This window comes from Sphingomonas sp. CBMAI 2297, from assembly GCF_029870595.1.
Lineage (GTDB): Bacteria > Pseudomonadota > Alphaproteobacteria > Sphingomonadales > Sphingomonadaceae > Sphingomonas.
This window is the reverse complement of record NZ_JAPDIR010000018.1, coordinates 1-100,606: the sequence shown is the minus strand read 5'-3', so window position 1 is coordinate 100,606 and position 100,606 is coordinate 1. Positions and strand designations below refer to the sequence as shown.

Here is a 100,606-nt window from a genome sequence, read left to right as displayed (position 1 = left end):
CCGCCAGGCTTGTCCGCTCCTGGAAGGCGCAGGAAATTGCCCCGCCCGTTCCCCCAACGGGCGGGGCAATTTCCTGCGCCTTCCAGGAGCGGACAAGCCTGGCGGCCGGCCGGGGATTGAGTCTCTAGGCGGGGCTGGGTTCGGCGACCCATTTTTCGTCGCCGGTGGTGATGCACCATCCAAACCCGTCCGGATCGCGGAGGTCGATCGCGATCATTCTGTTGCCGGGCGGCGCCAGCGCCACGGCGACGGCGGTGCCCTGGTCGGGCTCGAGCAGCCTGACCTGCCAGGCCGCATCGTTCGGCGCATAGGGATCGCGGATGCCGAAATGCCCCGGCGCGACCTCGATCGTGTCGATCGCGTCGAACCCCAGCGCCAACCCCCTGCCCAAGGCCTTGGCATAGGCTTCCTTCGCCACCCAGCGCGCGAGCAGAAAGCGGCGGCGGCGTTCTCCGGTGGCGAGGCAGTGATAGTGCGCGAGCTCGGCCGGGGAGAGCATCACCGGGGCGAGCAGGGGATCGTCGCGGCCCAGCCGGTCCTCGAGATCGATGCCCAGGCCGGTGCCGCAATCATGGCCGATTGCCAGGGCGATGGTGTCGCGGCCATGGGCGAATGCGATGGCGATCCCGGGCGGCGCGTCTCGCAGGGTCGCGCGGCCGTTGCAGTCCACACCGACGCTCCAGCCGGCGCTCGCCGGCCCGAATTGCGCGCGCAGCATGCGGGCGAGCCATGCGCGACTGAGGAGCTGGGCGTCGCGCGCTTCGGGCGCGCGGATATCCGCCAGTCGCGCGCGGGCGGCGGCGTCGAGCTCCGCGAGCTCGGCCGCGCGGTCGCGATGCTCTCCCTCGCGCGGTATCAGCCACAGCGCGACGGTGCCGGACGGCATCCGGGTTGCCTGCATCAGTTCACCTCCATCGCAAGGGCCGGCGCGATCCGCAGCCAGTGCCAGTCGATCCCGATCGGTTCGCCCTTTGCGTCGAACCCGACGATGCCGAGGCAGGTGGGCCAAAGCCGGGCGCGCAGCGTTTCCGCCACCGCGACCGGGTCGGGGCCCGCCATTTCCACCGCTCCCGCCAATATCTCGATGGCCGCGCGGCTGGTTCGCGAATAGGCGCCGCCGCCCGGCATCGCATCGTCCGCGCCGCCGATCGCCGCCACCCGCAGGTCGGCCGTGCCCGGGGCGATCGCGTCGAGCAGCTTCGGGGTGCGGCAATCGTCGCTCAGCAGCACCAGCGGGTGCGACGCCAGGCGCGGCAGCAGGGCGGCGGCAAAGGCATGGCGCCCGATCACCGCCACCGGCCCGGGCGGGAGCGCCGGGAGGTCGGCGGGGTGGCCGGCATCGATCCGCAGCGGCGTATGTCCGGCTGTCCGCAAGCGGCTCTCGACCGCATCGCCAAGGCTCCTGCCATGGGGAATGCGCTGCGTGATCAGCACCGGGCGTTCGCCGGTGGCGGCGAGCTCCTCGGCGAACAGCCGCGCCTGGCGCAGGTCGTGCGCGCACAGGCGGAAGCAATGCGGCATCGCCCCGGTCAAGGCGGGATGCGTCGCGCCGGGCGCCAGCAGCACCGCGCCGGCCCGGGCATAGAGCGGGGCCGCGGCGAGCGCCGATGCGCTGTTGAAATGGCCGATGAGCAGCCGCACGCCCCGCTCGATCATTGCCCGCGCCGCCGCCGCGCCGCCTTCGGCGCTCGCTCCGTCGTCGTGCCAGAGATAGCCGAGTCCGGGAAAGTCCCCGGCCAATGCCGCCGCCGCCCGGAGCAGATCGGCCCCGTGGGGACCGGTATCGATCGCGAGGCCGATCGTTGCCCGGCCCGGCCCGGGTTGCGGCAATCGCGCGAGGAGCGTCGCCCAGCCGGGCCCGGGCGATGTCATGCAAGCGCGCCCGCATGGCCCGGCGCATGCTGCCAGACCAGGTCCGCCACCAGCGGCGCCAGCTTGAAGCCGCCCCCATTGCAGCCAGCGACGACCCAGACGCGCTGGTCGGTACCCTTTACGGGCTCCAGGATGCGGGCTCCGTCGGCCGTGCGGGCATAGCCGCAGCGTGCCTGGCGCACGAACCGCCATTCGGCCGTGCGGAAAGTCTCGTCGATCCGCTCGGAAAGCGCGTCGGCGTCGAACGGGCCCTCCGCCACGGCAAGGTCGCTGGCGGCGAATTTGAGCATCGTGCCGACGATCGGCGGTGCGGCCCAGAGATCGTCTCCCGGACCGAAATCGACAAGGAGAGGCGCGCGCTCCCAGGCTCGCGGCGCGGAGAAATAGAACATCGTCTGCTCGACAATGGCGAGGCGCGGCGCCAGTGCCCGCATCGCCCTGCCGGTGCCCGCACCCGCCGCGACGATGGTCAGGTCGTGCTCAAGGCGTTCGCCATGGTCGAGCTTCAGCCGTCCTTCGCGGATCTCCTCCTCCATTATGGGCCGGTGGGGCAGGAGGCGACAGCCGAGCCCGTCGATCAGCCGGACCATGTCCGTGACGATGCGGTCGGCAAGCAGCACGCCGGCGCGGGGCGTCCATAGCCCGCCATTTTCGGGATGGCGCCGCAGCCCCGGCACCAGGGCCGCCAGGCTGGCGCTGCCCACGCGCTGGCAGGGCCAGCCGGCGGCGCCCAGGAAGATCGCGCGCGCCTCTATGCGGCTGCCGAGCAGGCCTCCGGTCTGGCGATAATGGCTGTGGCCGAGCCGCGACCAGAGTTCCGCCCAGCCCCCCATCGCCGCTTCGATGGCATGGACATCCGCTTCGGATTCCGCGCCCAGCGGATGGATCAGCCGATGCTGGTCCCAGGATGCCGCCGCCGGATTGGGCAGGGGCCCGGCATCCGCCAGCGTCACGCGCCAGCCGGCGCGCAGGAAGCGCCAGGCGATCCACAGGCCGTTGATGCCAGCCCCCACGACGAGAAGGCTGGGCCCACGCATTGCCGGTCAGGCCGTCTCGAGCGCAGTGGCGGGGACGGGGACGATGTCGGCGATCGCCTCGCCCAGCAGATCGGCCGCCTCGTCGATCTCGGACGCGGTGATCGTCAGCGGCGGCAGCAGTTTCAGCACTTCGTCCCGGGGGCCGCAGGTCTCGACGATCAGGCCGCGCGCATAGGCCGCCGCCGAGACCTGCCCGGCGATACGGGTATCGCGCCATGCCAGGCCGCGGATCATTCCCCGGCCGCGCAGCGCGAAGCCATCGGGCCCGCCATGGCCCGGCAGCGCGCGCAGCCGCTTCTCGAGGTGCGCGGCGCCGGCCGCCACGCGCCGCTCCAGCCCGTCGTCGCGCCAATAGCTCTCGATGGCGGCGGTCGCGGCGACGAAAGCGAGATTGTGGCCGCGGAACGTGCCGTTGTGCTCGCCCGGCCGCCAGCAATCATGCTCCGGCGCGATCAGCACCAGCGACATCGGCAGGCCCATTCCGCCGATCGCCTTGGAGAGGCAGACGATGTCGGGGCGGATTCCGGCGCGCTCGAAGCTGAAGAAGCTGCCGGTGCGCCCGCAGCCGGCCTGGATGTCGTCGACGATCAGCAGCGCGTCGTGGGCGCGGGCGATCTCGGCAATGGCGCGGAGCCAGGGATCCGAGGCCAGGTTGATCCCGCCTTCGGCCTGCACGACTTCCAGCAGGATCGCGGCCGGCGGATCGATCCCGCTGCCGGGGTCGGCGAGCATCCGTGCGAGATAGGCCGCCGTATCGACGTCGCTGCCGAGATACCCGTCGAACGGCATCCGGTCGACGCCGGCTAGGGCGATGCCGGCGGCGCGGCGCTTGGCGGAATTGCCCGTCGCCGCGAGCGCGCCGAGCGACACGCCGTGATAGCCGTTGGTGAAGGCGATCACCGAACTCCGGCCGGTGACCCGACGCGCGATCTTGAGTGCCGCCTCGATCGCGTTGGCGCCGGTCGGGCCGGTGAACTGGATCTTGTAGTCCAGGCCGCGCGGGGCGAGGATGTGGCATTCGAACGCGTCGAGGAACCGGCGCTTCGCCACCGTGTGCAGATCGAGCGCGTGGACGATCCCGCCATCGGCCAGATAGCGGCTGACCGCCGCGACGATCTCGGGCGGATTATGCCCATAGTTCAGCACGCCCGCGCCGACGAGCAGGTCGAGATAGCGCCGCTCCTCTTCGTCGAAGAGCTCGGCGCCGTGCGCGCGCGCGAACACCGCGGGAAAGCCGCGGCAATAGACGCGGACCTCCGATTCCAGCCGAGTGAAGGAAGCGGTGCCGCGCGTCGGCATGTCGGCGCGGGGGCGCCGGCTCACGGGCGCTTGTCCTTGCCGAGGATCATGTCGGCGGCGCGCTGGCCGATCATCGCGCAGGCGGCGTTGGTGTTGCCGCTGACCACTTCGGGCATGATCGAGGCGTCGGCGACGCGCAGGCCGGCGATGCCATAGACCTTGAGCTCCGGATCGACCACGGCATCGGCGCCGAGCCCCATCTTGCAGGTGCTGGCGAGGTGATAGATCGTCCGCACGTTCTTGCGGACATAATCGGCCATTTCCCTGGGCGTGCTCGCCGATCCGAAATCGTGCAGCGGCGCCCCCGCGATGCCTCTGAACGCCTGCTGGCGCACCAACTGGCGGGACAGTTCCATGCCCTTGATCATCACGTCGATATCGGCCTGGGTCTGCATATAGTTCGGGTCGATCAGGGGAGCGACGGTATAGTCCGCCGACTTGAGCCGGATCCGGCCGCGGCTCGACGGCCGGACCACGGTCGGCGAGAAGGAGAAGGAATTGTCGTCGTCGTCGTCGCCCTGCCAGAAATGGAACTGGAGATCGGGCGCCGCGGAGGGGGCATGGCTCTGCGTCTTGACGAACAGCCCGGCCTGCACGCCGCTGGCCCAGAGCGGCGGCAATTTGGGAATGGCATGATAGGCGACCGGCAGCACCGGATGGTCCTGCAGATTCTCGCCGACGCCCGGCAGGTCCAGGACGACGGGGATGCCAAGCGCGCGCAGCGCGTCGGCCGGGCCGATCCCCGAACGCATCAGGATCGCGGGCGAAGTGACCGCGCCGGCGCACAGGACGATCTCGCGGCTTGCGCGCGCCTGCAGCGTCTGGCCATCGAGGACATATTCCACGCCCACCGCGCGGCCGCCTTCCACGATCAGCCGCTTGACCGGCGCATCGTGGCGGACGGTGAGGTTGGTGCGCCCCATCGCGGGATGGAGATAGGCCTTGGCGAGGCTGCACCGTTCCAGCCGCGGCTTGCCCTCGCGCAGCTCGGTGCGGATGGTGAACTGGTAGAAGCCGGCGCCGTCCTGCTGGATCGCGCCGTTGAAGTTCCAGTCCGGCCCCTTGAAGCCCATCTGCACCGCCGCCTGCACGAACGCCGTGCCCGGCAGGCTCTTGTGCGGATAATTCTGCACGGTGAGAGGGCCCTTGTTGCCCGTCAGCGGCCCGCGGATGTCGCGATTGCCCTCCGCCGCGATGAACAGCGGCAGCACGTCCTGATATGCCCAGCCCCGGTTTCCCTGATAGGCCCAATTGTCATAGTCCGCGCGGTTGCCGCGGATGTAGATCATCGCGTTGATCGAGCTGCATCCGCCATAGGCCTTGCCGCGCGGCGCGGGAATGATGCGGCCGTCGATGTGCGGCTGGGGTATCGTCTGATAGTTCCAGTCGTAGATCGGAGAGCCCTTGGCCTTGTAGTAATTGTCGGGGTTCTGGATGATCGGCGTATAGTCGGTCGGGCCGGCTTCCAGCGCCAGCACGCGCAGGCCCGCCTTCGCGCTCAGCTGGTTGGCGACGACGCAGCCCGCCGATCCCAGGCCCACGACGATATAGTCGAACTCGGTGTCTTGCGCGGCGAGCGCCGCGCGGGTGGAGGCCGTGCTGGCCGTCGCCATCGCCGAGCCCAGGGCGCCCAGGAAACCGCGCCGGTTGAGAGTTGCCGCCTTCAGGTCCGTCATTGTTCCGCTCCCGCCAGAAACGCGAAAGGATCGCGTCAGATCTTGCGCCCCGCCCACGCCACGCCGTCCGCCCCGCCCCACCAGAGGAACAGCACGACGAGCGGCTCCTCGGGCTGGTCGTTGGTCACGACGTGCTCGCATTCGGGTTCGAAATAGATGAGGTCGCCCTGGCCGAGCGCGCGCTCGTGGGCGTTGAGCCGCAGCCTGCCGCTGCCCGACAGCACGAATGCCAGCTCTTCCTCGTCATGGGGAAACAGCTCGCTGGCGGTGCCCGGCGCGATGGTGGCGACGGCGCCGCCCCAGGGCGTGCGGACTCCCCCCTTCCACGGCAGCAGCCGGCGGAACAGGGTGCCATATTCCATGCGCGGCTCGGCATCGGCCGCCCATTGCGCGGGAAGGCCGTCGAACAGCCAGCGCCGGTCGAGCGCGGCGCGGATCGCGGCGTCGACCTGGGCGATGGGGTAGAAGCCGGTCAGGCCGTACCGAATCCGCGCCATATAGGCATCGGTGGGCGAGGCGAAGCCATGGATCGTGCGCGGCAGCAGCACCTCGGCCTCGACGGTCTCGCCGCCGATGCGCGCCTGGATCGGCTGGAGCGCATAATCGGGGTCGATGACGGCCAGCCTCGCGCGCTGCTCGGGGGTGATGCGATAGGCGACGCCGATCGCCTCGGCGCCCGGTGCGGGCACGATCGCCGAAGTCCCCCCTCCGAACGATTCCCGGTAATTGACGAAGGCCAGCCGATAGTCCGCCACGCTCGCCGCGGCAAAGGCCTCGGGCCTGCCGAAATCCTCCGCGAAGTGATCGGGGTCGGTGCTCGATCCATAGGTAAACAGCCAGGTGGACATGCGGCGGCTCCGTTCAGCGATTCCGGTTGGTCAGGAAGGATTCGAGGATCGTCTGGGCCTTCAGCGCGGTCATGCTGAGCGACGAGGCGTCGCTGGCGCCGTGCGTGCGCTCGGTGACGCCGTTCAGGTACAGCGCCGGCCCGAACCCGGATGCGGTCCGGACGCGATAGTCGAGCGCGACTTCGGGGCCGCCGCTGGAATCGGTGACGATCCATTCGCGCAGCGGCTCGAGCAGCGGCGGGAAGGCGGGCTCGTGATAGCCGGTGCAGAGCACGACGATATCCGCGTCCACCATGCGCTCGGCGCCGCTGAGCCCGTCGACGAAACGGATCCGGAATCCGTCGCCCACGGCCTCGACTTCGCTGGCGGCATGGCGGGCGATGACTTCGGCGCGCGTCGTGCCGAGCACCCGGTCCTCGTACATCCGCCAGTAGAGGCCCTGGCTGATGTCGATGTCCACCGCGGAGAAGTTGGTCAGGTGATATTCCTGCGCGGCCATGCGCCGCTTCTCGGGAGAGAGGGCGTGGAAATAGGGCACCTGGTCGGGAAAGAAGACCTCGTTGCTGAAATGGCCGATATCGACTAGGCGGAACGGCAGGCCGCGATGCACCGAAGTGAGCTGCGCGTTGGGGAAATGATCGTAGAGCCACAACAGCGTCTCGCCCGCGCTCTGGCCCGAGCCCAGCACGCAGATCTTGAGCGGCGCGGCACGATCGAAGGCGGAGATCCGGTCGAGAAACCCCGCGCTGTGGAACATGCGCGGGCCCAGATGCGCGCGGAACGGCTCGGGCACGCGCGGGAACTGGCCGGTGCTCACCACCAGGTTGCGCGCCGCGACGCGGCTGCCGTCGTCCAGTTCCAGCTCGATCAGGTTCGGCGTGCCGTTGCGCATCGCCGCGGGGGCGATCGATCGCACCGCCAGCCCATAGCGGACCAGCGGATCGAAATGGCGGGCGGTCCAGACGACATAGTCGTTCCATTCGACACGGCTCACACGCCCGCCGAGATGGCCGAACTGGAACAGCCGGCCGGTTTCCTTGAGATAGCAGGCGAAGGTGAAGCGGCTGCGCGGATCGCGTGGCGTGGCGAAGTCGCGGAGGAAATGATGGTTGAGGTCGGCGCCGCGGATCAGCAGGCCGGGCTGCCATGCGGGGCCGGGGCGCCGCTCGATGAACCGGAGGCTCGGGACCGGGGCGCCCTCGGGCTGGGTGTCGCGCCAGTCGCTATAGGCGGCGGCGAGGCTGATGCCGCCGGGACCGAAGCCGATACAGGCGAGATCGACGGCGGCGACCGCCGGCTCGGCGACGGTTTCGAGGACTTCGGCGGATTTTAGCCCGGTTTCATTGTACATCTGGCAGAGCCCCGTGCTGGATTCGGTCAAAGGGATCGCCGCGGCCGGCGCAGCATCGCGCTGAGATCGTCCTCGGCGATCGGTGCCGCGGCGATGGCTTCCGCCATCGCGCCGAGTTTCGGCGTCTCGAACACCGCGCGCACCGGCAGCACGCGGCCCAGGCGGGCGCGGACATGGGCGACCAGCCGGGCAGCGAGCAGCGAGTGGCCGCCAAGGTCGAAGAAGTCGTCCTCGACGCCTTCCACCGCCGAGCCGAGCAGCGAGTTCCAGATCGCCGCCAGCCCGGTCTCGATCGGGCCCTCGGGCGCTCGGCCCGCGTCGCGCTGATAGCGGCCGGGCGCCGGAAGCACGCGCATGTCCACCTTGTCGTTCGCGGTGAGCGGCAGGCTGTCCATCATCACGATCGCGCTGGGCAGCATGTGCCGCGGGAGGTGCAGCGCCGCATGCTCGAGCAGGGCGGCCTCTCCCAATCCGGGCTCGCTCGCGACGACATAGGCGACGATGCGCAGATCGCCCGGCATGTCCTCGCGGACGATCACCAGCGCTTCCCGGACCTGCTCGTGCTGGCGCAGCACGTGCGCGATCTCGCCCAGCTCGATGCGGAAGCCGCGGATCTTGAACTGGCGATCGCGCCGCCCGATGAACTCGATATTGCCGTCGGCGCGAAAGCGGCCGATGTCGCCGGTGCGATACATTCGCGGATCGGGCCCGTCGGTGAAGGGATCGGCGACGAACCGGGCTTCGGTGATGTCGGGGCTGTTGCGATAGCCGCGCGCGACGCTGGCGCCGCCGATATGGATTTCCCCCGGCACGCCGATCGGCACCGGCTGCAGCTCGGGATCGAGGACGTACAGGCGCACGCCCGGCATCGGGCGCCCGATGGGGATCACCGCGGGCTGCTCGCCCGGCAGGCATTCATACCAGCTGTTGTGGACGGTCGTCTCGGTCGGGCCGTAGAGATTGTGCAGCCTGGCGTTGAGCCGCTCGAAGAAGCGGGTCGGCACATCGCGCCCCATCGTCTCCGCGCCGCACAGCATCCAGCGCACCGAGGCGTCGAGCAGCGCGATGCGCGGATGGTCGAGCAGCACCGTGAGCGCCGAGGGGAGGAAGCACACGATGGTGACGCCTTCCGCGACGATCCGGTCGATCATGTAATCCAGGTCGCGCTGGCCGCCCGGGCGCACCATCACCGTGCTGCCGCCGGTCGCGAGCGGGAGGAAGAACTCCCAGACCGACACGTCGAAATTGAACGGGTGCTTCTGCAGGAAGCGGTCGGCCGAGGTCACCGCATATTGCTCGCGCATGCCCCAGAGATGGTGGAGGACGCTGCGATGCTCGACCTCCACGCCCTTGGGCAGGCCGGTGGTGCCCGAAGTGAAGATCACATAGGCGAGCGTACGCGCCGACACCGCGACCTCGGGATTGCCGGCATCGGCGCCCGCGGCCATGTGCGCTCCGTCGATCGGGATAACCGGGGCTCCCGGATCGCCCACCAGCCCGGCGAAGCGCTCCAGTGTCAGCACCGCCTTGGGCGCAACGCTGCCGATCAGATATTCGACGCGCTTCTGCGGCAAGGCCGGGTCGATCGGCACATAGGCGGCGCCGGCCTTGAGCACGCCCATCAGCGCGACGATCATCTCGATGCTCTGCTCGCAGACCACCGGCACACAGGTCTCGGGGCCCGCGCCCAGCGCGATCAGCTGGTGCGCGATGCGATTGGCGGCGCGATTGAGCGCAGCATAGCTGAGCGTCAGATCCTCGAAGATCACCGCGACCGCGTCGGGATCCCGCGCGACCTGTTCCTCGAACAGCCCGTGGATCGTCGCCGTGTCGGGATAGTCGAGCGGCACGGCGTTCCAGTCGTGCAGCATCTTTCGCTGCGTCGGCGCATCGAGCAGCGCGAGGCTGCCCAGCCGCGCGTCCGGCCGCGCCACCGCATCGGCCAGCAGCGCCCGATAGGCGCTGGCCATCGCCGCGATGGTCGCCTCGTCGAACAGGTCGCTGCGATACTCGAAGGCGGCGGTGAGGCCGGAGGCGGTTTCCCACAGCGCGACGGAAAGCTCGAACTTGGCGTTGAGCGAGAGGCCGGGACCGTCGACCGGCGCGCTCTCCGGCGTGGATTCCTCCATCGTGCGCGGGGCGTTCTGCAGCACCAGCATCGTCTGGAACAATGGCGTGTGGGTGCGGCTGCGCTGCGGCTTGACCGCCTCGATCACCACCTCGAGCGGCACGTCCTGATGCGCAAAGGCATCGAGCACCGCCACTCGGGTCGCGGCCAGGAACTCGCGGAAGCTCTGCGCGCGGGCGGGCCGGCCGCGCACGAGCACATTGTTGAGAAAGCAGCCGAAGATGTCGTCGAACTCGGCTCTGGGCCGGCTGCCCACCGGCGTGGCGACGATGATGTCGTGCTGCCCGCCCAGCCGCGACAGGAGCGCTTGATAGCCTGCCATCAGCACCATGTAGAGCGTGGCATTCTCCGCCCGGGCAAGCTGGTTGAGGCCGTCGCGCAACGCGTCCGGGAAATGGACGATCCAGGTGCCGCCCCGCGCCTGGGGCTGCGGCGTGCGCGGCCGGTCGAGCGGCAGGTCGAGCACCGGGGGCGCTTCCGAAAGCGTGCGCACCCAATGGTCGAGCTGCTCGGCATAGGCGCCCCGCTCGACCTGATCGCGCTGCCAGGTGGAGAAATGGACATATTGATAATCGAGCGGCGGCAGCATGGGCGCGCGCTCGGCGAGGTGCGCGGCACTGAATTCGGCAAGGTCCCGCGCGAACAGGTGCATCGACCAGCCATCGGCGATGATGTGGTGGAGCGCGATCACCGCCAGCGTGCCCGCCTCGCCGAGATCGACATGGTGGCAATGCAGCGGCGGTGCGGCGGCGAGATCGAACGGCGTCGCGATCTCGCTGGCGATCAATGCGGCGAGCGCTTCCTCGCGTGCCTCGGGCGCGAGCGCCGCGAAATCGTGCGCCACCACCGCCGGCGCATGGGGCGCCAGCACGCATTGCCAGGGCACGCCGTCGCGATCCTCGAACAGCGTCCGCAGGCTGTCGTGACGCTCGATCATGTCGGCCATGGCCGCCGAGAACAGCGCGGCGTCGGTGCCGGCCGGCAGCGGGATGGGGAGGACCAGATTATAGCCGCTGTCGGAGGGATCGAGCTGCTGCAGCAACCAGAGCCGCTCTTGCGCGAAGGAAGCGCGCTCCTCGTCGATATAGAGGCGTTCCGCCGTCATCGTCATCGAGCCCGCCTCCGATTGCTGCGCGGCGCGGCTTCGGTGCGCTCCGCCGGGGAAGGTGCCTCGGCCGTGGTTTCCTCCGGCGCTTCGGTGCCTTCGGTTTCCGCCTCCGAGGGAACGGTTCCGGAATCGTCCGGGGGCGATGCCGCGTCCGTTTCGGCGGGCGGCTCGGGCGGGGCCGGCTCGCTGCCGGGCCGCGCGCGATCGAAATAGCCTGAGGTCGAGAGCGCGATCGAAGTGCCCGCGGTCAGCATCGACGGCAGCAGCTCCCAGCGCGCATCCGCCACCGCCCCGCGCTCGCCGAGGTCGCGCCACAGGCGTTCGGCGAAGCCGGGCAGGATCGGCGCGGCCGCGAGCGCCAGGCCACGGGCAAAGGCCAGCTCGACCGCCAGCGCGCCCGCCGCCTCGATCGTCGAGGCCGGCTTTCCGTCGAACACCGCATGCTCGGCCCGGAAACGGCGCGCGACGCGCACGATCTCGCTCAGCAGATGCGCCGCGCGGCTGGGCGAAAAGCCCTGCACCGAATAGCAGTTCGAGAGATCGCCGCACAGGCTGGCGAGGCGGGCAAGGGCGATGGGCGCGCTGCGCGGCGCCGGCGCGAGAGGGATCACCCCGCCCGCCGCCTCGCAGCGTTTCGCGAGGTCGATGAGCCAGTCGTCCCAGGTGCCGATCAGCTCGTCGCGTCGCGTCGCCTCGAAGGCGTCGAGCGTGAAATTGGTCTGTTCGATCTCGGGCGCGACGCGCGCGAGGTGGAAGCGCAACGCATCGGCATCATGATCGCGCAGGAACTCGCCGGCCCACAGGGCGTGGCCGCGGCTGGTGGAGAATTTGCTTCCGTCGAGGCGGAAGAACTCGTTGGCGATGAACCCGATCGGCGGGCGGAGCCGGGGATCGAAGGCCTGAAAGATGGCCGGGAACAGCACGACGTGGAAATAGATCGAGTCGAAGCCGAAGCATTGGACGACATTGTCGAACCCCGTCCATGGCGTCTGCCAGCCGCCCGGATTGCTCCTCGCCTCGGGCAGGAGGTCGGTCAGCGCCAGATAATGTGGGCCAAGCTCGAACCAGGCGGAGATGCGCTGGTCGTCATAGCCGCTCGCGGGAACCGCTATGCCCCATTCGGCGGGCTGGGTGGCGGGCACGTCGGGCAGCGGATGGGCCAGCAGTTCGGCCACCAGCGCGCGGGCCCGCGGGCTCAGCCAGGCGCAGGCGAAGGTAAACTCGGCGGCGCTGCGATAGCGTTCGAGCGGAAACCAGAGCTGGCGCAACGGACGGCGCTCGGGCGTGCCGCCGCAGGTGATGCAGACGGGATCGACCAGGTCGGCACCCGCGTTCGGCTTGCCGCATGCCTCGCAGATCCCGCCGTCGCTCTCGGCATCGCAGTGCGAGCAACGGCCGCGCAGATGCGCTTCGAACGCAAAGCGGTCGCAGCTGGTGCAGAAGGGCTGATCGGTGGTCCGCTCCTCCAGCGCGTCGCGGTCGAGCAGGGTGCGGAAGAAACGCTCGATGAAACCCGAATAGCGTGGCGATTGTGCCGGAGAGGCGAACAGGTCGAGCGCGATGCCGGCGCTCGCCAGGGACTCGCGGATCCGCGCACCATTCTCCGCCGCCACGGTTGCCGGGTCGCGGCCCTCCTGCTTGGCCATGCGCGCGACATAGCTCTGATGATCGTCACCGGCCGAGATATAGGTCGCTCGTTCGCCGGTCATTCGCAAATAGCGCGTGAGAATATCGCCCGCGAGATATGGACCGGAAAGATGGCCGAGGTGAAGGTCGCCATTAGGCGTGGGCGGGCCGGCAGTAACCAGATAGCTCACAAAGCACCCCCAATATATTATCGTGAAATATCGAACGGATTCAGCCGCAGAAAAATTCCCTGAGAATGCTATCACAGGCAATTTCTGCGGAGATTAGATCGTGATGAAAGCTGTCCACACGAAGCTATCAGAATACACTATTTGTAAAAACGCTATTGCATTCATTGTGGTGTTTTGCAGTTGAATCATTGTGGTAATCTTTTGAATCCATTGGCTTAATGGTTTCGGAAAAATCTATGGAAGTCACAATAACGTGACAATATCGCTATGGATTACGTGCTGGAATGTCGACGAGTGGGCTGCGACTCGCCAGGTGTTTCGGAGAAATCTAACGATAGTGCTGGGGGTGTCATGGGTGTCATGATTCTACGGAATCTGCGTATGGTGGATTACTGGCAATGATTCCTATCGGTTACCGATAATCGATCGCAGGCAATTTGCCTTGGATAGGAGATATGTTCATAAAAACCACTTTTATGTGGGGCGGTTCTTGCGGATGATTCCGTCATGATCTCCGGGGCATCGGATTAATTTAAGATCGGCCCCGAGTTGTATTTGGTGCGATGACGAAATGCGCGTCGCCATGATCTCGTCCATTGTGGATGATGGACGCGAGAGTCCCGGGTTCGGCTTCCGGGCGGACCCATTCCGTTGCGCTGCGCTGCCTCAGGCCATTGGCAAGGAGACGGATGGGCGCGTCACCGGTGGCGGTGCCGTGCCGGGCGCGCCTTCAGGTCGCGGTGGCCGGCAAGAGGGATGGCGGCGTAATCGGCGCCATCGCTACCACGAGCGCGCAGCAGAGGAGGAGCGTCGCCATGGGCGCCATGAGCCGGCGCTCGTCCCGGCTCTGCGAGATCAGGTTCAGGGCGAGCCCGAATGCGAGATAGAGCGCGGTCGCCCAGGCGAGGCCCCGCGACCAGGCATCCGGCAGGATCGCGACAAGGCCGGCCCTGTCGAGGATGATCAGGGCAAGTACCGCATAGATCAGGATCGCGATCCCGCTGCCGAATCGCAATCGGGGAGGGAGTATCCGATGCTGCCCGCCCCAGGCGAAGCGGCCCAGCGGCAGGCCGGCGATGAGGCCGAGCTGGAACGCCGCCAGGCCGGCAAGCAGGCCGCAGAAGAGCAATGCCGCGATGGACACCATGGTCAGCAAATGCCGTGATGATGATGCATGTCGAGGACAAGGACGTCCCCGTGGGCCGCGGCGCGGCGAAGCGGAACCCGCCGCAGGGCGATCAAGCGCTCAAATCCGTGGAAGCCGCGCGATCGGGAAGTTCTTCTTCGGTATCGATCGCATATTGCAGCCGGGCGGCGGCAAGGGGACTGCCGTACCGATCAAGCAATGCCAACGCCATTCGCATCAGCGAAAGTGCCACGGCGCGGCTGCGTTCTACTTCACCCATGACTTGACGCCACGATCCGTGCGGTATTCCGCAACTGATCTCTTCCCGCTGTCATGAAATCCGTACCACCCCATTTGGAAGCTGATCTAGAGCGTGAATGCTGCGTTTTTGCGTAAACTGTCCGATTATTATGCGAATTGCCGGAGCGCCCGGTTTCGGCACGGTCGATCAGGCCGCATCGGGAGCGACGCCCACCGGCAGGCGCAGCGTGAAGATCGCGCCGCCGCCCTCATGGTTCGCCAATGTCGCGGTTCCGTCATGCGCCTCGGCAATGGCGCGGACGACCGAGAGGCCGAGGCCGCTGCCCCCGCTATGCCGTGCGCGCGAGGCTTCGGCGCGCCAGAACCGGTCAAAGGCCTTGTCCATGGCCTCCTCCGGCAGCCCGGGGCCGTGGTCGACGATCTCGAGCACCGCCCAGCCGCCGTGCCGTGCCGTGCAGATGCGCAACGGGCCGCTCCCGGCGGCATAGCGCTGCGCGTTCGACAGGACGGCACCGATCATCTGGCGGATCCGCGCGGCATCGGCGACGATGGCGGTCGGCCGCAGGATGAGCACCGGCTCGAGTCCCGCGGCTTCCAGATCGGGCCGGACCAGCGCGATGACCCGCTCCACCTCCTGCGCGAGGTCGATATGATCGGGATTCAGGATCATCCGGTCCGACTTGGCCAGGTTGATGGTCTGGAGATCGTCCACCAGCTGCCCCAGCCCTTCCACCTGCAGCAGCAAGGATCGCATCTCTTTCTCCTCATGCGCGAACAGGCCGTCGATGGTGCCCTGGATGCGCCCGCGCAGGATGGTGAGCGGCGTGCGCAATTCATGGGCGATCGCAGCCGTGCTTTCCGCCAGCTCGCGTTCCGCGCGTTGCAGCGATTGCGCCATCGCGTTGAAATCGTCGATGAGCTGCGCTTCCTCCGCCGAGGCCCAGCGCACCAGCGGTGCGCGTGCCGACAGGTCGCCATCGGCCACCCGCCGGGCCGTGAAGGCGACGTCGTTCAGGCCGCGGCCCAGCTTGGCGAGGAAGATGCTGCCGAGGACGAAATCGCATATCGCAGCGAGCAGCAGGCAGATCAGCAGCGCGGTGTTGCCGCGCTCGTTCACCGTTTCCGTCAGGTCGTTGACTTCCTTGATGACCTTGTCGATGCCCTTGAAATCGGGAACCCGGCCGGCATCGAGCGCGGCGATGGCGCGCTGGGTGGCGGGGGAGGAGGTTTCCCGGATATGCCGCTCCTCGTTGGCGGTCCATATCGTCATCGCCACGAAGATCAGCACGCAGTTGACGAGGACGATCACCACCAGCGCCGTCGCCAGCTGGCGCGCGATGGGCCAGCGGCGGCGCAGGCGGGCGCGCAACGCGGCGATCATGACGCGGCCAGCCGATAGCCGACGCCGCGCACCACGACGCAGAGCCCGGTCATCCCGGCCCGGTCGAGCTTGCGGCGCAGGTTGCTGATATGGCTGTCCACCGTCCGTTCGAGCGCATTCCCCTCCGGCAGGCAGGCATCGACCAGCTCGGCGCGGTCGAACACGCGGCGCGGCGCGCGCAGCATGTGCGACAGCAGCCGATATTCGGTGAGCGTCAGGTCGAGCGGGATCGTGGCCGTATCGTTCAATATCGCCGCGGTATAGCTCAGGGTATCGAGCTGCAGCGCTCCGAACCGGATCAGCGATTGATCGTGGCCCGCACCGGCCGAACGGCGCAGCACGGCCTTCACGCGCGCGACGACCTCGAGCGGATTGAACGGCTTCACGACATAATCGTCGGCACCGATCCGCAACGCGGAAAGCTTGTCGAGATCCTCCGCGCGCGCGGTAGTCATGATGACCGGGGTCATGCCGCGCGCGCGCAGATCGGCCAGCACCGAAAAGCCGTCGCGCTTCGGCAGCCCGATGTCGAGCAGCACGAGATCGGGCTTGAGCGACTGGTGATGGACCAGCGCGACCTCGCCATCCTCGGCGGTCACGGTCCTGTATCCCTCGCGCTCCAGATAGGAGCACAGGATGCGGGCAATCTGGGGTTCGTCCTCGACGATGAGGATCAGCGCATTTTCCACGTTATTCCGCCTGATGAAGGATATCCGCCATCCTCTGACCTGATTATTCGGGATGCGTGAAGATCATATGGAGAAATGATGGAGGCGGCCTCCGGAAGCGGCCGCCTCCGCTCAGAACCGCACCCGTGTGCCGCCCATAAGCCGCAGATCGTCGCGGCCGTCCCGTCCGATAGCGCCGGTTGCCCCGAGCTGAAAGGCCGCCGGCCCCGCGTCGATGTCGATTCCGGCCCGCACGCTCGTCCATGCGCGATCGATCGGAGCGGCCGCGAAGCGCATCGCGCCGCCGCCCTCGGCGAAGCGGGCGACCAGGTCCGGGCGGCGATCGGCGATGGTGCGGACCTGGAACGCTTCCACGCTCGGGCGGATCACCGCCCCGCCAAGGTTAAAGCCGGTGGCGATCGACAGGCCGGCGCGTGCATCGAGCCGGTGCGAATGGCGGCGATCGATCGTCAGCGCCAGGGCCGAGCCGCTTTCCTCGGCGCGATCCACATTGTTGCCGATGAAGCGCAGCCCGACGACCGGCGCGATCCGCAGCCGGCCACCCACCGCATAGCCGATGCTGGCATCGACCAGGCTGCCGATGGCCGTGCGGCGCGCCCGGGCCGTGCCGGGATCCAGCCCCTCGATGGCCAGGTCGCGCTCCGTCCGGACGCTCTGGCGCGCGAGCATGGCCCGGAAATCGCCGAACAGGCCATTGCCGCCGTCATAGGCGAGGGCGAGGGCAATTTGCGGCGAGGTCAGGCGAGCCGATCCCGCGCCGCCGGCCAGCCGGGCGCGTGCCTGGGCATAGCCGAAGGCGATGCCGGCGCGCAGGCGATCGCCCACCGGCCCCGTGAACCCCCAGCTGCTCGTCCAGCCGGCAATGTCGGCCCCCGGCGCGGCCGTATCCGCGATCGCCCGTCCGCCCAGCGCCCCGCCCGCGAGGAAGGCCCGCCAGCGCCCTTCGCCATGGTCGGCCAGCCGTCCGCGAAAGGCGCTGCCGCCGACGGACATGTGCGCATCGACATGATCCGCCATCGCCTCCAGCGACGCCGCGGACAGGCGATCGATCAGCCGGCTGTCGTCGGGCGCGATCCGCTCGGCCAGCGCCGAGGCCTGCGCGCTCGTCAGGTCGCCGAAGGTCCGGGTGACGGCGAAGAGATCGCCCTTGCTGGCGGCGCAGGACGCCTCGACTTCGCCGAAGACCGCGCCCTGATCGGCGCTCTGCGCGACGAGCACGCCGTGGCGGGCCCGTTCGGCGAGCGCCATCATCAGCGCATAGCCATCCTCCTGCGTGTCCGCGACCCCGATGAACGGGTTCACCCCGCTGTTGCTGGCGAACACCACGCCGATGCCGGCGGTCGGGACCAGGAAGGAAAAGGCATGGCCGCCGCCGGTGCTCCCCTCGAAGAAATGCGTCGTCCGGCCGGTGATCCGCGAGGTGACGATGCCGCCGGCCCCCAGTTCGCCGACCGGCTCGAACAACCCGCGGAGCGCAGCGGCGGAAGCGAGCGGCTGGGACAAGCCCATCGAGGCGCGCAGCAATTGTTGCTCCACCTTCGCGAAGGCGGGCATGGTCGCGACCATGCCGCCCGCCGGGGCGAGCTCGGGCGGTAGCCGGCCCAACAGGGCATTGGTGACTTCGGCCGGATCGTCGATCGCGACCAGCGTGCCGTCCCCGGCCGCCAGATGCACCGACGGATTGGCCGGTCCCAGGTCGCGGGGAATGCCGAAGCCGGCCGTCGTCCCGACGCGCCCGAACACGCTGTCCACCGCCGCCTGCTCATAGGGGCGGGCGACCAGTCGCTCATATATCGTGCCGAGCACGGCAAAGCCGGCATTCGAATAGACCTGCCCTTCGCCCGGTGCATAGTCCGGCTCGGAAGCCAGGAGGAAGCGGGCGAACTGGTCCCGCCGCTCCGCCGGGCCGCCGCTCGCCGCCGCGAATGCGGCCAGCATGGCGCCGGTGCGCTCCGGATCGGTGCCGTTGTACGCACCGAACCCGGCGGTCATGAACAGCAATTGCCGGACGGTGGCATCGCGGAAGGCGGGCTGCATCGAGGCCGCCATGTCGGGCAGCAATTCGCCGATCCGTGCATCATAGGACAGGCGCCCCTGGTCGACGAGCTGGCCTACGCTCACCGCCAGCAGGTGCTTGGTGTGGGAGCCCAGGTTGAAATTATCGTCTCCGGTCAGCGCCTCACCGGTATTGAGGCTGCGTATGCCGGCGGCCGCGGTCGCGACCACACCGTCCTTGTCGAACACCGTCGCCACCATGCCGGGCGTTCCATTGGCCTGGCGCGCGCGCGCCTGAAAGTCGCGCAGGGTCCGCTCCAGGCCTCGCGTCACCACGCATCGGCCGACCGCATATTGCGCCTGGGCGGGCAGCGCCGCCACGGTGGCGCCGACACCGATCATTCCAACCAACAGTCTCGCCTTCATCGCCGCTTCTCCATGAGATCGTGGCGGGCCGGTGGCGGAGGATCGTGCAGGCGGCGGCTAGGGGATGTGGAGACTCCGTGCAGGCGAAGTCCCGCGCGGGCATGGGGGCCGGCGAAGAAGGGAAGGGCAACGCGCGGCCGCGCCTTCGCATCGGCTTCGCAGATGCTCCACGCATTCTCCACGCAATGGAGGATGATCAATCCGACGGGCGGCGACTCGCCGCGCGGTCGCCCCGGCGATCGCCTTCACGATCAGGAAAGCTGCCATGCCATCGTCATCCGAGCCAGTCCGGACATCGTCGCATCCGATAGCGGCGCGGCTGGGGCAGTTCCGCGACGCCTTCGATCTGCCCGCGGCGGCATGCGCCGTTTTCGGCGCGCACGAAGAGGCCGTCACGGCGGTGTGCGGCCTTCGCCAGGCCGGCGGGACGGCCGCGACGATCGACGATGTGTGGCACTATGGCTCGATCGGCAAATCCATGACCAGCCTGATGATCGCGCGCCTGGTCGAGGCGGGCGTGCTGCGCTGGGACATGACCGTGGGCGAGGGGCTGGCCGCGATGCCCGATGCGCGGGCCAGCGCGCTCCAGGACGTGACTCTGCTGGATCTGCTCGCGCACCGTGCGGGTCTGCCCGCCGATCCGTCGCGGCCGGGTCTGGTGCGATATCTGCTCCTGGGCGGCAATCCGGGGCGGACGTCCGCGCGGCTGCTCGGCAACGCGTTGCGCGCGCCGCGGCCACAGCGGGATGGCGATTTCCGATATTCCAATCTCGGCTATGGCCTTGCCGGGGCGATTGCCGTTGCCGCGACCGGCGAGGCATATCGCACCCTGATGCGCCGGCACGTGCTGGATCCGCTCGACCTGCGCGGCGCGGGGTTCGACCGGCCGCCCCAGGACGGCACGCAGCCGGTCGAGCACCGGCACGCGCTATGGGGCGAGAAATGGGTGGCGCTGAAGCCGGGCAGGCGGGCGGTCGACGATCTGGACATCGTCCGTCCATCGGGCGACGTCCATGGCCGGATCGCCGATCTCGCCCGGTATGGCGCGGCGCATCTGCGCCTGCTCGCCGATCCGATGGCGCAGGCGGGGGTGCTGGGGACGCTCTATCGCCCGGTCGGCTGCAACCCCGAGCCGGGAGTCGACTGGAACTATGCGCTCGGCTGGTGCGTCGAGCGGCCCTCGGACGGGCGGCTGCGGCTCTGGCATGCCGGCTCCACGGGCAGCTGCTTCGCCTATCTCGCGCTCGACCCGGTGGAGGCCTGCGGTTTCGCCTTTGCCACCAATGCCTTCTCCCCCACTTGGGACGATGATTTCATGGCCCGGCTGCGGGCCCTGTGGTCGTGAGGCGGGCCGGCGCGCGGTGACGCTTCCCGGATAAGGTCGCGCCGGTTCGGCACCGGCGGATTTGCAATTGCTAATTAATCGCATTAGTGGCGCGGCATCGGGAACGCGAATCATCGCTTCCGTCCTCGCGAACGGGCCATGCTCGCTCCATCTCCCGGAAAGGGCCGATCCGCCTGGCGGCGGCTCCCTGCCGGCGGGAGCGATCGCGGCTGCGTCCGGGAAGGGGGAAGGGAGAGGCGCGGCGAAAGACAAAAAGGGGGACGATGATGCGCCGTTCGTTTCATTTGCTGCTGGCCGGCTCTGCCGTAACGCTCGTGCCGGCATCGCTTCACGCGCAGCAGGCATCGCAGCCGGGCGCGGCGGCGGGGGCGGAGGAGGAGACGAGCGAGGGCATCGTCGTCACGGGCTATGGCCGGAGCGACCAGCCGACCACCGCCACCGGCCTGCATCTCACGCCGATCGAGACGCCGCAGACGATCAGCGTCATCACTCGGCAGCAGATCGACGACCAGGCGCTGATCTCGATCAACGACGCGCTCGACTTCGCCGTCGGCATTTCCAAGAAGGACATCGATCGCGGCCGCAGCGCGATCTCCGCGCGGGGCTTCGAGGTCCAGAATTTCCAGCTCGACGGCGCGCCCTTCGCCAATGGCAATGTCGGCTTCGGCGAGACGAGCACCGCGATCTATCAGCGCGTGGACCTGGTGCGCGGCGCGGCGGGCCTGATGCACGGAGCGGGGGATCCCTCGGCGGTCGTCAACCTGATCCGCAAGCATGCCGATGCCGATGCCTTTTCCGGCCAGGTCAGCCTGGAGGCCGCGTCGTGGAACCGTTTCGCCGCGACCCTGGACGTGCAGTCGCCGCTCGACGCCGCGGGGGCGGTGCGCGTGCGCGCCGTCGCCCAGGCCTATCGGCAGGACGGTTTCGTCGATCGCGAGGAGAAGAAGGGCCTCGTCCTCTACGGCGTGGTCGACGCCGATCTCGGCCCGCGCACCAAGCTGTCGATCGGCGGCAGCTATCAGCGCGACGATCGCGACGGGGTGATGTGGGCGCAGCTGCCCTATTGGTATACCGACGGCACGCGGACCCGCTGGCCGCGCTCCAAGACCACCGGCACCGACTGGGGCTTTTGGAACACCACCGAGATCTCGGGTTTCGCCACGCTCACGCATGATCTGGGCGGCAAATGGAGCATTCGCGGCGATCTCGGCTATCACAAGGGGCTGGAGGAATCGCGGCTGCTCTGGCTCGACGGCATGCCCGACCGGGTGACCGGCGCCGGCATGGCGACCTCGGCCTATTGGTTCAAGGCCGATCCCGAGCAGTGGAACGGCAGCATCCAGGCCAGCGGCCCGTTCTCGCTGCTGGGCGGCGAGCATGACCTGGCCGTCGGCGCCATGGTGAACCGCCTCACCGACGGATGGTCCAACCGCGATCCGATCGCGATGGATCCCATCGCCGATTTCAACCATTGGGACGGGACGCTCGCCCAGCCGGCCTGGGGGCCGCGCTACGTCTCCAGCCGGGGCTCCACTACCCAGGCGGCGCTCTTCGCCACGACGCGGATCGCGCTGTTCGGGCCGCTCAAGCTCATCGGCGGCGGGCGGCTGAGCTATTTCCGGCGCAACGAGGAGGCGGCGGGGACGAGCCCGGCCTATCGGCTGACCTACAAGGGCGTGCTCACTCCCTATGCGGGCCTGGTGCTCGACATCACCAGCAACCTGTCCGCCTATGCGAGCTACACCAAGATCTTCAAGCCGCAGGGCAATGTCCGCGACCGCAACGGGCGCCTGCTCAATCCCCTCGAAGGCAAGAATTACGAGGCCGGCCTGAAGGCGCTGCTGCTGGGCGGCAAGCTGCTGGCGACCGCCGCCGTATATCGCATCGAGCAGGGCAATCTCGCCGTGCCCGATCCGGGGCAGTTCGTGCCCGGCACCTCCAACCCGGCCTATCGCGGGGCGACGGGAACGGTCGCCAAGGGCTATGAGATCGAGATCGTCGGCAAGGTGACGCGGCAATGGGATCTCAGCCTGGGCTGGAGCGACTATAGCGCGAAGGATGCCCAGGGCGTCGACGTGCTCGCCCATCAGCCGCGCCGGGCGTTCAACCTGGCGACCAAATACGCCTTTGCCGACGCGCTGGACGGGCTGAGCCTGGGCGGGGCGCTGAAATGGGAGAGCCGGCCGCCGGTCACCGCGCAGAATCCCGGCACGGGCATCGTCGAGCCGATCGGCCAGCCTGCCTATGCCATCGTCAACCTGATGGCGCGCTACGAGCTGACCCGGCAGCTGTCGCTCCAGCTCAATGTCGACAATCTGTTCGACCGGACCTTCTACAGCGGCAACAGCTGGTTCCCCGGCTTCGTCTATGGCGAGCCGCGAAACGCGCGGGCGACGCTCAGATATAATTTCTGACGCGCCGTCCACCGCCGCTTGCCTTTGACGGAACCTTTGGGGGATGAAAATACTCTAGGTGATAGCGGCGCCGCGACCGGTTGGGCGCTTGTTGGCTGGAGCGGGCGTGGATCCTGGTGACGAAGAGGCGGGCGCGGGAAAGGCGCGAGCGATCGCGCCGCGCGCGGCGTGGCGCTGGGGCCGCGTCGCCATCGGCCTGCTGGTCCTCCTGGTCATGGTCGGGGTGGCGGCCTGGCTGCAACGCCGCACGATCGCGCGCGGCTTCGTCGATCGCGAGCTGGCCAGGCGCGGGGTCCCGGCCCGCTATGAGATCGAGCAGCTGTCGCCCTGGCGGCAACGGCTGGTCAACGTGTCGATCGGCGATCCGCGCGACCCGGACCTCGTCGCGGACTGGATCGAGCTGCGTACCTCGCTCTATCCCTGGCGCGCGGAGGTGCTGGTGGCAAAGGCCGGCAAGGTCCGGGCCAAGGGCCGGATCGTGAACGGCGCGCTGTCGCTGGGATCGCTGGACCGGCTGCTGCCGCCGCCCTCCGGCAAGCCGTTCGCGCTGCCCCGCCTGATCGTGGATGTCGCCGATGCGCAGCTCCGGCTCGACAGTGGCGGCGGGCTGGTCGTGCTCGGCCTGAGCGGCAAGGGGATGCTGGCCGATGGCTTTGCCGGCACGCTGCGCGCCGACTCCACGCGCCTGCGCATCGCGGACTGCGCCCTGGACGGCGTTGCGGCCAGCATGCAGCTGCGCATCCGGCACGGGGCGCCGCGCCTCGACGGCCCGGCCCAGGCAGCGCGGGTCGCTTGTGCGGACACGCGCGCGACGCAGCTCCGCATCGATGTGCGGGCCGCGCTGGAAGCATCGCTGGCGCGCTGGAAGGGCAGCGCTGACCTGGGCGTGGAAGCCATGGGCTCGTCCCTCGGCCGGTTGAACCGCCTGCGTGGCAGCATCGATTTCGATGGGGGTCGGGCGCGGACGGAGGGCAGTGTCGCGCTCCGTTCCGGGGCGCTTGCCGCCAGCGAAATCAGCGCGGGCTCGGCGGCGATGACCGGCCGCTACACCTTCGGCGGAACCATGGGGTTCCAGGGCGAGGTCGCTCTGGAGGGAGCGGCGCTGCCGCCCTCCCTGCTCGGCAGGGTCGCGGGCTATGAAGATGCCGGACAGGGTTCGCCGGCCGCGCCCCTGGTCCGGCAGCTCGCGCGAGCAATGGGCGCGGCCGGCCGCGGCTTCGGTGGCACCGCGGCGCTCGAGCTCGCGATGGGCGTCGATCGGAGAGCGCTGCGCTTTCGGCGCCTGGACCTTGCCGCGCGCTCGGGCGCACGATTGCATTTCGGCCAGGGCACGGGCCTCGGGCTCGATCTGCGCGATGGCGGGATCGATCTCGCGGGGCAGCTGTCGATTGGCGGCGGCGGGCTGCCGGATGCGATCGTGCGGCTGTCGCGCCGGCCGGGAAGCCCGGAACTGCGCGGCACCGGGTTCGTCCGGCCCTATGCGGCCGGCGGCGCCCGGCTGGAGCTCTCCAGCCTCGATTTCAGCATGCGCGGCACGGCCGGCGAAATGCGGACCGCGATGATCCTGTCGGGGCCGGTAAGCGGCGGGCGCGTCGACGGGCTGTCGATGCCGCTCCTCGTGCGCTGGGACGCGCGGATGCTCGCGGTGAACCCGGGGTGCGGCCCGGTCGGCTTCTCGCGCGTCTCCGCGGCCGGCGCCGTCCTGGACGGCAATCGCCTCCAGCTGTGCCCGCTCGGGCCGGCAATGGTCCGATGGGGGCCGGATGGGCTCGCCGGCGGCATTCGGGTCGCGCAGCCGGAGCTGAAGGGCAGGATGGGGGACGGCGCCCTGCGCCTTGCGGCGGAAGCCGCGCAGCTCGACCTGGCCACCAGCCGTTTCACCGTCACCAAGGCCGCGGCGCGCCTGGGGGGCGAGCGACCGACGCGTCTCGATATCGGCCAGCTGCGCGGCAGCTTCCGCTCGGGCCTGAGCGGGGATTTCGACGCGCTTGGCGGCCAGATCGGCGCGGTGCCGCTGCAGCTCTCGGAGGGCAAGGGCAGCTGGCGGGTCGAAGGTGGCGACCTCTTGCTGCGGGGCGGCTTCACCCTTGCCGATGCGGAGGCCACGCCGCGTTTCGAGCCGCTGGCGGCACCGGACGCCACCCTGCGCCTCAGCGACGGCAAGATCGATGCGCAGGCCGGGCTGGTCAGCCCCAAGCGCCAGTTGCCCGTGGCAACGGTGAAGATCACGCATGACCTGGCCCGCGGGGAAGGGCAGGCGCTGCTCGACGTGCCCGGCATCCGCTTCCATGTCGACGGCCTTCAGCCCAGGGATCTCACGCCGCTCACCTTTGGCGTGATCGCCGATGTGAACGGGCTGATCGCCGGCACCGGGCGGTTCGGCTGGTCGGGCGACACGGTCGCCAGCACCGGCCATTTCACGGCAACCAATGTCGATCTGGCCGCGGACTTCGGCCCGGTGCAGGGCCTCACGACGCAGCTCGACTTCACCGACCTGCTCAACCTGCGCAGCGCGCCGGGGCAGGCGGCCAATGTCGCCGAGATCAATCCCGGCGTTCCGGTGCGCGGCGGCGTGCTGCGCTACCAGCTGCTCGACAGCCGCCGCGTGCGGGTGGAGGGCGCGCGCTGGCCCTTTGCGGGCGGCGAGCTCGTCCTGGACCCCACCGTCCTCGATTTCGACGTGGCGGGCGAGCGGCGGCTGACCTTCCATGTGAAGGGTGCCGACGCGGCGCTGTTCCTGAAGGAAATGGCCTTCGACAATCTGGATGCCACCGGCACGTTCGACGGCACGCTGCCGATGATCTTCGACGCGAAGGGCGGCCGGATCGAAGGCGGCGAGCTCCACGCCCGGACCGGCGGGCACATCGCCTATGTCGGCGAGGTCTCGCGGCAGGATGTCGGCTTCTGGGGCAACATGGCGTTCCAAGCGCTGAAATCGCTGAACTACAAGAACCTCACCATCCGGATGAACGGCCCGCTGGCCGGGGAGATGATCACGGACATCGGCTTTTCGGGCGTGAGCCAGGGCCAGGGCACCAGATCGAATTTCCTGATCCGCCGGCTGGCGCGGCTGCCCTTCGTGTTCAACGTGCGGATCAGCGCGCCCTTCCGCCAGCTGCTGGACTCCGTCCAGTCCTGGTACGATCCCCGGCGCCTCATCGAGCGCAACCTGCGGTCATTGATCGAGGAGCAGAATCGTGCACAGGAGGGCGCCAGGCCCGCCGTTCAGCCCCGAGAAAGCGCCCCTGTCCCATGAAAGGCAAGAATATGCAGCTTCGAAGCGTGACACAGGTGTTGCCGCACTGGCTCGGCTATCTCGGCGTGGCACCGGTGGCGCTCGCCGGCGGCTGCGTGAACGTGACGGCGCCCGACAAGCCGATCGTCATCAACCTCAACATTTCGATCACCCAGGAAGTGGTCTATCGTCTCGACAACAAGGCGAAGGCCATCATTCAGGACAATCCGGGGATATTCTGATGCGCAACTTGCTTTCCACTTTCGGCCTGGCGGCGGCGCTCGCGGCGGCCATGGTCGCGCCTGCCTCCGCGCAGCGGGACCCCGCCTATCAGGCAGCCCGCCAGGCCGGGCTCGTCGGCGAGCAGCCCGACGGCTATCTCGGCATCGTCGGCAGCCCGACGGCCGAGCTCCAGGCGATGGTGAACAACATCAACATCCAGCGGAAGCGCCAATATACGCAGCAGGCGGCGGCGAGCTCGACGGTGGAGCAGATGGCGTTCGTCACCGGCTGCAACCTGATCGCCCGCACCGCGCCGGGCGAGAAGTACCAGGCGCCCGACGGCCGCTGGCTCACCCGGGGCGGCGACGCGCCCGTCCGGGATCCCCGCTGCCTCTGAGCCGAAGCGGCGGTCCCATGGGCTGACGCTCAATCCCGGATACGCGGATCGATCCACAACAGCCGGTGCGGCAGGTCGAGAACGATGTGACGGCCCGCAAAGGCGCCGATGCCAAGGGTGACCATGGGCCCCGCATCGGGCGCGGCCGTGCGCACGATGTCGGAGACCGAGAGGGTCGTCGTGCCCATGCCGATCGCAAGCGGCGCGCCGCCCGGCGATAGCGAGGGGCTCGCCCTGGCGCCGCGCGGATCGGACAGTCGCAGCGCCGTCGAAACCGGTTTGCCGCCGATGCTGGCCGGGAAGGTCCAGCTTCCGTCCGGGCCGGGTGAGAGATCGACCGGGATCAGCCAGCGGGTCGCGCGGCCATATTCGGCAGGCAGCACCATCCGGATCCGGCGGCTCGGGAAATCCAGGTCGAAGACATGGTTCTCGAAAATATCCCGGCCGATGCGGAAATCGATGCCGGGCTCCAGCGGCGAGGACGCGACGGCAAGGGCATCGACGGGAAAGGTGCCGCCCGACAGGGCGATCGTCATCGGGCGGCCGCGCTGCAGCACGCCGCCGGGGCCATGCGGGCGCTGGCCCTTGTCGACCTGGTCCGCGGCGCCCGGGCTCACGACCGAGGTTTCGGAAGCCGGGTCGATGCCGGCCCGCAGCCTGTGTCCCTCGATCGAAGCGGAGACCAGCAGCCCCGCCGCCGCGATCACGAACTTTCCGCTTATCGCGCCGATCACGCCACCCATCGCGCCATCCTCCTATCGCGCCTGCCCGGTGTCGCCGCCGAGCGCGAGGTACAGCGCCGCCACGTCGCTGAACCGGGCGGCGCGGGCGTCGACAAGGGCGATGACGGTCTGGCTTCGGGTCGCGGTCGCGTTGAGGAGAGCGAGCGTGCCGACCTGGCCCAGGCGGAGCTGATAGTCGAGATATCCCAGATTCTCGGCCGCCGCGCCGTCCGCCTTCTCGGCCGCGGCCAGGGCGGCCGCGTCGGCATGGAGCGCGGTGAGGGCGTCGGCGACGTCGCCGAACGCGCCGAGCACCGCGGCGCGATATTGCGCCTTCGCTCCGTCGAACGCCGCCTCGGCCGCCTTTTGCTGCTGCCGGAGCGCGCCGCCGTGGAAGAGGGGCTGGGTGATCCCGCCGATCAGCGACCAGAAGGGGTTGCCGCCCTTGAACATGTCGCCGAAGCGCGTCGCCTGGCCGCCCGCCGACGCGCTAAGGCTGATCGACGGCAGGCGCGCGGCGATCGCGACGCCGACATCGGCGCTCGCCGCGTGCAGCGACGCTTCGGCGGCGCGCACATCGGGGCGCTGCCGGACCAGCAGGGACGGCAGCGAGACGGGCAGGGTCGGGGGCAGCACCAGCGCGTCCAGATCGGGCGTGGCCGGCAGGGGCTCGGCGGGCTCGCGCCCGAGCAGGATCGACAGCGCCGCCTGTTGATGGCCCAGCGCCTTGGTCAGGGCCGGCAGGGTCCCTTCGACCTGGGCCAGCGCGGCGACCTGGGCCGCGACGTCCGCCTTGCCGATGGCGCCGGCGTCCTGCTGGACGCGGAGCAGGGTCAGCACTTCGCGGCTGGCCTTGATGCTGGCCTCGGTGGCCGCGATCTTCTCGCGCAGCGCCGCTTCCTCGATCACGGCAAGGACGGTGTTGGCCGCCACGGCCGCCCTGGCGGCCTCGAGCCGGAAGGCAGTGGCGTCGGCCGTCGCGCGGGCGGATTCGATCCGCCGCTTCGTTCCGCCGAACAGGTCGAGCGGATAGGAAATGTTCAACGTCGTGGTGTGGAGGCCGTAGAGGAAGACACCCGGCTCCGACAGCGGATCGGAGAGGGATTCCGACGCGCGGGTGCGTGATGCCTGATAGCCGATATCGGCTTCGGGCAGGCGGCTTCCGGCGACCGCCGCCGCCTGGGCGCGCGCCTGTCGCAGATTGGCGTCGGCAATCGCGACATCGGTGTTCGCGGCCAGCGCCATGTCGACCAGGCGGTCCAATGCCGGGCTGCCGAATTGCGTCCACCAGCGCGCCGGCAATGCCGCGCCCATCGCGAGCGTCTCGCCGGGCGTGCTTGCCGTGGCGGGTATCGCCGCAAGCGGCGCGACCGGGGTATAGCCCGAGCTGGACGGCGCGGCGGGCGGCGTGAAGGCCGGGCCGACGGTGCAGCCCGAGAGCAGGGCCGCGCCCATCAATGCGGGATGCAGCTTCACGAATTGGCCTCCCTTTCGGCGACGAGGGCAGGCCTGTGCCGCGAGAACAAGTCGACGAGCACGGGCAGGACCAGCAGGATCAGGAGCGGCGCCAGGATCATTCCGCCGACCACCACGATCGCCAAGGGCTTCTGCACCTGGCTGCCGATGCCGCTGGAGAAGGCCGCCGGCACCAGCCCGATCGCGGCGACCAGGCAGGTCATGACCACCGGCCTCAGGCTCTGGCTGCATGCCCGGGCCAGCGCCTGCGCGCGCGCCATGCCTTCGTCGATCGCCTGGTTGAAGGCGGTCAGGACGATGATCCCGTCCATCACCGAGATGCCGAGCAGCGCGACGAAGCCGATCGCGGCCGAGATGCTGAACGCGGTGCCGGTCAGCACGAGGGCCAGCACCCCGCCGATCAGCGCCATCGGCATCACCGAGGCGGCGAGCAGCATGTCGATCGCCGAGCCGAAATTCAGGAAGAGCAGCAGGAGGATGAGCCCGAGGCTGATCGGCACCACCAGTTTCAGCCGCGAGACCGCGTTTTCGAGATTGCCGAGCTCGCCGGCCCATTCGAGATGATAGCCGGGCGGCAGCTTGACCTGCTGCGCGACCGCCTGTTGCGCCTCGCTCACCGCGCCGCCGAGATCGCGCCCGCGCACCGCGAACTTGATCGGGACATAGCGCTCCTGATGCTCGCGATAGACGAACGAGGGCCCGGTGGTCAGCTTCACCTCGGCGACTTCGGAGAGCGGCACCTGCACCACCGCGCCATTGGCGCCCGGCGCGCCGACGGTGATCCGGCGGATGCTGTCCAGGCTGTCGCGCTGCCCGGGCTGGAGACGCACGACGATCGGGAAATGCCGGTCGGTGGCGCGCTCGTACAGGTCGCCGGCCGCCTCGCCGCCGATCGCGGCGCGGACCACCTGGTTGATGTCCTCCGGCGTCAGGCCGTAGCGCGCCGCCCGGTCGCGGTCGGGGACTACCTGGACGGTCGGCTGGCCGAGCAGCTCGAACATGCCGAGATCGGCGATGCCGGGCACCTTGGCCATGACCGCCTCGATCTGCTTGCCCGTCTTTTCCAGCGTCGCCAGGTCGGGGCCGAACAGCTTGATCGAGTTCGCGCCCTTCACGCCCGAGGCGGCTTCCTCGACATTGTCCTGGATATATTGGGAGAAGGCGAACTCGACGCCGGGGAAGCGATCGCTCAGCCGCTTCTGCATGTCGGCTGTCAGCTTCGCCTTGGTCATCCCGCGCGGCCATTGGTCGCTCGGCTTCAGCGGCGTGAAGAATTCGGCGTTGAAGAAGCCGGTCGCGTCGGTGCCGTCGTCGGGGCGGCCGTGCTGCGACACTACCGTCTGCACCTCGGGATAGGAGCGGATGATCCGGCGCGCCTCGTTGACCACCTTCTGCCCTTCCTCGAGCGAGACGGAGGCGGGCATGGTGGCGCGTATCCACATATTGCCTTCCTCCAGCTTGGGGAGGAACTCGACGCCGAGCGTGAAGCTGGTGGTGCCCGCCGCGAGCACCAGCGCGGCGGCGCCGCCGAGCGTCAGCACCCGATTGGCGATCGCGAAGCGCACCGCCGGCTCGTAGACGGCGCGCAGCTTGCGCACGATCCAGGTCTCGACCTCGCTCAGCCGGTCCGGAAGCAGCAGCGCGGCGAGCACCGGCGAGACCGTGAAGGTCGCGATCAGCCCGCCGGCGATGGCATAGGCATAGGTCTTCGCCATCGGCCCGAAGATATGGCCCTCGACGCCCGAGAGCGTGAACAGCGGGATGAAGCTGGCGATGATGATCGCGGCGGCGAAGAAGATGCCGCGATTGACCTCGCCCGCGCCGTTCAGGATCGCGGAGAGCCGGTTGCCGGGCGTATAATGCCCGCTGCCCCGCTCGACGGCATGGCTGCGCTCGACCAGGTGGCGATAGATGTTCTCGACCATGATCACGGTCGCGTCGACGATCAGGCCGAAATCGAGCGCGCCGACCGACAACAGGTTCGCCGACTCCCCCTGGGCCGTGAGGATCAGCACCGCGAAGCAGAGCGCGAAGGGAATCGTCGCCGCCACGATCAGCGCCGAGCGCAGATTCCCCAGGAACAGCCATTGCAGGAAGAAGATGAGGAGGATGCCCTCGATCATGTTGCGGATGACGGTGCTGGTCGTCAGCGCGATCAGGCCGGAACGGTCGTAGATCCGCTCGAGCTTGACGCCGGGAGGGAGGATTCCGGACGCGTTGATGTCCTGGATCGCGTTCTCGACCGCCTTGATCGTCGGGCTCGACTGCGCGCCGCGATACATCAGCACGGTGCCCTGGACGATATCGTCGTCCTTGTCCTGCCCGGCGATGCCGAGCCGCGGCTGGTTGCCGACCTTCACGGTCGCCACGTCGCCGAGCTTGACCGGGGCGCTGCCGTGCGTGCCGACCAGCACCCGGTTGATGTCGTCGACCGAATGGATCAGCGCGACGCCGCGCACGATCGCGTTCTGGGGCCCGAAGGTGACGGTCTGCCCGCCGACATTCGCGTTGCTCTTGCCGAGCGCGTCGATCACATTGGCGGCGGTAACGCCCTCTGCGACCAGCCGGTCATTGTCGATGACGACTTCATAGGTGCGCGTCTTGCCGCCCCAGCCGGTCACGTCGATCACGCCCGGCACTGCCTTGATCCGGCGCTCGACCACCCAGTCCTGGATCGTCTTCAGGTCCATCACCGAATAGCCCGGCGGCCCGACGACGCGGTATCGATAGATCTCGCCGATCGGGCTGACCGGCGAGATGCCGGGCTGCACGCCGGCCGGGAGCCCGTCGATCTGGTTCAGCCGGTTGATCACCTGCTGCTGCGCCTGCTCGAACGTATAGTCGTAGCTGAACTGGATCTTCACGTCGCTCAGGCCGAACAACGAGATGGTGCGGACCGAAGTGACGTGCGGGATGCCGGCCATCGCCACTTCGATCGGGATCGTGATGTTCCGCTCGATCTCCTCGCCCGAGATGCCGGGATTCTGGGTGACGATCTCGACGGCGGGCGGAACCGGGTCGGGATAGGCCTCGATGTTGAGCTTCAGGAAGGCGAAGCCGCCCGAGGCGATCATCGCGACGAGCAGCAGGACCATGAGCACGCGCTGATGCAGCGCGAAGGCGACCAGGCGGTTCATCGCGATCAGCCCGGAATGCCGGCTTCGTTGACGAAGATGGCGCCCCTGGTGACGATCCGCTCGCCGGCACGGAGCCCGGCGGTGATGCGGATGGTGCCGTCGCCCGGCCCCTCCGCCACGGTGACGCTGCGCGCGACCAGGCGGCGGCCCGGCTGGGCAACCCAGACGCGGGCGGTGTCGCCTTCGCGGATGACGGCTTGCGCGGGGACGACGAGCGCGGTGCCTGGCGCCGCCTTTGCCGGCGCGGCGATCGCGAAGCTCGCGAACATCTGCGGCTTGAGCACGCCGTCCGGATTGGCGATGGCCGCGCGCACGGGCAGGCGATGGGTGTTGGGATCGAGCGCGGATCCCACCATGCGGACCCGTGCGGTGAAGCTCCGGCCCGGAGCGGCCGGGGTCGTCACCGTCACCTGATCGCCGACACGCACCCGGCCCGCATCGCTCTCGGGCACCTGGGCCACCAGCCATACCGAGGCCGGATCGGTGATCACCAGCGCCGGCCCGTCCGCACCCGCGCCGAGATACTGGCCGGCGCTGATCGCGCGGCTGGCGACGATCCCGCCGATCGGCGCGCGCACGATCGCATTGCCGGCAAGCCCGCCCCCGGCGATGCGGGCGATGTCGCCCGGCGTGCCGCCCTGAATCGCGATCTGGTTGCGCGCCACCACATAGGCGGCGTCGGCCGTGCGCATCGCCGCCTGCGCGGCGACCAGCTCGCTCTTGGCCTGCTGATAGTCGCGCAGCGCGCCGCCGCCGTTCTTGTAGATCAGTTCCGCGCGCTGGGCATTGCCCTGGGCGATGCCCAGCTGGGCGCGCGCGGTATCGCGCTGGGCGGCGGCTGCGACCAGGCTGTTGGCGCCCTGGGCGCGCTCGGTCGATCGAATTTCGAACAGGGGCTGGCCGCGCGCTACGCGCTGTCCGGCCTCGACGAACACGCGCGTCACCTGTCCGGTCAGCGGCGGCAGCACCGGCGTGGAACGGTCCTCGTCGACCGAGATGGTGCCGGTCGCGCGGAGAGTGGCGCCGTCCGCCGCGGTTCCCACCGCGCGGATCTCCATGGCGGCATATTGATCCGGGGTCGCCTGGAAGATGCCGGGTTCGCCGGGCGCCTCCGCCGGATCGGGATCCTGCTGGTGCAGCAGCGACGTCAGCACGATGACTGCGATCAGGATCGCCGCGCCGGCCAGCACATAGGCTGCCTGCCGCTTGCGGGGCAGCGCGTCAGGCGATTGCGCGGGCAGGGCAGTTTCGGTCAAGGCCACCTCGAACGGCAAGAGATGCGCCGCCGATAGATCGCGAAGCTGATGCGAAACTGATGCCGGAGATCAATCCGGCAGGAAAATCGTCGCCCGCAGCCCCGGCCCGTCGCCGCGGTTCTCGAGCCGCAGCTCGCCGCCCAGCACGGTCACGGCCCGCCGGGCGATCGCCAGGCCCAGGCCCCCGCCGGGGTGGGGATCGCCGTCCCGGCCCGTCGGTCCCGACAGGCGCTCGGGATGCATGCCGGGGCCGCGGTCGCTCACGACCAGCGCCAGCCGCCCGGAAACGGCGCGGATCTCCACATCGATCGTGCCGCCGCTTGCCGCATGCTCCACGGCATTGTCGATGATCGTCGCAAGCGCCACCCGCAACGGCGTCGGGTCGGTCGATGCGATGGCGACGTCGGGAGCCGTCAGCGAGAAGTCGGCACCGGCCCGCGCCGCGAACAGCGCCCGATCGGCGATGACTTCGCTTGCCAGCTCGCGCAGGTCGACCGGTTCCCGGGTCAGCGCCGTCGCGTCGAGCCGGGCGAGCTGCAGCATCTGGGTGATCGTGTCGCTGCCGCGATCCACGCTCTCCAGCAGATCGGAAAGCGCCGCATGCTCCTCGGAGTCGGGCGCCGCGCGTCGCAGCAGCAGCTGGGCTCGCAGCTTCAGCGCGGCGAGCGGGGTGCGCAATTGGTGCGCGGCCTGGTCGGCAAAGGCCTGTTCGTGCTCGATCGCGGCGCGCACCCGCGCGAGCAGGCCGTTCAGCGCGGCGACGATCGGTGCCAGGTCGCTCGGCATGGTGTGGAGGTGCAGCGGCTTCAGCTCGGCCGCGGACCGGCTGCCGAGCGTGGCGCTGAGCTGCTGCACCGCCGACAGCCCGCGGCGCAGCGTGAGCCATAGCAGCACCGCGCTGCCGAGGATCAGGAGCATGATCGGACCGATCAGCTGCTCGCCGACGCGCAGGATCAGCCCCGCCCGCGCCTGCATCGGCTCCGCCACCACGATCAGCAGCCGTTGCTCGGGAACCGCAAGGCCGTAGCTGCGCCATTTGTCGGTGCCGACGCTGAAGGTGCGAAACCCGGGTATCGCGGCCACGCCCTTCCCGACATCGCCGCGCGTCGGCGGCACCGTCAGGATGCCGAAATGATAGACGGCGAACTGGCGCCACGCGGCCGAGGCGCGGAATGCGCTGAGATCCTCGTCGCTGAGCAGCCGGCGATAGGGCGTGTCGTGGCTCACCCGCGAATTGGGATCGTCCCCCGTGAACTCCTCCCGCATGAGCAGGTGGAGCACGTGCGTCGCGGTGATCAGCTGCTGGTCCGCGCGCTGGTTGATGTCGGCGCGCACGATCGCGAACAGCACTCCTGCCATAAGCATGCCGGTCACCGCGACCAGAAGCAGCGTGCGGACATAGAGCGCGCCGGTGAGGGAGCGGCCGATCCTTCCCTTCATTTCGCGACCATGTAGCCGAGCCCGCGCGCGGTGACGATGAAGTCCCGCTCCAGCTTGCGCCGGAGCGCCGAGATGGCGACCTCCACCGTATTGCTCTCGATATACTGATCCTGATCGTACAGCGCCGCTTCGAGTTCCGCCTTGCTGACGAAGCGGCCCGCCCGGCGCATGAGGAGGGCCGCTATCCGGAATTCCTTAGCGGTGAGCGCGACCGGCTGGTCGCGCAGCCGGACGGTGCGCCCTCCCAGGTCGAGCGCCACGTCGCGGACGACGAGCAGATCGGATCCGCGTCCGTCGCGCCGGCGCAGCTGGGCGCGGACGCGCGCGGTCAGCTCATCGATATCCAGCGGCTTGACCAGATAGTCGTCGGCACCGGCATCCAGCCCCGCAATGCGCTGGGTGATGCGGTCCTGCGCGGTGATGACGATGACCGGGACGAGCCGGTTCTCGCTCCTGAGCTCGCGCAGGACTTCCAGCCCGGAGACGTCGGGGAGGCCGAGATCCAGCAGGACGACGCCATAGGCCTCGCTGCGGCACGCCAGCAACGCCTCCTCGCCGGTCCTGGCCCAATCGACCGCATGGCCGGCATCCTCCAGCGCGGCCCGCATGCCGCGGCCCAGGGGGGCATCATCTTCGATGAGGAGTAGGCGCGCCATGATCTTCGTTTCGTTGCCGGGTGGCTCCGGGCCAGCCTAGCGCGGCACGCCGGACCGATCCAGACCGGCGGGGAGGGCGATCATCCGGCCCCGGCGGAACCCGTCCTGGCTGCGGAAGGGGCCATCATTTCGGCGCCGGCCTCCATGCCTTCTTCCCGCGCGGCCTCGCGGGCGCTTCGGAAGCGGCCATGCCCGGGGGAGGGGGCGACGCCCGGAGCCTCACGACGCACCGGGTTCCGTTCGGCACGATATTGTCGATCTCTAGCGAACCGCCACAGACCGCCATGATCCGTTCGACGATGGACAGCCCCAGGCCGGCGCTGTCGGTTCGATTGGTTCCCTCTTTCCGGTAGCGCTTCGTCTGGTTGGCCAGGGTCTCGACGGCAAAGCCGGGGCCGTCATCCGCCACGATCATGCTGCCGTCCGGTTCGACCCGAACGGACACGGTGCAGCCTGCCGGCGTGTGGCGGACGGCGTTGTCGATCAGGTTCGTCAGCGCGATCTGCACCAGGCCGATTATCCCTTCGACCCAGGCATGCTGGCCTGCGGGCGCCGTGAAATCGATGTCGTGATCCCGGTGCAGCGCGAGCGGCGCCATCACGCTGACCACCTCGCCGGCGAGCGCCACGGGGTCGAAGCTCTCGACCTTGCGGTGATGGCGATCCACGATCGCCAGGTCCATCAGCTGCTGGATCACGCGATTGGCCCGCTCGACCCCCAGCTGCACGGCGTCGCGTTCGGGAGAGGGATCCAGCGCCTCGAGGCGTAGCGAGATGAGCGCCAGCGGCGTGCGCAGTTCATGCGCGACATTGCCGATGAACTCGCCCTGGAAGCGATAGCCGGCCTCCAGGCGGTCAAGGGCGCGATTGGTCGCGTGGACAAGGGGAACGGCCTCCAGCGGCACGCTCGCCGGCTCCAGACGATGGCCGATATGATCCAGGCCGATCGCATCGGCCTGGCTGGCCGTGCGCCGGAACCGGCCCGTCACCCGGCCGAGGATCAGCAGCCCGATGAGCAGCGAGGCCAGCAGCGAGGCCGGAACGACCCAGATGAAACGCTCGAGGAACGATGTAACTACATTATCGACGATATGGTTCGGATAGGTGCGATTCTGGGCGACGACGATCCATTCCGGACGCCCCGCCTGCGAGACCGGGAGCGTGAGCACGTCGTAGCGGCCATATTTGAAGAATATCGGGCCGTCCCCGTGTTCGAGCTTGGCAAGGGGGACGGGCAGCTGGCCCGAGGCGGCCTCGACGTCGAGAGCGCCGGCATCGGTGATGCGCAGGCTGCCCTGGAAGCTGGGGCCCCGCGCCTGCTGCCACCATGTGGGCCTGCCCGTCGCGATGGCCTGTGCCTCGCGCTTCAGCCGCTCCGAAATGAACTGATCTGCCGTCGTGTTCAGAAGATATCCGAGCAGCACCGGAAGGAACACCGCCAGGGACAGGACGAGAATCGCCTGGGCCAGGAGCAGCTGCCAGAACATCGATCTCGGCGCGCGAACCCTCACGAGTTCATCAATATATAGCCGATTCCGCGTACGGTCTTGAGCCTGACCTGCGCCGCGAAGCCGTCCAGTTTTCGTCGAATCCGGTGGATATATACTTCCACTGCGTTCGAGCCGAGCATGTCTCCCGAGCCGAACAGCTGATCCTCGATGACGCGCTTGGAAAGGACATGGCCGGAGCGCCGCATCAGCAGCTCCAGCAGTTCGGCCTCGCGCTCCGAAAAGTCGGCGGGTTCGCCGCCCACCCGCACTTCGCGCGTCCGGGTGTCCAGGGACAGGTCCCCCACGGCGAGGAGATGCTCGACATAGCCGCCCTGCCGGCGAAGCACCGCGCAGATCCGGGCGTGCAGCTCGGGAAAGAGGAATGGTTTGACGATATAGTCGTCGGCACCGCTATCCAGTCCCTGGACACGCATCTCACCCTCGCCACGCGCCGTCAGCACGAGAATTGGTTCCATGCGTTTATACCCGCGCAGGCGCCGCAACAAGGCGAGGCCATTCTCGTCCGGGAGGCCGAGATCGAGGATGATCGCCGCATAGTTGATGGTCTGGATCAGAAGCTCGGCATCGCCCGCGGTTCTGGCCAGATCGCAGCGCACGTCGCGCTTCGCGAATGCCGAAACCATCGCATGGGCCAGTTCCGCATCATCCTCTACGATCAGCAAGCGCATCTAACTCGCTCCGTCGCGGCCAGGGGCCGCCTATGGTCAGGATCCGTCTCCGAACATGTCGGGGGCAAGAATGCCGTCAGGATCCTCGGTGAAGGTATCGGCAAGCGCATGGTCGGTCGGAAGCGCTGGATCGGTATCCATGCGGCCGTGCCGGATCATCGCCTTCGCCACGGCTTTCCTCTGTCCCATTGCTGGACAGGATGGCGCGTACCTCATGGCGACGACTATCGTAGCCTTGTCCCGTGTGGACAAGCGGCTTCGCATGGTGACGGGGCCGCCGCTGGCCTCCGGAAAACTCCCTAGGCATCCGAGTGCCCGGCAAGGCCGGATGACGCGGAAATCCGCCATTCCCCGACCATGGCCCCGACAAACGCCGCGCGGGGCCTGTGCGGATTTGAGACAGCGCCCAGTTGGCCGACATCTGCCCGTAAGGTTGGCGTAAGCAGCCTCGGCCACGAGGATTGGGCCGAGTTTCCGCATGGCTTGGATTTCAGGGAAGCGCCATGCGCGAGGCCAGTATCGGAGAATGCACCATGGAAGAACGAGCGCATTCCTATGACCACCTCACTCCACGCGAACTGCAGGTACTCGATCTCGCCGCCGGCGGTTTCTGTGCGAAGGAAATCGCCAGACGGCTCGAGATCAGTCCGAAGACCGTGGATCGTCACGTCGAGAATATTCGCCTGAAGCTTCGTGCCCGTAACCGCGCCCATATGATCCAGCTGGCGTTCCGGTTCGGTCTCCAAGGTCATCTCGACATTCCCTTCATCATTGCCGGTTGAGACAAGGCCCGTTGCCGCCCCTATTGCTGGGGCAGCGGCGGCGGCGGCGGCGGAAGCATCCCCTTGGGCGCTTGCGGCGCGAAGGCGTTCGTGCGTGCCAGGCGCGCGGCTTCCTCGTGGATGGCGGCCTGTACCGCCGGATTGCTCAGGTCCACCGGCCCGGCATTGGGGTTTCCGGGGATCGCGCGGCTGTTCGCGACGAGCATGGCCATCGGCGCCTTGCTGCCATCGGCGGCGCGATAGCGGCCGGGATCGGCGCCGGGGCAAGTGGTGCCCGTGGCGGCGAAGAAGGCATCGGCGCTCTTGCGATCCTGGCACATCCGGGCAACCGCGACATTGTCGAAGCCCATCGCGTGCCATGCTGCGGCATCGGACCTGCGCGTACACCCTTCGTCGCTGCGGCCGAAATTGAGGTTGATCCCGATCGGCCCGCCCGCAATGCCGCCGCCCGTGCCGATGAGGCAGGGATTGGCGCCGGCGAAATAGCTGCCCTGGACGCTCGGGGTGGTCCACTCATGCCCGCTATAGGTGACGGTCTCGTGGGCCGGGGTCTGGCTGACCGGGCCGGTGATCGCCTCGACGGTCACCGCGCTATTGGACGAGGCGTTATCCGTCGCCGTCTGCTGGGCGTTGGCGGCTGTGGCACTGACCATCAGGACGAGGGTCGCCGCGACTGCTAGGTGCTTCATGATCGAACTCCTGAACGGAAAGGGAGGCGGGACGGCACCTGCCGCCCCGCCTGTAAGCCTCCTATTCGACGGTCCAGCCGAGCGAGCCGAACCCGAACCCGACCAGTCCCACCGCTCCCGCGGCGTTCCAGTCGATGCTCGCTGCGTTCACATTGGTGGTGTTGGACGCATTGAAGTTGGCGTTGAACTTATAGTCGCCGGCGCTCTCGCCGAAGTTCATCACCTGCATGCTCAGAGCGGCGTTCCCATGGGTCAGGCCGCCATAGACACCGCCATTATAGCTGTTGCTGGTGATCGATCCGACGCCCGAGGGGCTCACGCTGGAGGTGATCGAGGTGCCGGCGTCGCCGACTCCGCCGACCACGGCATAGCTGGTGCCGCCGGGCAGGCTGTTGATGTTCATCGTACCGCCGAAGCCGCTGCCGGACGACGCCGACAGCTCGTTGTTGATGCTTCCGCTGATCCCGCTCGTGCTGGTGCTGCTCAGCGAGTCGGTGTTGATGCCGCCATTCGTGAAGCCGCCGACACCCACGCCGATGCCTCCGCCGATATTGCCGGAGCCCGACGATTGGGCGAGGGCCGGAGCGGCCGTGAGTACCGCCAGGGCTGCTGCGCCGATTGCAATAATCTTCATCATACATCTCCTACCGTGCCAGCGACTGCTGGTGCCCGGATTAGGACATGGGGACAGGCTTACAGCTATCCGGCGGAGCCCGCCCGATGCCTCCCGCCGTATGATGCTCCAACATGCTAGCTCGTGGGGGATTTGCCGTAGGGGATCGGCCGTGCGGAAAGCGTGCCGCCAAGGAAATGTTTTTCCTTACAGCAGGTTACGGAAGCTTACAGAGATTCGCGGCGGGTGTTCGCCGATCGATTCCGATCCGGCCGAACATCAGCCGAGCGGAGGCAGGCCGTCCATGATCGCCGTCAGCGCGAGCGCGTTCTCCCGTTCCATTGCGCTGTGTCCCGCATTCGTCACCACGAAGGTCGCGGGATCGGTGCCGGCTTCCCCGAGCGCCGCGGCGAGTCGCGAGGCCTGGGTCAGCGGACAGACGAGATCGAACCTGCCATGGACGATGTGCACCGGGATGCTCGCCAGCGTCGCGGCGTTGCGGATGAGGTGATCCGGCTCCAGGAACAGCCGGTTGGCGAAGAAATGCGCCTCGATCTGCGCGAAGGACAGGGCGAACACGTCTTCCCCGAACTTCCCGCTGTCGTCGACGTCGGGGATCGCATTGGAGATGGTGCCTTCCCATACCGACCAGGCCAGCGCCGCCGCCAGCTGCCGCGCGCGCTCCTCCTGGGTCGATGGTACGCTGTCGAAGATCGCCTTATAGGCTTTCATCACGTCGCCGCGTTCGGCCGGGGCGATCGGGGCGAGGAAGCGGCGCCAGGCTTCGGGATAGCTCACATAGGCGCCCGGCGCAGTGAGGGCGAAGGGCGCATCCTCGAACGTCGCCGCATTGCCCTGATACATGAAGTCGAGATCCTCCGCGGCGCCCAGGAAGATGCCGCGCAGGATCAGATTGGCGCAGTGGTGCGGGTGCGCGATCGCATAGGCCATTGCCAGCGTGCTGCCCCAGCTGCCGCCGAACACATGCATCCTGCCGGCGATGCCGAGCGCGGCGCGCAGGCGGTTGATGTCCTCGATCAGATGCGGGGTGGTGTTGTTGGCGAGCGCGATCGCCGGGCCGGCGGCCGCGACGGTCGGCTCGCTCCTGCCGCAGCCGCGCTGGTCGAAAAGGACGATCCGGTAGCGTTCGGGATCGAAATAGCGTGCCATGACCGGCGCGCACGCGCCGCCCGGGCCGCCATGGAGCACGATGACCGGCTCGCCGGCCGGGTTGCCATATTCCTCCCAATAGAGGCGATGATCGGGATCATGGTCGACCTGCAGCAGCCCGCTGCTCCGCGCTTCCGCCGCCGGATAGCGCCATTCGTCGACGATCTTGCTGGTGCGCTGGAGCTGGGAGAAATCCATGTCCGTTTCCCGTAAGTTGGGGCGATGTGCGACGCGGGGCCAAGTGCCGGCTCTATCCTCGGTCGGCGCGCCGGTACAGGCGCATGTCCCGCGTCCGTTATCGTGGCGCGCGCGCGCGTCCGCCGCCCCAGATATCGTCCGGGCAATGGATCAGTCCGTCAGCATAGCGAACGCCCGGGGCGCGATCCCGGGCGAGGAAAGTGGGGCCATCCAGATCGCAAAGGTCGCAGCGCTGGCCGAGGATGAAGGCGGGCGCCTGCGACCAGCTGGTGCCGGTCATGTTGCCGACCATGACTCCGAAGCCCATCCGGCGCGCCGCCTGTTCCATCGCGAGCGCGTGGGTGAGGCCGCCGCACTTGTCGAGCTTGATGTTGACGAGGTCGACCAGCCCGATCAGCCCCTCGAGATCGTCGCTGTCCTGAACGCTCTCGTCCGCCGCGATCGGGATCGCGCGGTCGATATGGCGCAGGTCCGCGTCCCGCCCGATCGCGAAAGGCTGCTCGATCAGCGTCACGCCGGCGGAACGCAATGCCGGCATGAGCGCGCCGAGCGCATCCGGATCGAAACCCCGGTTCCCGTCCACGGCGATCGCGACGTCGGGGCGGGCGGCGCGGACCGCGCGAACTCGCTCTCCATCCTCGCCATCGCCTTCCAGCTTCAGCTTGATCTGGCGGGCATGCGCCATGCCTGCCGCCTTGCGTGCCATTTCCCCCGGGGAAGCGATGCCGATGGTGAAGACGGTGGGCAGCGGTCGCGCCCCGGGGAGGCCGGCGAGCTGCCATACCGGCTTTCCGGCGTGGCCGGCCTCGACTTCCCACAGCGCCGCGTCGAGCGCGTTGCGCGCGCCTCCGGCCGGCAGCAGGCGCTGGAGCTCGGCGCGATCGATGCCGTCCGCGAGGATGGGCGCGAGCCGCGTCACCTGCTCGACGATCCGCGCCGAGGTGTCGCCCCGATAATAGACGCCGCACGCCTCGCCGCGGCCGATGACGCCGCGATCCTCGATCGTGACCAGGGCGATCTCGGCATGGGTGAATGTCTCGCCGGAGATGCGGAACGGCTCCGCCATCTCCCATTGCTCGGTTCGCGCTTCGATCTTCATCGCGGTTCCTCCACGCCGCCGGCATAGAGGCGCGGAGCGGGCCGGCTTTGCAGTCCGGTGCGCGGTTTCGCGAATTCGCGGGTCGGATTGCAAAGCGGCGTCCGGCGCGATGTGGCTGTCTCCCCGTCCTGGTATCCGGAGAAACATCGAGTGCATTCGCCTTTCGCGCCCCGTTCGCCGGAGGATATCGCCACGCTGCTGCGCACCGCTCCGCTGGCCTGGCTGGTGAGCGTCGATCCGGCGGGCGAGGTGCTGAGCAGCCAGCTGCCGCTGCTGGCGCTGCCGCCCGAGGAGGGCGAGATGCTGCTGCTCGGCCATATGGCGCGCACGAACCCGCTGGTGGCGCGGCTGGGCGAGCGGCCGCGCGCGGCGATCCTGTTCCAGGGGCCGAATGCCTATGTCTCGCCGAGCTGGTATGCCGACCGGGATTCGGCGCCGACCTGGATCTATGTCAACGCGACGCTCACCGCCGATGTCACGCTGCGCGAGGATCTGACCGACCGCGCGCTCAACCTGCTGGTCCACCAGATGGAGCAGGGCCGCCCGGAACGCTGGCGGGTGGCGGAGATCGCCCATCGCTATGCCGCGCTGCGCGACCGGGTGATCGGGTTCACGGCGAAGGTCGTGAAGGTCGATGCCCGGTTCAAGCTTGCTCAGGACGAGCCGCCGGCAGTGGTGCGCGAGACGCTCGATCATCTGGAGGAAGACGCACTGATCCGCTGGGTGGAGGCCATGAACGCCGAACGGCTGGGGGCGGAATCGTGATCGACCTCGCCATTCGCGGTGCGCTGGTGATCGACGGCACCGGTGCCCCGGGCATCGTCGCGGACGTCGCGGTGGAAGGGGACCGGATCGCCGCGATCGGCGGAAGCATCGGCGCGGCGCGGGAGGAGGTCGACGCGACGGGGCTGGTACTCGCGCCGGGCTTCATCGATGCGCACACGCATGACGACCGGCTGATCCTGGGCGGGGCGGAGGCGATGCTGTGCAAGCTTTCGCAGGGAGTCACCACGGTGATCGTCGGCAATTGCGGGATCAGCCTCTCCCCGGTCGCGTTCGACAGTCGCCCGCCCGCGCCGCTCGACCTGCTGGGAGACGCGCGCTGGTGGCGCTTCCCCAGTTTCGCCGCCTATGCCGGGCAACTGGCGGAATCCCCGCCGGCCGTGAACGCGCTGGCGCTGGTCGGCCACATGCCGATCCGGATCGAGGCGATGGGCGGCGATACCGCGCGCGCGGCGACGCCGGCGGAGGTGGCGCGGATGGAGGCGCGGCTGGCCGAGGCGCTCGACCAGGGCGGGGCGGGGCTGTCCACCGGCCTGTGGTACGCGCCCGGCGGCGGCGCGGAGATGGCCGAGCTGGTCGCGCTCGCCCGGTGCGCGGCGGGGCGGGGCGGGCTCTATGTCACGCATCTGCGCGACGAGGGGAACGCGGTGGAGGCGGCCGTCGCGGAGGCGATCGAGATCGGCGTGTCGGGCGGCCTGCCGATCATCGTCAGCCACCACAAATGCACCGCGCCGGAGAATTTCGGCAAGTCACACGCCACGCTGGCGATGATCGATGCCTGTGCGGCGCATCATCCCATCGGGCTGGACGTCTATCCCTATTGCGCCTCCAGCACCGTGCTGCGCCCCGAATGGGTGCGCCCCGATATCGAGACGGTGGTGAGCTGGTCCGTGCCGCACCCGGACCGCGCCGGGCAGTCGCTCGCGGCGATCGCCGCGGAGTGGCAGGTCTCGCTGGGCGAGGCGGCATCGCGGCTGGTGCCGGCGGGGGCGGTCTATTTCTCGATGGACGAGGGCGAGGTGCGCCGGATCATGGCGCACCGGCTGACGATGATCGGCAGCGACGGCCTGCCGCACGACGAGCGGCCCCATCCGCGCCTGTGGGGCACCTTCCCGCGCGTGCTGGGTCATTATGCCCGCGACATGGGGCTGTTCCCGCTCGAGACCGCCATCCGCAAGATGACCGGGCTGACCGCGGAGACCTTCGGGATAGCCGGGCGCGGGATCGTGGCGGAGGGTGCCCATGCCGATCTCACGCTGTTCGACCCCGCGCGCATCATCGACCGCGCCGATTTCGCCGCGCCGACCCGATTGTCGGCGGGTGTCGTCGCGACATGGGTCAATGGGCGGCTCGCCTATGGCGAGGCGAAGGGCGTGACCGGCATCTGTGCCGGGCGGCTGCTGAAGCGCGGAAGCTAGTCGCGCCGGCCCAGCCGCTCCAGATCCTCCGGCACATGGCGCGCGGCGACCAGGTAGAAGGGGATCGAGGCAACCGCGGCGGCCACGCCGGCGAACATAGCGTATCGCAGCGAGTCCGCGCCGAACACCGGCCGCAGCAGGTCGCTCAGCACGCCGATCACCAGCGGGCCGAGGCCGAGGCCGATCAGATTGCCGACGAACAGCTGGATCGCGGCGGCGCGCGCGCGCATTGGCGACGGCGTGATCGTCTGGATCGTCGCGATGCACGGGCCGATGAACGCGGCGCTGAGCGAGACGGGAATGACCGCCGCCGCGATCGCCACCGCGACATTGCCGGCCAGGAAGAACGGCACCCAGAAGGGTATCGAGATGAGAGCGGCGATGGCCGGCGCCAGCAGGTTGCGATGGATGCCGCCGCGCCGCGCCGCGATGTCGGCGAAGCGGCCCGAGGCATAGGTGCCCAGCCCGCCGCCCAACCCCACGATCAACGCGAAGATCAGGCCCACCTCGGTCGACCCCATGCCATGCGAGCGGATCAGGAAGGCGGGCACGAACGCAGTGATGCCATAGCCGGAAAAGGCGCTCATCGCGGTTCCCAGCACGATGTAGCGATAGGAGCGCTGCCGCCAAAGGAAGCCGAGCCGCACGGTGGCGGGGGAGGGCGATTGCGCGGGCGCGGGCCGGGGCGGATCGCGCAGGACCGCCATTGCCAGCAGAGTCAGCAGCAGGCCGGGCAGGCCGGCGGCGATGAAGGCCGCGCGCCACCCATAGGCATCGGCGATCCAGCCGCCTGCGAAAAAGGCGATCATCAGCCCGACATTGACGCCGGTGGCGTAGATGGCCTGCGCCGTCGCCCGTTCGGACGGACCGTAGAGATCGGAGATGATCGATTGCGAGGCCGGGCCGGTGCCGGCTTCGCCGACACCCGTCAGCATCCGCGCGACGACGAGCTGCCAGAAACGCGCGACCAGCCCGCACGCCAGCGTCATCGCGCTGAAGCAGGCGAGCGAGGCGATGATGATCCGCGAGCGGCTCATCCGGTCGGCGGCCAGCGCGATCGGCATGCCCAGCGTCGCGTAGAACAGGGCGAAGGCCGGCCCGACCAGCAGCCCGAGCAGCGTGTCGGACACCTGGAACTCGTGCTTGATATGCTCCAGGATGATCGCGAGGATCTGCCGGTCGATGTAATTGACCGCGTAGATCGCGCTCAGCAGCAGCACGATCGCGCTTCGCGGGATCATGGCCCCGCGCCCCTCAGCCCTCATCGCTTTCCCCATCGCTCGCCGGCCTGGCGCCGCGCTTCAGACTGGAGGCGAGGTGCCGCACGCGCAGCTCGTCATTCGCCACCTTGCGCATCTGGATCGGCGAGACCCCGAATGCGGCCTTGAAGGCGCGCGTGAAGCTCGCCGCATGTTCATATCCGGTCTCCAGCGCGATCTCCATCATCGACATCTTCGAGTCGCGGATGAGGTCGAGCGCCAGCTCCATGCGCAGCTTGTCGCGGATGCGACCCACCGTCTCGCCATAGATCATGCGGAAGCCGATCTGCAGGCGATGGCGCGTCATTCCCACCATTTCGGCGATCTCGTGGATGCTGATCTGCTGGTCGATATTGTCGCGGATGATCTGCATCGCGCGCTTGAGCCGGCGATGGTCCTCCGCCTCGAACCGGCCGCCGAACTGCTCGCTGTCCGGCTGGGACAGGCCAAAGAGGATGTGGCAGGCCAGCTCCAGCGCCTTGGCGGACATGAACGCGCCGCGAAAGGCGCGGGCGAAGGGCGGCGAGATGAGCTGGTGCGCGGTGAGCGAGGCAAGCTCCGACAGCGGCACGTTGCGGACCGGATAGTCGCCGCCGTCGCGGATATACTGGGCAAGGTCGGCCGGGATGTCGCTATCGGTCAGTCCGGTCAGCTCGAAGAAGCGCCCGCGCTCGAAATACAGGGTCACCCAGCGCAGATGGTCGCCCGCCGCATAGACGGTGTCGAAGCTGCGCCCGCCGCCCGTGCCATAGATGGTGCAATAGCCGTCGGCGAGCTCGCCATCGGTGCCGGCGGCATCGGTAAGCCGGACATTGCCGTTGAGCACCGCGGACAAGGCGAGATAGTCGTCGCACCGGTGGCTGCGGGCGAGCTGGCGGCGCGCCACCATGTTGACCAGGGCGACGCAGACGCCGTTGTGCAGCTCGTAGAATTCCCAGCCGCCCTTGGCGACATTGCTGTCATACTCGTAGCGGAAACCGAGGCCGCCGGGCGTCGGATGGCTCCAGCCGTCCGCCTTGCGCGTCGAGAGTCCCTCCGCGGCGGCCGGGTCGCGCAGCTGCGCCAGCATGTCGTGCAGGCTGCGGGAAAGGATTTCGGGCGGCGGCGGATCGGTCATGACAAGTCAGCCCATGTTCGCGCCGGGAACGCAACCGGGCCAGCGATCCTTCCACGGCGCGGCTTGCTCGAGCTGGCGGGCGAGCTCGAGCAGCAGCGGCTCGCCTCCCCGCCGGGCGGCGAACATCGTGCCGATCGGCACGCCGTCCGGCCCCGGCTGGACCGGCAGCGACATCGCCGGATGGCCGGTCAGGTTGTGCAGGGGCGTGTAGGACACATAATCGAACATCAGCTGCATGATGTGATCGAAATCCGCGTCGGGGGCCAGTTCCCCGATGCGCAGCGCGGGAAGGCCGAGCACCGGCGACAGGATGACATCGGCGTCGCCGAACGCGGAGTCCAGCGCGCGGCGGGCATCCTCGATCGCGCGGAAAAGATGGTCGACATCGTCGATCGCGGTGTCGGCCGCCCATTCGCCCAGCCCCAGCGTCCAGGGCTCGACCGCCCTATCGGCGGCGGCGCCGAAACGCGCGCGGGCCGATTGCAGCACGTCGCGCGCCAGATAGGCCCAGATCGCCTTGAACGCCACCATCACCGCCGGGCCGTCATAGGGCGGCGGCGCCTCGAACACATGATGGCCCAGCTCCTCGCACAGCCTGGCGCTGCGCAGGGTACTGGCGAGCACGTCCGGATGAGGCTGGTCGCCGTTCAGGTTGGTGGTGACCATGGCGATCCGCAACCCCTTGTCGCGGCGAGGCACGGGGGCGAGCGCGCGCGCGGTGACCATGCCCATCGCCCATTCCACATCGCGCACGCTGCGGGCGAGCAGCATGTCGCAGGCGAGCAGGTCCTCCATCAGGTGCGGCGCGCGGGCGCGCAGAGTCGCGCCCCGTCCCGGCTTCAACCCGATCAGCCCGCAGCACGAGGCCGGGATGCGGATCGATCCGCCGCCATCCGCCGCATGGGCCAGCGGCACCATGCCGGTGGCGACCGCGATGGCCGCGCCGCCGCTCGATCCGCCGGGCGAGCGCTCCGCCGCCCATGGGTTGCGGGCCGGGCCGTAGAGCAGCGGCTCGGTGGTCGGCAGCAGGCCGAATTCCGGTGCGTTGGTCTTGCCGAGCGCGACCAGGCCGCCATCGTCCAGGACCCGGGTGAAGGGGAAGTCGATATCGCCCGGCGCTGCGTCGCGGTGCAGGCGGCTGGCGCTGCGGTTCGGCATGCCGCGATAGTCGAGGCCGTCCTTGAGCAGCCAGGGCACGCCCGCCATCGGCCCGGCGGCGCGATCCGCGCGGACGAGCGCGGCATCATAGTCGCGATGCGTGATGACGTTCAGCGCCTCGTCGAGCGCCTCGATCCGCGCGATCGCGCTCTCGCACAATTCGCGCGCCGACACTTCGCCCCGGCGGACGAGCGCGGCCTGGTCGTGCGCGTCGAGCCGGCCGATCTCCCATGCCATGGTCGTGCGTGGCGCCAAGGGGGTCTGTCCCGCGATATCCTGCATCGGCTGCGTCGTCCGTCCCACATTGATTGACGACGATGATTTGAGCCCATTCCGCGCATTTCGGTTTAGCCGTCGAGGCGCGCCAGTTCGCGATTTTTCCCGCCGGAACCGTGACGGCTAATGGCGGGCCCGGAATGGCAAAGCGGGCCGCGCGGCGCTGCGCCACCCCTCATCGTCTACTGGCAATGAAAACGGGGATGACGATGCAGGCACCATATCTGCTTTTCCTGGGCGACGTGGAGGAGCTCAGCGCGGCCAAGACGGCGGCGGGGGTCAATCAATGGCGGAGCGAGCTCGTGCTGGCGCAGCACCGGCTGCCCGGCTGCACGGTCGATCTCGGCATCGCCGAGATGACGCCCGCCGAGGCCGCTCGCGCCGGCGCGCGGACCATGATCGTCGGCGTGGTGAATGTCGGCGGCTTCATCCCCGAGCATTGGGTGGCGACCATGGTCGACGCGCTGGAACAGGGCCTGGACCTCGCGGCGGGAATGCACCAGCGCCTCAACGACATTCCGGCGATCGCCGAGGCGCGTGACCGGACAGGGCGCGCGGTACTGGATTTGCGCCAGCCCGATCGCGGCTTCCTGCCCGGTTCGGGACGCAAGCGGCCCGGCAAGCGGCTGCTGACCGTCGGCACCGATTGCGCGGTGGGCAAGAAATACACCGCGCTGGCGCTGGAGGCGGGATTGCGGGCACGCGGCATCGACGCCGATTTCCGCGCGACCGGACAGACCGGCATCATGATCTCCGGCCGGGGCGTCGCGATCGATTCGGTGATCGCCGACTTCATTTCCGGCGCGGCCGAATGGCTGTCGCCCGATGCCGCGCCGGATCACTGGGACGTGATCGAAGGCCAGGGCTCGCTGTTCCATCCCGCCTATGCCGGCGTCACGCTGGGGCTGATCCATGGCAGCCAGCCGGATGCGCTGGTCGTCTGCCACGAGCCGGTCCGCACCCATCTGCTCGGCTTCGACTATGGCGTGCCGGACTTGCGGCGCTGCATCGACATGAACGTCGCCGCCGCGCAGCTGACCAATCCGGAGGCGCGCGTGGTGGGGATCAGCGTCAACACCTCGCGCATGGAGCCTGCCGCGGTCGACGCCGCGATCCGCGACATCGAGGCGCAGACCGGATTGCCCTGCAGCGACCCCATAAGGCACGGCGTCGATCGCATTCTCGACGTCCTGCTGAACTGAGCGGCGGGGCGGGCGCTCCCTCTGGATATTCATACTTGTTCAACCGTCATCCCTGCCTGCGCGGGGATGACGGGCGTAGTTTCAAGGGCTTGTCTGGGCGCTCCCCGCTAGCGCGGAGCGCCCGTCCCGGGCAGATGCGGGATCGCCGAGGCGTGCCGCGCTTCCTGGGCCCGTGGAAAGCCGCTGTCCTTCCCTTCGACGAACCGATCCAGGAAGCCGAGCGAGAAGTCGCCGATCACGCCGTCCATCTCGGCGGCGGAGATGGTGCCGTAGAGCGCCGGCGGCGTCCGGTGGCGGAACATGCGGATCAGGTCGGTGAAGGCGAGATGGCCCGAGCCCTCGACCCGGAAACGGAAATCGTCAGGTGCCGCGGGGCCGGCCCAGCGCCGGAACGCGAAATCCATCGGATGCGTGCGGGGATCGCGCGGCTGGTTCGGATAGAGCGGATAGTGCGGCCAGTCCGATTGCAGCCACAGCATCGGCCGGCCGGCGGCGCGGTCGAACATCGCGGGATCATAGGTCACGCCGTCCAGGCTGATCGCGGCGCGGCACCGTGGTTCCTGCACACAGGCCTGCGCCGCGATGCCGCCGCCGAACGACATGCCGCCGAACGCCAGGCGGGAGAAATCCACCGACCTTGCGATCCGCGCGGCGAGCGGCGAGGGCCGGCCGCGCGCGAGCGTGGCGAGGATGAAGCGGGTATCGGCCAGCCATGCCTCGGTGCTCCGCATCAGCCGGTCCTTCGCCGCCGCTTCGGCATAGGCCGGAAAGCGTTGGCGCCAGCCCCGGACGCTCTGATCCTGCACCAGCGCGCCCAGCGTCTCGACCATTGCCGGGGACACGACCAGCGGCGTGGTCTCGCGGCTCCATCCGTCGGCGAATTGCTGCCGCGCGGAATCATAGGGGTGGCCGATGCTGGCGACGACATAGCCATGGCTCGCCAGCCGCTCGAACAGCGGCGTGTTCTGCGCGGGGTACATCGTATAGCCATGGTTGAAGACGAACAGCGGATGGCCGGCTCCGGCCGGTTCGGCGTCCAGCCGGGCATGGGTGGGAATGGCGGCGAGATGCCGCAGCTCGAAGGAGCGGCGCAGGGCGTTGCGCGCGATCGATCCCGCGTCGGCCGCGACGGTATCGCCCGGAAGATATCGCGCCGGGGAATGCTTGTCCCCCGCGCCGGCCGGGTACCAGAGCTGCACCGTCACGCGGCGTCGCGCATCCGCGCCGTCCTCCAGCACGCCCCGGCGGCCCCCGTCGATCAGCTCGATGCGCGTCGTCCCGATCGCATAGGGGCCGTCGGGCGCGGGCAGCGCGAAGAGCGGGAACAGAAGATAGGGGATCGCCGCGCCCGGGATGGCCAGCATGAACGCCGCGCGCGCCGCGTTTCGCAGCCGGCGCCTTCGCAAGGCGGGGCCGTGCCACAGACAGGCGGCCGCGACGGCGGCGATCGCCGCGGCCGGAGCCGCCTGCCAATGGTACAGGGCGAGTGCCGCCAGCGCGGTGCCCAGCGCGGCCAGCGCCGCCGGCAGCGCCGGCCGCCATCGCCCGACCGCGAACAGCGCCGCGGCGGCGATCAGCAGGAGAAAGACGGCAGCGTCGATCGGATACACCGGCGGCCCTCCGCTTGGTTAGAACGACTTTCCGAGCCTTATGCCGATCTGGCGCGGCCGCGGCACCGCGCCGATCCCGCCGAGCGTGGGATAATAGGGCGAGTGCTCGTTCAACAGGTTCCGCGCGAAGATCGCGATGTCCAGCCCTTCGACGGTCGCGCCCAGGCTGGCGCCCAGGAAGGATTGCGGCCCGGTGACGATGCGGGTCACGCCCTGTCCGCCGACCAGCTTGTCCTTGTGGTTGAAGTCGATGTCGAAATAGCCGGGGATCGAGGCCGCCCAGTTGAACCCATAGTTGGCGCTGAGCTGGAGCGAATATTTCGGCAGCGCGAGCGGGCTGGTGCCGGGCGGGAAATCCACTTCCGCTTCGGGCGTGGAGGCGACGAACACCGACCCCATCACCGTGCCGCTGGCGGACAGCCGCAGCGCACGCACCGGGCTGGCGGTCAGCTGCCATTCCACGCCCCGGATCCGCGTATTGCCCCCATTGGCGGTATATTGCAGGAACACCGGGGTCAGCACCACGCGGTCATAGACCTGGCCGCGATAATATTGCTGGAACGCCGCGACGTTCACGCCCAGCTTCCCGTCGAGCAGGCTCGCCTTGAAGCCGGCCTCATAGGCCATCGAGCGTTCGGGCGCATAGCTCAGCGGGGGCGGGAAGGCGGGGTTGACCACGGCGTTGAAACCGCCGCTGCGGAAGCCGTTGCCGATGTTGAAATACAGGTTCGCGTCGCGGGCGACGTCGTATTTCACGAATGCGCGATAGGTCACGCGCGAGAAGGTGCCGGAAGCGGTCGGCAGCGTGCCGTCGGTGAAGCTGCGGTCGTCGTGCGAATAGCGCAGGCCTCCGCCGATCTCGAGCCGGCGGAAGGGCGAATAGGAGGCGTCGCCATAGACCGCCCAGGACTTGGAGGTCGTCCGGATCGGCTCCTGGAGGATGGTGACGGTGGTGGACGGCGGATAGAGCAGCTCCGCGCCGTCCAGGAAATGGCGCAGCAGGTCATCGTCCTTGTAGATGCCGCCCAGCACCCATTTGAACGGGCCGTCCCCCTTGGAGGTCAGGCGCAGCTCCTGGCTCGTGATCGACTGTTTGTTGAGATAGCGCGTATTGGCGATCTCCAGCGTGATTGGCGCGGCGGGGTCGTTGGTGGCATAGTAGATCTGGTCGAGATTGCTGTTGCTGTAGCGCCTGCTGTGGGCGGTGTTGCTCATCAGCTCGGCGAAGCCGAGATCATATTCCACGCGCAGGCTGTAGAGGTCGAGCTCCGACACGCCGCTCGTCCGGCCATGGGGATCGATGGCGTGGCGATACAGCCCTTTGTCATAGGGCAGGATATTGGCGTAGGAGGGGGAGTCCTCGTCATTGTGCCGGATGTCGACCATGCCGACGACGCGCAGCCGCGAGTCCGGCTGCCACAGCAGCTTGACCCGCCCGTCATAGATCTGGCTGGAATTGACGTTCCTGGCGCCGGTGCCGACATTCTCGAGCCAGCCGCCATTGTTCTGATATTCGCCGGCGAAGCGCACCGCGAGCGTATCGGACAGCGGCAGGTTGAGCGCGGCCTTCATCTGCGCGGAAGCCCGGCCGCCATCGGTGGCGAACAGCGAATAGTCGATGGTGCCGCCGATCCGGTCGAGCTTCGGGTCGTTGGTGACGTAGCGGATGACGCCGCTCATCGCCCCTTCGCCGAACAGCGTGCCCTGCGGCCCTTTCAGCACCTCGACCCGCGCCAGGTCGAGCGTGCCGGCATCGGCATAGACCGGGTAGAAGCCGTCCTGCGATCCGGTGAGCGGCGTTTCGTCGAGATAGATGCCGACGAGCGACGAGGTGCCCCGCAGGCTGTTGATGCCGCGGATCTGGATCAGCTGCTTCCCGCCCCCCTGCGAGAAGACGTCCAGGCCGGGCACATTGTCGGCGATGTCCTGCAGCGAAGTGACACTGCGCTTGGTCAGCTCCGCTCCGGACAGGACGTTGACCGTCAGCGGCACGTCCACGACATTCTGCGCGCGCCGCTGCGCGGTCACGACGATATCGGCCTGGGAGGGCGGGTCCGCCGCCTCCTGTGCCATGGCGATCCCTGGCGCGAGCAGGGCCGCCAGCGACGTCGCGCAATATAGTAGCCGGTCTTTCTTTCCCGCCATCTTCATGCCCTCCCAATAGCATCGGCAATCGAACGCGCCGTAATGGTTCGATCTTCGATGCTCGGGCCTCGCGCTGCTTAGCGGGGAGGACGGGCGTTTTTACACATAAGCGTCACGGAACGCTTCGCCGAAGCGTTCCGTGCGGTTTTCATACCTCCAGGTCGAAGCGCACGCCCTGGGCCAGCGGCAGCGAGCGGCCATAGTTGATGGCGTTGGTCTGGCGCCGCATATAGGCTTTCCAGCTGTCGCTGCCGCTTTCGCGGCCGCCGCCGGTTTCCTTCTCGCCGCCGAACGCGCCGCCGATTTCCGCGCCGGACGGCCCCATGTTCACATTGGCGATCCCGCAATCCGATCCGCCCGCCGACAGGAACAGCTCCACTTCGCGCATATCGGTCGAGAAGATCGAGGAAGAAAGGCCCTGCGGCACGCCGTTCTGCAGTGCGATCGCCTCGTCCAGCGTGGAATAGCGCAGGACATAGAGAATGGGGGCGAAGGTCTCTTGCACCACCGGGCCGTCCTGCCGCTCGGCTTCGACGAGGGCGGGGCGGACATAGAAGGCGCCCTCGCCGCCGATCGGCAGGCGCTCGCCGAAATGGACGCGCGCGCCGGCGGCATTCGCCGCGGCCAGCGCGGCCTGCATCGCGTCGAACGCCCCGCGATCGATCAGCGGGCCGACCAGGGCATTGCCGTCGAGCGGATCGCCCACCGTCACGCCTGCATAGACCTTGCGCAGCCGCGCGACGAAATCGTCAGCAATGTCGCGGTGGACGATCAGCCGGCGGAGCGTGGTGCAGCGTTGGCCCGCCGTGCCCATTGCCCCGAACGCGACCGCGCGCAACGCGAGGTCGAGATCGGCCGAGGGCGTGATGATCGAGGCGTTGTTGCCGCCCAGTTCCAGGATGCTGCGGCCGAAGCGGGCGGCGACGGCGCGCCCCACTTCGCGGCCCATCCGGGTCGAGCCGGTTGCCGACACCACCGGCACGTCCGGATGCTCGGCCAGCCGCTCGCCCAGCTCGCGCCCGCCGATCAGCAGCTGCGACAGGCCGCGGGGTGCATCGTCGCCGAAATCCGCCGCGACCTGCTCGAACAGGGCCTGGACGGCGAGGGCGGTCAGCGGAGTCTTCTCCGACGGCTTCCAGATCAGCGAATCGCCGCACACCAGCGCCAGCGCCGCGTTCCAGCTCCACACCGCGACCGGGAAGTTGAACGCGGAGATGATGCCGACCGGGCCGGCCGGATGCCATTGCTCGGCAAGCCGGTGGTCGGCGCGCTCCGACGGCATGGTCAGGCCGTAGAGCTGGCGCGACAGGCCCACCGCGAAGTCGCAGATGTCGATCATCTCCTGGACTTCGCCCAGTCCCTCGGACAGGACCTTCCCGGCCTCGATCGTCACCAGCCGGCCGAGCGGTTCCTTGTGCACGCGCAGCTTCTCGCCCAGCCGGCGGACGAACTCGCCGCGGCGCGGAGCCGGCACCAGCCGCCATTGCCGGAACGCGGCCACGGCCGCCGCTACCGCGGCGTCGCAATCCTCGATCCCGTGCTCCCTCAGCTCGGCCAGGGCCTCACCGGTAAGGGGCGAGGCCGCGGCGAGCGTTCCTCCCTCCAGCGCCGCTGCCGCCACGCCGCAATCGTTCAGGATCGCCCGGACCTGATCCCGTAAGTTTCCCATCATCGTGCACGGCTCCCGAATTGCTGCGATCGAGCGGGCCCTAGCAGACCGTCCGTCCAGCGTTTCGCATTTTGGGCGCGCATTTGATCGGCTGACAAGGGAAGCGCCACCCTTACTACAGACCGGGCACGGGCTGCGCCTCGATCACCGGCGCTTCGAAGCTCGCCATCGGATAGGCGCAATAATCGGCGGCATAGAAGGCGCTCGGGCGATGATTGCCCGATTCCCCCAGCCCGCCGAACGGCCGGTTGGAAGCCGCCCCCGTCGTCGGCCGGTTCCAGTTGACCACGCCGGCACGGATCTCGGTCGAGAAGCGCTCCCATAGCGCCGGATCGGCCGAGATGAGCCCGGCGGAGAGGCCGAAGGCAGTGGCGTTGGCGCGGGCGATCGCCGCGGAGAAATCCGCAACGCGGGTGATCTGGAGCGCCGGCGCGAAGATCTCGCGATCGGGCAGGTCGATTCCGGTCGCGTCGAGCAGCGCCGGAGCGACAAAGGCCGGGCCGCGGCCCGCGACCGGACCGCCGGGCAGCAGCGACCTGGCGCCCTGGACGACCAGGCCGTCGAACGCTGCACCGGCCGATGCCGCCGCGCGGGCCGAGACCAGGGGCCCCATGAAGGCGTCGATGTCGTCGTTCCACGCCGCCACCGGCAGGCGCGCGGCCAATGCCTGCACCGCGTCGACGATCGCGGCACCTCGCCGGTCGTCGGGCACGATCAGGCGGCGGGCGCACGAGCAGCGCTGGCCGGTGGTTATGAAAGCGGAGTGGACCACCAGAGTCGCCATCGCCTCCGGATCGCCGTCCCAGGCGATGAGCGGATTGTTGCCGCCGAGCTCCAGCGCGAGGATCACCGACGGTCGATCGAGAAAGGCGCGGCGGAAATGGCGCCCGGTCTCGGCCGATCCCGTGAACAACAGGCCGTCGATATCGGCCGCGATCAGCGCCGCCCCGGTCTCCCGGCCGCCCTGGACGACCTGCAGCACGTCCGCGGGCAGCCCGGCGCGGGACCAGATGCCGGCCATGCGCTCGCCGATCGCGGGCGTTTCCTCGGATGGCTTGAACACCACGCAATTCCCCGCCAGCAGCGCCGGGACGATGTGCCCGTTGGGCAGATGGCCGGGGAAATTATAGGGGCCGAGCACGGCCATCACGCCATGCGGGCGGTGGCGCAGGACCGAGCGGCCGAACGGCATGGCGGCCTCGTCCAGGCCCGCGCGCTGCGCCTGGGCGGCGATCGATATCTCGACCTTGCCGATCATCGCCGCCACTTCGCCCCGGCTGTCCCATAGCAGCTTGCCGGTCTCGCGCGCGATCAGCGTGGCGAGCTCCTCGGCCTCGTCACGCAGGATCTCGGCAAAGCGGCGTGCGATCCCGATACGCTCGGTCAGGGGCGTGCGGGCCCAGCCGGGAAAGGCGATGCGGGCGCGCTCCACGGCGGCAAGGCATTCCGCCGGGCTGGTCGGCCGGCCCTCCCAGATGGTCTCGCCGGAAGAGGGGTCGGTGGATCGCAGGAACATGGCACTCACTCGCTTGCATGGTCGCCGATGCGCACGCCCTACGCACGCGCATCGGCCCCGGATATAGGAAGGCTGTCGCGGCTTCGCTCGGCGACGGCCGGGGCAACCGGCATCAGGCCGCGGTGGCGAAGCGGATGCGCGCGGCCGCGAATGTCGCTTCGATCCGGCGCAGCACCTCATCGGCTTCGTCGGCGGTGATGGTGAGCGGCGGCAGCAGGCGGATGCAATTCTCGCCGCCGCCGGCGACCAGCAGCCCGTGGTCGCGGGCCAGCGCCATTACCTCGCGGTTGTTCGGCACCATGCGGATGCCGATCAGCAGGCCCTTGCCGCGCACGTCGACGGCGACGTCCGGGAAACGGGCGGCGAGGTTGCGCAGGCCGGTCGCCAGCCGGTCCGAGACCATGCGGACATTGGCCAGGGTTTCCTCCCGGGCGATCTCGTCAAAGGCGGCGATGCCCACCGCCATCGCCAGCGGATTGCCGCCGAAGGTCGAGCCATGGACCCCGACCGTCATCGCCCGGGCCACCGCCGCCGTGGCGAGGCAGGCGCCGATCGGGAAGCCGCCGCCCAGCGCCTTGGCGACCGCCATGATGTCCGGCGCGGCGCCGTCGAACCATTGATGGGCGAACAGCCGGCCGGTGCGGCCCATGCCGCTCTGCACTTCGTCATGGATCAGCAGCACGCCGTGCGCGTCGCACAGCCCGCGCAGCCACAGCAGCCATTCCCCGTCGAGCGCCCGGGCACCGCCTTCGCCCTGGACCGGCTCGACGATCACCGCCGCCGTCGTCGGCCGCCGCACCGCTTCGTCGATCGCGGCGCGGTCGTCGATGGTGAGCTGGACATAGCCGGGCAGGCGCGGGCCGAAGCCTTCGAGATAGGCGGGATTGCCCGAGGCATTGACCGAGGCATAGGTGCGGCCGTGAAAGGAGCCCGCGAACCCCACGATGTCTATCCGCTCCGGCGCGCCGTTGACCGCATGGTATCGCCGCGCGGCCTTGAGCGCGCATTCGACGGCCTCCGATCCCGAATTGCCGAAGAACACCGCGTCCGCGAAGGTCGCCCCGACCAGGCGGTCCGCCAGTTCCTCCTGCCCGGGAATGCGGAAGATGTTCGAGACGTGCCAAAGCTTGCGCGCCTGCGCCTCCAGCGCCGCCACCAGGCGCGGATGGGCATGGCCCAGGCAGTTGGTGGCGATGCCCGCCACGCAATCGAGGAAGGTGCGTCCGTCGCGGGTGTGGAGCCACATGCCGTTGCCGCGCTCCACCTCGAGCGGGGCGCGGTTGTAGACGCCCATCAATGCATCGCTCATTCCGTGCCTTCTCCTGTCGTTCCGAAATCGACCCGTCCGCTCGAAACGGGGGCCATGATGTCCTGGATCTCGCCGGCGAGGCGGCGCACCGCGCCCGGCACGAAGCGCCGGTAGCTTGCGATGTTGCGCGGGCCGATGCCGTGCTCGGCACTGAAGCTTCCGCCGAACTCCTCGACGACGGTGTCGAAGATCAGCATGCGGGCGCTTTCGAGCAGCGCGGGGTCCGGCGTGCCGTTCGCGCGCGGCCAGACGAGATTATAGTGGAGCCCGCCGTCCCCGATATGGCCGAAATCATGCGGCACCAGGCCGGGCGCATGCCGTGCGAGCAGGCCGGCCATCCGTTCGCGAAAGGCCATCACGTCGCCGCGGCGCAGCGCGATGTCGCAGGCCACCACCGTGCCGTTGGCGCGCAGCCCTTCGGGAATTGCGTGCCGCAGTGCCCAGAGCCGGTCGCGCCGGTCGATCGCGGCGTCGCGAATGCTCGCAGCGGCGCCGCTCATGAAGGGCTCCAGCGCGGCGGCCAGCCGCTCTTCCAGCAGATTCTCGTCGAACGCCGCCCCGGCGGAGAGCTCGATCAGCACCGCATAGGGCGGGGGGCTCCCGAACGGCAGCTGGAGGCCGGGGACATGATCGGTCGCGGCCCGGATCGCCGCCTCGCTCATGCCCTCGAAAGCGGACAGCCAGCTGCCGAAATCCCGTTCCAGCGCCAGCAGGAGCGGAAGCGCGGCACGGGGATCGTCGAGCGCGAGCAAAGCGGTCAACCGGGCGGCGGGCAGGGGGTGCAGGGCGACGGTGGCACGGGTGACGATCCCGGTCGAGCCGCAGCCGCCGACCAGCAGCTGCTTGAGGTCGAGCCCGGTATTGTTCTTCCGGAGCGGCGCGCCGAGCGGGATGCGCGATCCTTCCGCATCGGAGCGGACGACTTCCACCGACAACAGGTTCGCACGGACGTCGCCATAGCGCAGCAGGCGGGCACCTCCGGTATTGCTGGCGATCATGCCGCCAATTGCCGGATCGGCGCCGAGGTCGATCGGAAAGAACAGCCCGTGCTCGGCCGCCGCCGCATTGAGCGCCGACAGCCGGACCCCGGCGTCGACGGTGGCGGTGCGGTTGGCGGGATCGATCTCGATCAGGCCGGCGAGCCGCTCGAGGCTGACCAGCACGCAGGGGATTCCATCGGCGGCCAGGCTCGCGCCGGCCAGGCCGGTCCGGCCGCCGGCGACGACGAGGCGGATGCCCGCTTCGGCCGCCAGCCGTACCAGTGCCGATACCTGGTCCGCATCGTTCGGGCGGACGACCGCGATCGGCGCGCCGCCGCCGGCGCCGCGGCCGTCGCTTTGATAGGCGGCCAGGTCGGAAGGCTCCGTCAGCACCTGCGCCGCGCCGACGATCCCGGCGAGCGTGCCCAGCGGAGAGGCGTGGGCGCCGGTCATGCGGCCTTGGTCATGCCGAAGATGCCGGTGGCGTTGCCGCTGTCGAAGGACAGGTCGAGCGTGCCGGTCGCCGGGTCGATGTCGCGCGTGATGAATTCGTAGAAGGAGCCCGGCACCGACAGGGTGCGGTCCGGGCCTGCCGGGATGCCGAACGCGCGATCGACCGGGTCGGCGCGGAAGGCGGTCTGGCGGACGCGGCCGGTGCCGGAAACCTCCACGCTGTCCTTGATCGGCCGGCCGAGCGCGCGCTGCGCTTCCGCCAGGGCGGCGACGTCGGGAACTCGGTCGGTCGCGTGGTTGAAGGCGTTGCCCTCGGTGGCGATCCAGGCCGCCTCTGCCGAGGCGCGCTTGAGGATCTCATAGTCCGCGAGCATCGGGCGGTCGTGCTGGCGCCCGAACGCGCCGACCGTCACGCGCAGCGCTTGCGCGGCGGCCTCCGGCTCGAGCATCTCGCCGCGGCCCAGCCGGGCGAGCGCCGCCGCCGTATCCGGGTCGATCGGATCGCGGGAAGTGCCGAAGACGCGGGCGGCGGCATCGGCGAACTCCGCGTCGAACTGGTCGACGTGCAGCTCACTGACGAAGAATTGCGGAATGGTCTCCGGATGGGTGCGGTGGCGATAGGCGCGGCCCGTCATCCGCAGCCGGGGCAGCGGATAGATCGCCGCTTCCACATAGCCGAGCGGCTCGAGGATCCGGCGGAATGCCTGTTCGCCGGCGGGCAGGGCGCCGGTGCCGCCATGGGGCAGGCGGATCGTCCGCAGGGCGCCATGGTCGAAGCGAACGCGCCGGCCGGAACGGCGGACATCATCGACATAGGCGGCGCCCGTCGCGGTGCGATCGAGCAGATCGGCGAAGAGAATGGTGTTGAGCGCGACCGTGAAGGCGAGCGCGTCGGCCGCGTGCGCGGTCTCCGCCGAATCCGCCATGGGCTCGATGATCTCCCGCGCTGCCCGTGCCCGATCGGCGGGCAATATGGATCCGACCAGCGCATTCATCGCGCTTTGATGCTCATTCATCATTTACCTCGACCTGATTGCCAACCGCATGCGGCCATGTGAGGTAAGGATGGAGCAGATCAAAACGGATAAGTATCATCTACAGATGAGTATATGGAATGAGTGAGGGCAGGCGCCTGCTGCCGCCGATGGCGGCGCTGAACAGCTTCGTCGCCGCGGCGCGCCATGGCAGCTTCTCGCGGGCGGCGGCCCATATCGGCCTCACCCAGAGCGCCGTCAGCCGGCAGGTGGCGTTGCTCGAGGACTGGCTGCAGACCAGCCTGTTCGACCGGCATGGCCGCCGGGTCACGCTCAACGCGGCCGGCCGTGCCTATGCCGATGAAGTCAGGCCGGCGCTGGACCGGATCCGGCTGGCCACCGATCGGCTGATGAGCGGCACCGGGCGAACCCTGCTCATCGCCACGCTGCCGAGCTTCGGAATGCGCTGGCTCGCGCCGCGGCTGCCGGGTCTCTCCGCGCGCCATCCGGAGATGACCGTCAATTTCGCGGCGCGCTCCTTTCCGTTCGACCTGGAAGAGGAGGGGTTCGACGGGGCGATCCATTTCGGCCAGCCAGACTGGCCGGATGCCTCGCATCTGCGCCTGTTCGGCGAGCGGGCGGTCGTGGTGTGCAGCGCCGATTGGTTGGCGTCGCATCCGATCGAATCGCCAGCGGACCTGATCGACAAGCCGCTGCTGTTCCAGGCGTCCCGGCTCGATGCCTGGAATCGCTGGTTCGCCGATTGTGGGATTCCCGATCTGCCCAGGTTGCAGGGGCAGCGGTTCGAGCATTTCCTGATGCTCGCCCAGGCGGCGGCGGCCGGCGTCGGCGTCGCGCTGATTCCCGAGTTCCTGATTTCGCCAGAGCTCGCGAGCGGGAATCTGGTGATTCCCTTCGACCGGCCGCTGCTTACCGACGACGCTTATTATCTGGTGCGGCGCACGGATTGGCGGAGCAACGGCGCGATGGTCGATTTCAGCGCGTGGATGGCGGAGCAGATCGATGTCGTCAGATTGTCCGAAGGCGTGTGACGGATAGTGTCGGAGTGATCCTCCCCGCGGGGGGCGGGTTGGGCGAAAGGGAGATTCGCTATGCCGACGATGCGTGAACCATGGATTCCGGCGTTGGTCGAGGCGGAGCTGGCTGTGTTTCGCGCCGCGCGTGCCGGTGGCGATGCGGCGCGGGCCTGGCGTGCGCTCGAACGCGCGCACATTCTGGCGCAGCCGCGACTGGTGCCGCATCTGCGGGTGCATGCGATCATGCTTGGCCATGCTTGGCCATGCTTGGCGGCTGCGCCAGCCCGGCGAAGTCGCCGGCCAGCTGTTCCGGATGGCGCTCGCACCGCTCGGGCATTTCACGGGGCGGACGCCGGCGGGCAATACCGGCCGGTCGAACGTCAGCGCCTTCGCGCCGATGCCGATCCCGCCGGACCTGCATTCGGCCCCGACGGGGACAACAAAGAGAAGCGTGAAAACCAGAGGTGCCGTGGACATAAAGAGCGCGTCGCTCGGGGAGTTAATCTACGGGAGAAACTCAAGCAGCGTCGCGAGAGTTTGAATCAGTGAGGTGGAATTCATGAATAAAGATATGGCCATAAATATGATAAGGAATGGCCAAGGTGATATATGGAGTATTATAAATTACTGTGTGACGTCTCATGAGGAAGCTGGGCTAGCAGATCATATTGATGATGATGAATTAAGATCTTCAATTCTATATATATTATCAGAATTGCCCTCTATTTACGCGGGTGTTCATGAGCGGATTATTCAAAAAATTAAGGATAACGAGTTTCGTGATAGCGATCTGGAATGGGCTAATGAAATAATAAATACTAGGATTAGGTGATATTGGCATTATGCTAAAATGCTGACCTGAATTGATTGTGACTTGAGTTTGTTGGATATTTTTTGAGCGTTGGGCCATGAGGTTGTAATATTTCAGGTTGTGTGCGCCGAAGTGACTTGCCGCTTCGTAGGCGGTTGTCGAAGTGGTTTCAGATCGGATTGCGAACCAAGCGCGCGCCGCACCCCAATAGCCTTATCAGACAAAAAATTGGCCACGCATCACCGCGACTTTGTACCCGAAGCAGCCATCTGCACCGACAGGTTGCTGCAAATCCTTCGCCTAGAGCCCAGGCCTGTAATGCCCCCATCGAGAGCCTCCAAAGGGCGGCAAAGTAACGGCCCAGACGCCGCTCGATATTCTTAACAACGCCTTCAGTCTAAATAACATGCTGGATTTTGTCCGCATGTTGCAATAGTGTGTCTGCCTTGATCCGCGCTGCCTTGTGCAGGCGGGCGCTTGGTTCGAGCGGCAATGCGCTTGGTCAAGCCGGGGGCGGCCGGGATTAGTCCGGCAGGTCCCGTTGCAGAACCGCATTGCAGAGCTTGTTCAACTTTCAGAACCGGTGTCGCCGATTATAACGCATGCAGCCTGGGGAGTGGCATGGCCGAATTGGCGTTGCACCTGTTGGGCGCGAGGATCGCGCTCGACTCTGCTGGGACGGCGATCATGCTGCCCAGCGTCGCCTGGTCGCTGATCGGCGCCGTATTGGCGGCGCCGCATCGGCGGATCGGGCGTAGCCAGCTCGCCGCGGCGCTGTGGCCCGATCAGGACGAGGAAGCGGCGCGGCGCTGCCTTGCCACGGCCTTGTGGCGATTGAAGCAGCGCCTCGGCCGGCTGAACCTGCTCCGCGTCGGCAAGGAGACGATCGCGCTCACCGAAGGCGGCGAAGTGTGGATCGATGCGATCGCGTTCGAGCGCGGCGTCGAGTCCGCGCTCGCGGATCCGGCGAAGCTGGACAATGCGGCCGAGCGCGATGCGCTGAGGCAGGCGCTGGGCCATTATCGCGGCGATTTGCTCGAATCCAGCCCGGTCGATGCGGTCGCGATCGAGCGGGAGCGTTTGCGCGCGCTCTATCTCGATGCGGCGCTCGAGCTTGCGCGTGCGTGCAAGCGGCACGGCGAATGGCGCGTGGCGAGCGAGCTGGGCCGCGCGATCTGCGCGGTCGAGCCGCTGCGCGAGGATGCCCAGCGCCTGCTGATGGAAGCGATGGTCGCGTGCGGCAATCGCGCCCAGGCGGTGCAGCATTACCGCAGTTTCGAACGGCTGCTCGCCGACGAGCTTTCGGTGCGGCCGATGCGGGAGACTCGCGATCTGGCCGCGGCGATCGCGCGCGTATCGGCGTCGCCCGAGCCGGACGCGCCGATCCGCGCGGACGTGCCGTATCGCCAGACTCTGCTGATGGCGCGCCAGCAGCTGGCGGAAAGCCTGTCGCTGCTCGATCAGGCCCTTTCGCAATAGATTTTCCCCGATAGCCCTAGTGGATTCCGCACGGCCTCCCCGGTGTACGGAATTTTTTTCCGTTCTGTTTCAATCGATAAGGCTCGGTGTGAGGCAGTGGTGATGCACGTGTGATCGGCCCGTGATCGGCCGCTGTCAGGTTCCGCCTCAACAACAATCTGGGTTGCGACTCCAGTGCCTTGGAGGAGAGCTTGAATGAGGTGGATCGGTTGCGCGGCGACGCGCGTGCCAAGACGCTCGTCATCCGGTGTTGGTACGAGCGCGGCGACGACGACGCTGTCTGGCTGCGCGGTACCGTCCGCGATCTCTCGCGCGGCCGTGCGCTCGCTTTCGAGGGGCTCGAGTCGCTCCTGCTCAAGTTGCCGGCACTCATCGGCGACGGCGCGCCGCCGGCCCGTGCCGATGGATCACTTGAATGATCGCCGCGCGGCTTTTCGTTCAGACCGCTTGTTGGGAGATGATCGATGACGGACTATCCCCTGCTGCGCGCCAGCCTTGCGCCGCAATATGCGCAACTTCCCCCGGATCGCCTGAATGACCTGGTGCGATCGATCTATGGCCCCAACGCCACGGCCGAGGATGTCGAGGGGCTGTTCGACGACATCGGCGGCGGCCTGCGCCGGGCCGCGGGCGCGGTGGGCAATTTCGCGCAAAAGGCTGCTCCGGTGCTGGCGCGCGCGCTGCCCAGCGTGGCGAGCGGCGCCACGGGCGGCGCCGCTTTTGGGCCCTGGGGCGCGCTGATCGGCGCCGGCGCCGGCCTGGCGAGCGGCCTGTTGTCGCAATCGGGGAGCCGGACCGCGCGCGATATCGGCGGCGCCATCCACAATGTCGGAGGCCTGGTGTCGACGGTGCGTGGCGGCGGCGCCAACGGCGCGCTCGGATCGCTGGCCTCGGTCGCCAGCGGCGCGCTCGGGAGAACGCCTGCCGGCCGGGCGGCGCTCAGCGGAATACAGGGTTCGCAGCGCGCGCCCTCGGGCGGCGCGGCGAACATGCTCGCCGGGCTTCTGGCCCGTCCCGAGCTGGCGCAATCGCTGATGTCCTCGCTGATGGGCGGCGCGGGGCGGCAGAATGTCTCGATCAGCGGCCAGCAGGTGCCGGTGAGCCAGATGCTGTCGACGCTCAGCAACGTTGCCGGGCGCGCCGCGCACGAGGCCGCCGAGGCGGAAGGGTCCGCCGAGGACACGCCCGAATATGCAAGCGCGATGGCGGAGGCCTTCGGCATCGATCCGGAGGATTCGGAAGGGCGGAGCGACGCGCTGCTGGCGCTGCTCGCGCTCACCCCGTCGATCTGGATGAATCGGCCGGCGCCGGTGAACGTCCAGGTCAATCCCGCCGATCCCTATTTCCCCGCGGGCGAGAGCGCATGGGCCGAATGGGAAGGCGAGGCCCTGTTCGACGAGGATTGGAGCGAGGACTGGGGCGAGGATTGGGGCGGCGAGGACTATGCCGAGAACGATGAATCCGTGGAGTATGTAGGTGTTTGACGCCGCTGCCCGCGCTGCCGCCGGCCCCGGGCTCGATCCCGCGGCGATGATGCAGGAGTTCGCGGCCGGCGATCCGCGCATGGCCGCGCTGATGGAGCTGATGCAGGCGCAGCGCGCCGAGCCGAGCAACGATGTCGAGGCTCCGGACGAGCGCGACGAGCTGATCGCGGAGCTGAGCGCGCGGCTCGACGCGGCCGAGGCGCGCCTGACCAAGATGACGCGGATCGCCCGGCAGCTGCACGAGGCCGGCCGCGCCGGGGCGCAGCGGCTGAGCCGGCTCGCCGCGGCGCTCGGCGCCTGCGGCCTGTGCTGGGGCGACGATCCCGGCTGCCTTGGCTGCCATGGTCGCGGCCGGCCCGGCATGGTCCGGCCGGACGCGCAGATCCGCGCCGAGCTGTTCGGGGCGCCGTCGCCGGCGCGCGAACCCGCGATGCACGCGCACTGACTCGTTCAACAGTTGATGACAGGAGGAACGTGATGTTGGGAACCGCCTTTGAGAGCGATTTCGAAGGGCTCGTGGAGAGCGATTTCGAGTTCGACACCGAGGATTACGGCGAGGACTATGGCGAGGCGTTCGACGAGGCCGCGCGTCCCAGGTTCGGCGCACGGCCTGGCCGGGGTGGCCGGCCGGGGATCAAGCTGCCGCCGCGCGGCAATGCGGTGCCGCGTGCCGTCCCCGGCGGCTTCGCGACCAAGGCCGAACTGGCGGCGACCGCCAAACGGCTCGACGACCGCATCCACACGACTTCCGCGGCGCTGAAGGCCGTCGACACGCGCGCCCGCGCTGCCGAACGCGAGATCGGATCGATGGGGCAGGCGCTGCGCAAGGAGATCGCGCTGCGCAAGAAGGAAACCGCCGAGCTGAAGAAGGGCCTCGACGAGTCGCGCCAGATCGCGATGATCCTGCCGCTGATCGGCGGCGGGAACGACAAATTCTCCAAGATGCTGCCGGTCCTTCTCTATGGCGGCGCGCTTGGCGGCTCGTCGACATCGGCGAGCGACGGCAACAACGGCGTGATGACGACGATGATGATGGCCATCGCGCTTTCGGCCTGACCGGGCTGCTGTCACCGAAAGGAATGCGAGCATGTTTGACCAACAGCTGAACAGCCTCGTGCTCGGGCGCGCGGCGGGAAGCTCCTTCGGCCTGTCCTCCACGGATCTCGGCCGGCTGAGCATCATCGCTTACATGGCCGGCAATCCCTTGCTCGCGATCATCGCGGCGCGCTCCATGGCGGACAAGCCGTCCGACGAATGCGCGGAATATGATGACGTGAGCGAAGTGGAGGATGCGGTCGAGGCGGCGCAATCGGCGGCCGAGGACGCGGAGGCGGCCAAGGGCGGCGCCGAAGAGGCACGCAAGGGGGCCGAAGCCGCGGCGCAGGAGGCAAGAATTGCCGCCGACGCCGCCGGAAAATCGGCCGCCGCCGCCCAGCAGGCCGCCGACGAGGCGAGCAAGGCCGCCGCCCAGGCGCGGGAACCCGCGAAAGCGGGCGCCATCGCGCCGCCGCTCAAGAAGTAGCGGCGGCCGGCCAGGGGGTGAACCATGGATCCCGGGCTGCAGGAACTGATCGCGGCGGGCGGTTCGGACGAAGAGGTCGCCGTCATCGTCCGCCTGCATCCCGGGAGCTCCCCGCCGCCCGGCCTGCGCCTGGTCGCGCGCTTCGGCGACGTCGCGACCGGACGGGCGGCGCGCGGCGCGCTGGCCGCGATCCATGACCACGCATCGGTCGCCAGCCTCAAGGCACCTCGCATCTATGCCGGCGAGGCCGAGGCGATCGCCCCTGTGCGCAACCCCTTTGCCGACCGTCCGCCGCCCGGCGAGCCCGGCCTGAGCGAAGCCGATCCCGCGCCCGTGGACAGCGACGAGCGCCGCCCGGCGGGGCTCGCGGAGACGGGCAGGGGCGTCGTTGTCGCGGTGATCGACTGGGGGATCGACTTCGCGCATCCCGACTTTCGCAACGCCGATGGCAGCTCGCGCCTGATCGCCCTGTGGGACCAGCGCGCGGACGGCGTCCCGGCGCCCTATGGCTATGGTCGCATCCATCGCCGGGGCGAGATCGACCACGCGCTACGCGGCGACGATCCCTTCGCGGCCCTGAATTATCGCCCGTCCGAATCGCCACAGCCTTCGCACGGCACGCATGTGCTTGGAATCGCGGCGGGAAACGGGCGGGCGGGCGGTCCACAGGGCATCGCGCCCGAGGCGGATCTGATCTTCGTCCATCTCGGCCCCGGCCTGGGCGATCTCGGCAATTCGGTGGACCTGCTCGAGGCGATCGACTTTGTCGTCCGCGCGGCCGGGGGGCGCCCGATCGCGCTCAACATGAGCATCGGCCGCCATGCCGGGCCGCACGATGGCAGCTTGCTCGTCGAGCGCGCGATCGACTGGCTGATTGCCAACCGCCCCGGCACCGTGGTCGTGCAGAGCACGGGCAATTATTACGCGCGCAACGTCCATATGGAGGGGCGGCTGCGTGAAGGGCGCAGCGAGCGCCTGCCGTTCGAGCTGCCGCGCAGCGACGCGCATCCGGCGACGGTGGAGGTCTGGTACAAGGGGATCGACCGGTTCGTCGCGCGGGCCGTCGCTCCCGATGGCGGCGCGGCAATGGCCGAGCTCGGCGCCAATGCGGTGGTGCGCGGCGCGGCCGGGACGGAGCTGGCGCGACTCTATCACCGCGCCGCCGATCCCAACAACGGCGACAATCTGGTCGCGCTGGTCCTGCGCCCGCTGGCGCCGGCGGGGCGCTGGGCGATCGAGATCACGGGACGGGATGTGGCTGACGGCCGCTGGCACGCGTGGATCGAGCGCAATGCCGGCTGCCCGGCATGCCAGGCGGTGTTCGCGCCCGGGCTGGCGTCGCCGCTGGCGACGACGGGCAGCATCTGCAACGCGATGCGCACGATCGCGGTGGGCGCCTATGACGCGCATGATCCCGATCAGCCGATGGCGCGCTTCTCCAGCACCGGGCCGACGCGCGACGGGCGCCGCAAGCCGCTGGTGGTCGCGCCCGGCGTGCGGGTCCTGTCGGTGCGGTCGCGGCAATCGGCGGGGGAGCCGGCGGGCTATGTCCGGATGAGCGGCACGAGCATGGCCGCGCCGCATGTTACCGGCACGGTCGCGCTGATGCTCCAGGCTTCGGGGCCGCAACCGGTCGCGGCGATCCGCAACGCGTTGTTCGCTTCCCTGGCGCCGCCATCGCCGGCGGGCGCCGATCAGGTCGAGCGCTGGGGCTATGGCATCCTCGACGTCGCGGCGGCCGTCGCCGCGGCACGGCAATTGCGCGGCACCGCGCGCCCGGCCCGGGCATCCGGCGAAACACAGGAGGTGGCGGCCATGGAACGCGACGAACTCGAGGCAGCGGAAACGGTCGCCATCGGCCCGCCGGTGACGGACGACGAGCGCCGCTGGACCAAGGGCCGGCGCCACAGCCAGCCGACTCCCGAGCAGCGCATCCTGTCGCAGTTCAGCGAAGCCGAGCTGCGCGAGATGCTGGGCCTGCCGCCGGAGCCGCCGATCGCCGTCTCGCAGCGCGAGGGGAGCGAGGCCGATGCTCCAGCCCCCGACCCGGTAGCGGCGCTCGATCCGGCGCCGGCCCCGGAACCGTCCGTGCCCGATCCCGCAGCCGCGATCGAGCCGCTGCCGGGCTTCGAACCCGCCCCCGAGCCGCCGGCCGCCCCGGCAGCGCCACCCGTTGCCCCGGTCGACCCCAAGGCGCTGCTCAACGTCGCGGTCAATCCGCAGGCGCCCTCGACGCAGATCGTCGGCTTCCCGGGCGCGCGCCTCGCGGCGCCGCTGCTCGCGGGCGACATCATCCTGCGCGGAACGCATCGGCGCCGCGCGAAGATCGTGTCCCGCCCCGGCATGCGCCGCGCGCAAGGCATCCAGCAGCGGAGCGGCCGGCCGCGCGAAGGCGGCTTCTATGCCGAGGTGATCGGCGAGGACGGCTTCGAGCGGATCGCCGGCCCCGACGGGCTGCTGCTGCCCGACGTGCTGATCATCCGCTCGCGCGATGGGACCGGCCTTGGCGAGAGCGATCCGCCCATGGTGCCGCGGCCGACCATCCGCCAGGGCTCGCGCGGCCCCGCCGTCACCGAGGCGCAGACTCGCCTCAACACCGTGCATGCCGCGCGGCTCGCCGGGGGCGAGGCCGGGCTCGACCGTTGCCCGCTGACCGTCGACGGCGCGTTCGGGGCCAATACGCGCGCGGCGACGCTGGCCTTTCAGCGGACAGCCTTTCCGGGCCAGCCTAACGAATGGGACGGCGTCATCGGCCCGCGCACCTGGGCGGAACTGATTGCGGCGAGCGGCGGCGGCGTCTCGCAGATCACCTTGCCGACACGTTGTCCCGGGCTGCCGCTCGAGCAGCAGATCGACAATTTCGATTTCGGCTCGGCCGAGATACTGCCGCGTCATCAGCCGCAGATCATCGGCATCGCCCGCTGCATCATGGAGAGCGAGAGGACCGCGACGCCGGTCCGCCATCTGCGCTTGATCGGCCATACCGACTCCGTGGGGTCGCCCGCCGACAATCTCGCGCTCGGACTGCGGCGTGCCGAGGCGGTGCGGCGCGAGATACTCGGCGCGATCGCGCGGATGACCGGGCGGCCCGCATCGGCGGCGCTGGTGATCGACGTCGAAAGCCGCGGCGAGGCGGAGCCGGCCGCCGACGACGCGCGGAGCCGGCGCGTGCAGGTGTTCAGCGATTTCGTGTTCCCCGTCATCGTGCCACCCCGGCCGCGGCCGGTGGCCGCCGCGACGGTGGAGTTCGTGCTCGACGATGACGACGACCATCGGGTCGACGGCGCGTCGCCGGTTGCCACTGCGCTGATGTTCGGGCTTTGGGACAGCGCCTATACCGGCGCCGCCCGCACCGTCCGCAACGATGCCGCCGAGGCGAGCAACTTCGTCGGCAGCGACCGCCGCCGCTTCTATGTTCGCGTTACCGATCGCGGCGCGACCGGCTCGACCGTCACCGCGCGCTGGCGCACGCTGACCGCCGTCGGCGCGGACGACGACGCGCCCGCTTCACAGAACGTGACGCTTACCGAGACCGTGGCGGGATCGAAGATATTCGTGTCGCGCGCGCTGATGCTGGTGACCGACGACACCGATGCCGGCCAGCCGACCCATTCGGGGCTGGCGGCCGGCCCCGATGTCGGCGTTCGCAATCGCGGCCAGAGCAATCATCGGCTGCGCCGCGCCGATCTCAACGGCTCGGTGCGTGTCGACTATACCGCCGCCGCCGGCGGCACCGTCTCCTCGACCTTGCCGGTGTTTCGGCGCAACCCCGAGAGCCGCAGGCGCATCGCACTGCGCGTCGTCCGGCTCGGGCTGACCATGACGCCCGCGCTGCAACGGCAGATCGACGATCAATTCCTCCATGCCAACCAGCGCTGGGCGCAGACCGGGCTCAGGATCGATGTCGGCCCGACGCGCGACCTCGCGCTGCCGGCCGGCGCGCGGGATGCCAATGGAAACTATATCGGCTTTCTCGACACGCCGGAGGAGCGGCTGGTGCTGGATCAGCTGCTGCCGACCACGCCCGACGACACCGTCACCGTCTGCTTCTGCACCTTGCCGCGCCCGCGCAGCGACGGCCTGCCCAATTTCAACGCCTATTCCGGCGTCACCCAGACGCAGGAGGCATTGCTCGGCGGCCGCTTCTTCATCTTCCAGCATGTCGACCTCAATGCCGATCTCGAGACGCTGGCACACGAGCTGCACCATGTGCTGCTCAACCGCTTCGACAGTCCGCAAGGGCTGCAATTCTTCACCTTCAACACGTTCGCGCCCAGCGGCGCGCTGCCCGATGTGCGGACCTATCGCCGGATCCAGACACTGTTCACCGCCAGCCCGGATGCCGACGCCAACAACGACAACAGCTTCAACTGGGTGCGCCGGCGCCGGACGACGCGCCTGCCCACGCCGCCGGATGCCGCCGGAATCGGCCCCGCCGACACCACCACCGGCAATACCTCGGTAGGGAATTTCTGAGATGACCGACACAGCCAGCCTCACGCCCCGCCAGCGCGTGCGCATGTTCGTCGGCGGCAACTTCACCAGCGCCGCGCTGGGCCCCCGCTTCGACGCGGTGCTGCGCGCGATCGACGCCGATCCGCGCGCGCATCTGAGCGCCTTCGAGCAATTGTATCTCGGACCGCGCCCCAGCCGGCTCGCGCTCACCGATCTGCACCTCGACAGCTTCCTGCTGCGGATCAGCCGCCAGCTCCCACGGGAAGCCGGCGCGGTGTCGCGCCAGCTATTGGCGCGCATGGCCTCGCTGGCCCGCGCGCAGGAACAGGAAATGGCCGAGGCCGCGGACGAGGCCCTGTCGACCGAGCTTGGCCGGCGGCAGCGCGAACTCGTCGCGCGACGCGAGGTGCTGGCACAGATTGCCCGTGCGGCATGAGGGGGATGCGATGACCGACACCCATTCCATCACCGGCACGGACACGCTCGCCCGCGCCACGCTACAGGATCACCTTGCCGATCCCTTCATGCAGGTGGTCGCGTGGCCCGGGCGCCGTATCGACCGTCCGCTGCTCGGCGGCGATGTCGTCATCCGCCAGCCGCTGGGGGGAGGGCGCCGCTCGTTCATCCTCACCGCCCCGCTGGAAATCGGCGCGCGCGAGGCCGGCGCGATCGATGTCGAGGCACTTGCCGCGGGACGGCCGGGCACGGTCGCGATCAGCCTGTGCGGCCCGGACCGGCTGCTCCATGCCGACCTGACGGTGATCCGTCCGCTGGGCGAGGCCGAACAGGATATCTCCGCGGTTCCGCCCGGGACCCCGGCGGCGCGCCCGACCATCCGCACCGGCTCGCGCGGCCCGGCGGTGATCGACGCGCAACAGCGGCTGAACCAGGTGCATGCCGAGCGCGCGGCTCGGGGCGAGCGCGGCCTCGACGATTGCCCGCTCGCCACCGACGGCATTTTCGGAGCGCATACGCGCGCGGCCACGGTCTCGTTCCAGCGCATCGCCTTTCCCGGCCTGGCGTCCGAATGGGACGGCATCATCGGGCCACGCACCTGGAGCGCGCTGCTGACATACACCGCGCGTCGGCCGCCACGGCCGATACCCGGAGTGGGCCAGGTCGATCCCAGCCGCTGGGGCACGATCCTGCGCCCGCTCGCGACCGGGCGCACCGTGCTACGCAGCGGCAATGCGGTGGCCGCGCTGATCGACGGCAACGCCACCTTCAACGCCATGGCCGCCGACATGGGTGCCACCAATGGCGAGCGCGACTTCATCTATCTGCTCGGCTGGGACAATTTCGATACGTTCCCGCTCGGTGCGGCGAGCAGCTTCCGCGACATCTACACCGCCGCGGCGGGACGAGGAGTCGAGGTCGCGGCAATGCTCTGGGATCAGTTCGGCATCGTCACCGCCGCCGATCGCAGCGCGACCCAGGTCGTCAGCCACATCAATGCGCTGACCGGCGGCAAGGCGATCAAGGACGATCTGACCACCAACCACACCACTGCATCGACCGTGCGGCTGGCGGTCGCCGCGGCGCTGGTCGGGATGCATCCGCGCCTGATCTCGGTCATCCTCCGGATCATCGAGCCCGATATCGCGCGGCTGGGCGGATCGCATCATCAGAAGGTGCTGGTGGTCAAGCGCGGCGAGGTGCTGGTCGGCTATTGCGGCGGCATCGACATGAACCCCAACCGCGTCCGCGTTGTCGACCCCGACACGGGGCAACCGCATCATGACACGCATTGCCGCATCGTCGGGCCGAGCGCGCACGATCTGCTCTCGACCTTCGTCTCGCGCTGGCGGCATCATCCCGGCAGCAGCCGCTTCGGCGCCCTGCGCGGCGAGACGGCCGGCGTGCCCGCCGCGATCGCGAGCCCGGGCGTGAACGATGCTCCCTTTGGCGGCCCCCTCTCGGTGATGATCGCGCGGACCTTCAATCCCGTCCATGCGGCGCCGCCGCTGATCGTTGCCGAGCGCGGCATCAAGGCCGCGCTGCTCGCCGCGATCGGCAATGCCCGCCGCTTCATCTATTGCGAGGACCAGTATCTGCTCGACCTCGACACGGCGCGCGCGCTGATCGCCGCGGTGCCGCGGCTCAGCCATGTCACGATCCTGATCCCGGGCAATCCGATCACCGATGTGCCGTTCGGCAAGGAATATCGCCGCGATTTCGTGGGCCTGATCGATGCCGCGCTGTCCGGGGCCGACCGGGCCAAGCTCGGCGTGTTCCAGCTCACCACCAGCCAGAGCGCGCCGACCTTCGGCGACCACACCTATGTCCATTCCAAGAGCTGGGTGTTCGACGACGAGCTCGCGGTCATCGGCACGGCCAATTGCAACCGGCGCAGCTATAGCTTCGACAGCGAAGTCGACGCATTCATCTTCGAGGACAATCGTGTCGAGGGCGACGCGCGCCAGACCTTCGCGCAGCGCTATCGCATGGCGCTGTGGCAGCATCATCTCGCCGTGCCGGGATCCTCGGTGGTCGACGGCGTGGCGAGCGCGCGGCTGTGGCGTGCCGCCGCCCGTCCGCCCAGTGCCCGCGTCATCGAATTCGATCATCGCCTGCCGACGGGCGTCACCTCGCTCGCGGGATTGCGCCAGGCCGTGATGGACCGCGGTGCCGCCCGTCTGCGCGACATCATCGATCCCATGGTGTGATGCCGGAGCCGGGCCAGGCAGGCTCGGCAACCGCGATCGGCGATCCCGCCGATGCCGGTCAGATCAGCTTCAGGTCGGTCGGCCGCGCCTGCGGAAATACCGTCGCCAGCCGGTCGGCCGACAGCCCATATTGCCGCGCGACCAATCCGCCGATCAGCGCGCGATAGTCGGTCAGCACCGGCAGGTCGCGCGACTGGTTGAGCGTCGCGGCGGACAGCGCCACCTGCGCGCCCGCCATCCGGCCGCCGGCGATGTCGCCGCCCAGGACCCAGTAGACGCTGCCATGGCCATGATCGGTGCCCTTGTCCCCGTTCTCGCGGAAGGTGCGGCCGAATTCGGAGACGACGACCACGGTGGTCGATCCCCAGGCCCTGGCGCCGATCGCGTCGACAAAGCCGGCCAGGCCGCGCCCCAATTCGCCGATCCGATCGGCCAGATAGCCGGTTGCGTTGCCCTGGTTCACATGCGTGTCCCATCCGCCGACATCGACGAAGGCGAGGTTGAACCGGTCGCGCATCAACGCGCCGATGCGCCGCGCCGACAGCTCGAACCCCTTGCTGCTCACCGCGCCCCGGCCCGCCGCCTTCATTTCCTTGTCGAGCGTTTCGAATACGGTTTCGCGCACATGGAAGCCCTGGGCGACCGATTGCGCCAGTTGCCCGCTGGTGCCGTACATCGACTCGATGATTGCCGTCTGGCGCCGGTCGATCGGCTTGCCGACGTTTGCGAGCGCCAGATTGGGCACCGGCACGGGATCGCCGCGGAAGCACAGCGGCAACTGGTCGGTGAAGGCGATGGGCCGATCGCTTCTGCCCAGCATCTGCGCCAGGCGCGCCAGGAAACCCGAGCCATAGTTGCGCGAGCCGCCGACGGGCTGGCCCAGCTCGATCGTGTCCTGCGTCTCGAAATGGCTGCGGCTCAGATCGTCGGTGCCGGCGAACGGCACGAACGCGACCTGCCGTTGCCGCCATAGCGGCAGGATGCTCTCCTTGAGCGCGGGATGCAGGCTCCAGTCTCCGTCCAGCGGCAGCGCTGCCTTGGGATCGGCGGGACTGGGCCTGGCGAGCGCAATCGTCGGGCGCGACTGGTAGTAGAAATCGCTGCCCGTGGGGACGATGATGCTCGTCGCGTCATAGGCGCCCCGCAGGAACACGACGAGCAACCGGCTGCCCGCCTGCGGCGCGGCAAAGGCTCGGCCGGCGACGATCGATGGCGCGAGCGCTGCCGCGCCCTTCAGAAGGTCTCGACGTTGGATGGGCGGCATCACGACATCTCCTGCCATTCAACGGTGCATGAATTCGGGCGAGGACAGGAACAGTGTGTTCCACTCCTGCGGCGATGTCGCCTTGGCGAGCGCGCCGCGTGTCGGCTCGCCCAGCGTGGCGGCGAGGCCGCCAAAATAGACGGCGTTCTGCAGCTGGGGAAAGGCCGGCTGATCGGCGGATGCGCCGGGCGGGCGGAACAGGCCGGCCGATCCGCCGCCGATCTGGCGCGCGATATCGAACCGCGTCGCCATCTGGCCCGGGCCGGACCAGGCGTCCGACCGCATGTCATAGCCGTCGGGCGTCTCGTGGTTGTACAGCCCTTCGCCCATCCGGTTGAGCCAGCCGATGACCGGCTGGGTATTCAGGATCACCCGATCGCCATAGGCATAGCGCACGGCGGAGATCGCATAATGGGCCGGGTCCTTGAACACCGTCCCTAGCGAGGCCTTGAAGGCGGGGGCCCCGATCATCGCGCGCAGCACCCTGCCGATATCGCCGTCGCTGCGCCGGAACGCCTGCTCCATGCGCGCGACGACGTCCGCGGGCGGCGCATCGCCCATGAAGTAGGTCGCGATCCGGAGCGAAACATGATGCGCGGTCGCGGGGGAGGATGCGATGAGGTCGAGTGCCTGCTCGACTTCGGCGAAACCGCGTCCCTTGATGTCGTGTCCCAGGAAATGCTTGTCGCCGAAATCATGGCGCGCGGGATTGAACTCGAACAGGCCGGCGCGGACGTAGAGCGGTTGCCATTGCGGCTTGAGCTTGGGCGCGTCGGGCTTCAGGTCGACGCCGACGCCGGTCAGGATCCGGGCAAGCTCCTGCACGTCCTGCTGCGAATAGCCGGAGCCCACGCCCATGGTGTGCAGCTCCATGATCTCGCGGGCATAATTCTCGTTGATATGCCCGGCCGAATTCTGGTCGTTGTCGAGATAGCGCAGCATCGCGGGGTGGCGCAGGGTCGCCTCGAGCAGGTCGCGGAACTTGCCCAGCGCGCGGGCGTGAAGCGTGTCTTCATAATCGCCGACCATGGCGCGGATGTCGCGTTTCGGCGCGTGCACGTTGAAGTGATTGAACCAGAACCAGGTCATCTGCTCGCGCAGCTGGTCGGGGGCGTAGAGCGCGCGCAGGATCGATCTCGCGCGCGCTTCGTCGGCAAGCGCGCTCATGTCTTTCTGATAGGCGTCGCGCGCCGCCTTGCGCTGGTCGGGATCGGTCAGCGCGTTGGCGGCGCGGATCGCGGCATCCTCCTCGACGACCAGCTGCGTCATCGGTTCGCGAACGATCCGCATCGCATCGAGCTGGCGCTGCGCATCGGGAGGGAGCGTTCCGGCCCCGTCCCGCAATTGCGCGTCGAGCCAGCGGCCGGCATCGGGGGCGGCGCCGGCACGGGGCCCGGCCGCGCCCTCGATGCCCCATGTCAGCCTGTCCGCCCAGGCGAAGCCCCTGGCGGGCGCTCCGGTGGACTGTGCCTGTGCCGCCGGTATCGACAGCGCGTACAGGGCCACGAGAACGGTGCGGACGCTCAGCTGAATTCCCATCATCGGCCGATGATTCCCGAGCGATCGGCCGATGCGACGCTACCTGCCGGATCCATCGGATCCAAAAGGTCCACGCTTCACCGGCGCGATCCAATGCCCGCACTATGGGCAGCCGAAAATGAACTGGCGCTGTCCGGAAAGCGCGTTCGGGCGGGAATCGAGCCGCCGGCCGGCGGCTCTTCCGGATGAGACCGGCTAGGACCTGATCTGCAGCACCGCGAGGACGGCGTCATTCTCGGCGGGAGTGCCGATCGTCACGCGGATCCAGTCGTCCAGCGGGGGGAAGGGCCGCGCGATGGCGATGTGCGCCTGCGCGAAGGCGCGCCGGAGCGCGGCGGGCGCGGGCGGCTTGAAGAAGACGAAATCCGCGCGGCTGTCGGTTCTTCGCCAGCCGAGCCGGTCGATCCGCTGGTGGATGCGCGCGCGTTCATGCGCGACGGCGTCGTGAACGGAACGGACGTGGCGTTGATCCGCGAGCGCGGCACCGGCCGCGGCCAGCGCCAGGCGCGACAGCGAATGCGGCGCGCCGATCCCGGAATCGCGCAGTCCCCTGGCCAGCGCAACGGGCGCGACCGCATAGCCGATCGAAAGGCCCGCAAGCCCATAGATCTTGGCGAGCGTGCGGAACACCAGGACATTGGCGCCGTCGCGAACGTGCCGGATGGCGCTTCGCCGCGGAAGATCGTCATATTCCAGATAGGCTTCGTCGACGACGACCAGCGTGCGCCGGGCGGCATCGAGGATGAAGCGGTCCAGCGCCGCGGTTTCGCCGACCGTGCCGGAAGGATTGTGCGGGTTGACCAGCGAGACGGCGAGTGTGTCATCGTCGATGGCCGCCGCCAGCGCCGGGAGATCATTTTCGAGGCCGGCATTGAGCGGAACGGCCACGCCCCTGCCACCAAGCGGCGCGGCGGAATCGATGAGCGCGGTATAGCCGGGTGAGGAATGGACGATGCCGCCCCCACCATTGCGCTGCCGGGCGAGATAGAGGCCCAGCGGCTCCAGCATTTCGCCGATGACCACTTGTTCGGGGCTGACGCTCTCGAGCATGGCGATCTGGCGGCTGAGTGCGTCGACTTCCGATTGGTCGACATAGCGATGCAGGCTGGACAGGTTCCGGGTGATCGCCCGCGCGACCTGCGGCGATGGCCCGAACGCGTTCTCGTTGAGCGAGAGCCGGATATCCCGAGGAGCGGGCGCGGCGCCCGCTCCGGTTGTGATCGCGGCGGAAACCGCGCCACTCGCGACGATCAGGCGGCGGCGCGACAGAGAAGGGGCGTGCATCAGAAGTTCACTCCGATCCGGGCATAGTAATGGCCGCCGCTGAAGCCGAAGGGCGAAAACTCGCTGTACGGGAAGGCGCCGCTGGTGTCCGCGCCGGTGAGCGCCGGAGTGGAGCGGATATTCTCGGTGGGATAGATGTTGAACAGGTTGTTCGCGCCGACCGTCAGCGAGATGTTCCTCGTGATCTTGCCGGTGATGCTCACGTCCGTGACCCACTTCGCTTCCAGCTTCTGGATCACGTCGAGATTGCCCGCAGTGCCGGACTCGGTCGGCTGGGTCCGGAAGGGCGTGCTCCCCTGCGCCGCCAGCGCGGCATTGGCGGGTGTCTGGTTGGTAAGCGCCACCTGCTCGACTTCGCCGTAGCGCGTGGTGCGCGCATCGATGGTGAAGATGCCGATCTTGAGATTGGCGCCAAGTGCGACCTTGTCCTTGGGCTGGCCGTGCTGGACACGCGTTCGTTCGACCACGTCGAACAGCGGCGTGGTAATGCCGAGCGCCGTGATCTGCGACGGTGTCGCCGAGACACGCCGCAACCGGGTGGTGTTGTGGTTGTAGGCAGCGGTGAGACGCAGCGTGGCTTCGCTGCTCAATTTCGTCGTGTAGGAGGCCGTGACGTCAACGCCCTCGGTGCGCGTGTCCGCCGCGTTGGTGAAGTAGCGCACGCTGGTCACGCCGGGATAGCCTAGGCTGGCGAGATAGTCGCGCAGGCGGCGGCTGTTCGAGGCATCGACGAAATTGGAGGACAGGAAGATCCGATCGTCGATATCGATATGATAATAATCGGCCGAGGCGCTGAACCCGCCGCTGTCGAAGGTCAGGCCGCCGCCGAAGCTCGTCGACTTTTCGGGCTTGAGCTGCTGCGCGCCGAGCGCCTGGGCCAGCCCGGAGCCGACCGGGGCGGTGCGGACCAGCACGAATTCGGGGAAACCGGTCGTGTTGTTGACGATGGTGCGGCTGCTGGTCGAGCTGAAATATTGCTGGGCGAGGGCGGGGGCGTGGAAGCCGGTGCCCGCCGAGCCGCGCAGCGCGAAGCCCGCGCCCAGCTTCAGGCGGGTCGAGGCCTGGCCGTTCCAGGTGTCGCCGAAGTCGCTGTAATGTTCGTAGCGCCCGGCGAGATCGACCTGCCATCCGCGCACGGGCTCCAGGCCCAGCTCGGCGAAGGCGCCGATCGCGTCGCGGCTGGTGTCGACCACGTCGCCCGGCTGGATGCCCGCAAATCCCTGCGAGCCGATCGTCGGCACGCCGCCTGCATTCGGCCCGTCGAGAATGCGGGCGGAGCCATATTGATAGCTCGCCAGCTCGCCCGCGCCGATCTTGTAGCCGTCGCGGCGATATTCGGCGCCCAGTGCGACGTTCAGCGGCGCGGCGAGGCCGATGTCATAGCTGTCCGACAGGGTGAGATCGGTGGTCCATTGCGAATTGCCGTATCGGCCGTTGTAGAACCTGGTCGGGCTCGCGGTGCCCAGCGTCGCGTTCAGCGTGTTCTCGGTGCGATATTCGATCGTGTTGCCGCCATAGACGGTCGAGAGATCCCAGTCCCAGCCGCCGAGCTTGCCGCGAACCCCGATCACGGCCGAATAGTCGGTGCTCTCGGTATTCACGAACGGCAGGAAGCCGTTGGGATAGAGGGCGCGGACATTCTCGTCCTGGCCGGGGCGGCGGAAGGAGGCATTGGAGTGTGCCTTGCTGACCCGGTAGCCGCCAAAGCCATAGAGTTCGATATCGCCGCCGAGCGGCTTGGCGAAATTGACGATGCCGCTGACCTCTTCCAGATCGCCCTCGTCGGCGAAGCGCCAGACGTTGCGATTGACCGTCGCCTCGCGCGGGTCGAGCGTCGTGCCCGTGGCGCCGCCCGGCGGGTTGAGGCCGATGCCCGAGCCGTAGCGCGCCGACAGCGGCTGGGGCGCGCCGGTGGAGGACGTGCCGAAATAGAATTGCCGAGTATCGGGCTGTGCCCGATTGGCCGCCTTGTGGTTGCGATAATAGCCGGTGACGTTGAGGAAGCCGTCGTCACCGAGCCTCACGCCGGAGCCGAGCGATAGCTCATAGGTGTCGCCGCCGCCATCATAGGTGCTGCCGAAGCTGGCGGTGCCATGGATCGCGGTATCCGTGCGCAGCAGGATGTTGATCACGCCGGCGATCGCGTCCGAGCCATATTGAGCGGAAGCACCGTCCCGCAGGATCTCGATGCGCCCGATCGAGGCCGCCGGAATCTGGTTGAGATCGGTCGGCACCGCGCCCTTGCCGATCGTCCCGCCGGTATTGACCCAGGCCGCCGTGTGCACGCGCTTGCCGTTCAGCAGCACCAGCGTCTCGTCCGGCGAAAGACCGCGCAGCGAGGCGGAATGGATATGGGTGTTGCCGTCCGGCGTGGTGGGCGTCGCGAAGGCGAAGGACGGCACCTGCTGGCGCAGGATCTCGCTCGTTTCGGTATAGCCCGACGCACGCACGTCCTCGCCGCTCAGCACGTCGATCGGCACCGGGGAGGAGGTGACGGTGCGGTTGGCGAAGCGCGTGCCGGTGACGACGATCCCGCCTTGCTCCGGCGCGCTTTCGTCGGATGGCGGGTTCGCGGTCTGCGCGAGGGCGGGGATGGGAAGGAAGGCGACGCTCGAGAGGAGCAGGAGGATATGGCGCATGGAGCCCCTTTTTGTTCTTGCTGGCCGGGCCTTATATCCTATTCAGTCAATGGGAATTGAGTCAGAAGAAGCTCTTTGTGGCGCGATAGCGCAGCTGTCGCGAACGCGACGTGCGGTCCGCACCGGCGGAGTCATGCTCGGGAAAATCAAATCGATAGCGCGTCCTGCTGTGCGCAACGCCAGCTTGTGGCGGCGATAGATTTTCACGCGCCATAATTCCCATTTATAAAATAGGAATAAGCGGGAGGCGGCCATGGCCTCGCGATTGCGGGATATTGTCTTGGGAGGAATCCAGTGAAGACCAGCCTGTTCGCGCTCAGCCTTTCGCTCGCCGTGGCGCCCGCCGCGGCGCAGACGCTCGCCATCGATCCGCATGTCGACCTGCCCAAGTCCGCCACGGCACCGGGCTGGTCGGGCAAGGCCGATCCGACATCGCAGTTCGACCTCGATCGTGCGCGCGCCGGCGACCTCAACGCCGCGGCCATCGCGCTGTTCGTGCCGCAGGGCACGCGCGACGCGCCGACGCTCGCCAGGGCGCAGGCCGAGCTGCGCGTGCGCGACGGCGCCATTCATGCGATCGCCGAGCGCAATCCCGCGCTGGCGGTGTTCGCGCGCTCCCCGGCCGATGTCCGGGATGCGGCCGCGCGCGGCAAGTTCGCGGTGATCGAGAGCTTCCTCAACGCCTGGCCGCTCGGCAACGACCTCGACCAGCTCGACTATTGGTATGGCCGCGGCGTGCGCATCCTCGGCCTTGTCCATGCCGGCAACAATCAGTTCGCGGATTCGTCGCGGCCGGCCTTGCAGCTCGGCGACACGCCCGGTGAGAATGGCGGCCTTTCGCCGCTGGGCCGGGCCGCGGTCAGGCGGCTCAACGATCTGGGCGTGCTGATCGACGTGTCGCAACTCTCGGACGCGGCGTTCGACCAGGTGCTCGCACTGAGCCGCGCGCCGGTCATTGCCAGCCATTCGGACGTGCGCGGTCTGGTCGACAATAGCCGCAACCTGAGCGACGGGCAGCTGGACGCGCTGAAGGCCAAGGGGGGCGTGGTCGCGATCAATGCATTCAGCGCCTATCTGCGCGCGCGCTCGCCCGAGACCCTGGCGGCGGTGGCCGCGCTCCAGAAGCAATATGGGCTCAAGCCCGGCGGTCCGGCGCTCGCTGCCGACAGGCAAGCCGAATATGACCAGCGCTTCCACGATATCGTTGGCAGGGAGCCGCGCGCGAGCGTCGCGGATCTGGTCAATGCGGTCGACTATGCGGTCAAGCGGATCGGCGTCGATCATGTCGCGCTTTCGTCCGACTTCAATCATGGCGGCGGCGTCGACGGGTGGGCCGATGTCGGCGAGATCGCCAATGTCACCGCCGAGCTGAAGCGCCGGGGCTATCGGGACGCGGATATCGACAAATTGTGGAGCGGCAATGTGCTGCGTGTCTGGCAGGCGACGATCGACGCGCGCGATCAAGCCTATCGCCCGGTGGCGGTGGCACGTCGGTGACGCATTTTGATCCGCTCTATTCGCTCGCCGGTGTGCTGGTCGGCCTGCTCGTCGGCATGACGGGCGTCGGCGGCGGTTCGCTGATGACGCCGCTGCTCGTGCTTGCCTTTGGCTTTCATCCCGCCACCGCCGTGGGCACCGATCTGCTCTATGCCTCGGCTACCAAGGCGGTCGGCACCGTGGTTCATGGCGCCGGCGGCACGGTGGACTGGAAAGTGGTGCGGCGGCTGGCCATCGGCAGCGTGCCGGCCACGCTGATCACGCTGCTGGTGCTGGCCGCGCTCGGGACGCATCTCGAGAGCACGGGCCGGGTGATCAGCCTCACGCTCGGGATCGCCCTGCTCGTCACGGCCGTGGCGATCCTCTTCCGGCGCTGGATCGTCGAGTATTTCACGACCGATCGCCCGCCACGGCCCGAGCGCCAGGTGGCGGCGCTGACGGTCATCCTCGGCGCGGTGCTCGGAGTGCTCGTCTCGCTGTCCTCGGTCGGCGCCGGCGCGCTGGGCATGACCGTGCTGCTGATCCTGTATCCGCGCCTCCCGACCAATCGCCTGGTCGGCTCCGACATCGCCCATGCCGTGCCGCTGACGCTGATCGCGGGCGCCGGACATTGGCTGCTCGGCTCGGTCGACTTCGGGCTGCTCGGATCCCTGCTGCTCGGGTCGGTGCCCGGGATCGTCATCGGCAGCCTGATCGCCACGCGCATCCCCGATCGGGTGCTGCGTCCCGTGCTTGCCGGAACGCTCGCCATTGTCGGCGGCAGGCTCGTGTTTTGAACCCCCTCGGAGAATGCCCCATGTCGCTCGAACCCAATTTCTTCAACGAACGCGACGACCAGATGTGGGCCGACCTGCTTTCGCCGGGGCGCCGGGCGTTGCTTGGGGGTGGCGCCGCGGCGCTCGCCGCGCTTGGGCTGGCACGGGGCGCGCAGGCGCAGGCGCAGGCCGTGCCCGTCACGGCTCCCGCGCCCGCCGTGTCGGGCCGCAGTCCCTGGGGCTATGAGACCTATAAGGAGCCGACGCCGCGCCCCAAATCGGTGCGTCCGGGCGAGGCCGTGCTGCCATCGACCCCACGCGCCTATACGGATATCAAGAGCTATCACGCGCACATCTATTTCGACGAGGACAGCCATGCGAAGGCGGCGCTGATCCGCAAATGGGCCGCCGAGCGCTTCTCCGTCGAGCTCGGCAACTGGAACCTCGAGCCGCGGGGACCGCACGTCACGCCGTCCTTCTATTTCGGCTTCGCCAACGATCTGCTGCCGGTGATCGTCCCATGGCTGCAGCTCAACAGCCTCGGCCTCACGATCCTGCTTCACCCCAATACCGAGGACCCGCGTGCCGATCATCTCTACTACGCGCTCTGGGTGAACCGTTCGCAGCCGGTGAACGCCTATGGGATGCATGCCCCGGCGCCCGGCGAGCCCAAGGTCGAACAGATCTATCCCAATACCCGGCCGACCATCCGGCCCGAGGCCTGAGCGAAAAAAAGGCCGCGCTCCAGGGGGGAGGAGCGCGGCCCAGACCTGAGCTTGGAGGGGATGACCCAGCCCGGGGAAGCGACGAAGCCGGACGAGAACGATTGCTGGCTTCATCGGCACACGCCTAATTCATATCAATCAGATGGATATTAAGAAGCAAGTTCGGCTATCATGTGCTAAAGCTCATCTCGCCCATGCTGTGGAACAAAGGCGCTATCCACGCCGCTCGTGAACCTGCCGGCGCGTCTCCGCCCGGCGCCACTCCGGAAAGCCCATGACCGATCTCGCTCTGCCATTTGAGCATCCTGCCTGGTTTCAGCCCCTGTCCGCGGCGCGGAGGGGCGACGCATGATCCGCCTCGAAAACGTCCACAAGGCCTTTGCCAATGGCCATGCGGCGCTGGCCGGCGTCGATCTGGAGATCGCGCGGGGCGAAGTGTTCGGCATCATCGGCCGCTCCGGTGCCGGCAAGTCCACTCTGGTGCGGCTGCTGAACGGGCTAGAGCGGCCCACCGCCGGCCGGGTCGAAATCGATGGCATCGCGCTGGACGGCCTGTCCGGCGACGGCCTGCGCCTGCTGCGCCGGCGGGTGGGCATGATCTTCCAGAATTTCGGGTTGCTGGGCGCGCGCACCATATTCGAGAATGTCGCGCTGCCGCTGCGGATCGCCGGAGCCGACCGTGCGCGGATCGCTCTGCGCGTGCCCGAACTGCTCGCCCGGGTCGGCCTGGCCGACCATGGCGCCAAATATCCCGCCCAGCTTTCGGGAGGGCAGAAGCAGCGCGTCGGCATCGCCCGGGCGCTGGCCACCGATCCCGACGTCCTGCTCTGCGACGAGGCGACCAGCGCGCTCGATCCGGAGACGACTCGCAATATCCTGGCGCTGATCGCCGATCTCAACCGCGAGCTGGGACTCACCATCGTGCTGATCACGCATGAGATGGAAGTCGTCCGTCAGGTCTGCGATCGCGTCGCGGTGCTGCATGCCGGGCGAGTGGCGGAGACGGGCAGCGTCGCCGATGTCTTCCTCCGCCCACGGGCGGCGGAGACTCGCGCGCTGATCGATGAAGACGACGAGGGCGCGCAGCCGATCGCCTTTGACGGGCCGGTCGTCCGCCTGACGCTGCAGGGGGAGGCGGTCCTGCAGCCCGTGCTCACCCGCATCGCCCGCGAGACCGGCACCGACTTCGCGATTCTCGACGGCAGGATCGGCCGGCTGAAGGATGCGGGCTTCGGGCAGCTGACCCTTGGCCTGACCGGTGGGGACACCGAGGCCGCGCTCGCGGCGCTCCGCCGGCACGGCGAGGTGGCGGCATGAGCGGCTGGCTTGCCAATGTCGATTGGAGCGAGATCGGCCAGGCCTGTCTCGACACGCTCGCGATGCTGGGCGGCTCGCTGCTGCTGACCGTCCTGCTCGGCCTGCCGCTCGGGATCTTGCTGTTCCTGACCAGCCCGGGCCAGGTCTGGCAGAATCGCGCGGTCAGCGGGGGGCTGGCCCTGCTGGTCAACCTGCTGCGCTCCGTGCCCTTCATCATCCTGCTGATCCTGATGATCCCGCTGACGGTGCTGCTGGTCGGCACTTCGCTCGGCGTGGCGGGCGCGATCCCGCCGCTGGTGGTGGGGGCGGCGCCCTTCTTCGCGCGGCTGGTCGAGACCGCGCTGCGCGAAGTCGATCGCAACACCATCGAAGCGGTCCAGGCCATGGGAGCCACCACGCGCGACCTGGTGTTCCGGGCGTTGCTGCCCGAGGCGCTGCCCGGGATCATCGCGGGGGCGACCGTGACCGCGATCGCGCTCGTCTCGTTCACTGCGATGGCGGGGGCCGTCGGCGCGGGCGGGCTGGGCGATCTCGCCATCCGCTTCGGCTATCAACGCTTCCAGACCGACGTGATGCTGGTCACCGTCGCGCTGCTGCTCGTCCTCGTCCAGCTTCTCCAGATGGCGGGAGACCGCCTCGTCCGCCATTTCACCCGCCGATAGGATTTCCGATGCAACGACGCCTGCTCCTCACCGCTTTCGCCGCGCTCGCGCTGGCCGGCTGCGGCAGATCCGCGAAGACCGACGATCCCAACACGCTGAGCGTCGCCGCGACGGCGGTGCCGCATGCCGAGATATTGGAGTTCGTGAAGCCGGCCCTGGCCAGGCAGGGGCTGAAGCTCGATGTCAGGGTGTTCAACGACTATGTCCAGCCCAACACCCAGGTCGCGGAAGGGCGGATCCTGGTCAATTATTTCCAGACCGGACCCTATCTGGCCGAGTTCAACCGTTCCAAGGGCACGCATCTGGTGGCGATCGCGGGCGTGCATGTCGAGCCGTTCGGAGCCTATTCGCGCAAGTGGAAGGCGATTGCCGACGTGCCGGCGGGCGCGACGGTGGCGATCCCCAACGACCCGAGCAACAGCGGCCGCGCGCTCCAGCTGCTCGCCAAGGCCGGGCTGATCACCTTGCTCGACCCCAAGAGCACTTCCGCCACGCCCAAGGATATCGTCGAGAACCGCAAGAACCTGAAGTTCCGCGAACTCGAGGCGGCGACGCTGCCGCGCGTGCTCGATCAGGTCGACCTGGCGCTGATCAACACCAACTATGCGCTCGACGCGAAGCTGGATCCGAGGCGGGACGCGCTGGCGATCGAGGGCAAGGACAGCCCCTATGTGAATTTCGTCGTGGGCCTTGAAGGCGCGAAGAACGATCCGCGCGTGCTGAAGCTGGTCGCGGCGCTGCACAGCCCCGAGACGCGGGCATTCATCGAGCGCAAATATGGCGGGGCGGTGATCCCGGCCTTCTGAGCGAGGAACGCGCCGGAGCGCCGGGGCCGGGCGGCGGCATTGCCTGGCACGGCCGTGCCGGTGCGTCAGTCGGGCGCGTCGCGGAGCATCGCGGTGAAGCGCGACCAGTCCGCCGTCGACGCCGCCAGGCAGTAACGGGCTTCGTCGGCGGCGCCCTCGAAGACCGGGCCGTCGATCCCGTCCACGCCGAGCGCCCTCAGCGGCGCGACGGCACCGGCATAAGCATAGAACCCGCGGCCGCCCGCGGCGAGGCGCACGCCGTGGCGCGTGACCTGCCCGAATTCCCGGCGCCGTTGATCAAGCGCGGCTACCAGGCGATGGCGGCCCTCCAGCCATGCGGCGGAGGCCAGCAACTCGGCGGCGAGATGCTCCGAAGCGGAGCAGGAAGCCTGTACGAGATGGCGCTTGGCCTCGATGATGCCGTCGCGCAGCACGGGGTCGCGCGTCATGACAAATCCGAGGCGCAGTCCGGGCAGGCAGAGCAGCTTTCCCAGGCTCCCCACGGCAGCCACCCCGGCGGCGCGCGGCCTTTCCGCGGCGAAGCGGTGGAAATGGGTGATCTGTTCCGCCCCGCCGTCGTCGAGCCAGCCATAGGTGTCGTCGAGAATGACGCGCTGCCGCATCCGGCCGAGCATGGTGGCGACGGCTTCGCGCGCGGCCCCGTCAAGCGCGATGCCCGTCGGATTGTGCGGCGAGTTGAGGATCACTGCATCGATTTCCCCGCTGTCGGCCGCGCGCAGCCGCTCCAGCAGGGCGGCCCCGTCCGCCCGCCATTCGTAGAAGCGAATGCTGCAGTTCCGATAGGCCGCGATCCGCAGATAGGCGGGAAAGGTGGGGCGGGGGACCAGGATGGTCGCGCCGGGCGCCAAGGTCGCGAGCAGGATCAGGAAGATCGCTTGCGATGCGCCATCCGTCACCACGATCTCGTCGGGATATCCCTGCACCGCCTCGGCGATGCGCGCGCGCAAGGCCGGGGTTCCTTCGGTCGGGGAATAGCCGAACAGCGCCTCCGCTCTCAGATGCGGCCGGGCAATGTCCAGCGGGAAGAACTGCGCCAGGAACGAAGGTGCGAGCGAGCGGAGGTTGATGCGACCTTCCAGGCCCTCCAGGACCGCGCCCGTCGCCGGCAGAGAACCCGGCGGGGCCGTGCCGCTCATGCCGGCATGTCCGGGCGCGACGGGGCCAGGGCCTGGGCTACCGAGCCGGCGTCGAGATGGTTCTGGAGCAGCATCGCGGCCCGCTCGGCGCATTGCGCGGCGTCGGCCGCGTCGCGCAGCTGGTCCTCCTGGGGCGGCGTGAGATTGAGCGCGCCGGCGACGATCGACGCCATGTCGGGGGAAAGCTCCGGCCCCAGGCGCCGCTCGACCAGCTGCAGCGCCGGCAGCAGCATGTGCAGGCAGCTCTGGTTCGCGCCGGTGGATGCCGCCATGAGCGTGAGCCACAGCTCCAGGCGGAGATTGCCGGCACCGCGCCCGATCCCGTGCAGCGAAGCGTCGATCCACGAAACTCCTGCCGATGCCGCCGCCAGCGCGTTCGCCAGTGCGAGCGAGAGGAAGTCGTGACCGTGAAATCCGAGCGTTCCCAACGGCGATAGCGCCCGGGCCAGCGCCGCCGTCTCGGACGGAAGCAGCGCGGCGCAGGTGTCGGCGAAATACAGGATGTCGACATTCGGGCCGGCGATCTCCCGGGCTTCGCCGACGAGTTCGGCGGCCGGATAGCGGCTGGCCAGCGCGATATTCGCCGAGACCAGCAGCCCCGCATCGCGCGCTTCGGCGGCGAGCGCGGCGAAGCGGTCCTTCCATCGCCGGTGATATATCAGGCGCACCATGTTCAGCCCGGCGTCCGCGAACGGCGCCAGGCGCAATGCGCTCGGCGCGGCGGAGGGATGCACCATTGCGGCGAGCAGGCCGGTCGGCACCGCCCTGCGCAGGCGCGCGACATGGTCCGGCGAGAGATTGGCGGCAAGCCCGACGTCGCGCACGCCGTGCAGCTCGGGCACGCCGCCGACATAGCCGAGCTCGATGCACGAAACGCCCGCGTCCCTCACCGCCGAGGCGATCGTCGCCATGTCGTCGATCGTCCATGCGAAGCGATTGCGAAAGCCGCCATCGCGCAAGGTGACGTCGATCACACGCGTCGACGGCCAGGGGCGCCGGCGCACGTCCAGTTCCAGAAAATCCTTCACGCTTCGCCCCCCGGTTCGAACGCAACGCCAAGCAACCGCGCGATGCGCTCGTCCGAATCCACCGGGCACAGGCGCACATGGCCGCCCAGCCCGAATGTCCGTCCGGGGACGCCGCGCGCCAGCATCCCGTCGCCCAGCGCGACGCAGTCGCCGTCGCCGCTTGCCGGAACCCAGAGATAGAGCGCGCCGCTGCTCTCCGCCGGGGTTCCCAGGGCGCGCAGCTTCTCGGCGAGCCGCGCGACACTGGCCTGGGCGAATTGGCGGATGCCGTGCCGCAGCGCCGCCGCCGCCGGCGACAGCAGGAAGGTGGCGAGCGCCTGGCCGGTCCCCGGTGGGCAGGAATCCATGGTGGCGCGCACGGCGAGCGCGGCATCGACGACATCGGCGGCCCCCGCCAGGAACCCGATGCGCAACCCGGCCGCGCCCGCCGTCTTGGAGAGGGAATCGGCAACCATCACGCCGCCGGGCGTGCCGATGTGCGCGAGGAAGGATGCCCTGTCCCTGCCCAGATCCCGATAGACTTCGTCGGAGATGATCGTGACGCCGGCGTCGGCCGCGGCGGCGGCAATGCGGTCGATGATCGCCTGGTCATATTCGGCGCCGGTTGGATTGTGCGGCGAATTGATCACGACATGGTCGCAGTTGCGCGCGGCGATCTCCGCCAGCAAGGCGTCCGCGTGAAGCGGGCTCGGATCATAGAAGGAAGCGCGCGCGCCGAAGGCTTCGGCCCAGATCCTATAGGGTGCCCAGCCCGGGCAAGGCAGCAATATGCGGTCGCCGGCGCGCACCGTCACCGCGAAGGCGAGCCAGAGCGCCTGCTTCGCCCCGGCCGTCACCAGCAGCTGGCGCGGGTCGAGGCCAGGTTGCGACCGGATTGTCCGGTGCGCGAGAAAGGCTTCGCGCAACGCCGCCGATCCGCGCGGATCCTGATAGCGCAGATCCTCGCCGCGCGGGTCCGGCATGGCGGCAAGAACTTCGGCCGGCCAAGTGAAGCGCGCCTCTCCTCGAGACATATCGAATTGCGCGAAGTCCCGGTGGCCGGCCTGCATGTAACCGGGCGCCGTACTCCGTATCGCGGCATGGATCTGATCCGAAAAGGTTATCGCGGTCATCGGCGGCTCTCTCGGATATTCCTGCCCGGTCATGTTCTTCGGCTCGATTGGCCGAGTCAATTGGTGTAGGTGCGGACGCGTTGTTCGGTGCGAAGGCTCCGTGCGTTCGCGCCAGGCGAAAGGGCCGGTGATGGAACCGAGGGACGCAGCCGATTGCCTTGCCCGCCTGACCCGGCTGCTGGAGGCGGAGGGCGAGCCCCGCCGCGCCGCCGCCGCGCAGCGCGACAAGGGGTCCCGATATCATTTCCTCGCCATCCGCGTCCCGGTGCTGCGGCGTATCGCCCTTTCGGATTTCGACCTGTCGCGTCACGCGCCGGATGCGCGGCTGCGCATCTTCGACTATATCTGGACGCATTCGGAAGAGTATGAAGTTCTGTCGGTCCCGCTGCTCTATTACCGGAACAAGGGACTCGCGATCCGGCCCGAAGATTTCGAGGTCATTCGCGGATGGGTGGGGCGAGTCGACGACTGGGGGCATTGCGACGATCTCTCCGCGATCTACTCCTATTGTAATCATAACTGGCCGGAGCGGGTGATGCCGTTCCTGCGCGGGTTGAACGGCGAAGACGATATCTGGTCGATTCGAACTTCGATCGTCGCGCTGGTGCATTATTCGGGCAAGAACGCCATTTATCTCCGCCCCGATCAGGTGTTTCCCTTCCTGGATCCCCATCTCGGCAATCGCGATAAATTCATTGCGAACGCAGTGGGTTGGGTATTGCGCGAAATGCATAAGGTCTATCCGCGCGAGATCGAGAACTATATTCGCGAGAATGCCACGAATATTTCCTCTGTTGCGCGTCGCAAGGCGAGATTATGAATATTTCCGGCTCGGCCAATGGGCCGGCCAGGCTCCGAAGACCGGGTTTCGAAGGGGGCGGCATGGATCAAGTTCTGCGGGATCGGGTTTCGCGTGCGATGTCGGCAAGCAATTCCCTGGCCGATGCGCTGGACGATGCGCTGCTCGGCCAGCGCAATGGCGAAACGCCCTCCGTCAGCATCGGCAGCCAGTTCTGGTGCGTGGTCGGTGCGCGTGAAAGCTATTCGGCCGGTATCGCGGCCGGAGGCTGGGCAGGTTTTTCGTGCAGCATCGGCCGCGCGCAGGCAAAGCAGCGCGCGGCGCTCCTGACGGCTCTGGAGCGATCGCGTGCGCTGGTTCTCGAAACGCTCGACCAGCATGCCGATGACGCGGCCCGAACGGCGCTGGCCTATGATCTGCTCGAGCATGAGGCGCAGCATCAGGGCCAGCTGATCCGCTATTTCTACACCAACGGCTTCGCGTTTCCGCCGGATTTCGCCAAGCGCTACGCGTTGCAGCAGCCGGCGGGTGCCCTGGTGTGAGCCTGAGCGAGCGGGAAATCGCGCAATTCGATCGCGACGGGTTCATCGGGCCGTTCGACGTCTATCCCCGCGAGGAAATGCTCGCCCGGCTTCCCGATCTGCGCCTGTCTCTGCTCGATCGCGATGCCGCCGCCTATGCGCTCGGCCAGGCGGGACCGATCGCCAACTATGATCGCCACCTCGATGTGGCGTTCCTGGAAGCCCATGTCCGGCGGCCGGAGATCGTGGCGCGGTTGCGCAGCATCCTTGGCGACGATCTGTTGTGCTGGCGCACCGAATTCTTCGCCAAATATCCCGGGGACGAAGGGACGGACTGGCACCAGTCGCGCAACCTGGCGATCGGGGACGGCATCCCGCAGCTCGCGGCGACCGAGCCGCACGCGCGCTATCCGGAGATATTCCTCACCCTGACCGTGTGGACCGCATTCACCGACGCGACGATCGAGAATGGCTGCATGCAATATGTGCCGGGCTCGCACCGGCACGTCCATTTCGACGATCTTCGTCCGATGCGGTGGGATGCGGAGCGGATCAACCGCAGGCTGCGCGACGGCGTGCTGCGTGGCCTATATGGCTATGATACCCGCGAGCTTCAGGTCGACGCGGATTGGGACACCAGCCGCTGCGAGCCGGTGACGGTCGAAATGCGGGCCGGCCAGTGCATGATATCCTGGGAAGCGACGATGCACGGCTCGCTGCCCAACACCACTCGCGAAAAGACCCGCATGGCCTTTGTTGCGCGCTATGTGCCCACCAACGTCAGAATCTATCCCACCCAATCGCATCTGAACGAATATGGCGGGACCGCGGATCTGGGCAATTGGCGTGCCTTGCTCGTCAGCGGCACGGATCGGTACGGCTATAATCGGGTCCGCGCCGGCTTGCCGGCATGATGCCCGTTCGAAGCGCCGGGATCGATTTCCCCGATGAACTGGCCCGGCCTGGTGGCGCGGGCCTCACGATCTGCGTTGCTCCCGCGCGGGATCTGCCATATTTCCCGGAGGAGCGCGATGCCGTGGCCCGGGCGACCGCGGCGCGGCGGCGCGAGTTTGCGACCGGCAGGGATTGTGCGCGGCGCGCGCTCGCCAGGCTGGGGGCGCCGCCCGTCGCGCTCCCCCCGGATGCGGATGGCCTTCCGCGCTGGCCGCCCGGATTCACCGGAAGTATCAGCCATGGCGGCGGCCTGTGCTGTGCCGCCGTGGCGCGAACTTCCGATGTGGCCGCGCTGGGGATCGACGTCGAGCGGATCGTGCCGTTCGAGCCGAGCCTGGCGCGACGGGTCTGCCGGGCCGACGAACGCGCGCGCATCGTGCGGATGCCGGGATTGGACGGGTATTGGCCGAACCTGGTCTTCAGCGCGAAGGAGGCCGTCTACAAATGCCTGTCCCCGCGCTTCGGATGCTTTCTCGAGTTCGAGGATGTCGGGCTCGCCTTCACGATCGAGTCCGCGGCCGGGCATGGCCGGTTTCGCGTGGTGGATGCGATGCCCGGCCGCTGGGAAGGCGCCGCGCGGGCGCTGGAGGGGCGATGGCTGATCGCCGGCGATCATATCTTCGCAAGCGCCGTCGAACATGGCCGATGCGATCCTGGTTGAACAAATGGGGACGAAGATGACCGAACCGGCGGAAGAGCGTCTACATGTCGTCGTCAACGACGAGGAGCAATATTCGATCTGGCCTGCCGGCCGTGCGCTGCCGCCGGGCTGGCGCGAGGCCGGGTTCACGGGCAATCGCCAGGAATGCCTGGAGCATATCGATCGGGTGTGGACGGACATGCGCCCCCGCAGCCTGCGCGAGGCGCTCGCGCGCGATTGACCTCCGCCGCGTCGGCTTCCACCGGGCCGATGCCCTAGCCGCGCGCGACCGTGAAGTAGCGGCGCTGGCGCTCGAGCGTCTCGATCAGGTCCGGATCGCCGCTTCGCATCCCGATCTCGGTCAACCGCGTGAAGACGGATCGCAGCGACATGTCGTGGGTGAATGCCTTGCGGACGAGGATCGCCAATATGTCCCGGTGGTTGAAGCGGTCGATGACGTCGCCGAGCGCCAGCAGCGACGCTTCCTCGGCGGGCGAGAGGGGCGGCAGCGCGACGAGCGCGTCGGCCGGGCGCTCTGCCGGAGCGCAATCGATGCGCAGCAGCTCTTCCGGGCGCCCGCCGGAAGCGAAGTCGAGTATCAGGTGAATCCGGGCGCGGTCCCAGGTCGACACCGCGCTGTGGATCCGGCGCGCATCGAGATACCAGACCTCGCCTGTCGCCATGTGGAAGACCAGGTCGCTTTCCGCGTTGAGGCATGCGCGGCTGGTGGTCAGCGGCACGTGAAGCCGCACGAGCCCTTCGTCGAGTTCGAGATAGTCGCAATGCGGGACGAGAACCGTGCCCGGCGCCATTCGGGCAAGCCGGCCGAAGCGCAGGCGGTCGAGCCGGAAGCTGCGCTCGATCATCGAGCGGAGATACGGCATGGCGGCGCCATAGGCGGTCAGTTTCGCGGCCTGGTCGCCGCTCGACAGATGTGCTTCCCCAACATCGCCCGAAGCGTTCCACAGCATGCAGCTGCGCCATTCGCCGAGAACGAACTCGCTATAGGCGCCATTGAACGTGAAGGACTCCGCGGCGATCAGGTCGGCGGCGAGGCGGTCGGGCGCGAAGTCGAGCTTCGCCAGCCGCCGGGTGCTCATGCCGGGTCCGGAATCGATATCCGGCCTTCCAGATAGGTCGTGGCCGAGCCGTGGAGATGCACGCGCGGACCTCGCAGCGCGCCAGCCATGCGGATCACGTGCATCCCGCCGAGCCGGATCGAGAATTGCTTGGCCGCCAGCTCCGTCTTGCCCAGCCGCTTCGCCCAATAGGGAATCAGCGTGCAATGCGCCGAGCCGGTGATCGCATCCTCGGGGATGGAAAGCTTGGGCGCGAAGAAGCGGGAGGCGAAGTCGCAGTCTTCGGCCGGCGCGGTGACGACCATGCCCCGCAAGTCGAAGGTCGCGATGGTTTCCAGATCGGGCCTGATCGCCTTCAGCTCGGCTTCGTCGCGCAGCACGACCATCAGGTCGAGCGACGCGAAACAGGCCTGAGGCGTCACGCCCAGCGCCTCCGCGATGCCCGGCGGTGGCGCGATGGGCGCATGGGGCAGGGCAGGAAGATCGAGCGTCCAGCGATCGCCCGATGCGGCGACGTGAAGCGGGCCGCTGGGCGACTGGAAAGTGACCGCGTCGATGCCGGGGCGGAGGAACTCGCGCACCGCATGCGCGGCAGCCAGCGTGGCATGGCCGCAGAGCGTCACTTCGCAAGCCGGCGTGAACCAGCGCAGGTCATAGCCCTGGCCGTTGTCGACCAGGAATGCGGTCTCGGGATGATTGTTTTCCAGCGCGATCGCCTGGAGGGTTGTATCCGGGAGCCAGCGCTCGAGCAGGCAGACCGATGCCGGATTGCCCATGAACGGCTCGTCCGAGAAGGCGCCGATCTGGTAGATGGGGATCTGCAGCGACCTGGACGTTCCGATGGCCTTGCGAGCGCCATCGGCCAGATTCGCCTTCATCGCGCGGTCTCATGCGCGTCGATCAGGGCGGCGGCGAAGTCCTCCAGCACCTCGTTCCACAAATGGGCATAGTGGCGGGTCAGCGCGAGGAGCCGTTGCTGCTCCGGTTCGGACACCGCGAGCGATGCCATGCCGGTCTCGCCGTCGCAGACGTCGCGCGCGTGGATCACCTCCGCCCGGATATGGGTATCGATCCAGGCGAGATCGTCTCGGCCCGTGAACAGCTTTTCCCCATCGATCTCGAGGCGCGAGAAGACTCTTCTGAACGCGATCGCGATGTCGCGGGCGATCGTCTCGACCACGCGGAGCTGCACCGCCGCGCCGAGCGGGGAAGTCGCGACGTCGCGCATGAATCCCGTCAGCGCCACGGTCGGAGGCGAGGCATGGCAGCGCAGCAGCATATCGGCGGAGCAGCGCGCGGCGATCGGTTGCAATATGCTCGCTTGCCACCACAGATAGTGAACGCCGTCGATCCCCCCGGGCGCGCGCGCGGCAAATGCCGGGGCCGCATTGTCGAGATCATCGGCGATGACCCGAACGCCGGTCTGGAGCACGCCCAGCGCATTGAAGGCGGGATCCCGCGCGGAGAGCTCGGCCCTGGCGATCTCGCCCAGGCCGACGATCGCCGACAGCATGAAGGTCTTGGTGATCTCGCGCCAGTTATGGGCGATGTGGAGGCCGGATCGCGCATCGACCGTGGCGATGGCGCGTGCGGCGCGGAAAAAGGCGTTGCGGCTCGGCCGAAGTCCGGCGTCGCTGATGATCGCATCCATCGCCGCTTCGAGCGCCAGGGCAGGCGCGGTGTCGTCGCTCGCCGCCTGCATCGCCGTCACGCCTGGTGGCCCCGACATCGAGCTTTCCCTCCCGCCGTCGCGCCGTCGTCACCAGCGCGACAATGCTCAATCCACTCGACTTTCCCGCAACCGGTGGCGCCGGTCAAGGTGGCAACAAAATCGTCACACGTAGAAATTTCGCGCGAGACTGAAAAACTCGATTCCGGTGACGTCGCGTCCAGTTTCCGGGGCGCGGATTGCGTCACTATTGCATGAGAAGCCGGAAGAACTCTTGGGCAGCGCTATCGGATAGCTGGCGTCCTGCAATGCGATGGAGTAATTTGATGCGGCTGTTGTGGCACGGACTCAGGAATTCACCGTGCACGCGGCAATGGCGTGTGCACGTGAGTATCTGTCGAGTGACGGAGGGGGAACTTGCGTCGAGATTCGGCTCGCCGACCACCCAGAGACCTTTGGGCGATCTTCGGCGATATCCGCTCACATGCCAGCATCGACGACGCGATCCTCGGCGGCGCGGCGGATATTGTTCGCCTGGATCGGGATGATATTGCGCGGGTTCACGAGGCGCTGTTTCAGGCCCGGCCGATCCCGCTCGCGATCCGCGACAGGAGCGCGTTGCCGCTCGCGGGCATGGCCAGTTGCATCGACGATGTGCAGGAGCTCGCCTGGCGGGCCAATGCGGCGCTTGCGCGGGCCAATGACCGGCTGTTCGCCGCGCAGCGGCTGATCAGCGACAAGGAGACGCTGTACCGCCTGCTCGAGGCGCAGGGCATCGCACTTCCCGAGCGGATCCTCGCGCGCAATCTCGACGAGCTGGAGCGCGTGCTGGCGTCGCTGGGCGCGCCGCTCGACTCGGTCATCCTCAAGCCGGTCGTCGGCACGGAGTCGCGGGGAGTCTTCCGCCCCGGACCCGGCGCGTCGCCGGCCGATGTCGTTGCCGCGCTGCGCGGGCTCGACGATGTGCCGGACGAGGAAGCCGTGCTCGTCATGCCCTTCATCGGGGCGCGTGCCCGGCCGGCCGAATTCTGCCTCGACGGGATCGTGGGCGCGCGCAGCGTGACCTTCTGCGCGGTCCACGAAAAGATACGCATCCACGAACGCTATCCCATCCATGACCGGGCGATGGTTACCCCGCCTTGCCGGCCGCCGGACCCGGCGATCCTCAACGCCCTGCTGGCGCGGTTCGCGGGGGCCTTTCCGCTGGACGATTTCGTCTTCCATCTCGAAGTGCGGGTCGATGACCACGGCCAGCTGGTTCCGATCGACCTGTCGTTCCGACCCGGGGGCGGGCTGATCTTCCGCTCCGTTCTCGAGGTCCATGGCGTCGACCTGCGTCTGGCGCACATGCATGCCACCCTCGGCCTGGGAGACGCGCTCCGCGCGATCGGGCGCCGCGCCGCGCCGCGGAACGGGTCGGCCGCGATCGCCGCGGTGTTCAGCAACGGCCAGCCGCCGGACCGGCTCAACGCCAGCCTGTCGGCGATGCTCGCCCCCGAGCCGGGATCGGGCGGCCTGATGACCTATGACCTGTCGAACGTCAGCATCCTGAGCGCCGCCTCGCAGGCATCGAAGCCCGATGTCGGGCTCTGCGTCACTTCGGCGCTGACCGCGGAGGCGGCGCTCGCCGAGCTGGATGCCGTCGTGGAACGGGCCGGGATGATGGTGGCGCCGGAGGGGGAGGCGCCGGAGGGGGAGGCGAGCGTCCCGCCGCCGGGGCGGCGCGTTCCGGAGGGGGCGACGGTGCACGCGCTCTTCAGCGCCCAGGCGCGCCGGCGGCCGGACGCGATCGCGCTGGCGCATGGCGACGACAGGCTGAGCTATCATGCGCTCGATGCGCAATCGTCGCTGCTCGCGCGTCATTTGCGGGATCGCGGCGTCGCGCGCGAGACGCCGGTGGGCATCCTGCTCGATCGCTCTCCCGATGCGGTGATCGCCATGCTCGCCACGCTGAAGGCGGGCGGCTGCTATGTCCCGCTCGATCCCGGCTTCCCGCCCGCGCGGCTGTCGCAACTGGCGCGGGATGCAGGGGTTCGCCATCTCCTCTGCCGCGGCTCCGCCGTGCTCGACGCATATGACGGGGCGATCCTCGACATCGCGGGCCTCGACCAGGGCTCGGCCATGCCCGCGGGTGCGGAGGAAGGGGCGATGGACGGTGCGAACCTGGCCTATATCCTCTTCACCTCGGGTTCGACCGGGCGGCCCAAGGCAGTCGGCGTGCCGCACCATGCGATCGCCAATCTGGTGCTTGGCCAGCGCCATGCCGATCTGGAAGCGGCGACGGCGATCCTGCAGGCGGCGCCCTTTTCGTTCGACGCATCGACGTTCGAATTGTGGGGAGCGCTCCTGAACGGCAAGACCTGCGTGATCCACTCGGAGGAGGTGCCGAGTGCCGCGGGGCTGCGCGAAACGATCGCGCGCCACGGCGTCGACCTGGCCTGGTTCACCGCCTCGCTGTTCAACATGCTGGTCGAGGACGGCGCGGACGTGCTGGGGGCGCTACGCTGCGTGATTGCCGGCGGCGAGACGCTGTCGCCCCGCCACGTCCGCCGCTTCCGGGAGCAATGCCCGCGGACCCAGCTCGTCAACGGCTATGGTCCCACCGAAACCACGACTTTTGCCTGCATGCATCGCTGCATCGAGGAAATGGACGGCGAGACCGCGATCCCGATCGGGCTGCCGCTCGCGAATGTCGAGCTCGCGATACTCGACGCCCGGATGCTGCCCGTTCGACCGGGAGAGGCCGGTGAGCTGTTCATCGGCGGAGCCGGGGTCGCGCGGGGCTATGTGAACCTGCCGGGCCTGACCGCGGAGCGGTTCGTCCCCCATCCGCGCATTTCCGGGGAGCGGCTCTATCGCACCGGAGATCGGGTCCGCCGGCGGGATGACGGCGCGCTCGAATTCCTTGGTCGCCATGACCGGCAGATCAAGCTTCGCGGGTTCAGGATCGAGCTCGACGAGATCGAGCACGCGCTGCTGCGCCTGCCGGGCGTCCGCGCCGCGACGGCGTCGGTGGTGGCCCGGGGGGGCGACGGGCAGCTGGCGGCGGCGGTCGTCCTGGGCGCGGAGCATCGCCCCGGCGCGAGCGCCGGCGACATACGGTCGGCCCTGGCCGGGCGGTTGCCGCGCTTCATGATCCCGGAGCGCATCGAGCTGGTCGATCGCCTGCCGGTCACGCCCCATGGCAAGCGCGATCGCACGCCGCCCGCGCCCCGCGATACGCCGGCGCCGGGGGAGGATTGCGCGGTCACGCAGGCCCTGCGCGAGATATGGTGCGAAGTGCTCGATATCGACGCGCTTTCCGGCGAGGATGATTTCTTCGAGCGCGGGGGGCATTCGCTATCCGCGACGCGTGTCGCCGTGCGGATCCGGGACCGGCTGGGCATCGAGATAGGGCTGCGGCTGCTGTTCGAGAATCGGCGGCTGGCGGATCTCGCCGCGGCGCTTCGGCGACTGATCGCGCAGGCGGCTGCCGGGCCGCCGGCATCCGGCGAGCCCGCCCCGATAGCGGCCGCCTCGCCCGATATGGAGGCCTCCGCGTCGCGCGCCGATCCGCCGCTCGGCAAGGGGGCCGGGCGGGAAGGCACCTGCGTCTCCGCGGGGCCATCCACGCCCATGTCGTTCGCGCAGCAGCGTCTATGGTTTCTCAACGCGCTCTCCAATGGCGCCGATGTCAGCTACAACGTGCCGTTCGCGCTTCGGCTGCGAGGGGACTTGTCCCTGCCGGCGCTGCGCGCGGCGTTCGCCGATATCGTCGCGCGCCACGAGACGTTGCGGGCGCGCTTCGGAGTCGAGAATGCCGAGCCCGTGCAGCGAATTGCCGGCGCGGTCGCGCTCGACATGACCCTGGTCGATGCCGGCGCGGACGAGGTCGACGCGCTCGTCCGCGCGCACGCGCGCCACCTGTTCGACCTGGAACGCGGTCCGCTGATCGATGTCCGCGTGCTGCGCGTCGGCGAGGCGCAGCACATCCTGCTGCTCAACATGCATCACATCGTGGCGGATGGATGGTCGGTGGGCGTGCTCGTCCGCGAGCTGAGCGTCTTCTACCGGCGCCATCTGCTCGGCGCGCCCGTGCCGCTCGCGGCGTTGCCGATGCGCTATGCCGACTATGCCGAGCGGCAGCGCGCGATGATCGAGGGGCGCGCGGGCCGGCGGCAGCTGGACTTCTGGCTGCGGCAGCTGGCGGGCGCGCCGCTGCTGCTCGATCTTGCCGATCGGCCGCGGCCCAACCGGATGAGCGGGAATGGCGCGCAGGCCCGGTTCGCCATCCCGGGCGAGGTTCGCGACCGGCTGCTGGCGCTGTCGAAGCGGCGAGGCGCCACGCTGTTCATGACGCTGATGGCGGCGTTCACGACGCTGCTCCACCGCCTGTCAGGCCAGCGCGACATCCTTGTCGGAACGCCGATCGCCGGGCGAGGCGAGGTCGCGCTCGAAGAGATCATCGGCTGCTTCGTCAACACGGTCGTGATCCGCAGCCGCGCGGAGCCGGAGGATCTGTTCGCCGGGCATCTGGACCGCATCCGCGAGGCAAGCTTGAACGCCTCCGAGAATCAGGACGTGCCGTTCGAGGTGCTTGTCGAGCATCTCCAGCCGCATCGCAGCCTGAGCCATACGCCGGTCTTCCAGGTGATGATGGCGCTGCAGAACATACCGATCGGCAGTTTCTCGCTCCCCGGCCTCACCGTCGAGCCGGTGGTGCAGGAGCTCGCCACCGCGAAGTTCGACCTCAATCTCAGCCTTGCCGAGCGGCCGGACGAGATTGTCGGGGTTCTCGAATACAACGCGGACATATTCGATGGCCCCCGCGTCGCGCGCTTCGTCGAGGGATTCCTTGCGATCCTCGGCGACGTGGCGGTGCGCGGCGCCGAGGTGGCGATGGCGGATCTCGGCACCGGGGAGGCTGTCTCCGCGCCGGTGAGCGACGAGCAGGCGGCGCATTGGGAGAAGCTGATCGAGGGCCGGGCGCACCTTGATTTCCCGCGCGAGATGCCCGGGCGGGCCGCCGCCGCCGGGTCGGCCCTGGTGGCGCTGCCCCGCGCGCATCTGGAGCCGCTGCGCGCCTTTGCCGGCGAGATGGGCGCCGGGGTCGGACAGGTCCTGAGCGCCGCGCTTGCGGTGCTGATGTTCCGCCTGACGCAGCAATCCTCCTTCCTCTTCGGCCTGGGGCCGGTCTCCGCGCCGGGCCGCGTGCGTGCCTGGCTGGGCTGGCATTGCGTTCTGACCGGCGAGATGGATTTCCGGCATGTCGTCCGGGATGCGTGCCTGGCGCTCGATCCGGCGGCGGGGCTCGCAATGGCCGTCGATGCGATCCGGGAACTGGCCTCGCCACCCGATGGCGTGCCGCCGACACCTTTGTTCTCGGTCAGCCTGGGTCTCGACCAGGATTGGCCGCCGATGCCGGAGGTGAGTCCGTTTCATTGCGCGATCCGGCTGGCGGAGGACGAGATCGCGGCGGCAATCGAATGCGGCCCCGAGATCGGGACCTCCTCCAATGCGGGCCGCATCGGGGAAATGCTCGGCACGATGCTGGGCGCCCTGCTCGCGGCGCCCGACGCCCCGATCTCGACGGCGCGGCTGCTCACGGACGCGGAACGCGCGCATGTCCTGCACGGACTGAACCCCGAGCGTACCGAGACCGTGCGCGAGAACAGCCTGGCCGCGCCCTTCGAGGCGTGTTGCGCCCGCATGCCCGACGCCGTGGCGCTGATCGGCGATGACCAGACGCTCACCTATCGGATGCTGGACCAGCGCGCGTCCCGCCTTGCTCATTATCTGCGCGAGGTCGGAGTG

At 68.7% G+C, this 100,606-nt stretch carries 80 protein-coding genes and 1 pseudogene; 34 read left to right on the top strand and 47 right to left on the bottom strand.

Annotated features, from left to right (window positions below; all coding sequences use genetic code 11):
• Positions 1-124: 124 nt before the first annotated feature.
• The 14 genes from OMP43_RS19925 to OMP43_RS19860 form a co-directional block, all read right to left on the bottom strand.
• Entirely contained in the window at positions 125-901 is a 777-nt protein-coding gene (locus tag OMP43_RS19925) for a 4'-phosphopantetheinyl transferase superfamily protein (RefSeq protein ID WP_280281299.1), read from the bottom strand.
• Positions 901-1,872, bottom strand: coding sequence for an ABC transporter substrate-binding protein (locus OMP43_RS19920; RefSeq protein WP_280281298.1), 972 nt, complete (start codon positions 1,870-1,872; stop codon positions 901-903). The genes OMP43_RS19925 and OMP43_RS19920 overlap by 1 nt, the downstream gene beginning before the upstream one ends.
• Positions 1,869-2,909, bottom strand: a complete 1,041-nt coding sequence (locus OMP43_RS19915; protein ID WP_280281297.1) for an FAD-dependent oxidoreductase — start codon at positions 2,907-2,909, stop codon at positions 1,869-1,871. The genes OMP43_RS19920 and OMP43_RS19915 overlap by 4 nt, the downstream gene beginning before the upstream one ends.
• 6 nt (positions 2,910-2,915) lie before the next feature.
• Entirely contained in the window at positions 2,916-4,232 is a 1,317-nt protein-coding gene (gene ectB / locus OMP43_RS19910; protein ID WP_280281296.1) for a diaminobutyrate--2-oxoglutarate transaminase, read from the bottom strand.
• Entirely contained in the window at positions 4,229-5,884 is a 1,656-nt protein-coding gene (locus OMP43_RS19905) for a GMC family oxidoreductase N-terminal domain-containing protein (RefSeq protein WP_280281295.1), read from the bottom strand. The genes ectB and OMP43_RS19905 overlap by 4 nt, the downstream gene beginning before the upstream one ends.
• Positions 5,885-5,919: 35 nt before the next feature.
• Positions 5,920-6,732 carry a cupin domain-containing protein gene (locus OMP43_RS19900; RefSeq protein ID WP_280281294.1) on the bottom strand — a complete coding sequence of 271 codons (813 nt, stop codon included), beginning with the start codon at positions 6,730-6,732 and terminating at the stop codon, positions 5,920-5,922.
• 13 nt (positions 6,733-6,745) lie between these two features.
• Positions 6,746-8,083, bottom strand: coding sequence for a SidA/IucD/PvdA family monooxygenase (locus OMP43_RS19895; protein ID WP_280281293.1), 1,338 nt, complete (start codon positions 8,081-8,083; stop codon positions 6,746-6,748).
• A gap of 26 nt (positions 8,084-8,109) precedes the next feature.
• Positions 8,110-11,322 carry an amino acid adenylation domain-containing protein gene (locus OMP43_RS19890; protein ID WP_280281292.1) on the bottom strand — a complete coding sequence of 1,071 codons (3,213 nt, stop codon included), beginning with the start codon at positions 11,320-11,322 and terminating at the stop codon, positions 8,110-8,112.
• Positions 11,319-13,136, bottom strand: coding sequence for a class I tRNA ligase family protein (locus tag OMP43_RS19885; RefSeq protein ID WP_280281291.1), 1,818 nt, complete (start codon positions 13,134-13,136; stop codon positions 11,319-11,321). The genes OMP43_RS19890 and OMP43_RS19885 overlap by 4 nt, the downstream gene beginning before the upstream one ends.
• A gap of 730 nt (positions 13,137-13,866) precedes the next feature.
• Positions 13,867-14,283 carry a hypothetical protein gene (locus OMP43_RS19880; protein WP_280281290.1) on the bottom strand — a complete coding sequence of 139 codons (417 nt, stop codon included), beginning with the start codon at positions 14,281-14,283 and terminating at the stop codon, positions 13,867-13,869.
• 91 nt (positions 14,284-14,374) lie between these two features.
• Positions 14,375-14,542, bottom strand: a complete 168-nt coding sequence (locus tag OMP43_RS19875; protein WP_280281289.1) for a hypothetical protein — start codon at positions 14,540-14,542, stop codon at positions 14,375-14,377.
• Positions 14,543-14,710: 168 nt separating this feature from the next.
• Positions 14,711-15,904, bottom strand: coding sequence for an ATP-binding protein (locus OMP43_RS19870; RefSeq protein WP_280281288.1), 1,194 nt, complete (start codon positions 15,902-15,904; stop codon positions 14,711-14,713).
• Positions 15,901-16,593, bottom strand: coding sequence for a response regulator (locus tag OMP43_RS19865; RefSeq protein ID WP_280281287.1), 693 nt, complete (start codon positions 16,591-16,593; stop codon positions 15,901-15,903). The genes OMP43_RS19870 and OMP43_RS19865 overlap by 4 nt, the downstream gene beginning before the upstream one ends.
• Positions 16,594-16,704: 111 nt before the next feature.
• Positions 16,705-19,014, bottom strand: coding sequence for a serine hydrolase (locus tag OMP43_RS19860; protein ID WP_280281286.1), 2,310 nt, complete (start codon positions 19,012-19,014; stop codon positions 16,705-16,707).
• Between the two features lie 265 nt (positions 19,015-19,279).
• On the opposite strand from OMP43_RS19860, the gene OMP43_RS19855 reads away from it, so the two are divergent.
• The 5 genes from OMP43_RS19855 (at position 19,280) to OMP43_RS19835 (ending at position 26,627) form a co-directional block, all read left to right on the top strand.
• A complete protein-coding gene (locus OMP43_RS19855; RefSeq protein ID WP_280281285.1) occupies positions 19,280-20,359 on the top strand; it encodes a serine hydrolase domain-containing protein in 1,080 nt (359 codons plus the stop codon).
• A 266-nt stretch (positions 20,360-20,625) separates the two neighbouring features.
• Complete coding sequence (locus OMP43_RS19850) at positions 20,626-22,773, top strand: TonB-dependent siderophore receptor (protein ID WP_280281284.1); 2,148 nt, start codon at positions 20,626-20,628, stop codon at positions 22,771-22,773.
• 106 nt (positions 22,774-22,879) lie between these two features.
• Positions 22,880-26,029, top strand: a complete 3,150-nt coding sequence (locus tag OMP43_RS19845) for a YdbH domain-containing protein (RefSeq protein WP_280281283.1) — start codon at positions 22,880-22,882, stop codon at positions 26,027-26,029.
• A 35-nt stretch (positions 26,030-26,064) separates the two neighbouring features.
• Positions 26,065-26,250 carry a YnbE family lipoprotein gene (locus tag OMP43_RS19840; RefSeq protein WP_280281301.1) on the top strand — a complete coding sequence of 62 codons (186 nt, stop codon included), beginning with the start codon at positions 26,065-26,067 and terminating at the stop codon, positions 26,248-26,250.
• Positions 26,250-26,627, top strand: coding sequence for a YdbL family protein (locus OMP43_RS19835; protein ID WP_280281282.1), 378 nt, complete (start codon positions 26,250-26,252; stop codon positions 26,625-26,627). The genes OMP43_RS19840 and OMP43_RS19835 overlap by 1 nt, the downstream gene beginning before the upstream one ends.
• 29 nt (positions 26,628-26,656) lie before the next feature.
• On the opposite strand, the gene OMP43_RS19830 is transcribed toward OMP43_RS19835, so the two are convergent.
• From OMP43_RS19830 to OMP43_RS19790, 9 genes are all read right to left on the bottom strand, one after another.
• Complete coding sequence (locus OMP43_RS19830; RefSeq protein WP_280281281.1) at positions 26,657-27,370, bottom strand: hypothetical protein; 714 nt, start codon at positions 27,368-27,370, stop codon at positions 26,657-26,659.
• Between the two features lie 12 nt (positions 27,371-27,382).
• A complete protein-coding gene (locus tag OMP43_RS19825) occupies positions 27,383-28,825 on the bottom strand; it encodes an efflux transporter outer membrane subunit (protein WP_280281280.1) in 1,443 nt (480 codons plus the stop codon).
• Entirely contained in the window at positions 28,822-31,962 is a 3,141-nt protein-coding gene (locus tag OMP43_RS19820) for a CusA/CzcA family heavy metal efflux RND transporter (protein WP_280281279.1), read from the bottom strand. Before OMP43_RS19820 ends, OMP43_RS19825 begins: the two co-directional genes overlap by 4 nt.
• Before the next feature lie 5 nt (positions 31,963-31,967).
• Entirely contained in the window at positions 31,968-33,218 is a 1,251-nt protein-coding gene (locus OMP43_RS19815; RefSeq protein WP_280281278.1) for an efflux RND transporter periplasmic adaptor subunit, read from the bottom strand.
• A 69-nt stretch (positions 33,219-33,287) separates the two neighbouring features.
• Positions 33,288-34,658 (bottom strand): ATP-binding protein, encoded by a 1,371-nt coding sequence (locus OMP43_RS19810; RefSeq protein WP_280281277.1) that lies wholly within the window; start codon positions 34,656-34,658, stop codon positions 33,288-33,290.
• Complete coding sequence (locus OMP43_RS19805; protein ID WP_280281276.1) at positions 34,655-35,314, bottom strand: response regulator transcription factor; 660 nt, start codon at positions 35,312-35,314, stop codon at positions 34,655-34,657. The genes OMP43_RS19810 and OMP43_RS19805 overlap by 4 nt, the downstream gene beginning before the upstream one ends.
• 124 nt (positions 35,315-35,438) lie before the next feature.
• Complete coding sequence (locus OMP43_RS19800) at positions 35,439-36,800, bottom strand: HAMP domain-containing sensor histidine kinase (protein ID WP_280281275.1); 1,362 nt, start codon at positions 36,798-36,800, stop codon at positions 35,439-35,441.
• A 20-nt stretch (positions 36,801-36,820) separates the two neighbouring features.
• A complete protein-coding gene (locus OMP43_RS19795; RefSeq protein ID WP_280281274.1) occupies positions 36,821-37,492 on the bottom strand; it encodes a response regulator in 672 nt (223 codons plus the stop codon).
• 36 nt (positions 37,493-37,528) lie between these two features.
• Entirely contained in the window at positions 37,529-37,663 is a 135-nt protein-coding gene (locus OMP43_RS19790; RefSeq protein ID WP_280281273.1) for a hypothetical protein, read from the bottom strand.
• A gap of 332 nt (positions 37,664-37,995) precedes the next feature.
• Between OMP43_RS19790 and OMP43_RS19785 the strand changes: the two genes are divergently transcribed.
• Positions 37,996-38,274, top strand: a complete 279-nt coding sequence (locus tag OMP43_RS19785; protein WP_243857122.1) for a helix-turn-helix transcriptional regulator — start codon at positions 37,996-37,998, stop codon at positions 38,272-38,274.
• Positions 38,275-38,294: 20 nt separating this feature from the next.
• Here OMP43_RS19785 and OMP43_RS19780 read toward each other — a convergent pair whose 3' ends face one another.
• The 4 genes from OMP43_RS19780 to OMP43_RS19765 form a co-directional block, all read right to left on the bottom strand.
• Positions 38,295-38,963 carry a hypothetical protein gene (locus OMP43_RS19780; RefSeq protein ID WP_280281272.1) on the bottom strand — a complete coding sequence of 223 codons (669 nt, stop codon included), beginning with the start codon at positions 38,961-38,963 and terminating at the stop codon, positions 38,295-38,297.
• A 61-nt stretch (positions 38,964-39,024) separates the two neighbouring features.
• Positions 39,025-39,597, bottom strand: coding sequence for a hypothetical protein (locus tag OMP43_RS19775; RefSeq protein WP_280281271.1), 573 nt, complete (start codon positions 39,595-39,597; stop codon positions 39,025-39,027).
• 258 nt (positions 39,598-39,855) lie between these two features.
• Positions 39,856-40,944, bottom strand: a complete 1,089-nt coding sequence (gene pip, locus OMP43_RS19770) for a prolyl aminopeptidase (protein WP_280281270.1) — start codon at positions 40,942-40,944, stop codon at positions 39,856-39,858.
• 97 nt (positions 40,945-41,041) lie between these two features.
• On the bottom strand, positions 41,042-42,043 hold the full coding sequence (locus tag OMP43_RS19765) for a dipeptide epimerase (RefSeq protein WP_280281269.1): 1,002 nt from the start codon (positions 42,041-42,043) through the stop codon (positions 41,042-41,044).
• 150 nt (positions 42,044-42,193) lie between these two features.
• On the opposite strand from OMP43_RS19765, the gene OMP43_RS19760 reads away from it, so the two are divergent.
• Positions 42,194-42,808: an FMN-binding negative transcriptional regulator gene (locus OMP43_RS19760; protein WP_280281268.1), complete on the top strand. Its 615-nt coding sequence runs from the start codon at positions 42,194-42,196 to the stop codon at positions 42,806-42,808.
• A complete protein-coding gene (locus OMP43_RS19755) occupies positions 42,805-44,244 on the top strand; it encodes a D-aminoacylase (RefSeq protein ID WP_280281267.1) in 1,440 nt (479 codons plus the stop codon). The genes OMP43_RS19760 and OMP43_RS19755 overlap by 4 nt, the downstream gene beginning before the upstream one ends.
• On the opposite strand, the gene OMP43_RS19750 is transcribed toward OMP43_RS19755, so the two are convergent.
• Genes OMP43_RS19750 through OMP43_RS19740 form a run of 3 tightly spaced genes read right to left on the bottom strand, consistent with a single transcriptional unit; the run spans position 44,241 to position 48,033 of the window.
• Positions 44,241-45,485 (bottom strand): MFS transporter, encoded by a 1,245-nt coding sequence (locus OMP43_RS19750; RefSeq protein ID WP_280281266.1) that lies wholly within the window; start codon positions 45,483-45,485, stop codon positions 44,241-44,243. The two genes, OMP43_RS19755 and OMP43_RS19750, sit on opposite strands and share 4 nt — an antisense overlap.
• 13 nt (positions 45,486-45,498) lie before the next feature.
• Complete coding sequence (locus OMP43_RS19745) at positions 45,499-46,620, bottom strand: AraC family transcriptional regulator (RefSeq protein WP_280281265.1); 1,122 nt, start codon at positions 46,618-46,620, stop codon at positions 45,499-45,501.
• A gap of 6 nt (positions 46,621-46,626) precedes the next feature.
• Complete coding sequence (locus OMP43_RS19740) at positions 46,627-48,033, bottom strand: amidase family protein (protein ID WP_280281264.1); 1,407 nt, start codon at positions 48,031-48,033, stop codon at positions 46,627-46,629.
• A 230-nt stretch (positions 48,034-48,263) separates the two neighbouring features.
• Between OMP43_RS19740 and dgcN the strand changes: the two genes are divergently transcribed.
• Positions 48,264-49,256 (top strand): N-acetyltransferase DgcN, encoded by a 993-nt coding sequence (dgcN, locus tag OMP43_RS19735; RefSeq protein ID WP_280281263.1) that lies wholly within the window; start codon positions 48,264-48,266, stop codon positions 49,254-49,256.
• 107 nt (positions 49,257-49,363) lie between these two features.
• On the opposite strand, the gene OMP43_RS19730 is transcribed toward dgcN, so the two are convergent.
• From OMP43_RS19730 to OMP43_RS19700, 7 genes are all read right to left on the bottom strand, one after another.
• Positions 49,364-50,866 (bottom strand): hypothetical protein, encoded by a 1,503-nt coding sequence (locus tag OMP43_RS19730; protein WP_280281262.1) that lies wholly within the window; start codon positions 50,864-50,866, stop codon positions 49,364-49,366.
• An 18-nt stretch (positions 50,867-50,884) separates the two neighbouring features.
• A complete protein-coding gene (locus OMP43_RS19725; RefSeq protein WP_280281261.1) occupies positions 50,885-53,011 on the bottom strand; it encodes a TonB-dependent receptor in 2,127 nt (708 codons plus the stop codon).
• Positions 53,012-53,159: 148 nt separating this feature from the next.
• Positions 53,160-54,683, bottom strand: coding sequence for an aldehyde dehydrogenase family protein (locus tag OMP43_RS19720; protein ID WP_280281260.1), 1,524 nt, complete (start codon positions 54,681-54,683; stop codon positions 53,160-53,162).
• A 112-nt stretch (positions 54,684-54,795) separates the two neighbouring features.
• Positions 54,796-56,196, bottom strand: coding sequence for a succinylglutamate-semialdehyde dehydrogenase (astD, locus tag OMP43_RS19715; RefSeq protein ID WP_280281259.1), 1,401 nt, complete (start codon positions 56,194-56,196; stop codon positions 54,796-54,798).
• Positions 56,197-56,308: 112 nt separating this feature from the next.
• Positions 56,309-57,505 carry an aspartate aminotransferase family protein gene (locus OMP43_RS19710; RefSeq protein WP_280281258.1) on the bottom strand — a complete coding sequence of 399 codons (1,197 nt, stop codon included), beginning with the start codon at positions 57,503-57,505 and terminating at the stop codon, positions 56,309-56,311.
• A complete protein-coding gene (locus tag OMP43_RS19705; protein WP_280281257.1) occupies positions 57,502-58,938 on the bottom strand; it encodes an FAD-binding oxidoreductase in 1,437 nt (478 codons plus the stop codon). Before OMP43_RS19705 ends, OMP43_RS19710 begins: the two co-directional genes overlap by 4 nt.
• The gene (locus tag OMP43_RS19700) at positions 58,935-59,957 is read right to left on the bottom strand and encodes a DUF1338 family protein (protein WP_280281256.1); all 1,023 of its coding nucleotides are present in this window, start codon (positions 59,955-59,957) and stop codon (positions 58,935-58,937) included. The genes OMP43_RS19705 and OMP43_RS19700 overlap by 4 nt, the downstream gene beginning before the upstream one ends.
• Before the next feature lie 95 nt (positions 59,958-60,052).
• On the opposite strand from OMP43_RS19700, the gene OMP43_RS19695 reads away from it, so the two are divergent.
• The 13 genes and pseudogenes from OMP43_RS19695 (at position 60,053) to OMP43_RS19635 (ending at position 73,366) form a co-directional block, all read left to right on the top strand.
• On the top strand, positions 60,053-60,964 hold the full coding sequence (locus OMP43_RS19695; protein ID WP_280281255.1) for a LysR substrate-binding domain-containing protein: 912 nt from the start codon (positions 60,053-60,055) through the stop codon (positions 60,962-60,964).
• Positions 60,965-61,024: 60 nt separating this feature from the next.
• Positions 61,025-61,150, top strand: a pseudogene (locus OMP43_RS19690) (DUF3703 domain-containing protein); the annotation flags it as partial.
• Positions 61,107-61,490: a DUF3703 domain-containing protein gene (locus OMP43_RS19685; RefSeq protein ID WP_348538618.1), complete on the top strand. Its 384-nt coding sequence runs from the start codon at positions 61,107-61,109 to the stop codon at positions 61,488-61,490. The pseudogene OMP43_RS19690 and the gene OMP43_RS19685, both read left to right, overlap by 44 nt.
• Before the next feature lie 18 nt (positions 61,491-61,508).
• On the top strand, positions 61,509-61,781 hold the full coding sequence (locus tag OMP43_RS19680) for a hypothetical protein (RefSeq protein WP_280281254.1): 273 nt from the start codon (positions 61,509-61,511) through the stop codon (positions 61,779-61,781).
• 600 nt (positions 61,782-62,381) lie between these two features.
• Entirely contained in the window at positions 62,382-63,239 is an 858-nt protein-coding gene (locus OMP43_RS19675; RefSeq protein ID WP_280281253.1) for a BTAD domain-containing putative transcriptional regulator, read from the top strand.
• A gap of 191 nt (positions 63,240-63,430) precedes the next feature.
• Entirely contained in the window at positions 63,431-63,658 is a 228-nt protein-coding gene (locus OMP43_RS19670; protein WP_280281252.1) for a hypothetical protein, read from the top strand.
• A 45-nt stretch (positions 63,659-63,703) separates the two neighbouring features.
• Complete coding sequence (locus OMP43_RS19665; protein WP_280281251.1) at positions 63,704-64,723, top strand: hypothetical protein; 1,020 nt, start codon at positions 63,704-63,706, stop codon at positions 64,721-64,723.
• Positions 64,716-65,168 (top strand): hypothetical protein, encoded by a 453-nt coding sequence (locus OMP43_RS19660; RefSeq protein ID WP_280281250.1) that lies wholly within the window; start codon positions 64,716-64,718, stop codon positions 65,166-65,168. The genes OMP43_RS19665 and OMP43_RS19660 overlap by 8 nt, the downstream gene beginning before the upstream one ends.
• 32 nt (positions 65,169-65,200) lie before the next feature.
• Entirely contained in the window at positions 65,201-65,779 is a 579-nt protein-coding gene (locus OMP43_RS19655; protein ID WP_280281249.1) for a hypothetical protein, read from the top strand.
• Between the two features lie 31 nt (positions 65,780-65,810).
• Positions 65,811-66,245, top strand: a complete 435-nt coding sequence (locus tag OMP43_RS19650; protein WP_280281248.1) for a hypothetical protein — start codon at positions 65,811-65,813, stop codon at positions 66,243-66,245.
• 24 nt (positions 66,246-66,269) lie between these two features.
• On the top strand, positions 66,270-70,721 hold the full coding sequence (locus OMP43_RS19645; protein ID WP_280281246.1) for a S8 family serine peptidase: 4,452 nt from the start codon (positions 66,270-66,272) through the stop codon (positions 70,719-70,721).
• 1 nt (position 70,722) lies between these two features.
• Positions 70,723-71,136 (top strand): hypothetical protein, encoded by a 414-nt coding sequence (locus OMP43_RS19640; RefSeq protein WP_280281245.1) that lies wholly within the window; start codon positions 70,723-70,725, stop codon positions 71,134-71,136.
• 10 nt (positions 71,137-71,146) lie between these two features.
• Positions 71,147-73,366 (top strand): phospholipase D-like domain-containing protein, encoded by a 2,220-nt coding sequence (locus OMP43_RS19635; RefSeq protein WP_280281244.1) that lies wholly within the window; start codon positions 71,147-71,149, stop codon positions 73,364-73,366.
• Positions 73,367-73,424: 58 nt separating this feature from the next.
• On the opposite strand, the gene OMP43_RS19630 is transcribed toward OMP43_RS19635, so the two are convergent.
• The 4 genes from OMP43_RS19630 to OMP43_RS19615 form a co-directional block, all read right to left on the bottom strand.
• Positions 73,425-74,630 (bottom strand): DUF1501 domain-containing protein, encoded by a 1,206-nt coding sequence (locus OMP43_RS19630; RefSeq protein WP_280281243.1) that lies wholly within the window; start codon positions 74,628-74,630, stop codon positions 73,425-73,427.
• 18 nt (positions 74,631-74,648) lie between these two features.
• The gene (locus tag OMP43_RS19625; RefSeq protein WP_280281242.1) at positions 74,649-76,172 is read right to left on the bottom strand and encodes a DUF1800 domain-containing protein; all 1,524 of its coding nucleotides are present in this window, start codon (positions 76,170-76,172) and stop codon (positions 74,649-74,651) included.
• A 192-nt stretch (positions 76,173-76,364) separates the two neighbouring features.
• Positions 76,365-77,453 carry a histidinol-phosphate transaminase gene (locus OMP43_RS19620; RefSeq protein ID WP_280281241.1) on the bottom strand — a complete coding sequence of 363 codons (1,089 nt, stop codon included), beginning with the start codon at positions 77,451-77,453 and terminating at the stop codon, positions 76,365-76,367.
• Positions 77,453-80,092: a TonB-dependent receptor gene (locus OMP43_RS19615; RefSeq protein WP_280281240.1), complete on the bottom strand. Its 2,640-nt coding sequence runs from the start codon at positions 80,090-80,092 to the stop codon at positions 77,453-77,455. The genes OMP43_RS19620 and OMP43_RS19615 overlap by 1 nt, the downstream gene beginning before the upstream one ends.
• A gap of 294 nt (positions 80,093-80,386) precedes the next feature.
• Here OMP43_RS19615 and OMP43_RS19610 point away from each other — a divergent pair, with 294 nt between their 5' ends.
• From OMP43_RS19610 to OMP43_RS19585, 6 genes are all read left to right on the top strand, one after another.
• Positions 80,387-81,589 carry a dipeptidase gene (locus OMP43_RS19610; protein ID WP_280281239.1) on the top strand — a complete coding sequence of 401 codons (1,203 nt, stop codon included), beginning with the start codon at positions 80,387-80,389 and terminating at the stop codon, positions 81,587-81,589.
• Positions 81,586-82,365, top strand: a complete 780-nt coding sequence (locus OMP43_RS19605) for a sulfite exporter TauE/SafE family protein (RefSeq protein ID WP_280281238.1) — start codon at positions 81,586-81,588, stop codon at positions 82,363-82,365. The genes OMP43_RS19610 and OMP43_RS19605 overlap by 4 nt, the downstream gene beginning before the upstream one ends.
• A 20-nt stretch (positions 82,366-82,385) precedes the next feature.
• Entirely contained in the window at positions 82,386-83,069 is a 684-nt protein-coding gene (locus tag OMP43_RS19600) for a DOPA 4,5-dioxygenase family protein (RefSeq protein WP_280281237.1), read from the top strand.
• A gap of 348 nt (positions 83,070-83,417) precedes the next feature.
• On the top strand, positions 83,418-84,386 hold the full coding sequence (locus OMP43_RS19595) for an ATP-binding cassette domain-containing protein (RefSeq protein ID WP_280281236.1): 969 nt from the start codon (positions 83,418-83,420) through the stop codon (positions 84,384-84,386).
• Positions 84,383-85,048, top strand: a complete 666-nt coding sequence (locus OMP43_RS19590; protein WP_280281235.1) for a methionine ABC transporter permease — start codon at positions 84,383-84,385, stop codon at positions 85,046-85,048. Before OMP43_RS19595 ends, OMP43_RS19590 begins: the two co-directional genes overlap by 4 nt.
• Before the next feature lie 8 nt (positions 85,049-85,056).
• On the top strand, positions 85,057-85,854 hold the full coding sequence (locus tag OMP43_RS19585; protein ID WP_280281234.1) for a MetQ/NlpA family ABC transporter substrate-binding protein: 798 nt from the start codon (positions 85,057-85,059) through the stop codon (positions 85,852-85,854).
• 65 nt (positions 85,855-85,919) lie between these two features.
• Here OMP43_RS19585 and OMP43_RS19580 read toward each other — a convergent pair whose 3' ends face one another.
• The 3 genes from OMP43_RS19580 to OMP43_RS19570 are packed head-to-tail and all read right to left on the bottom strand — an operon-like array spanning position 85,920 to position 89,151.
• Positions 85,920-87,011, bottom strand: coding sequence for a pyridoxal phosphate-dependent aminotransferase (locus tag OMP43_RS19580; protein ID WP_280281233.1), 1,092 nt, complete (start codon positions 87,009-87,011; stop codon positions 85,920-85,922).
• On the bottom strand, positions 87,008-88,039 hold the full coding sequence (locus tag OMP43_RS19575; RefSeq protein WP_280281232.1) for a hypothetical protein: 1,032 nt from the start codon (positions 88,037-88,039) through the stop codon (positions 87,008-87,010). The genes OMP43_RS19580 and OMP43_RS19575 overlap by 4 nt, the downstream gene beginning before the upstream one ends.
• Positions 88,036-89,151, bottom strand: coding sequence for a pyridoxal phosphate-dependent aminotransferase (locus tag OMP43_RS19570; RefSeq protein ID WP_280281231.1), 1,116 nt, complete (start codon positions 89,149-89,151; stop codon positions 88,036-88,038). The genes OMP43_RS19575 and OMP43_RS19570 overlap by 4 nt, the downstream gene beginning before the upstream one ends.
• A 31-nt stretch (positions 89,152-89,182) precedes the next feature.
• Between OMP43_RS19570 and OMP43_RS19565 the strand changes: the two genes are divergently transcribed.
• The 5 genes from OMP43_RS19565 to OMP43_RS19545 all read left to right on the top strand — a co-directional run bounded on the left by OMP43_RS19565 (position 89,183) and on the right by OMP43_RS19545 (position 92,306).
• A complete protein-coding gene (locus tag OMP43_RS19565) occupies positions 89,183-89,971 on the top strand; it encodes a DNA alkylation repair protein (protein ID WP_280281230.1) in 789 nt (262 codons plus the stop codon).
• A 62-nt stretch (positions 89,972-90,033) separates the two neighbouring features.
• A complete protein-coding gene (locus OMP43_RS19560; protein WP_280281229.1) occupies positions 90,034-90,492 on the top strand; it encodes a hypothetical protein in 459 nt (152 codons plus the stop codon).
• Complete coding sequence (locus OMP43_RS19555) at positions 90,489-91,385, top strand: chlorinating enzyme (RefSeq protein ID WP_280281228.1); 897 nt, start codon at positions 90,489-90,491, stop codon at positions 91,383-91,385. Before OMP43_RS19560 ends, OMP43_RS19555 begins: the two co-directional genes overlap by 4 nt.
• The gene (locus tag OMP43_RS19550) at positions 91,382-92,086 is read left to right on the top strand and encodes a 4'-phosphopantetheinyl transferase superfamily protein (RefSeq protein WP_348538616.1); all 705 of its coding nucleotides are present in this window, start codon (positions 91,382-91,384) and stop codon (positions 92,084-92,086) included. Before OMP43_RS19555 ends, OMP43_RS19550 begins: the two co-directional genes overlap by 4 nt.
• Before the next feature lie 16 nt (positions 92,087-92,102).
• On the top strand, positions 92,103-92,306 hold the full coding sequence (locus tag OMP43_RS19545) for an MbtH family NRPS accessory protein (protein WP_348538617.1): 204 nt from the start codon (positions 92,103-92,105) through the stop codon (positions 92,304-92,306).
• Positions 92,307-92,340: 34 nt separating this feature from the next.
• Here the strand turns inward: OMP43_RS19545 and OMP43_RS19540 are convergent, their stop codons facing one another.
• The 3 genes from OMP43_RS19540 to OMP43_RS19530 are packed head-to-tail and all read right to left on the bottom strand — an operon-like array spanning position 92,341 to position 94,873.
• Entirely contained in the window at positions 92,341-93,165 is an 825-nt protein-coding gene (locus OMP43_RS19540; RefSeq protein ID WP_280281225.1) for an aspartyl/asparaginyl beta-hydroxylase domain-containing protein, read from the bottom strand.
• A complete protein-coding gene (locus tag OMP43_RS19535; protein WP_280281224.1) occupies positions 93,162-94,022 on the bottom strand; it encodes a PhzF family phenazine biosynthesis protein in 861 nt (286 codons plus the stop codon). Before OMP43_RS19535 ends, OMP43_RS19540 begins: the two co-directional genes overlap by 4 nt.
• Positions 94,019-94,873 (bottom strand): DUF6202 family protein, encoded by an 855-nt coding sequence (locus OMP43_RS19530; protein WP_280281223.1) that lies wholly within the window; start codon positions 94,871-94,873, stop codon positions 94,019-94,021. Before OMP43_RS19530 ends, OMP43_RS19535 begins: the two co-directional genes overlap by 4 nt.
• 357 nt (positions 94,874-95,230) lie before the next feature.
• Here OMP43_RS19530 and OMP43_RS19525 point away from each other — a divergent pair.
• The coding region (locus OMP43_RS19525) for a non-ribosomal peptide synthetase (protein WP_280281222.1) at positions 95,231-100,606 on the top strand (5,376 nt) is incomplete at its 3' end.

Excerpts from the sequence above, each read along its gene's own strand:
- OMP43_RS19900 (WP_280281294.1), bottom strand. The coding sequence starts at position 6,732 with ATGTCCACCTGGCTGTTTACCTATGGATCGAGCACCGACCCCGATCAC.
- OMP43_RS19650 (WP_280281248.1), top strand. The coding sequence starts at position 65,811 with ATGTTTGACCAACAGCTGAACAGCCTCGTGCTCGGGCGCGCGGCGGGA.
- OMP43_RS19630 (WP_280281243.1), bottom strand. The coding sequence starts at position 74,630 with ATGCCGCCCATCCAACGTCGAGACCTTCTGAAGGGCGCGGCAGCGCTC.
- OMP43_RS19875 (WP_280281289.1), bottom strand. The coding sequence starts at position 14,542 with ATGGGTGAAGTAGAACGCAGCCGCGCCGTGGCACTTTCGCTGATGCGA.
- OMP43_RS19925 (WP_280281299.1), bottom strand. The coding sequence starts at position 901 with ATGCAGGCAACCCGGATGCCGTCCGGCACCGTCGCGCTGTGGCTGATA.
- OMP43_RS19550 (WP_348538616.1), top strand. The coding sequence starts at position 91,382 with ATGATGCCCGTTCGAAGCGCCGGGATCGATTTCCCCGATGAACTGGCC.
- OMP43_RS19580 (WP_280281233.1), bottom strand. The coding sequence starts at position 87,011 with ATGAGCGGCACGGCCCCGCCGGGTTCTCTGCCGGCGACGGGCGCGGTC.
- OMP43_RS19535 (WP_280281224.1), bottom strand. The coding sequence starts at position 94,022 with ATGAAGGCGAATCTGGCCGATGGCGCTCGCAAGGCCATCGGAACGTCC.
- OMP43_RS19855 (WP_280281285.1), top strand. The coding sequence starts at position 19,280 with ATGCCATCGTCATCCGAGCCAGTCCGGACATCGTCGCATCCGATAGCG.
- OMP43_RS19705 (WP_280281257.1), bottom strand. The coding sequence starts at position 58,938 with ATGACCGGCGCCCACGCCTCTCCGCTGGGCACGCTCGCCGGGATCGTC.
- OMP43_RS19625 (WP_280281242.1), bottom strand. The coding sequence starts at position 76,172 with ATGATGGGAATTCAGCTGAGCGTCCGCACCGTTCTCGTGGCCCTGTAC.
- OMP43_RS19805 (WP_280281276.1), bottom strand. The coding sequence starts at position 35,314 with ATGGCGCGCCTACTCCTCATCGAAGATGATGCCCCCCTGGGCCGCGGC.
- OMP43_RS19565 (WP_280281230.1), top strand. The coding sequence starts at position 89,183 with ATGTTCTTCGGCTCGATTGGCCGAGTCAATTGGTGTAGGTGCGGACGC.
- OMP43_RS19685 (WP_348538618.1), top strand. The coding sequence starts at position 61,107 with ATGCGGCGCGGGCCTGGCGTGCGCTCGAACGCGCGCACATTCTGGCGC.
- OMP43_RS19745 (WP_280281265.1), bottom strand. The coding sequence starts at position 46,620 with ATGACCGATCCGCCGCCGCCCGAAATCCTTTCCCGCAGCCTGCACGAC.
- OMP43_RS19530 (WP_280281223.1), bottom strand. The coding sequence starts at position 94,873 with ATGTCGGGGCCACCAGGCGTGACGGCGATGCAGGCGGCGAGCGACGAC.
- OMP43_RS19860 (WP_280281286.1), bottom strand. The coding sequence starts at position 19,014 with ATGAAGGCGAGACTGTTGGTTGGAATGATCGGTGTCGGCGCCACCGTG.
- OMP43_RS19890 (WP_280281292.1), bottom strand. The coding sequence starts at position 11,322 with ATGACGATGACGGCGGAACGCCTCTATATCGACGAGGAGCGCGCTTCC.
- OMP43_RS19545 (WP_348538617.1), top strand. The coding sequence starts at position 92,103 with ATGACCGAACCGGCGGAAGAGCGTCTACATGTCGTCGTCAACGACGAG.
- OMP43_RS19645 (WP_280281246.1), top strand. The coding sequence starts at position 66,270 with ATGGATCCCGGGCTGCAGGAACTGATCGCGGCGGGCGGTTCGGACGAA.
- OMP43_RS19850 (WP_280281284.1), top strand. The coding sequence starts at position 20,626 with ATGCGCCGTTCGTTTCATTTGCTGCTGGCCGGCTCTGCCGTAACGCTC.
- astD (WP_280281259.1), bottom strand. The coding sequence starts at position 56,196 with ATGTTCCTGCGATCCACCGACCCCTCTTCCGGCGAGACCATCTGGGAG.
- OMP43_RS19820 (WP_280281279.1), bottom strand. The coding sequence starts at position 31,962 with ATGAACCGCCTGGTCGCCTTCGCGCTGCATCAGCGCGTGCTCATGGTC.
- OMP43_RS19810 (WP_280281277.1), bottom strand. The coding sequence starts at position 34,658 with ATGAAGGGAAGGATCGGCCGCTCCCTCACCGGCGCGCTCTATGTCCGC.
- OMP43_RS19695 (WP_280281255.1), top strand. The coding sequence starts at position 60,053 with ATGAGTGAGGGCAGGCGCCTGCTGCCGCCGATGGCGGCGCTGAACAGC.
- OMP43_RS19595 (WP_280281236.1), top strand. The coding sequence starts at position 83,418 with ATGATCCGCCTCGAAAACGTCCACAAGGCCTTTGCCAATGGCCATGCG.
- OMP43_RS19905 (WP_280281295.1), bottom strand. The coding sequence starts at position 5,884 with ATGACGGACCTGAAGGCGGCAACTCTCAACCGGCGCGGTTTCCTGGGC.
- OMP43_RS19795 (WP_280281274.1), bottom strand. The coding sequence starts at position 37,492 with ATGCGCTTGCTGATCGTAGAGGATGATGCGGAACTGGCCCATGCGATG.
- OMP43_RS19570 (WP_280281231.1), bottom strand. The coding sequence starts at position 89,151 with ATGACCGCGATAACCTTTTCGGATCAGATCCATGCCGCGATACGGAGT.
- OMP43_RS19680 (WP_280281254.1), top strand. The coding sequence starts at position 61,509 with ATGAATAAAGATATGGCCATAAATATGATAAGGAATGGCCAAGGTGAT.
- OMP43_RS19600 (WP_280281237.1), top strand. The coding sequence starts at position 82,386 with ATGTCGCTCGAACCCAATTTCTTCAACGAACGCGACGACCAGATGTGG.
- OMP43_RS19640 (WP_280281245.1), top strand. The coding sequence starts at position 70,723 with ATGACCGACACAGCCAGCCTCACGCCCCGCCAGCGCGTGCGCATGTTC.
- OMP43_RS19835 (WP_280281282.1), top strand. The coding sequence starts at position 26,250 with ATGCGCAACTTGCTTTCCACTTTCGGCCTGGCGGCGGCGCTCGCGGCG.
- OMP43_RS19720 (WP_280281260.1), bottom strand. The coding sequence starts at position 54,683 with ATGATGGGAAACTTACGGGATCAGGTCCGGGCGATCCTGAACGATTGC.
- OMP43_RS19725 (WP_280281261.1), bottom strand. The coding sequence starts at position 53,011 with ATGGCGGGAAAGAAAGACCGGCTACTATATTGCGCGACGTCGCTGGCG.
- OMP43_RS19615 (WP_280281240.1), bottom strand. The coding sequence starts at position 80,092 with ATGCGCCATATCCTCCTGCTCCTCTCGAGCGTCGCCTTCCTTCCCATC.
- OMP43_RS19880 (WP_280281290.1), bottom strand. The coding sequence starts at position 14,283 with ATGGTGTCCATCGCGGCATTGCTCTTCTGCGGCCTGCTTGCCGGCCTG.
- OMP43_RS19675 (WP_280281253.1), top strand. The coding sequence starts at position 62,382 with ATGGCCGAATTGGCGTTGCACCTGTTGGGCGCGAGGATCGCGCTCGAC.
- OMP43_RS19915 (WP_280281297.1), bottom strand. The coding sequence starts at position 2,909 with ATGCGTGGGCCCAGCCTTCTCGTCGTGGGGGCTGGCATCAACGGCCTG.
- OMP43_RS19620 (WP_280281241.1), bottom strand. The coding sequence starts at position 77,453 with ATGCACGCCCCTTCTCTGTCGCGCCGCCGCCTGATCGTCGCGAGTGGC.
- OMP43_RS19710 (WP_280281258.1), bottom strand. The coding sequence starts at position 57,505 with ATGAGCGATGCATTGATGGGCGTCTACAACCGCGCCCCGCTCGAGGTG.
- OMP43_RS19870 (WP_280281288.1), bottom strand. The coding sequence starts at position 15,904 with ATGATCGCCGCGTTGCGCGCCCGCCTGCGCCGCCGCTGGCCCATCGCG.
- OMP43_RS19800 (WP_280281275.1), bottom strand. The coding sequence starts at position 36,800 with ATGTTCTGGCAGCTGCTCCTGGCCCAGGCGATTCTCGTCCTGTCCCTG.
- OMP43_RS19750 (WP_280281266.1), bottom strand. The coding sequence starts at position 45,485 with ATGATCCCGCGAAGCGCGATCGTGCTGCTGCTGAGCGCGATCTACGCG.
- OMP43_RS19830 (WP_280281281.1), bottom strand. The coding sequence starts at position 27,370 with ATGGGTGGCGTGATCGGCGCGATAAGCGGAAAGTTCGTGATCGCGGCG.
- OMP43_RS19590 (WP_280281235.1), top strand. The coding sequence starts at position 84,383 with ATGAGCGGCTGGCTTGCCAATGTCGATTGGAGCGAGATCGGCCAGGCC.
- pip (WP_280281270.1), bottom strand. The coding sequence starts at position 40,944 with ATGGATTTCTCCCAGCTCCAGCGCACCAGCAAGATCGTCGACGAATGG.
- dgcN (WP_280281263.1), top strand. The coding sequence starts at position 48,264 with ATGCAGGCACCATATCTGCTTTTCCTGGGCGACGTGGAGGAGCTCAGC.
- OMP43_RS19920 (WP_280281298.1), bottom strand. The coding sequence starts at position 1,872 with ATGACATCGCCCGGGCCCGGCTGGGCGACGCTCCTCGCGCGATTGCCG.
- OMP43_RS19655 (WP_280281249.1), top strand. The coding sequence starts at position 65,201 with ATGTTGGGAACCGCCTTTGAGAGCGATTTCGAAGGGCTCGTGGAGAGC.
- OMP43_RS19560 (WP_280281229.1), top strand. The coding sequence starts at position 90,034 with ATGGATCAAGTTCTGCGGGATCGGGTTTCGCGTGCGATGTCGGCAAGC.
- OMP43_RS19765 (WP_280281269.1), bottom strand. The coding sequence starts at position 42,043 with ATGAAGATCGAAGCGCGAACCGAGCAATGGGAGATGGCGGAGCCGTTC.
- OMP43_RS19665 (WP_280281251.1), top strand. The coding sequence starts at position 63,704 with ATGACGGACTATCCCCTGCTGCGCGCCAGCCTTGCGCCGCAATATGCG.
- OMP43_RS19635 (WP_280281244.1), top strand. The coding sequence starts at position 71,147 with ATGACCGACACCCATTCCATCACCGGCACGGACACGCTCGCCCGCGCC.
- OMP43_RS19775 (WP_280281271.1), bottom strand. The coding sequence starts at position 39,597 with ATGAAGATTATTGCAATCGGCGCAGCAGCCCTGGCGGTACTCACGGCC.
- OMP43_RS19700 (WP_280281256.1), bottom strand. The coding sequence starts at position 59,957 with ATGATGAATGAGCATCAAAGCGCGATGAATGCGCTGGTCGGATCCATA.
- OMP43_RS19895 (WP_280281293.1), bottom strand. The coding sequence starts at position 8,083 with ATGTACAATGAAACCGGGCTAAAATCCGCCGAAGTCCTCGAAACCGTC.
- OMP43_RS19785 (WP_243857122.1), top strand. The coding sequence starts at position 37,996 with ATGCGCGAGGCCAGTATCGGAGAATGCACCATGGAAGAACGAGCGCAT.
- OMP43_RS19585 (WP_280281234.1), top strand. The coding sequence starts at position 85,057 with ATGCAACGACGCCTGCTCCTCACCGCTTTCGCCGCGCTCGCGCTGGCC.
- OMP43_RS19780 (WP_280281272.1), bottom strand. The coding sequence starts at position 38,963 with ATGAAGCACCTAGCAGTCGCGGCGACCCTCGTCCTGATGGTCAGTGCC.
- OMP43_RS19540 (WP_280281225.1), bottom strand. The coding sequence starts at position 93,165 with ATGAGCACCCGGCGGCTGGCGAAGCTCGACTTCGCGCCCGACCGCCTC.